The sequence below is a fragment of the Ensifer sp. B1-9 genome, from assembly GCF_050474445.1.
In the GTDB taxonomy this organism is placed as follows: Bacteria; Pseudomonadota; Alphaproteobacteria; order Rhizobiales; family Rhizobiaceae; genus Ensifer.
In genome coordinates, this window is sequence record NZ_JBCHVG010000006.1 from 228330 (window position 1) to 341023 (window position 112694).

General features: G+C 62.0%; 103 protein-coding genes and 1 pseudogene (2 of these 104 cut by a window edge). 61 read left to right on the forward strand and 43 right to left on the reverse strand.

Annotated elements, in window-relative coordinates; translation table 11 throughout:
* Together ACQ5BM_RS13055 and ACQ5BM_RS13060 are read left to right on the forward strand one after the other, a co-directional pair.
* Positions 1 to 992, forward strand: the 3' portion of a protein-coding gene (locus ACQ5BM_RS13055; protein ID WP_429812032.1) for a glycosyltransferase family 2 protein. 7 nt of this gene lie to the left of the window's left edge; the window shows 992 of its 999 coding nt (coding positions 8-999); the start codon falls outside the window, past its left edge; it ends in the stop codon at positions 990 to 992.
* A gap of 12 nt (positions 993 to 1004) precedes the next feature.
* A complete protein-coding gene (locus ACQ5BM_RS13060; protein ID WP_429811532.1) occupies positions 1005 to 2801 on the forward strand; it encodes an ABC transporter ATP-binding protein in 1797 nt (598 codons plus the stop codon).
* A gap of 178 nt (positions 2802 to 2979) precedes the next feature.
* Here ACQ5BM_RS13060 and fba read toward each other — a convergent pair whose 3' ends face one another.
* A complete protein-coding gene (fba, locus tag ACQ5BM_RS13065; RefSeq protein WP_429811534.1) occupies positions 2980 to 4023 on the reverse strand; it encodes a class II fructose-bisphosphate aldolase in 1044 nt (347 codons plus the stop codon).
* Between the two features lie 766 nt (positions 4024 to 4789).
* On the opposite strand from fba, the gene ACQ5BM_RS13070 reads away from it, so the two are divergent.
* From ACQ5BM_RS13070 to ACQ5BM_RS13090, 5 genes are all read left to right on the forward strand, one after another.
* Complete coding sequence (locus ACQ5BM_RS13070) at positions 4790 to 6388, forward strand: peptide ABC transporter substrate-binding protein (protein WP_429811536.1); 1599 nt, start codon at positions 4790 to 4792, stop codon at positions 6386 to 6388.
* A gap of 53 nt (positions 6389 to 6441) precedes the next feature.
* Positions 6442 to 7365: an oligopeptide ABC transporter permease OppB gene (gene oppB, locus ACQ5BM_RS13075; RefSeq protein ID WP_247959647.1), complete on the forward strand. Its 924-nt coding sequence runs from the start codon at positions 6442 to 6444 to the stop codon at positions 7363 to 7365.
* Positions 7358 to 8488 (forward strand): ABC transporter permease, encoded by a 1131-nt coding sequence (locus ACQ5BM_RS13080; protein ID WP_334198215.1) that lies wholly within the window; start codon positions 7358 to 7360, stop codon positions 8486 to 8488. Before oppB ends, ACQ5BM_RS13080 begins: the two co-directional genes overlap by 8 nt.
* A gap of 1 nt (position 8489) precedes the next feature.
* Positions 8490 to 10091, forward strand: a complete 1602-nt coding sequence (locus ACQ5BM_RS13085) for an ABC transporter ATP-binding protein (RefSeq protein WP_429811540.1) — start codon at positions 8490 to 8492, stop codon at positions 10089 to 10091.
* Positions 10092 to 10302: 211 nt separating this feature from the next.
* The gene (locus ACQ5BM_RS13090; RefSeq protein WP_429811543.1) at positions 10303 to 10704 is read left to right on the forward strand and encodes a VOC family protein; all 402 of its coding nucleotides are present in this window, start codon (positions 10303 to 10305) and stop codon (positions 10702 to 10704) included.
* Positions 10705 to 10807: 103 nt separating this feature from the next.
* Here ACQ5BM_RS13090 and ACQ5BM_RS13095 read toward each other — a convergent pair whose 3' ends face one another.
* On the reverse strand, positions 10808 to 12166 hold the full coding sequence (locus ACQ5BM_RS13095) for a sigma-54-dependent transcriptional regulator (RefSeq protein WP_429811546.1): 1359 nt from the start codon (positions 12164 to 12166) through the stop codon (positions 10808 to 10810).
* Positions 12166 to 13992, reverse strand: a complete 1827-nt coding sequence (locus ACQ5BM_RS13100) for a sensor histidine kinase (RefSeq protein WP_429811549.1) — start codon at positions 13990 to 13992, stop codon at positions 12166 to 12168. Before ACQ5BM_RS13100 ends, ACQ5BM_RS13095 begins: the two co-directional genes overlap by 1 nt.
* A gap of 239 nt (positions 13993 to 14231) precedes the next feature.
* Between ACQ5BM_RS13100 and ACQ5BM_RS13105 the strand changes: the two genes are divergently transcribed.
* Positions 14232 to 15164 (forward strand): VOC family protein, encoded by a 933-nt coding sequence (locus tag ACQ5BM_RS13105; protein WP_429811552.1) that lies wholly within the window; start codon positions 14232 to 14234, stop codon positions 15162 to 15164.
* 167 nt (positions 15165 to 15331) lie between these two features.
* Positions 15332 to 15934, forward strand: a complete 603-nt coding sequence (locus tag ACQ5BM_RS13110) for an alpha/beta hydrolase (RefSeq protein WP_429811555.1) — start codon at positions 15332 to 15334, stop codon at positions 15932 to 15934.
* A 175-nt stretch (positions 15935 to 16109) separates the two neighbouring features.
* On the opposite strand, the gene ACQ5BM_RS13115 is transcribed toward ACQ5BM_RS13110, so the two are convergent.
* The 7 genes from ACQ5BM_RS13115 to ACQ5BM_RS13145 all read right to left on the reverse strand — a co-directional run bounded on the left by ACQ5BM_RS13115 (position 16110) and on the right by ACQ5BM_RS13145 (position 24070).
* Positions 16110 to 17222 carry an ABC transporter permease gene (locus tag ACQ5BM_RS13115; protein ID WP_429811558.1) on the reverse strand — a complete coding sequence of 371 codons (1113 nt, stop codon included), beginning with the start codon at positions 17220 to 17222 and terminating at the stop codon, positions 16110 to 16112.
* Between the two features lies 1 nt (position 17223).
* Positions 17224 to 18372: an ABC transporter permease gene (locus tag ACQ5BM_RS13120; RefSeq protein WP_429811561.1), complete on the reverse strand. Its 1149-nt coding sequence runs from the start codon at positions 18370 to 18372 to the stop codon at positions 17224 to 17226.
* Positions 18369 to 20099, reverse strand: coding sequence for an ATP-binding cassette domain-containing protein (locus tag ACQ5BM_RS13125; protein WP_429811564.1), 1731 nt, complete (start codon positions 20097 to 20099; stop codon positions 18369 to 18371). The genes ACQ5BM_RS13120 and ACQ5BM_RS13125 overlap by 4 nt, the downstream gene beginning before the upstream one ends.
* Positions 20096 to 21103: a secretion protein HlyD gene (gene hlyD, locus ACQ5BM_RS13130; protein WP_429811567.1), complete on the reverse strand. Its 1008-nt coding sequence runs from the start codon at positions 21101 to 21103 to the stop codon at positions 20096 to 20098. Before hlyD ends, ACQ5BM_RS13125 begins: the two co-directional genes overlap by 4 nt.
* Complete coding sequence (locus tag ACQ5BM_RS13135; protein WP_429811569.1) at positions 21100 to 21804, reverse strand: CerR family C-terminal domain-containing protein; 705 nt, start codon at positions 21802 to 21804, stop codon at positions 21100 to 21102. Before ACQ5BM_RS13135 ends, hlyD begins: the two co-directional genes overlap by 4 nt.
* A 242-nt stretch (positions 21805 to 22046) precedes the next feature.
* Positions 22047 to 23399, reverse strand: a complete 1353-nt coding sequence (locus ACQ5BM_RS13140; RefSeq protein WP_429811571.1) for a sensor histidine kinase — start codon at positions 23397 to 23399, stop codon at positions 22047 to 22049.
* Positions 23396 to 24070 (reverse strand): response regulator transcription factor, encoded by a 675-nt coding sequence (locus ACQ5BM_RS13145; protein ID WP_429811574.1) that lies wholly within the window; start codon positions 24068 to 24070, stop codon positions 23396 to 23398. Before ACQ5BM_RS13145 ends, ACQ5BM_RS13140 begins: the two co-directional genes overlap by 4 nt.
* Before the next feature lie 270 nt (positions 24071 to 24340).
* On the opposite strand from ACQ5BM_RS13145, the gene ACQ5BM_RS13150 reads away from it, so the two are divergent.
* From ACQ5BM_RS13150 to ACQ5BM_RS13165, 4 genes are all read left to right on the forward strand, one after another.
* Entirely contained in the window at positions 24341 to 26056 is a 1716-nt protein-coding gene (locus ACQ5BM_RS13150; protein ID WP_429811577.1) for a phosphoethanolamine transferase, read from the forward strand.
* Positions 26057 to 26224: 168 nt separating this feature from the next.
* On the forward strand, positions 26225 to 26596 hold the full coding sequence (locus tag ACQ5BM_RS13155; protein WP_429811580.1) for a hypothetical protein: 372 nt from the start codon (positions 26225 to 26227) through the stop codon (positions 26594 to 26596).
* 266 nt (positions 26597 to 26862) lie between these two features.
* Positions 26863 to 27531, forward strand: a complete 669-nt coding sequence (locus ACQ5BM_RS13160) for a metallophosphoesterase family protein (protein WP_429811583.1) — start codon at positions 26863 to 26865, stop codon at positions 27529 to 27531.
* An 80-nt stretch (positions 27532 to 27611) separates the two neighbouring features.
* On the forward strand, positions 27612 to 28325 hold the full coding sequence (locus ACQ5BM_RS13165; RefSeq protein ID WP_429811586.1) for an HAD family hydrolase: 714 nt from the start codon (positions 27612 to 27614) through the stop codon (positions 28323 to 28325).
* A gap of 168 nt (positions 28326 to 28493) precedes the next feature.
* Here ACQ5BM_RS13165 and ACQ5BM_RS13170 read toward each other — a convergent pair whose 3' ends face one another.
* Entirely contained in the window at positions 28494 to 30083 is a 1590-nt protein-coding gene (locus ACQ5BM_RS13170) for an ABC transporter substrate-binding protein (RefSeq protein ID WP_429811589.1), read from the reverse strand.
* A 434-nt stretch (positions 30084 to 30517) separates the two neighbouring features.
* Between ACQ5BM_RS13170 and ACQ5BM_RS13175 the strand changes: the two genes are divergently transcribed.
* From ACQ5BM_RS13175 to ACQ5BM_RS13195, 5 genes are all read left to right on the forward strand, one after another.
* Positions 30518 to 31549 (forward strand): amino acid ABC transporter substrate-binding protein, encoded by a 1032-nt coding sequence (locus tag ACQ5BM_RS13175; RefSeq protein WP_429811592.1) that lies wholly within the window; start codon positions 30518 to 30520, stop codon positions 31547 to 31549.
* Between the two features lie 166 nt (positions 31550 to 31715).
* A complete protein-coding gene (locus ACQ5BM_RS13180; RefSeq protein ID WP_429811595.1) occupies positions 31716 to 32864 on the forward strand; it encodes an amino acid ABC transporter permease in 1149 nt (382 codons plus the stop codon).
* 3 nt (positions 32865 to 32867) lie between these two features.
* Complete coding sequence (locus ACQ5BM_RS13185; protein WP_429811598.1) at positions 32868 to 33974, forward strand: amino acid ABC transporter permease; 1107 nt, start codon at positions 32868 to 32870, stop codon at positions 33972 to 33974.
* The gene (locus ACQ5BM_RS13190; protein ID WP_429811602.1) at positions 33967 to 34758 is read left to right on the forward strand and encodes an amidohydrolase family protein; all 792 of its coding nucleotides are present in this window, start codon (positions 33967 to 33969) and stop codon (positions 34756 to 34758) included. Before ACQ5BM_RS13185 ends, ACQ5BM_RS13190 begins: the two co-directional genes overlap by 8 nt.
* A 22-nt stretch (positions 34759 to 34780) precedes the next feature.
* Positions 34781 to 35422 carry an amidohydrolase family protein gene (locus tag ACQ5BM_RS13195; protein ID WP_429812034.1) on the forward strand — a complete coding sequence of 214 codons (642 nt, stop codon included), beginning with the start codon at positions 34781 to 34783 and terminating at the stop codon, positions 35420 to 35422.
* 48 nt (positions 35423 to 35470) lie between these two features.
* Here ACQ5BM_RS13195 and ACQ5BM_RS13200 read toward each other — a convergent pair whose 3' ends face one another.
* Together ACQ5BM_RS13200 and ACQ5BM_RS13205 are read right to left on the reverse strand one after the other, a co-directional pair.
* Positions 35471 to 36058 (reverse strand): YqaA family protein, encoded by a 588-nt coding sequence (locus ACQ5BM_RS13200; protein WP_429811605.1) that lies wholly within the window; start codon positions 36056 to 36058, stop codon positions 35471 to 35473.
* 155 nt (positions 36059 to 36213) lie between these two features.
* Positions 36214 to 37116 carry an AraC family transcriptional regulator gene (locus tag ACQ5BM_RS13205; protein ID WP_429811608.1) on the reverse strand — a complete coding sequence of 301 codons (903 nt, stop codon included), beginning with the start codon at positions 37114 to 37116 and terminating at the stop codon, positions 36214 to 36216.
* A 96-nt stretch (positions 37117 to 37212) separates the two neighbouring features.
* Between ACQ5BM_RS13205 and ACQ5BM_RS13210 the strand changes: the two genes are divergently transcribed.
* Complete coding sequence (locus ACQ5BM_RS13210) at positions 37213 to 37956, forward strand: SDR family oxidoreductase (protein WP_429811611.1); 744 nt, start codon at positions 37213 to 37215, stop codon at positions 37954 to 37956.
* 53 nt (positions 37957 to 38009) lie between these two features.
* On the opposite strand, the gene ACQ5BM_RS13215 is transcribed toward ACQ5BM_RS13210, so the two are convergent.
* Positions 38010 to 40280, reverse strand: a complete 2271-nt coding sequence (locus ACQ5BM_RS13215) for a methyl-accepting chemotaxis protein (protein ID WP_429811614.1) — start codon at positions 40278 to 40280, stop codon at positions 38010 to 38012.
* A 156-nt stretch (positions 40281 to 40436) separates the two neighbouring features.
* Positions 40437 to 41084 (reverse strand): TetR/AcrR family transcriptional regulator, encoded by a 648-nt coding sequence (locus ACQ5BM_RS13220; protein WP_429811616.1) that lies wholly within the window; start codon positions 41082 to 41084, stop codon positions 40437 to 40439.
* Positions 41085 to 41231: 147 nt separating this feature from the next.
* Between ACQ5BM_RS13220 and ligD the strand changes: the two genes are divergently transcribed.
* From ligD to ACQ5BM_RS13280, 12 genes are all read left to right on the forward strand, one after another.
* Positions 41232 to 43694: a DNA ligase D gene (gene ligD, locus ACQ5BM_RS13225; protein ID WP_429811619.1), complete on the forward strand. Its 2463-nt coding sequence runs from the start codon at positions 41232 to 41234 to the stop codon at positions 43692 to 43694.
* A 26-nt stretch (positions 43695 to 43720) separates the two neighbouring features.
* On the forward strand, positions 43721 to 44605 hold the full coding sequence (locus tag ACQ5BM_RS13230) for a Ku protein (RefSeq protein ID WP_429811622.1): 885 nt from the start codon (positions 43721 to 43723) through the stop codon (positions 44603 to 44605).
* Complete coding sequence (locus tag ACQ5BM_RS13235; protein ID WP_429811625.1) at positions 44605 to 45690, forward strand: tetratricopeptide repeat protein; 1086 nt, start codon at positions 44605 to 44607, stop codon at positions 45688 to 45690. Before ACQ5BM_RS13230 ends, ACQ5BM_RS13235 begins: the two co-directional genes overlap by 1 nt.
* A 1-nt stretch (position 45691) precedes the next feature.
* Positions 45692 to 46333, forward strand: coding sequence for an alpha/beta hydrolase family protein (locus ACQ5BM_RS13240; protein ID WP_429811628.1), 642 nt, complete (start codon positions 45692 to 45694; stop codon positions 46331 to 46333).
* A gap of 13 nt (positions 46334 to 46346) precedes the next feature.
* Positions 46347 to 47120 carry an exodeoxyribonuclease III gene (xth, locus tag ACQ5BM_RS13245; RefSeq protein ID WP_429811631.1) on the forward strand — a complete coding sequence of 258 codons (774 nt, stop codon included), beginning with the start codon at positions 46347 to 46349 and terminating at the stop codon, positions 47118 to 47120.
* A 294-nt stretch (positions 47121 to 47414) separates the two neighbouring features.
* Positions 47415 to 49184, forward strand: coding sequence for a cytochrome c biogenesis protein DipZ (locus tag ACQ5BM_RS13250; RefSeq protein ID WP_429811634.1), 1770 nt, complete (start codon positions 47415 to 47417; stop codon positions 49182 to 49184).
* A 161-nt stretch (positions 49185 to 49345) separates the two neighbouring features.
* Positions 49346 to 49549, forward strand: coding sequence for a hypothetical protein (locus ACQ5BM_RS13255; protein WP_429811637.1), 204 nt, complete (start codon positions 49346 to 49348; stop codon positions 49547 to 49549).
* Positions 49550 to 49682: 133 nt separating this feature from the next.
* Positions 49683 to 50483 carry an SDR family NAD(P)-dependent oxidoreductase gene (locus tag ACQ5BM_RS13260; protein ID WP_429811640.1) on the forward strand — a complete coding sequence of 267 codons (801 nt, stop codon included), beginning with the start codon at positions 49683 to 49685 and terminating at the stop codon, positions 50481 to 50483.
* A gap of 88 nt (positions 50484 to 50571) precedes the next feature.
* The gene (locus ACQ5BM_RS13265) at positions 50572 to 51915 is read left to right on the forward strand and encodes an epoxide hydrolase family protein (protein ID WP_429811643.1); all 1344 of its coding nucleotides are present in this window, start codon (positions 50572 to 50574) and stop codon (positions 51913 to 51915) included.
* 54 nt (positions 51916 to 51969) lie between these two features.
* Positions 51970 to 52608 (forward strand): VOC family protein, encoded by a 639-nt coding sequence (locus tag ACQ5BM_RS13270; RefSeq protein ID WP_429811646.1) that lies wholly within the window; start codon positions 51970 to 51972, stop codon positions 52606 to 52608.
* Positions 52609 to 52684: 76 nt separating this feature from the next.
* Positions 52685 to 53626 (forward strand): GlxA family transcriptional regulator, encoded by a 942-nt coding sequence (locus ACQ5BM_RS13275; RefSeq protein WP_429811649.1) that lies wholly within the window; start codon positions 52685 to 52687, stop codon positions 53624 to 53626.
* Between the two features lie 156 nt (positions 53627 to 53782).
* Entirely contained in the window at positions 53783 to 54835 is a 1053-nt protein-coding gene (locus tag ACQ5BM_RS13280) for an alpha/beta fold hydrolase (protein ID WP_429811652.1), read from the forward strand.
* Between the two features lie 797 nt (positions 54836 to 55632).
* Here ACQ5BM_RS13280 and ACQ5BM_RS13285 read toward each other — a convergent pair.
* The 5 genes and pseudogenes from ACQ5BM_RS13285 to ACQ5BM_RS13305 all read right to left on the reverse strand — a co-directional run bounded on the left by ACQ5BM_RS13285 (position 55633) and on the right by ACQ5BM_RS13305 (position 60540).
* Positions 55633 to 55938, reverse strand: a complete 306-nt coding sequence (locus ACQ5BM_RS13285) for a DUF1236 domain-containing protein (protein ID WP_429811655.1) — start codon at positions 55936 to 55938, stop codon at positions 55633 to 55635.
* Between the two features lie 686 nt (positions 55939 to 56624).
* Positions 56625 to 56908 (reverse strand): annotated as a pseudogene (locus ACQ5BM_RS13290) (hypothetical protein); the annotation flags it as partial.
* A gap of 118 nt (positions 56909 to 57026) precedes the next feature.
* Positions 57027 to 58406: an aspartate aminotransferase family protein gene (locus tag ACQ5BM_RS13295; RefSeq protein WP_429811658.1), complete on the reverse strand. Its 1380-nt coding sequence runs from the start codon at positions 58404 to 58406 to the stop codon at positions 57027 to 57029.
* A gap of 36 nt (positions 58407 to 58442) precedes the next feature.
* Complete coding sequence (locus ACQ5BM_RS13300; protein WP_429811661.1) at positions 58443 to 59939, reverse strand: NAD-dependent succinate-semialdehyde dehydrogenase; 1497 nt, start codon at positions 59937 to 59939, stop codon at positions 58443 to 58445.
* Positions 59940 to 60057: 118 nt separating this feature from the next.
* On the reverse strand, positions 60058 to 60540 hold the full coding sequence (locus ACQ5BM_RS13305) for an Lrp/AsnC family transcriptional regulator (protein WP_429811664.1): 483 nt from the start codon (positions 60538 to 60540) through the stop codon (positions 60058 to 60060).
* A gap of 66 nt (positions 60541 to 60606) precedes the next feature.
* Here ACQ5BM_RS13305 and ACQ5BM_RS13310 point away from each other — a divergent pair, with 66 nt between their 5' ends.
* From ACQ5BM_RS13310 to doeB, 10 genes are all read left to right on the forward strand, one after another.
* A complete protein-coding gene (locus ACQ5BM_RS13310) occupies positions 60607 to 62028 on the forward strand; it encodes a PLP-dependent aminotransferase family protein (RefSeq protein ID WP_429812037.1) in 1422 nt (473 codons plus the stop codon).
* A 122-nt stretch (positions 62029 to 62150) separates the two neighbouring features.
* Entirely contained in the window at positions 62151 to 62936 is a 786-nt protein-coding gene (gene ehuA, locus ACQ5BM_RS13315) for an ectoine/hydroxyectoine ABC transporter ATP-binding protein EhuA (protein ID WP_429811667.1), read from the forward strand.
* A 71-nt stretch (positions 62937 to 63007) separates the two neighbouring features.
* Positions 63008 to 63853: an ectoine/hydroxyectoine ABC transporter substrate-binding protein EhuB gene (ehuB, locus tag ACQ5BM_RS13320; protein ID WP_429812040.1), complete on the forward strand. Its 846-nt coding sequence runs from the start codon at positions 63008 to 63010 to the stop codon at positions 63851 to 63853.
* Between the two features lie 70 nt (positions 63854 to 63923).
* Positions 63924 to 64583 carry an ectoine/hydroxyectoine ABC transporter permease subunit EhuC gene (ehuC, locus tag ACQ5BM_RS13325; protein ID WP_429811670.1) on the forward strand — a complete coding sequence of 220 codons (660 nt, stop codon included), beginning with the start codon at positions 63924 to 63926 and terminating at the stop codon, positions 64581 to 64583.
* Between the two features lie 2 nt (positions 64584 to 64585).
* Positions 64586 to 65248, forward strand: a complete 663-nt coding sequence (ehuD, locus tag ACQ5BM_RS13330; RefSeq protein ID WP_429811673.1) for an ectoine/hydroxyectoine ABC transporter permease subunit EhuD — start codon at positions 64586 to 64588, stop codon at positions 65246 to 65248.
* Positions 65248 to 66024, forward strand: coding sequence for an ectoine utilization protein EutA (gene eutA / locus ACQ5BM_RS13335; RefSeq protein WP_429811676.1), 777 nt, complete (start codon positions 65248 to 65250; stop codon positions 66022 to 66024). The genes ehuD and eutA overlap by 1 nt, the downstream gene beginning before the upstream one ends.
* 3 nt (positions 66025 to 66027) lie before the next feature.
* Positions 66028 to 67029, forward strand: a complete 1002-nt coding sequence (eutB, locus tag ACQ5BM_RS13340; RefSeq protein WP_429811679.1) for a hydroxyectoine utilization dehydratase EutB — start codon at positions 66028 to 66030, stop codon at positions 67027 to 67029.
* Positions 67026 to 68018 (forward strand): ectoine utilization protein EutC, encoded by a 993-nt coding sequence (eutC, locus tag ACQ5BM_RS13345; RefSeq protein ID WP_429811682.1) that lies wholly within the window; start codon positions 67026 to 67028, stop codon positions 68016 to 68018. Before eutB ends, eutC begins: the two co-directional genes overlap by 4 nt.
* Positions 68019 to 68052: 34 nt before the next feature.
* Complete coding sequence (doeA, locus tag ACQ5BM_RS13350) at positions 68053 to 69234, forward strand: ectoine hydrolase DoeA (RefSeq protein WP_429811685.1); 1182 nt, start codon at positions 68053 to 68055, stop codon at positions 69232 to 69234.
* A 3-nt stretch (positions 69235 to 69237) separates the two neighbouring features.
* A complete protein-coding gene (gene doeB, locus ACQ5BM_RS13355) occupies positions 69238 to 70242 on the forward strand; it encodes a N(2)-acetyl-L-2,4-diaminobutanoate deacetylase DoeB (protein ID WP_429811688.1) in 1005 nt (334 codons plus the stop codon).
* A 129-nt stretch (positions 70243 to 70371) separates the two neighbouring features.
* Here doeB and ACQ5BM_RS13360 read toward each other — a convergent pair whose 3' ends face one another.
* The 4 genes from ACQ5BM_RS13360 to ACQ5BM_RS13375 all read right to left on the reverse strand — a co-directional run bounded on the left by ACQ5BM_RS13360 (position 70372) and on the right by ACQ5BM_RS13375 (position 75591).
* Entirely contained in the window at positions 70372 to 70956 is a 585-nt protein-coding gene (locus ACQ5BM_RS13360) for a tyrosine phosphatase family protein (protein WP_429811691.1), read from the reverse strand.
* Between the two features lie 421 nt (positions 70957 to 71377).
* The gene (locus ACQ5BM_RS13365) at positions 71378 to 73597 is read right to left on the reverse strand and encodes a copper-transporting P-type ATPase (RefSeq protein WP_429811694.1); all 2220 of its coding nucleotides are present in this window, start codon (positions 73595 to 73597) and stop codon (positions 71378 to 71380) included.
* An 82-nt stretch (positions 73598 to 73679) separates the two neighbouring features.
* Entirely contained in the window at positions 73680 to 75131 is a 1452-nt protein-coding gene (locus tag ACQ5BM_RS13370) for a multicopper oxidase family protein (protein WP_429811697.1), read from the reverse strand.
* A 97-nt stretch (positions 75132 to 75228) separates the two neighbouring features.
* Positions 75229 to 75591 carry a hypothetical protein gene (locus tag ACQ5BM_RS13375; protein WP_429811700.1) on the reverse strand — a complete coding sequence of 121 codons (363 nt, stop codon included), beginning with the start codon at positions 75589 to 75591 and terminating at the stop codon, positions 75229 to 75231.
* A 172-nt stretch (positions 75592 to 75763) separates the two neighbouring features.
* On the opposite strand from ACQ5BM_RS13375, the gene ACQ5BM_RS13380 reads away from it, so the two are divergent.
* Positions 75764 to 76270: a cytochrome c gene (locus ACQ5BM_RS13380; protein WP_429811702.1), complete on the forward strand. Its 507-nt coding sequence runs from the start codon at positions 75764 to 75766 to the stop codon at positions 76268 to 76270.
* A 34-nt stretch (positions 76271 to 76304) separates the two neighbouring features.
* Here the strand turns inward: ACQ5BM_RS13380 and ACQ5BM_RS13385 are convergent, their stop codons facing one another.
* Both ACQ5BM_RS13385 and chrA read right to left on the reverse strand, forming a co-directional pair.
* The gene (locus ACQ5BM_RS13385; RefSeq protein ID WP_429811705.1) at positions 76305 to 76526 is read right to left on the reverse strand and encodes a heavy-metal-associated domain-containing protein; all 222 of its coding nucleotides are present in this window, start codon (positions 76524 to 76526) and stop codon (positions 76305 to 76307) included.
* A 159-nt stretch (positions 76527 to 76685) separates the two neighbouring features.
* The gene (chrA, locus tag ACQ5BM_RS13390) at positions 76686 to 77888 is read right to left on the reverse strand and encodes a chromate efflux transporter (protein ID WP_429811708.1); all 1203 of its coding nucleotides are present in this window, start codon (positions 77886 to 77888) and stop codon (positions 76686 to 76688) included.
* Between the two features lie 197 nt (positions 77889 to 78085).
* On the opposite strand from chrA, the gene ACQ5BM_RS13395 reads away from it, so the two are divergent.
* Positions 78086 to 78301: a hypothetical protein gene (locus ACQ5BM_RS13395; protein ID WP_429811711.1), complete on the forward strand. Its 216-nt coding sequence runs from the start codon at positions 78086 to 78088 to the stop codon at positions 78299 to 78301.
* A 219-nt stretch (positions 78302 to 78520) separates the two neighbouring features.
* Here the strand turns inward: ACQ5BM_RS13395 and ACQ5BM_RS13400 are convergent, their stop codons facing one another.
* The 10 genes from ACQ5BM_RS13400 to ACQ5BM_RS13445 form a co-directional block, all read right to left on the reverse strand.
* Positions 78521 to 79930 (reverse strand): FAD-binding oxidoreductase, encoded by a 1410-nt coding sequence (locus tag ACQ5BM_RS13400; protein ID WP_429811714.1) that lies wholly within the window; start codon positions 79928 to 79930, stop codon positions 78521 to 78523.
* A gap of 56 nt (positions 79931 to 79986) precedes the next feature.
* Positions 79987 to 80562 carry an S-(hydroxymethyl)glutathione synthase gene (gfa, locus tag ACQ5BM_RS13405; RefSeq protein WP_429811717.1) on the reverse strand — a complete coding sequence of 192 codons (576 nt, stop codon included), beginning with the start codon at positions 80560 to 80562 and terminating at the stop codon, positions 79987 to 79989.
* Between the two features lie 116 nt (positions 80563 to 80678).
* Positions 80679 to 81806 (reverse strand): S-(hydroxymethyl)glutathione dehydrogenase/class III alcohol dehydrogenase, encoded by a 1128-nt coding sequence (locus ACQ5BM_RS13410; RefSeq protein ID WP_429811720.1) that lies wholly within the window; start codon positions 81804 to 81806, stop codon positions 80679 to 80681.
* A gap of 47 nt (positions 81807 to 81853) precedes the next feature.
* Positions 81854 to 82540 carry an ABC transporter permease gene (locus ACQ5BM_RS13415; protein ID WP_429811723.1) on the reverse strand — a complete coding sequence of 229 codons (687 nt, stop codon included), beginning with the start codon at positions 82538 to 82540 and terminating at the stop codon, positions 81854 to 81856.
* A 3-nt stretch (positions 82541 to 82543) separates the two neighbouring features.
* Complete coding sequence (locus ACQ5BM_RS13420; RefSeq protein WP_429811726.1) at positions 82544 to 83251, reverse strand: ABC transporter permease; 708 nt, start codon at positions 83249 to 83251, stop codon at positions 82544 to 82546.
* A 90-nt stretch (positions 83252 to 83341) separates the two neighbouring features.
* Positions 83342 to 84139 carry a transporter substrate-binding domain-containing protein gene (locus tag ACQ5BM_RS13425; RefSeq protein ID WP_429811729.1) on the reverse strand — a complete coding sequence of 266 codons (798 nt, stop codon included), beginning with the start codon at positions 84137 to 84139 and terminating at the stop codon, positions 83342 to 83344.
* A gap of 77 nt (positions 84140 to 84216) precedes the next feature.
* Positions 84217 to 86181, reverse strand: a complete 1965-nt coding sequence (locus ACQ5BM_RS13430; protein ID WP_429811732.1) for a DUF2817 domain-containing protein — start codon at positions 86179 to 86181, stop codon at positions 84217 to 84219.
* 44 nt (positions 86182 to 86225) lie between these two features.
* On the reverse strand, positions 86226 to 87398 hold the full coding sequence (hisC, locus tag ACQ5BM_RS13435) for a histidinol-phosphate transaminase (protein ID WP_429811735.1): 1173 nt from the start codon (positions 87396 to 87398) through the stop codon (positions 86226 to 86228).
* 17 nt (positions 87399 to 87415) lie between these two features.
* The gene (locus tag ACQ5BM_RS13440) at positions 87416 to 88516 is read right to left on the reverse strand and encodes an FAD-binding oxidoreductase (RefSeq protein WP_429811737.1); all 1101 of its coding nucleotides are present in this window, start codon (positions 88514 to 88516) and stop codon (positions 87416 to 87418) included.
* 12 nt (positions 88517 to 88528) lie between these two features.
* On the reverse strand, positions 88529 to 89575 hold the full coding sequence (locus tag ACQ5BM_RS13445; RefSeq protein ID WP_429811739.1) for a Rieske 2Fe-2S domain-containing protein: 1047 nt from the start codon (positions 89573 to 89575) through the stop codon (positions 88529 to 88531).
* Positions 89576 to 89699: 124 nt separating this feature from the next.
* Between ACQ5BM_RS13445 and ACQ5BM_RS13450 the strand changes: the two genes are divergently transcribed.
* The 3 genes from ACQ5BM_RS13450 to ACQ5BM_RS13460 all read left to right on the forward strand — a co-directional run bounded on the left by ACQ5BM_RS13450 (position 89700) and on the right by ACQ5BM_RS13460 (position 94350).
* Positions 89700 to 90632: a LysR family transcriptional regulator gene (locus ACQ5BM_RS13450; RefSeq protein ID WP_429811742.1), complete on the forward strand. Its 933-nt coding sequence runs from the start codon at positions 89700 to 89702 to the stop codon at positions 90630 to 90632.
* A gap of 344 nt (positions 90633 to 90976) precedes the next feature.
* Positions 90977 to 93580: an SH3 domain-containing protein gene (locus tag ACQ5BM_RS13455; protein ID WP_429811745.1), complete on the forward strand. Its 2604-nt coding sequence runs from the start codon at positions 90977 to 90979 to the stop codon at positions 93578 to 93580.
* A gap of 344 nt (positions 93581 to 93924) precedes the next feature.
* A complete protein-coding gene (locus ACQ5BM_RS13460) occupies positions 93925 to 94350 on the forward strand; it encodes a plastocyanin/azurin family copper-binding protein (RefSeq protein ID WP_429812044.1) in 426 nt (141 codons plus the stop codon).
* 332 nt (positions 94351 to 94682) lie between these two features.
* On the opposite strand, the gene ACQ5BM_RS13465 is transcribed toward ACQ5BM_RS13460, so the two are convergent.
* Positions 94683 to 95033, reverse strand: a complete 351-nt coding sequence (locus ACQ5BM_RS13465) for a ribbon-helix-helix domain-containing protein (protein ID WP_429811748.1) — start codon at positions 95031 to 95033, stop codon at positions 94683 to 94685.
* Positions 95034 to 95056: 23 nt separating this feature from the next.
* On the reverse strand, positions 95057 to 95653 hold the full coding sequence (locus tag ACQ5BM_RS13470) for a DJ-1/PfpI family protein (RefSeq protein WP_429811751.1): 597 nt from the start codon (positions 95651 to 95653) through the stop codon (positions 95057 to 95059).
* A gap of 310 nt (positions 95654 to 95963) precedes the next feature.
* Between ACQ5BM_RS13470 and ACQ5BM_RS13475 the strand changes: the two genes are divergently transcribed.
* Positions 95964 to 96458, forward strand: a complete 495-nt coding sequence (locus ACQ5BM_RS13475; RefSeq protein ID WP_429811754.1) for an NUDIX hydrolase — start codon at positions 95964 to 95966, stop codon at positions 96456 to 96458.
* A 24-nt stretch (positions 96459 to 96482) separates the two neighbouring features.
* On the opposite strand, the gene ACQ5BM_RS13480 is transcribed toward ACQ5BM_RS13475, so the two are convergent.
* Together ACQ5BM_RS13480 and ACQ5BM_RS13485 are read right to left on the reverse strand one after the other, a co-directional pair.
* Positions 96483 to 96755 carry a hypothetical protein gene (locus ACQ5BM_RS13480; RefSeq protein ID WP_429811757.1) on the reverse strand — a complete coding sequence of 91 codons (273 nt, stop codon included), beginning with the start codon at positions 96753 to 96755 and terminating at the stop codon, positions 96483 to 96485.
* 276 nt (positions 96756 to 97031) lie between these two features.
* Positions 97032 to 97901 carry a DMT family transporter gene (locus ACQ5BM_RS13485; RefSeq protein ID WP_429811760.1) on the reverse strand — a complete coding sequence of 290 codons (870 nt, stop codon included), beginning with the start codon at positions 97899 to 97901 and terminating at the stop codon, positions 97032 to 97034.
* 321 nt (positions 97902 to 98222) lie between these two features.
* Here ACQ5BM_RS13485 and ACQ5BM_RS13490 point away from each other — a divergent pair, with 321 nt between their 5' ends.
* The 4 genes from ACQ5BM_RS13490 (at position 98223) to ACQ5BM_RS13505 (ending at position 102159) form a co-directional block, all read left to right on the forward strand.
* Entirely contained in the window at positions 98223 to 98774 is a 552-nt protein-coding gene (locus tag ACQ5BM_RS13490) for a MaoC family dehydratase (protein WP_429811763.1), read from the forward strand.
* Between the two features lie 7 nt (positions 98775 to 98781).
* A complete protein-coding gene (locus ACQ5BM_RS13495; protein WP_429811766.1) occupies positions 98782 to 99942 on the forward strand; it encodes a CaiB/BaiF CoA transferase family protein in 1161 nt (386 codons plus the stop codon).
* On the forward strand, positions 99939 to 101075 hold the full coding sequence (locus ACQ5BM_RS13500) for an ABC transporter substrate-binding protein (protein WP_429811769.1): 1137 nt from the start codon (positions 99939 to 99941) through the stop codon (positions 101073 to 101075). The genes ACQ5BM_RS13495 and ACQ5BM_RS13500 overlap by 4 nt, the downstream gene beginning before the upstream one ends.
* A 172-nt stretch (positions 101076 to 101247) precedes the next feature.
* Positions 101248 to 102159: a nucleotidyltransferase and HEPN domain-containing protein gene (locus ACQ5BM_RS13505; RefSeq protein ID WP_429811772.1), complete on the forward strand. Its 912-nt coding sequence runs from the start codon at positions 101248 to 101250 to the stop codon at positions 102157 to 102159.
* A gap of 183 nt (positions 102160 to 102342) precedes the next feature.
* Here the strand turns inward: ACQ5BM_RS13505 and ACQ5BM_RS13510 are convergent, their stop codons facing one another.
* Complete coding sequence (locus ACQ5BM_RS13510) at positions 102343 to 102537, reverse strand: hypothetical protein (RefSeq protein WP_429811774.1); 195 nt, start codon at positions 102535 to 102537, stop codon at positions 102343 to 102345.
* Between the two features lie 174 nt (positions 102538 to 102711).
* Between ACQ5BM_RS13510 and ACQ5BM_RS13515 the strand changes: the two genes are divergently transcribed.
* Entirely contained in the window at positions 102712 to 103008 is a 297-nt protein-coding gene (locus ACQ5BM_RS13515) for a DUF1778 domain-containing protein (RefSeq protein WP_429811776.1), read from the forward strand.
* On the forward strand, positions 103005 to 103502 hold the full coding sequence (locus ACQ5BM_RS13520) for a GNAT family N-acetyltransferase (protein WP_429811779.1): 498 nt from the start codon (positions 103005 to 103007) through the stop codon (positions 103500 to 103502). The genes ACQ5BM_RS13515 and ACQ5BM_RS13520 overlap by 4 nt, the downstream gene beginning before the upstream one ends.
* A 303-nt stretch (positions 103503 to 103805) precedes the next feature.
* Here the strand turns inward: ACQ5BM_RS13520 and ACQ5BM_RS13525 are convergent, their stop codons facing one another.
* Entirely contained in the window at positions 103806 to 104663 is an 858-nt protein-coding gene (locus ACQ5BM_RS13525) for an amidohydrolase family protein (RefSeq protein WP_429811782.1), read from the reverse strand.
* Between the two features lie 78 nt (positions 104664 to 104741).
* Complete coding sequence (locus tag ACQ5BM_RS13530; protein WP_429811784.1) at positions 104742 to 105530, reverse strand: IclR family transcriptional regulator; 789 nt, start codon at positions 105528 to 105530, stop codon at positions 104742 to 104744.
* Between the two features lie 166 nt (positions 105531 to 105696).
* Between ACQ5BM_RS13530 and ACQ5BM_RS13535 the strand changes: the two genes are divergently transcribed.
* The 8 genes from ACQ5BM_RS13535 to ACQ5BM_RS13570 form a co-directional block, all read left to right on the forward strand.
* Positions 105697 to 107016: an ABC transporter substrate-binding protein gene (locus ACQ5BM_RS13535; protein WP_429811786.1), complete on the forward strand. Its 1320-nt coding sequence runs from the start codon at positions 105697 to 105699 to the stop codon at positions 107014 to 107016.
* Between the two features lie 82 nt (positions 107017 to 107098).
* On the forward strand, positions 107099 to 107995 hold the full coding sequence (locus ACQ5BM_RS13540) for a carbohydrate ABC transporter permease (RefSeq protein ID WP_429811788.1): 897 nt from the start codon (positions 107099 to 107101) through the stop codon (positions 107993 to 107995).
* Positions 107995 to 108861: a carbohydrate ABC transporter permease gene (locus ACQ5BM_RS13545; RefSeq protein WP_429811791.1), complete on the forward strand. Its 867-nt coding sequence runs from the start codon at positions 107995 to 107997 to the stop codon at positions 108859 to 108861. Before ACQ5BM_RS13540 ends, ACQ5BM_RS13545 begins: the two co-directional genes overlap by 1 nt.
* Before the next feature lie 6 nt (positions 108862 to 108867).
* Positions 108868 to 109965: an ABC transporter ATP-binding protein gene (locus ACQ5BM_RS13550; RefSeq protein WP_429811793.1), complete on the forward strand. Its 1098-nt coding sequence runs from the start codon at positions 108868 to 108870 to the stop codon at positions 109963 to 109965.
* A 1-nt stretch (position 109966) separates the two neighbouring features.
* Positions 109967 to 111079, forward strand: a complete 1113-nt coding sequence (locus ACQ5BM_RS13555; RefSeq protein ID WP_429811795.1) for a mandelate racemase/muconate lactonizing enzyme family protein — start codon at positions 109967 to 109969, stop codon at positions 111077 to 111079.
* Positions 111080 to 111150: 71 nt separating this feature from the next.
* Entirely contained in the window at positions 111151 to 111480 is a 330-nt protein-coding gene (locus ACQ5BM_RS13560) for an L-rhamnose mutarotase (protein WP_429811797.1), read from the forward strand.
* On the forward strand, positions 111473 to 112552 hold the full coding sequence (locus ACQ5BM_RS13565) for a Gfo/Idh/MocA family protein (RefSeq protein WP_429811799.1): 1080 nt from the start codon (positions 111473 to 111475) through the stop codon (positions 112550 to 112552). Before ACQ5BM_RS13560 ends, ACQ5BM_RS13565 begins: the two co-directional genes overlap by 8 nt.
* Before the next feature lies 1 nt (position 112553).
* A protein-coding gene (locus ACQ5BM_RS13570) for a MaoC/PaaZ C-terminal domain-containing protein (protein WP_429811801.1) crosses the window boundary here: on the forward strand, positions 112554 to 112694 show its start. 306 nt of this gene lie beyond the right edge of the window; only the first 141 of its 447 coding nucleotides appear in the window; its start codon is at positions 112554 to 112556; its stop codon lies off the right edge, out of view.

The following is a 112694-nucleotide window of genomic DNA, read 5'->3' on the forward strand; positions in this document are numbered from 1 at the left end:
GGAGCGGCGTGGCGGAGACATCTGCCGCGTTGGCGCCTACGTCACGCGAGGCGCCTTTCGCAAGCTTTATCGTCTGCACGCGCAACCGCGCCGAGGCGCTCGAGACCTGCATCCGATCGATCGAGGCGGTTTGTGGTGTCCATGCTGCCGTCCGGTGGGAATTGGTTGTCGTTGACAACGGATCGACCGATGACACGCCGGAGCGAATTGCTCGGATTATCGCCGCATCACCGCTGACTGTCACGCACGTGGTTGAGAGACGGCCTGGGCTCGCTGCTGCGCGCAACGCGGCCATGGCACGCGCCCGCGGCGGCATCTTGATCTTCATCGATGACGATTGCGAAGTCGACGCGAACTATCTGCGCGACCTGGAGCGCCACTACGCAGGCGGCGAAGGCGCCATCATCCGCGGTGGCCGCGTCGAGCTCGGAGACGCCAGCGATCTGCCCTTCACGATCAAGCGGTCGAGCGCATGCGAACGTTTGACCAGTGATGTTCATCCGGGTGGCTTCATCTTGGGCTGCAACATGACGATGCAGCGGGAGGTCGCGCTGCGGATCGGTGCTTTCGACGAACGTTTCGGTGCCGGCGCCCCGCTGCGGTCGGCCGAAGACACGGACTATCTGGTGCGCGCCTATCGGCTCGGCATTCCGGTCGAATATGTCCCCGATATGGCCGTCTTCCATCACCACGGCCGCCGTGCCCGCACGACCATCGAGACGCTTCATCGCAATTATAGCTTCGGCAATGGCGCACTCTGCATGAAACACATACGCACCGCGCCATGGCTGCTGCGGCATTTTTGTTGGACCCTCCGGTCTGCCTGCGCGGAAATCTTCGGTGGCCCCCGGTTTGACCCCGTGTTGCACCTCTCTCACTGGCCGATTGCCTTGATGAACCTGCTTGGCGCTCTGAAGTTCCTCGGCCTGTTCGTCGCCGCACGGACGGCGGGACAAGTCGAGCAGCGGGCCGAAAAACAACTCCAGGGCTGAGGAGACGCCACCATGTTCCGTATCCTCCTGCCGAGCCTGCAGCTGTTGCGCAGTGCATTAGGTGGCCAGTTGCGTCTGCTTCCGGTCGTGACGATCCTCGGCCTTTGCAGTGCGGCGCTGGAGGGCGTCGGGATCGGCCTCATCATTCCGATGCTGGGAATCATCGCCGGTAATCAGGACCCGGCGGCGTTGAGCGGCATCTCCGCTCTCTTCCAGCAAGTTGGATCGGGCATGGACGACCGTCAGCGGCTGATCGTCATCGCGGCTGCCGCCTTTGCCCTGATTTCTCTCAAGAACGTCCTGGCTTTCGCCAATACGGTGCTTGCGACCTTCGTCTACGGCAAGGCGGGCCATTCGATCCGCGGCGCTCTGTCGTCTCAGCTCCTCAATGTCGGCTATCCCTTCTTGATGAAGGAGAATCCGGGGCGACTGCTCAATGTCATTTCAAACGAGTCCTGGCGGGCTTCCGATGCGGTGCAAACCGTGCTTGCGGCGTTGGTAAATGGCTCGGCCGCCATCATCCTGCTCGCGTTCCTTCTGCTTTTGTCCTGGCAGATGACCTTGTTCGTGGCGTTCGGCCTCGTTCTGGTCCAGCTCCTGCATTATGTCCTGTCCGCAACCCTTAAAGCCCCGAGCCGTGATGTCACCGCCTTCAACGGCGAGCTGGCCGCTCGGATGCTGCATCTGGTTCACGCCGGCCGCCTGATACGGATATTTGGCCAGGAGGCGCGGGAAAAGGTCGCGTTCGATGGGGCGTCGGATGCCGTTCGGCGCGCCGCGTTCGCGCTACAGGCCCGCCAAGGCTTGCTGCCGCCGCTGACAGAGACGCTCCACTCCGCGCTCTTCCTCGCCGTTGTCGTCGGCGCCTGGTCGGTCGGCGTTACCTTTCCCGTCATCGTCGCCTTCGTGGTCCTGCTCTACCGCTTGCAGCCGCATATGCGTGCACTGCAAATGTCCTGGAGCCAGATCCAGGGCTGGAGCGGTTCGCTGGAGGAGGTGCGCTGGCTGCTTGATCCGTCTGACAAGCCAAAGCCGCCGGAGGGAAGGGAACCCTTCAGCGGATTGCGACGGCAACTGAAATTTGATGACGTCACTTTCCGCTATCCGAACTCCGATTCCCGTGACGTCGTGCTGCAGTCGGCGGCATTCGAAATTCGCGGCGGCCGTTCGACGGCGCTCATTGGCCGGTCCGGTGCCGGCAAGACGACGATCGTCAATCTGCTATGCCGATTCGTCGAGCCGGACGAGGGGAACATTCTGGTCGATGGCGTGCCCCTGAACCGGATCGACCCGGTGCAATGGCGAAGCCGGATTGCGCTTGCGAGCCAGGATCTGGAACTGGTTGATGGGACGATCCTGGAGAACATCACCTATGGCCGGGAGGAAACCACAGTAGCCGAAGTGGAGCATGCAGCCAGGATGGCTGAAGCGCATGGCTTCATCGAAAACTTGCCGCAGGGCTATCAAACCGTCGTCGGCTATCGAGGCGCCAGCCTCTCGGCAGGGCAGCGGCAGCGGGTGGCACTCGCCAGGGCCCTGGTGCGCGATCCGGACATCCTGATCCTCGACGAAGCCACCAACGCGGTCGACGGGCTATCGGAAGCGGCCATCGTCGAGACGCTGAAGTCGAGAGCGGGACGCCGCACGACGATCGTCATCAGCCATCACCGCAGCACGATCTCGTTTTGCGACGAGGTCGTCATCCTCGGTGGCGGTCAGGTGAAAAGCCAGGCACCTTTCGCCGACGTCGCCAGCCTGACCATGGACCAGCTTTATGAGCACGAAACCGTGGAAGAGCGGCGGGCTTGAGGGCCCTGTCGGCGCTGTCTCCGGTCGCTTGGCCGCTCCCAACTTTCGATAATCGAAACGCAATCGGCGCGCGGCCGTCTGATCACCGGCCGCGCGCCGATTTGTCTTTCATGGGAATGGGCCGCCCGCTTCCCGTGGTCTCAATGCGTTAAGCGGAAAGCGGGCGGGTTCTCAGGGATCAGGCGGCCGCGTAGCGCTTTGCCATTTCCGGCAGGCGCAGGGTGCGGATCTTCGATGCCTTGCCGGCGGTGCGGAAGGCTTCGAAGCGCTCCTTGCAGACCTCTGTCATCAGTGCGGTGGCCGGCTTCAGGTAGTTGCGCGGATCGAAGTTCTCCGGGTTCTCGGCGAAGTTCTTGCGGATCGTGCCGGTCATGGCGAGGCGCAGGTCGGTGTCGATGTTGACCTTGCGCACGCCAAGCGGGATCGCCTTCTGGATTTCCGAGACCGGAACGCCCCAGGTCGGCTTCATCTTGCCGCCATAGGTGTTGAACAGGTCCTGCAGATCCTTCGGCACGGAAGACGAGCCGTGCATCACGAGGTGCGTGTTCGGCAGCTTCCTGTTGATCTTGGCGATCGTTTCGATCGACAGGATGTCGCCATCGGGCTCGCGGGTGAACTTGTAGGCGCCGTGGCTGGTGCCGATCGCAACGGCCAGAGCGTCGACGCCGGTCTTGGTGACGAAGTCGAGAGCCTGGTCCGGGTCGGTCAGAAGTTCTTCGCGCGACAGCTTGCCTTCGAAGCCGTGGCCATCTTCCTTGTCGCCCGCGCCGGTTTCGAGGTTGCCGAGGCAGCCGAGTTCGCCTTCGACCGAAACGCCGGCAGCGTGGGCGATCTTCACCACTTCTGCGGTGACTGCGACGTTGTATTCATAGCTGGCAACGGTCTTGCCGTCCTTTTCCAGCGAGCCGTCCATCATGACCGAGGTAAAGCCGTTGGTGATCGCCGAGATGCAGGTCGATGGCTGGTCGCCGTGGTCGAGGTGCAGACAGACGGGGATATGCGGATATTCTTCCGCCGCACCCAGGATCAGGTGGCGCAGGAACGCATCCCCCGCGTAGGAACGGGCGCCTCGGCTTGCCTGAAGGATCACCGGACTGTCGGTGGCATCGGCGGCGCGCATGACGGCCTGAATGTATTCGAGATTGTTCACATTGAACGCCGGCAGCGCGTAGTCGTTCTCCGCCGCATGGTCGAGCAGTTGCCGCAATGTGATCAATGCCATTCGCTATCTCCCTTGGTGCTTGGCGCAGCCTTCCCGGTGCGCCACAAAAACAATCCGGCTTGAAGCGCCGCATGGACATCATCGCAGGCAGGCGATGGCCGGTATTTCCGTGCGGCGTGACAGCGCACGCGAATTGGTCGCGCCCACCGAAGTCCGGCGCACAATAGTTCATCGAAGTGGTTTGACAACCGGGCAAAAGGCAGGTTGCCAGAGGTCGGAAGTCGCTTCAATCGATTTTACTGTGGACTGGAAGCAACACCCTTCCTGTGAACCGGTTTCACTTTCTGGTGGTGCCAGCGAGGGGAGGGAGGCAAGAGCCGCAATTGCAACCAGTGGGCGTCTGTTTTGCGCTCCACACTAGTCGGTCGCGTGCGTGGTGGAAACGATCTGTCGACAGGAAGGGAACTGGCCGCAAGAAGATTGCGGCGAACGCCGCCAATCTTTGCGCACATTACGTAAACTGCCGGCAAAATTCACAAACTTTGCATGAGGCTTGATTCGATGGTGGCTCCGGCCTTGTTTTGCCGACAAAATTTTCCGACCTAAAACGTTGCAGGAGATTTCCTGAAATTGCCCTGCTTCCGTCATATGTCCGTCGCAAAGGCGACGAAAAGAATCGCAAACGAAATACAACCTATAGGATAGAAGGAATTCCGTCCTATAGATAAAGATGCAGACAGCCGCAGAATCCGCCTTGCGTTTAAGGACGATTTGCACTTCTCTCCTGCGATCACAAACCCAAAACAAGGGGAAGGAGAGAAACAAAATGGCTTCACTGAAACTCAACCTTAGCGCTGCCGCGCTGATCGGCTCGCTGCTCATCGGAGCAAGCCCGGCTCTGGCCGAAGCTGTCCTGCATCGCGGCAATGCGGGTGAGCCGCAGACCCTGGATCAGGCCCATACGTCGATCAACATTGAGGCGTTCATCCTCAAGGACCTCTACGAAGGCCTGACGGTATATGACGCCGCCGGCAAGATCATTCCCGGTGTAGCCGAAACGTGGGAGCTCTCGGACGACGGTACGGTCTATACATTCAAGCTGCGCGCTGATGCGAAGTGGTCGGACGGCTCGCCGGTGACGGCAGAAGACTTCGTCTTCTCCTTCCGTCGCGTCGAAGATCCGAAGACTGCAGCCGGCTACGCCAACATTCTCTTCCCGATCAAGAACGCTGAAAAGGTCAACAAGGGCGAACTGCCGACCGATCAGCTCGGCGTGAAGGCGGTCGATGAAAAGACGGTCGAAATCACCCTCGAGCGCCCGACCCCGTTCTTCCTGGAGCTCTTGGCGCACCAGACCGCACTTCCGGTCAGCAAGGCGAGCGTCGAAAAGAACGGCAACGACTTCGTCAAGCCGGGTGTGATGGTTTCCAACGGCGCGTTCACGCTGACCGCCCACGTTCCGAACGACAGCCTGACCGTCGTCAAGAACGCCAACTACTGGGATGCGGCCAACGTCAAGCTCGACAAGGTCATCTTCTACCCGATCGACGACCAGGCCGCCTCGGTTCGCCGCTTCGAGGCCAAGGAAATGGACCTCGTCTACAACTTCTCGGCCGACCAGATCGAGCGTCTGCGCAAGTCCTATGACGATCAGGTCCACGTTTCGCCGTCGCTTGCGACCTACTACTATGCCTTCGACACCCGCCAGGCGCCTTACAATGACGTGCGCGTCCGTCAGGCACTGTCGATGGCCGTCGACCGCGACTTCCTTGCCAAGGAAATCTATGCCGGTTCGCAGCTCCCTGCCTATTCGATGGTTCCCCCGGGCATCGAAAGCTACGGTGAGCCGTCGAAGGCCGAGTTCGCTTCGATGTCGCAGCTCGACCGCGAAGACAAGGCGATCGCCCTGATGAAGGAAGCAGGCTACGGCGAAGGTGGCAAGCCGCTCGAAATCGAGCTGCGCTACAACACCAACCCGAACCACGAGCGTGTTGCGACCGCTGTCGCCGACATGTGGAAGAACACCTTCGGCGCCAAGGTGTCGCTGGTGAACCTCGATGTGTCCTCGCACTACGCCTACCTGCAGGAAGGCGGCAAGTTCAACGTCGCCCGCGCCGGCTGGCAGGCGGACTATGCGGACGCAGAGAACTTCCTGGCACTCAGCGTCGGCTCCAACAAGACCTTCAACTACGGCCACTTCGAAAACGCTGAGTTCGACGGCCTGATGAAGAAGTCCTACGACGAGCAGGATCCGGCTGCTCGCTCGAAGCTGATGCATGAAGCCGAAGCGCTGCTGATGAAGGAACAGCCGATCGCTCCGCTTCTGACCCAGGCCGACCTGTGGCTGGTCGCGAGCCGCGTCAAGGGCTGGGCGGACAATGCGCCGAACGAGCACCTGAGCAAGTTCCTGAGCATCGCCGAATAACGAACAGGAACGACGCGCGGTGACAGGCCGCGCGTCGCCTCCGGAGTACGTCCATGATTTCCTTCATCCTTCGCCGATTGGCGAGTGCGGTGCCGACCTTGTTTATCGTCGTCACCATATCCTTCTTCCTGATGCGGTTCGCCCCTGGTGGCCCCTTCAACCTCGAGCGTCCTCTTCCGCCACAGACGATGGCGAACCTGATGAAGACGTATCAGCTCGACCAGCCGCTTTGGCGCCAATACACACACTATCTCAGCAATGCCGTGACCGGCGACTTCGGCCCGAGCTATGTCTATAAAGACAACAATGTAGCTGAACTGATCGGCAAAGGTCTGCCCTATTCGATGGAGCTCGGCTTTTACGCGCTTCTTGTCGCGCTGATCGGCGGCGTAACGGCTGGCACGATCGCCGCGCTTCGGCAGAACAGTGTCCTCGATTTCACGATCATGTCGTTCTCGACGATCGGCGTCACCGTGCCGAACTTCGTCGTTGGCCCAGTGCTGACGCTCGTCTTTGCGATTGTGCTCGCATGGCTGCCGGCCGGCGGCTGGGGCGACGGTTCCTTGCGCTTCCTGATCCTGCCGATGATCGCACTGGCGTTGCCGCAGCTCGCAGTGTTCGCGCGCCTGACGCGCGGCTCGATGATCGAGGCGCTGCATACCGACCATATTCGAACCGCCAAGGCCTATGGCCTGCCGTCACGCACCGTTGTCGTAACCCACGCCATGCGCGGTGCGATGCTGCCGGTCGTCTCCTATCTCGCGCCTTGCGCAGCAGCGCTTTTGACCGGTTCGGCTGTCGTCGAGACGATCTTCACCATTCCAGGTGTCGGCCGCTATTTCGTGCTCGGCGCCATCAACCGCGACTACACGCTGGTGATGGGCACGGTCATCCTCGTCGCCATCTTTGTCATCGTCTTCAATCTCCTGGTCGACATTCTCTACGGCCTGCTCGATCCGAGGGTTCGCCATGACTGATATCGTCCAGACCCCGGTGGCGACACCGGAAACGAAGGGGCGAAGCCTCTTCCAGCTTGCGGCCATGCGCTTTAGGCGCAACCGCGCCGCCATGGCCGGCTGCTTCATGCTGGCATTGATCGCACTGTTCTCGTTCCTCGGACCGCTGTTCGTCCCGCACACCTATGACCAGGTGTTCCCGTCCTATGTGTCGATCAGCCCGAGCCTCGAGCCGCGCCCCGATACATCCACGCTTCAGGACGTGATGGAAGGCGTTGCGACCCGCGCTCGCGTCACGCTCAAGGAGTTCAACGTCGAGGGTGAAACCTTCACCGCGACCATCACCTCCGAACAGCCGATCGACGCCCGGGCAACGCGTTACTTCGACCGCGCCAACGAGTTCCGCGACACGCAAGTGGTCGCGACCGAAGACGATGGCCGGACGCTGAAGGTGACCGGTCAGGTCGACCGTGAATACTTCCCGTTCGGCACCGATTCCAACGGCCGCGACCTTTTGGTCCGCGTCATGCTCGGCGGACAGATCTCGATCGCCGTCGGCCTGCTCGCAAGCCTGGTATCGCTCGGCATCGGCGTCGTCTATGGCGCGACATCGGGCTATATCGGCGGCCGCGTCGACAACGTCATGATGCGCCTCGTGGAGATCCTCTACTCTCTGCCTTTCGTCTTCCTCGTCGTCGTGCTCGTGGTGTTCTTCGGCCGCTCGTTCATCCTGATCTTCCTGGTGATCGGCGCGGTGGAATGGCTCGACATGGCCCGCATCGTGCGCGGTCAGACGCTGGCGCTCAAGCGTCGCGAATTCGTCGGCGCCGCGCAGGCGCTCGGCCTCACAGACTGGCAGATCATCCGTCGGCACATCATCCCCAACACGATCGGCCCGGTCATCGTCTTCGTCACCGTCGTCGTGCCGAAGGTGATCCTGCTCGAGAGCTTCCTCTCCTTCCTCGGCCTTGGCGTTCAGGCGCCGCTGACGAGCTGGGGGGCTCTGATCTCGGAAGGCGCAAACAACATCCAGTCGGCGCCGTGGCTGTTGATCTTTCCGGCCATCTTCTTCGTCCTGACGCTGTTCTCGCTGAATTTCGTTGGCGACGGCCTGCGCGATGCGCTCGACCCGAAGGATCGCTGACATGGCAGATACCAAGGAAACCATCCTGGCCGTGCGCGGCCTCAAGGTAAACTTCTCGACGCCAGACGGCACGGTCGAAGCGGTCAAGGGCATCGATCTCGATGTCCGCACCGGGGAAACGCTTGCGGTCGTTGGTGAATCCGGCTCCGGCAAAAGCCAGACCATGATGGGCATCATGGGTCTGCTCGCCAAGAACGGTGATGTCACGGGCTCAGCGCGCTACCGTGGCCAGGAGCTTGTCGGCCTGCCGCCGAAGGCGCTCAACCAGGTGCGCGGCGCGAAGATCACCATGATCTTCCAGGAGCCGATGACCTCGCTCGATCCGCTCTATCCGATCGGTCGCCAGATCGCCGAGCCGATCGTGCACCACCGTGGCGGCACGTTCAAACAGGCGCGGGTCCGCGTGCTCGAACTGCTCGAGCTCGTCGGCATCCCGGAACCGGGGCGCCGCATCGACAGCTATCCGCATGAACTGTCGGGCGGCCAGCGTCAGCGCGTGATGATCGCCATGGCGCTTGCCAACGAGCCGGATCTCTTGATTGCGGATGAGCCGACGACGGCGCTCGACGTGACGATCCAGGCACAGATCCTCGATCTGCTGAAATCGCTGCAGCAGCGCTTCGGCATGGCGATCGTGCTGATCACCCACGACCTCGGCATCGTCAAGCACTTCGCCGATAGCGTCGCGGTGATGCGCCGCGGCGAAGTGGTGGAGCGAGGCGCGACGGCTGACATCTTCGAACGGCCGCAGGCCGACTATACGAAGATGCTGCTTGCCGCTGAGCCCAGCGGCCGCAAGGCATCGCCGGCCGACAGCGCACCGATCATTCTCGAAGGCCGCGACGTCTGCGTCGACTACCAGATCGGCGGTGGTCTCTTTAAGGGCGGAAAATCGGTCTTCCGTGCCGTCGATAGCGTCAATCTGCGCCTGAAGGAAGGGCAGACGATCGGCGTCGTCGGCGAGTCCGGCTCGGGCAAATCGACGCTCGGACGCGCGCTCCTGAGGCTCCTGCCGAGCAGCGGCCACTACCGCTTCGGCACGACGGATATTTCCGGTTTTGACCGCGGGCAGATGCGGCCGCTGCGGCGCGCGCTGCAGCTCGTCTTCCAGGATCCCTACGGCTCGCTTTCGCCGCGCCGCACCGTCGGCGAGATCATCACCGAAGGTCTCTATGTGCATGAGCCCGAGCTCAGCCGTGCGGACCGCGACCGCCGAGCGTCGGAAGCGCTGAAGGAAGTGGGGCTCGATCCCGCGTCCCGCAACCGCTACCCACACGAGTTCTCGGGCGGCCAGCGCCAGCGCATCGCCATTGCCCGCGCCATGATCCTGAAGCCGAAGGTCGTCATCCTCGACGAGCCGACCTCGGCGCTCGACCGCTCGGTGCAGGGCCAGGTGATCGAACTTTTGCGTGACCTGCAGCGCGCGCACGGGCTCTCCTACATCTTCATCAGCCACGATCTATCGGTGGTGAAGGCGATGTCGGACTACGTGATCGTCATGAAGAACGGCAAGATCGTCGAGGAAGGCGAGACCGATGCGATCTTCGAGGCGCCGAAGCAGCCTTATACCAAGACGCTGATCGGCGCTGCCTTCAACGTCTGAACAGGAATGCCTTCAAGATTTGGCGGGGACGCGAGCGATCGCGTCCCCGTTTTCGTTGCCGCGTTGGCGGGCATTTATGTTCTCGTCATACGCGTGTGGCCTTCTTGCCTTTGCCGCGCCTTCAGGACGAGCCTAGCTTTTGCGACTGTCCGTATGCTTCACTCTCAACGGTCGCGATAAGCAGATCAGAGGTTCAAGAAGAGGCGAATCCATGCTCCACCATATCGAGATCTATGTTTCGGACCTTGATAGCTCCCATGCATTCTGGGCATCCCTTCTCGCGCTGGTCGGGTACGAAGAAAGCGGGCGTTGGGGCGACGGTTTCTCGCTATCCCATGGCGACGACGCCTACCTGACATTCGTGCAGGTCAGCGAGAAGCATGCCTCTCGCGACTACCATCGCTGCGGGGTCGGTCTCAATCATCTGGCATTTCGAGTGAAGGACCGGGAGACGGTCGACCGGCTGCGGGCGTATTGCCGGGACAACGGCATTTCCTGCCTCTACGATGATCGATACCCTTTCGCGAACGGTGGAAGCGACTATTACGCCCTGTTCGTCGAAGATCCGGATCGTATCAAGGTCGAATTCGTTGCCACGCCGGCCGCGGAGTAGGGCGACGGTCTTCAACCCGGTCGCCGCATTTCGTCGAATTGGACGCGGCGCGGGCAATTGGGAACCACCTGTCGAAGGTCCGGGTGGCTACCACTTGGGGGGCTCAGAGCTCGCCTCCGGCGGAAAAATCCGTGGCGACAAGTTTTTTGTCGAGCCCGAACTTCTGCATCTTTTCGTAGAGCGTCTTGCGCGAGATGCCGAGCGATTCATAGACTGGCTTCAGGGCACCGCCATGGGCGGCAATGGCGCTGGCGATCAGGCTTTTTTCATAGGCGGCGACCTTGTCGGCAAGTCGCCCGCTATCTTCCTTCGCGGCATCGTGCGGCGCCGCATCGAGTCCGAGGACCAGACGCTCGGCGGCATTGCGCAGTTCGCGCACATTGCCCGGCCAGTCGCGCTCCGCCATTTCCGCCAGCATGGCTTGCGAGACGTCCACCTCGTCCCGGCCGTAACGGGCCGCGGATTCCCTGACCAGTTGCAGGAAGAGCAGCGGGATATCGGCGCGTCTTTGCGCAAGCGAGGGGACGCGGAGCGTTGCGACGTTGAGGCGATAGAGGAGGTCCGCGCGGAAGCGCCCGCCCGCCACTTCCTTTTCGAGATCGACCTTGCTGGTGGCAATGAAGCGCACGTCGAGCGGCACCTGCTCGTTCGATCCGAGCCGGGTGATGACGCGTTCCTGCAGCACGCGCAGAAACTTTGCCTGCAGATCGAAGGGCATCGAGCCGATTTCATCGAGCAGGATCGTGCCGCCGCGACCATGCTCGAACTTGCCGTAGCGTGGTCGGATGGCGCCGGGGAAGGCACCGGGCTCGTGGCCGAAGAGTTCGCTTTCGATCAGATTTTCCGGCAGGGCCGCACAGTTGATGGCGATGAACGGGCTGTTGGCGCGAGCGCTGAGATCATGCAGCGTGCGAGCGAGCACTTCCTTGCCGACGCCGGTGTCGCCGATGATCAGTGTGTCGGCGTCGGCGGCGCCGATCGCGCGGATACGATAGCGCAGATCGACCATGACCTGGCTTCGACCAGGAAGCCGCTGCTCGATGTCGTCGCGCTTGCCGGCCACGGCCTTCAGCCGCCGGTTTTCCAGAACCAGGGTCCGCCAATCGAGCGCCCGGCGGATCGTGCCGGCAAGCATCTGGGCCGCGAAAGGTTTCTCGACGAAATCATAGGCGCCTTCGCGCATCGCGCGTACCGCAAGCTGCACGTCGCCATGACCGGTGACGAGAATGACCGGCACCTCGGCGTCGATCTCGCGGACGCGCTGCAGGAGGGTCATGCCATCCATGCCGGGCATGCGGATATCGCTGATGACGACACCGGCAAAACTGAAACTGATGAATTCCAGGGCGCGTTCGGCTGCCGCAAAGGTCTCGACCCGAAAACCGGCGAGCTCCAGCGCTTGCGCGCTCGAATGGCGCATATCCTCTTCGTCATCGACGAGCAGGATCCGGCTCTCGATCATTACTCAGCAGCCTCCCGGGCTTCGTTGTTTTCGACGGCGAGTTCGATGCGGAACTCGGCGCCACCCTCCGCAAGATTGGTGGCGACAAGGCTGCCGCCGAAATCCTTGATAATGTTATAGGAAATCGAGAGGCCGAGGCCCAGCCCCTTGCCGACGCCCTTGGTCGAAAAGAACGGATCGAAGATGCGTTCGGCAATCGCTGGGGGGATGCCCGGCCCCCGGTCACTGATCGTCAGAATCACCTTGCCGTCTTCCCGCCGGGCACGAAGGCGAATGGTCCGGTCATCAAGCCCTTCGACCGCGTCGGCCGCATTGGAGATGATGTTGACAAGCACCTGCTGCAAGCGCACGGAGCCGGCGCGCACGACGAGCGGTGCGTCGCCGAGGTCGATGTCGATGCTTGCCGCTGCAGCCTTCAGCCGAACCGAAACGATCTCCATCGTATCGCGCACCACCTCCTCGACCGGGACCGGCCCAAGCTTCTCGTTCGGCTTGCGGGCGAAGTTGCGCAAGTGCTTGCTGATTGCCGCCATGCGATCGACAAGCCCGGAAATTCGCCGGATATTATCGCTCGCCTCGTCGGAACGACCCCGTTCGATCAGCAGTGCGGCACTGTCGGCATAGGTCTTGGCGGCGGCAAGCGGCTGGTTGAATTCGTGCGAGAGCGCCGCGGACATTTGCCCGAGGCCCGCCAGCTTGCCCGCCTGGATCAGATCGGCCTGTGTCCGGCGCAACTGCTGTTCCGTCAGTCGGCGCTCGGCGATCTCCTCCTCGATCTGGGCATTGACGCGCGCAAGGTCGGCGGTCCGTTCGTCGACACGGCGTTCAAGTTCCGCTTGCGCTTCCGCCTGCATCGAGATGCGTTCGTTGAGGCGGGCACGCCGTTGCAGGACAATGGCCATGCCGAGGCCGGCAAGGCAGATCAACAGAAGCGCGACGGCGACTGTCGTCAGCGCTTGCGTGTAGGCCGAGGCCGTATCCACCAGGACGTTCACGGTCCAATCGGCATCGGGCATATATTGCGAAAGCACGAGATATTCGCGGCTTGAACCGTCGGAGGAGACGGTCATGAAGCGGTGGCCGGGCGAGTTGCTCTCCGCAATGGGGAGCGGTCGCAAGGTGGCGTCGGCGTACCGCCTCGAGGCCTCGGTGCGCGCGAGCCGCTCCGATGTCAGCGGCAGGATGGAGGAATAGAGCCAGTCAGGGTCACCGGACATGAAGATGATGCCTTCGGGATCGGAAACGAAGATCCTGTATTCGCCGCCTTGCCAGGAGGCCTCGATGCTTTCGACATCGACCTTGAAGACGATCACACCGCGGATTTCGTCGCCGATCTGGATTGGTGAGCCGAAATAGTAGCCGCGCTTCAGCGACGTGGTGCCAAGCGCATAGAAGCGCGACTGCTGTCCGCGAAGCGCTTCTTGGAAATAGGGGCGGTAGCTGAAATTCTGGCCGACGAAGCTCGTTTGGCCGTCATAATTGCTGGCCGCGATCGTATCGCCATCCGGCATGATCACATAGATATCAGAGGAGTGAAGCAGGCGGTTGATGTCTTTGAGGTAGGCGTTCACCGCCTGCCGCAGTCGCCGGTCGCGCGGACGGGTAACGAGTTCCTGGACATCTTCGTGATCGGCGATCAGGGCAGGCAATGCTTGATAGCGATTGAGATGGCCGTCAAGTGCGGTGACGGCGAGCCTAAGAGCGGTGGTCGCCTGAGCGGTCGCCTCGCGCAGATAGCTGTCGGTCGCGACCGCATAGCCTTTCCAGGCCAAGATCGCTGCCAGCAACGGCAACAGCAACAATCCAGAGACCAAGCGATATTTCACAGAATGTCCGCGCGCCTCCTCGCGTGCATACGACCACTTGCCGCGCCGTGATCTTAAGCATCGACGCAACGCGCCACAAGCGCAGCGCTGCCGGGTCCGTGCTTGTTGACGAGTAATCACTATCGTCAATGAATTGTTGACAATGCGTTTGGCCGTGGCCGGCTTTCGCTGCGGGCTGGAAGGGCGCATCTATGACGCAACGGAGCGCCCGGTGGCGCAGGAGAGAAAGGATCACGGCAATGCTCAATCAGATCAAGGGTCTGCATCACGTCACCTCGATGGCCGACGATGCGCGCGAAAACAATCTGTTCTTCACCAAGTCGCTCGGCCTGCGCCGCGTCAAGAAGACAGTTAACTTCGATTCCCCCGATGTCTACCATCTCTATTATGGCGACGAGGCCGGCACGCCCGGCACGGTCATGACCTACTTTCCGTTCCCGCAAATGCCGCGTGGCCGCGCCGGTACCGGCGAAGTCGGAACGACTGTTTTCTCGGTGCCGCAGGGCTCCCTCGGCTTCTGGAAAGATCGCCTGACCACATTGGGCGTCACCGGTCTCAAGGATGAAGAGACCTTCGGCGAGAAGCGCCTGAACTTTGCCGGTCCCGATGGCGACGGCTTCGCCCTCGTCGAGGTCAAGGACGACCATCGCACGCCATGGACGGAAGGCGGCATCTCGGCTGATCATGCGATCCGCGGGTTCCATTCCGCAGCACTGCGTCTTCGCGACGAGGGCGCAACGGCCGAGCTCCTGAAGTTCATGGGCTACGAAGAACTCGACCGAAAGGACGGTGTCACGCGCCTGATCGTACCCGGCGGCAACGACGCCCGCGTCATCGACCTCGCGACGATGCCGAATATCGGTCGCGCTTCCCAGGGCGCCGGTTCGGTGCACCATATCGCGTTTGCCGTCGAGAACCGCGAGAAGCAGCTCGAAGTGCGCAAGGCCCTGATGGACACCGGCTACCAAGTGACCCCGGTCATCGATCGCGATTATTTCTGGGCGATCTACTTCCGTACGCCTGGCGGCGTGCTGTTCGAGATTGCCACCAACGAGCCCGGCTTTGATCGCGACGAGGACCTTGCGCATCTCGGCGAGGCGTTGAAGCTGCCGCAACAGCACAAGCACCTGCGCCCGATCCTGGAGAGCCATCTGCAGAAGATCGACGACTAGCACAGCCAACACCGAGGGCTCGCCCTGCCGGCGGACCCTTCGCAACATTGGAATGCTCGGCAGATCATTCACAGTTTCGTCGAAACAGTGGGTCTAACTCTTTGAAACAAAGCTCTTCCGATAGCGAGCTCGTCAGGAGTTCGCCGGAATAGCGCCAGGAGACAAAAATGGTCGACTTTGGCTATGTCCACAAACTGAAGGCCGGCAAGCCCGGTCAGCCGATCTTCTTCGTTTTCCACGGAACCGGTGGCGACGAAAACCAGTTCTTCACCTTCGCGTCCGAACTCTTGCCCGATGCGACGATTGTCTCGCCGCGGGGCGACGTGTCGGAACATGGGGCTGCGCGCTTCTTCAAGCGCACGGGCGAGGGCGTCTACGACATGGCGGACCTCGCACGTGCCACCGAGAAGATGGCGGCTTTCGTCAAGGCGCTTGCCGCCGAGCATCAGGCTTCGGAGGTGATTGGCCTTGGCTATTCCAATGGCGCGAACATTCTTGCCAACGTGCTGATCGAAGAGGGTGTCTTCGACAAAGCGGTGCTCATGCATCCTCTGATCCCGTTCCGTCCAAAGGACAATGCCGGTCTCAAGGGGCGCCGAGTGCTGATCACGGCCGGGGAACGTGATCCCATTTGCCCGGCCCGGTTGACGCAGGCTCTGGCGGACTACTTCCAGGGACAGGGCGCGGCGACCGAAACCGAATGGCACTCGGGCGGACACGACATCCGTCAGAACGAAATCACCGCGATCGCACAGTTTCTGAAGGAGTAGTGCGTCTGCGGCCGAAAGAGCCGCTTCAGGCAGTTCCGGCCGCAAAACCGCGTCTTTGCTGGAATTGCCCTACAGCGCCGCGCGTCTTATCAGGCGCGCAAGGTCGCTGCAGCAATTTAAATTGCTGCATGTTTTTGTCCTTGAATCGGGTACGATTAAAGGAAACATGCAGTAGCTATTCCAGCCGGCGGCGAAACAGCCACGAGGCGGCCGAGAGGGTGACGATGGCGATCAGCAACAGCGGGATCGTCTGTCGCGCCACCTCGACCGCCGGTATGTCCTTCAGGAATACGCCCTTCACGATGACCAGGAAGTAGCGCAGCGGGTTGATATAGGTGATCGGCTGCAGCCAGGTGGGCATGTTTTCGATCGGCGTCGCGAAGCCGGAAAGCAGCATTGCCGGCACCATGAAGAGGAAGGCGCCGAGGATCGCCTGTTGCTGTGTCATCGACAGCGCCGAGATGAACAGGCCGAGGCCCACGACGGAGGCAAGGTAGAAGATCGCGCTGCCGTAGAGCAGGAACAGCGAGCCGCGCAGCGGTACGCCGAAAATGAAGACGGCGGCCAGAATGTAGATCGTTATGTGGAACACGCCGATCATCATCGGCGGGATTAGCTTGCCGATCAGGATTTCGTGGGTTCGAAGCGGCGATACCATGAGCTGATCGAAAGTACCAAGCTCGCGTTCGCGCGCGATCGACAGCGCGGTCACGATCAAGCCGATCAGGAGCGCGATGCTGGCGACGAGGTTCGGCACCATGAACCATTGATAGGTAAGGTTCGGATTGAACCAGTTGCGCGCAACGACCGTGATGGCGCCGGATGCCATGCGCTTGCCGGCCGGCGTCTCGGCTCCAAGCGTTCCGACGATGCGCCCGAGATAGCCGGAAACAATCTGCGATGCGTTGGAGCGACGCCCGTCGAGAATGACCTGCACCTCCGCCGGGCGGCTCGCCTCGATGTCGCGCGAGAAGGTGGGGCCGATTTCGATCGCGGCAATGACCTTTTGGGTGTCTATCGCCACACGCACCTCGTCTGGACTGTTCGTGAAGCGGATGCTGCGGAAGGTCGGCGCACCGTCGATCTCGCGGACGAGATCCTGGCTCCAGTGGCCGTTGTCGCGGTTCAGCACCATGACGTCGACATTCGTCACCTCCAGCGTCGCGGCATAGGAAAACACCAGAAGCTGAAGGATCGGCGGGACAATCAGCACGGTGCGCCCCTTGGGGTCGCGCAACACCGCCAGCAACTCCTTGACGATCAGCGCCTTGAGCCTTGTCCACCACATCTTAGCCAATCCTCTTGCGGGTGCTGCGGGCGGCGAGCGCGAAGAAGACGCAGCCGATTAAGAGCATGACGACGATGGCGCGCGTAAACATCGGCCAGATGTCGCCGGCAAGGAACACTGTCTGCAGGCTTGGTATCAGGTAGCGGGCCGGCACAATGAAGGTGATCCATTGAATAACCGTCGGCATCGAATTGATTTCGAAGAGAAAGCCGGAGAGCAGGAAGGCCGGCAGGAAGGCGGAGATCAGCGCGAGCTGTGAGGCGAGAAACTGGTTCTTCGTCGCCGCCGAGATCAGCAGGCCCTGGCCGAGCGCCGGCATCAGGAAGGTTGCCGAGAGCGCATAGAGCGCCGCGATCGACCCGCGGAAGGGAACGCCGAAGAGGAAGACGGCGAGCAGCACGCACAGCGTCATCGAGGTGAGCCCAAGGATAAAATAGGGCAGTAGCTTTCCGGCCAGCAGTTCGGCGGCCGATACGGGCGTTGCCATCATTGCCTCCATCGTGCCGCGCTCCCATTCACGGGCAACGACGAGCGAGGTGAGCAGCGTGCCGACGAGTGTCATCACGATCGCGATTGACCCGGGCACAAGGAAATTCCGGCTGGTCAGCTCCGGATTGAACCAGAAGCGCTGCTCGGCCGAAATCGCCGGCGGGTGACCGGCGCCGTCGTTCAGGCGCTGGCGCTCCCAGTTGGCAAGGGTCGCCTGGGCGTAATTCTGGACGAAGTTGGCGGTGTTGGGGTCGGAACCGTCGACGAGCACCTGCAACGCCGGGTGGCGCCCGGCGGCATGATCCGCCGTGAAGCCGGCAGGGATCACGACGATGCCCCGCACGCGGCCGAGGACAAGATCCTCTTCGAATTCGCGCCGGTCGCGGCCGATTGTCACCTTGAAATAGCGGGAAGCCTGAAAACCCGCGGCGAGATCGCGCGTCAGCGGTGCCTCCTCCTCGATGACTAGGCCGACACGGGTCTGCGTCGTATCGAGCGAGACGCCGTAGCCGAAGAGAAACAGGAGGATCATGGGCAACACGAAGGCGATCAGGATGCTGCTCGGGTCGCGGATGATCTGATAGCTTTCTTTGCGCACCAGCGCGGCAAAGCGACGGGCCCGGGCGGTGCGGCTTTCGATGGTGGAGGATTGCGCGCTCATGCCGCCTCCTTTTCCTCCGAACCCTGGACCAGGGCGATGAAGGCATCCTCCATCGTCGGGTCCGGCAGCTTGTCATTGGCGACCTGCGCCTTCAATTCGTCGGGTGAGCCGAGTGCGATCGACCGGCCGCGGTAGATCAGCGAAATGCGATCGCAATACTCGGCCTCGTCCATGAAGTGGGTGGTGACGAGCACCGTCACGCCCTTTTCGACCAGGCCGTTAATGTGGGTCCAGAATTCGCGCCGGGTGATCGGATCGACGCCGGACGTCGGTTCATCGAGAAACAGCGCTTCCGGCTCGTGCAGCACGGCGCAGGCCAGCGCCAGCCGCTGCTTGAGGCCCAGCGGCAGATCCTTGGCCGACATGTCGAGCAGGCGGTCGAAGGCGAAGATATCGATCATCAGTTGGATGCGCTCGCGCTTGCGGGCGCCGGATAGCCCGTAGACGCCGGCAAAGAAGCTGAGATTCTGGGCGACGCTGAGGTCGCCGTAGAGCGAGAACTTCTGCGCCATGTAACCGAGCCGGTTGCGTGCCTCGGCCGCGTCGCGGCGCAGGTCGAAGCCGGCAACGCGGCCTTCGCCAGCCGACGGTTTCAGCAGCCCGCATAGCATCTTGAATGTCGTCGACTTGCCGGCACCGTTCGGACCGAGCAGCCCGAAGATCTGGCCGCGCGGAATATCGAAGGTAATGTCGTCGGCCGCCGTGAAGTCGCCGAAGCGCTTCGTCAGGCCGCGTGCCTCGATGACGGGTTTGCTGTTCTCCATTGCAAAGGGTGTCTGGGTTTCCGCCAGCCGCGAGCGGCCGCCAGGGCCACCGCCGAGCATATCGATGAAAGCATCCTCGAAGCGGGGCGCAGTGACGGTCACGCCGGGCGCTGACGAACCCTCGTCCGGTGTTGGCGGTTTGGCGTCCGGCTTCATGACGAGGCGGATTGCTTCACCCTGAATAACGCCGTCGACGACATCGTCCTCGTCGAGATAGCGCGCAAGCTTCTGTCGGCGTCCATGTGTGATCCCGGAGACCTTGAAGACGCGGTCGGCGACGCGATCGGTCAGTTCTAAGGGGCTACCGGAAAACAGCAGCTCGCCCATGTTGAGCAGGAGCACGCTGTCGCAGGCCTCGGCCTCTTCGAGATAGGCGGTGGACCAGACGACGCCGATGCCTTCGGCCGTCAGGTTTTCGACCATCTTCCAGAGGTCTCGGCGGGAGATCGGGTCGACGCCGACGCCCGGCTCGTCCAGGAGGAGCAGGCGGGGCTTGCGCAGGAGCGCACAGGCAAGGCCGAGCTTCTGCTTCATGCCGCCGGAAAGCTTGCCGGCAAGCCGCGCGGTAAAGCGCTTGAGATCAGTGAATTCGAGCAGTTCGTCGAAAGTCGCGGTGCGCTCGGTGAGCGGCAGGCCGCGCAGATCGGCGTAAAGGTTCAGGTTCTCCTGAACGGAAAGATCCTCATAAAGGCCGAAACGTTGCGGCATGTAGCCGATGGCCGCCTGGATGTCGGCCGCATGTGTGACCGTGTCGAAACCGAGCACCTCGACCTTTCCCTCGTCCGGCAGCATCAGCCCGGTCATCAGCCGGATCAGCGTGGTCTTTCCCGCACCGTCAGGACCGACGAGGCCGGTGATCCGACCGCCGAGGATTTCGCCATTGATATGGTCGAGCGCCGGTGGAGCATCTCCGAAGCGCTTGACCACATCCGCGATCCGGACGAAGGGGGCGTTGGTGCTCATCTAACGCCTCCAGCCCGTTCCGGCAGGCGCACGGTGACCGGCATGCCCTGCCTCAGATCCGGGCCAGGCTTGTCGACGACGATACGCAGGCGATAGACGAGGTCGGTCCTGAGCTCCGGTGTCTCCACCGACTTCGGCGTGAATTCGGCCACCGGCGAGATGAAGCCGACCGTCGCCTTGTAAGGGCGATCCGGGGTGCCGTCCGAGGTGACCTCGACGGGCATGCCGGGATGCACGCGGCCGAGGTCGGGCTCGGCGACATAGGCCCGGACCCAGACGGGCTCGTTCAGCGAGACGACATAGACCATGTCGGACGGCGCGACGATCGCGCCGACTTCGCGGACCCGCGAGAGGATCGTACCAGTGCTCGGCGCAAGAAGGCGCGTGTCGGCGAGCGATGTTCGGGCACTCTCGAGCTTGGCTTCCGCCGCCAGGACCTGTGCCTGAGCTGCCTCGATGTCTTCGATCCGGCTTCCTTCTTCGAGCAGGGCCAGGGCCTCGCGGGCGGACGTGGCACGCGCTGCGGCCGCGGCCCTGTTGGCGCTCGCTTCGTCGAGGTTCGCCTGGGAGATGGTGCCGTTCGGCCGCAACTGCCGGGCGCGCTCAAAGGCAAGATCGGCATTCTTCAGGTCGGCCAGCCGTTCCTCATGGACGGCGCGCGCCTGGGCGATTTCGGTAGGTCGTGCGCCGGCCTTCAGTTTTGCGAGATTGGCCTTGAGCGCGCCCAGTTCGGCTTCCGCCGCCGCCACTGCTTGCTCGAACGGAATGGCATCGAGGGTGGCGAGAACGTCGCCGGGTTTCACCGCATCGCCTTCGTCGACGCCAAGGCTCGCAATACGGCCATTGACTCGGAAACCAAGCGAGACCTGGCGGATGTCGACATTGCCGTAAAGCACCGAGCTTCGTTCCGTGGCGGCCCAGCCGAGCTGCCGCGGCACATCGAACCACCACGCGCCGGCGGCGGCGCCGGCGAACAATAGGAGAGCGATTGCTGGCTTGTTCATGGCTGGCGCTCCTGCTGGCCGCCGAGTGCCGCGACGAGTTCTTCTACGTGGCGACGCAGAATATCGAGCTCGCCGGGGCCGACAGCCTGCCACTTCATCTGGCGGAGCATGGCCGCGTGGGCCATGCGGAAAACGAGGATGCTGCCGACGAAGGACAGGGTCTTCAGCCGGACATGTTCGGATTGCGGCGGTTCGGCGAGGATTGTTGCAACCAGCCTGCCGGCCATGCCGATCATCGGACCCATGACATTCGTGTAGACCCGTTCGAACGCCTCGGTCGGTTCCATTTGTTCCCGAATGATGAAGCGCGCCCAGCTTTCCGACTGCCGGCTGACGAAGATGGCGACCATGTGTTGTGCCATCTGGGTCAACAGGTCCCGGGCTTCCTCAGCCGACATTGCCTTGCCTTCGCCGTCGAGGCGGGCAAGGCGCTCGAGGATCACGTTACTGAGTTCACCGACATGTCCGACGATGATCGACGCAAGGTGTTCTGCGGCAGCGATGTAGAGGCCTTCCTTGCCGCCGAAATAATAGGGGATCGCCTGCAGGTTCACGCCGGCGGTTTCCGCAAGCATGCGCGTGCTGGCGCCGTCGAAGCCGTAGCGTCCGAAGACATCGATGGAGCTCGTCAGAAGCTTCTCACGCGTGACGTCGCCGCGATCCTGCTTCGGTGTTTGTGTGGTGGATTTGTTTTTCATCATATCCTGAAATTACATCATTCCATCGATTAAGTCAATCGAATGAATTTTAAATATTGTACGCGGTAGGAGTTGGGAGCTCGCAGCACGGACGATAAGCGAACGGTCGGTTGCCTCCCGCGGGATCGAGGTGGCAACGCAGAGAGCCTGCCATCGGCATTGGCGCAAATGGGCGCATGGCGCCTGAAGGGTGCAGAGTCAGGAGGGGAGGAGCCTATACTCTCAGAGCGGCCAATTGGCGGGACTCAGGCCGCGGCGGAAAAGTCTATCGAAATCTTGGTTCCGCGCTCTGGCGCCGTATCGATCGAAATCGTCGCCTGATGCAACTCACTGATGCGCCGGACAATCTTGAGGCCGAGCCCGAGCTGGCCGGAACTCTTCACGTAGCCGAGGTCTTCGTGGTGCTCGGGCAGATCGACGAGCCCTTTTCCGTCGTCTTCGACGGAGACCACCGGGCCGGGACCGCAGGCGAGAACGATACGGGTGCCCGGCGGATTGTGTTTCACCGCGTTCTCGATCAGGTTTCGCAGCATATTCTCGACGAGTGCCGGGATCGCGGTGACCGGTGGCGTGCCTTCGTCGACGAACTCGAGCGATTTGTCGTGGTCGAAGACGAACGGTGCGATGGCCTCCGCAACTGCGGCTCCGATCTGCGACAGGCTGGTGCGCTGGTAGGCGGAGGGATCGACTGCATCGGCCCGCGCCAGAGAGGTGAGCTGCTCGAGAATATGGGTCAGCGCGTCAAGGTCCCTTTCGGCGTTGCGGGCCCTCGGATCGTTGATGCGGCTCAGCTCCATCTTGGCGATCGACACCGGCGTCCGGATTTCGTGGGCGATCGAGGATGAGAACAGCTTCTGCGACTGGATGAGATCGGCCACCCGTGTGAGCATGCGGTTGACGGCGGTGACCAGGCGGGCGATTTCCTGCGGCATTCGTGTCAGTGGCAGGCGTGCGCTGCTGTCGCGCGGGTCCAGCGCATCGGCCGCCTTGGCGGCCATCGCGACGGGCTTCAGTGCGCTGCGGATCGACCAGATCGTCGCGCCGATGACGAGACAGAACATCAGCGTCATCGGCACGATCATCGAATCGAACATCTCGTGCAGCAGTGCGCTGTACATGAAGCCGTTGGGATCGTTGAGGATCGCGAGTTCGATGAGCAGGGTGGTGCCGCCCCGTTCGAAAGTCTGGCCGCCGGCGACACTGAAGGGCTTGCCGGGCGCGATCCGGCGCTTCCAGAATTGCGGTGCATCCATGCTGACCGGTAGGAAATGTCGGGCGCATTCGCTCGTGCAGTTCGAATAGACGATCTCGCCAGAGGCGGTACGGATGCGAAGGAAGATCGAGTCACCGTCGTCATGACGGTCTTGATAGCGCTCGCGCACCTCGTGATTGGGCTCGTAGCTCACGACACCATCGCGGACCTGGACGTAGGCGGCCACATTTTCGGTTTCCTGCTGGAGCATGAGGACGCTCAGCTTGTCGTCGTCGTACCAGTAGTCGGCAAAAACGACGCCGATCTGAAGCGCCATCGCCACCAGCGAGAAGGCGATGATGCGGCGGGCGACGATGCCGATCAGCGACGGGTTGCGGGTTTTCATGAGGCGCGCCTGAGCAAATAGCCGATGCCGCGCACGGTCTCTATCTGTACGCCGGTGTCAAGCGGTTGCAGGCGCTTTCGGACGCGGGATACGGCGAGCTCGAGCGCATTTGGCGTGACTTCCTGACCGTATTCAGAAAGCGCCGTTTCGAGTTTTCGCTTCGGCACTACGCGGCCGACCTCCCGCATCAGGATTTCCATCAGCGACCGTTCGCGCGGTGGCAACGGCACGACGATGCCGTCACAGGTGAGGTCGGCGGTCGCCGGGTCATAGCGCAAGGCGCCTGCCTCCAGCACCGGCTGGACGGCCTGCGGGTTGCGCCTCAGCATCGCGCGGCAACGGGAGAGAAGCTCCCGATGATGAAATGGCTTTACCAGATAGTCGTCAGCTCCGGCATCGAGCCCGGCGATGCGCTCGTCGACGGATCCCTTGGCGGTGATGATCAGGACGGGCAGTCCCGGATAATCGTGTCGGAGTCGACGAAGCAGGGACAAGCCGTCGCCGTCGGGCAGGCCGAGATCGAGCAGTACGAGATCGTGCTCTCGTCCGGCGATTGCCATCTCAGCGTCTGCAACGGTTGAAACGGCATCAAGTCTCCAGCCAGCGTCCCGCATGGTTTCGCCGACCAGTTCTACCAGTCGCGGACTGTCTTCAACCAGGAGCAGGCGCATTGAATCATCTCGATATTACAGGGGCCGCTGTCGACCATATGGGCTTTCGCCTGGGCTGCCAACTCCTGGTCGCAATACCCACCGCCGCGTGCATGAAGCTGGCAATGAGCAATCTTGACGGGGTTTGGACAGCTTGTTCGTCGTATCTCGACCGATGAGGGGGAGGCTGCAACTGAACAGGTGGCCGTATTGCGGTCTCCACTTCGATGAAATGCCGGCGTTCGTGTCGACCATCTCTGATGTCCGCGCAGTCGCCGCTGGAGACCCGCTTTGATACTTTCGAGAATTCGCCGGCCAGAGATCGGTGGCATCGCTCTCAGCGCGCTCGTCAGCGCCTATCTGCTTCTTGTCACCAACAAATCCTTCTGGACCCATGCGGTCGCCTATTTCAACGATTCCGCTGTAGCGCTGCTCTCCTTCAGCGCGGCACTCTGCCTGCTGACCTTTGCAGGGCTGACGACTGCCTCCGTCAAATATGTGATGAAGCCGGTGCTGATCTTCTTGATCATGGTGTCGGCGTCGGCCTCCTATTTCATCGATACCTTCGGCGTGATCGTCGACAAGGACATGATCGGCAATGCGGCCGTGACCACGCAGGCGGAAGCCGGTCACCTGCTGACCGGGAGCCTGGCGATGCATTTGCTGCTCTACGGCGTGCTTCCTTCGCTTGTCGTCGCCTTGGTCAAGGTCCGTCGCCGCCGCTTTCTCGCCAATGCTGCGGTCAATCTCGCGGTGATCATCCCCTGCCTCCTCGTCAGCGGTGGGCTGGTCTATGCGAATTTCGCGAATGTCGCCTATGTGGTCCGAGAACATAAGGACCTGATGAAGCGGTTCAATCCGACCGGGCCGGTGTCGGCGGCCGTGCGATATGCCGCTTCGACCTACAAGGAGCGCAACATCGTCGTACAGCCGCTCGGTACCGATGCGCATCAGGGTTCGCGGATCGCAGCCGCCGGCAAGCCCGTGGTCGTTGTGGTCGTTGCCGGCGAAACCGCGCGGGCAATGAACTTCTCTTTGAACGGCTACGCACGCGAGACCAATCCAGAACTGAAGGCGCTTGGTGTCGTCAACTACACCGACACGACGAGCTGCGGCACGGCGACAGCGATTTCGCTGCCCTGCATGTTCTCGGTCTATCCGCGCAACGAATATAGCGAATGGAAAGCGCGGTCGACGGAAAATCTGATGAACGTGCTGACGCGTGCCGGCGTCTCGACCACGTGGTGGGACAACAACACGGGCAGCAAGGGTATCGCCGACCTCATCAGCTTCGCCAGCATGACCAACCAGAAGAACAGTCCCCTGTGCAAGAACGGGGAATGCCTGGACGAGATCTTCCTCGGCGAACTCGACAAGAAGCTACAGGCGACGACCTCGAACAGCGTGATCGTGCTGCACCAGCTCGGTAGCCACGGGCCGTCCTACTATCTGCGCTACCCCGAGAGGTTCCGTCGGTTCACCCCGGATTGCCGCACGCCCGAACTGATGAAGTGCTCGGTCGCCGAGATCACCAACGCCTACGACAACACGATCCTATACACCGACTACGTGCTGGCGAGTGTTGCCCGCCTTCTGGAGAAGCACCAGGATCGCGTCGCCGGGGCGATGATCTACATGTCCGATCACGGCGAGTCGCTCGGCGAAGACGGTATCTATCTGCATGGTGCGCCCTATGCGATCGCCCCGCGCGAGCAGACGCAGGTGCCATTCGTCGCCTGGTTCTCGAAACCTTATCAGGCGTCCATGGGTGTCGATACCGCCTGTCTGGCCAAGGACACGGCGCAGCCGAAATCGCACGATAATCTCTTCCACACCGTGCTCGGCATGATGAACGTCGAGACCAAGGTCTACAAACGCGACCTTGATGCTTTCGCAGACTGCACGAGGAAGCCGCCCGCCGGCAACCCGGCCTTCCAGTCTGCCGATACAGCCAAGGACCTGCCGGCCGATACAACACGCCCCGTCGCCTCGCCGGGCGCACTCTGATCTGACCACAAACGCGGTCGCGTATCGCTTTTTTTCGGGTTCTCGGAACAAAAGCGCCTTTCGACGCTTCCTTGCATACATGTCCTCGACTCCGCACGGACGGTCGGCGAGCCTTTTGCCATGTCAGTCCGGTGGACCGAGGCGCCAATCCGCTTGCAGGAGGATTAGATGCGCGTCGTCGGTATACAGGTTTCCCCGGAACGGGCCGGTCGGGCCGGATTTAGCGTCGAGTTCGTCGGCGATGGCGGGGAAGTGGTGACCGTGATGTGCCCGCAGGATAGCGCCGGCTCCTTGAGCCGGCTCAACGCCGTTGCAAAGGCAAAAGAAATGCTCAAGACGGCGCTCGACGCAGATGAAGCGTTGCAGGCCGCCGGCGCCCCGACGGGGTCGCTACGAGGTCCGCTGCTGAATGCCCGTCAGGCGCACGATCGGGATGCGATGGAAGAACAGCTCGACGAGGGGCTCGAAGATACATTTCCGGCGAGCGATCCGGTATCGATCGCCACCTCGACGATCGCAAAAGGCCATTCCCGCCGCTGAGGGCTCAGCGGCGACGCGAGCTGTCCGCATCTTGGCGGCAGCCACGGCTTTGGCGATTTCGTTCGAAAGCGTACCTCCGCCCAGTTTCGGCCACCTCGGCGGACTATCGGCAAAATTGTCGGGCACTTTGACGCGAGTCGGTTGTTTCGATCGATATCGCGCGCATACGTTTCGACGAAAGACTTGTTATAGTGTTTTGATTTATTGATATTTTCCCCTGGATCAGCCCGGTCCGAGGGTATGGAGTTTGTGTGGAGAGTAGACGCATGGCCGCCCGGCAACTCACCTTCGCGATCGGCGACATTCATGGTTGCCTCGAACAGTTGCGTGTGCTTTTGCACGAGATTGAAGCCTATGCGCCGGCGGGCAGGGTCATCTTTCTCGGCGACTTGATCGACCGGGGGCCTGACAGTCGCGGTGTCGTCGAATTGGTCATGGCCGGCCCGTCCAAGCCCGGTTGGACCTGGCTGACACTCAAGGGCAACCACGAAGATATGCTGTGGGGCGCCAGCAGCGGCGAGTACGACGTTGATTGGTGGCTCGTCAATGGTGGCCAGGAGACGCTGGTCTCCTACAACGGCGTCATTCCCGGTCGGCATCTGAAGTGGATGAAGGAACTCCCAACGATCCTTGTCGAACGTCACCGCATTTTCGTGCATGCGGGTGTCGATGAGACGCTGCCGCTGGAGCAGCAAGGCGACGAGATCTTTCTCTGGATCAGGCGACCAGAGGACTATTCCGGCGAATATTGGGGGAAGCATCTCTGTCATGGACACACACCCAGTACGGTCAACCCGCGTACGATCGGCAACCGGACCAACGTCGACTCCGGCGCCGTCTTCAGCGGCGTCCTGTCCTGTGCCGTTTTCGATGACGATCAGCCCGGTGGCCCGATCGATTTCCTCATGACGACACGAGTCCAGGCCGCGAGCTGAGCGAGGCCACTGGCAGTGCAGGCGCAAATGGCATTGTGCGCCTGATCGTCCGGTAGTAGGTGTGCCTTTTCCACGGGGCGATGTTGCTGCCGCCCGTTTCACCATCTCAGGGGATTGCCTTGGACGCCGCGCCTACATCCGTTTTCACGAAGAATTTTGCCGCCCTATTGTTCGATATGGATGGCACATTGCTGAACTCCATGGCCGTGGTCGAGCGCGTCTGGGGCGCCTGGGCCGTGCGCAACGGTCTCGACCCGGTCGAAATGATGAAGACCGTGCACGGCGTTCGCGCCGTCGATACGATCCGTAGCCTGCAACTGCCCGATATCGATGCGGAAAAGGAAGCCTACGATTTGGCGCTTGCCGAGATCGCCGATGTCGAGGGCATCGTCGAGATCCCTGGCGCCGTCGCCTTCCTGAATTCCCTGCCGCCGGAGAAATGGGCGATCGTGACCTCGGCGCCGCTCGACCTGGCGGTGCGCCGTCTTGCGGCTGCCGGCATCCCGACGCCGCAACTGATGATAACCGGCGAAGATGTCTCGACCGGCAAACCCGATCCGCAGGGCTATCGCATGGCTGCCGAACGTCTGGGGGTGCGGCCGGAGGATTGCCTGGTGTTCGAGGACGCGCCTGCTGGTATCCTGGCGGGCCTTGCGGCCGGCGCGGACGTCGTCGTCATCACCGGAGCCCATGAGGCCGCTGCCGACACCCCGCACATGACACTTGCCCGTTACCATGACATCGAGGTGGAGCTTGCAAGCGACGGCATGCTGTCACTTCGCCGGACGCTCTGAATGCTTGCAAAAAAGCCGAAGGTCGTCGCCGACCTTCGGCTCCTTTCCCATTTGCCAAGAGCGGGATGAGGAAAGTGTTTTGCGGTTTTCCGACGGCATCCCGCTCTCACTTATGAGAATCGATCACGTGTACGGTTTTGGGCCGATTCGTCCCAAAACCATTGTGATCTAAGCGTTGAGCCAGCATTTCGTCAGCGCGTGGCCACCCATCAGTTCGCCGTTCGGATCGTCCACCCAACCGCCGACCTTGTCGCTCGTCGCGTCGATGTAGTTGTTGAACATCGGCACGATGACGCCGCCTTCGTCACGCAGAATCATGGCCGCCTGGCGATAGAGCGCCTTACGTTTGGCCGTATCGAGTTCGCCGCGCGCCGTGAAGATCAGCTTGTCGAAGTCCTCGCGGAAGAAGCGCGTATCGTTCCATTCTGCCTTCGATAGGTAGGCGATCGAATAGACCTGGTCCTGCGTCGGCCGCCCGGTCCAGTAGGACATGCTGAAGGGCTGCTTGTTCCAGACGTCCGACCAGTAGCCGTCGCCGGGCTCGCGCTTCAGGTCGACGGTGATCCCGCATTTGGCGGCGCTCATCTGGAAGAGCTGCGCGGCGTCGACGGCGCCGGGGAAGGCAACGTCCGAGGTCCTGAGCAACACCGATCCGCTATGACCGGACTTCTTGTAGTGGAACTTCGCCTTGTCCGGATCGAAGACCCGCTGCTCGATGTCATTGTCAAAGAGCGGATAGCCCTTGATCATGGGGGTGTCGTTGCCGACGGTGCCGTAGCCGGCGAGCACTTTCGCAACCATCTCCTCGCGGTCGACCGCATATTTCAGCGCCAGGCGCAGGTCGTTGTTGTCGAAGGGCGCGGTGTTACAGTGGGCGATGAAAACGTAGTGGCCCTTGCCGGGCACGTTGCGGATGACGACGCCGGGCAGGCGCTTGATCAGGGCAACGACCTTTGGCTCGATGCGGTTGATCATGTGGATCTGGCCGCTCTGCAGCGCGGCGGTGCGCGCGGTCGAATCGTTGATCACGGCGATTTCGATCTGGTCTGCATGGCCGCGCTCGGCGGCGCCCCAATAGCCTTCGTGGCGTTCGGCAACGTGTTTGACGCCAGGTTCGTTGGAAACGACCTTGTAGGGGCCGGTGCCGATGCCGGCCGTCGGGTCGTCCTTGCCGCCGTTCGGCTGGATCATCAGGTGATAGTCGCTGACAACATAGGGCAGGTCGGCGTTCGGCTGGCGTAGCGTGATGACGACGCTGTCGCCATCGGCCTTGATGGTCTCGAATTCCTGGACGAAGGGCAGGGCCGCCGACTTGGAATCGGCATCGCCATGGCGTTCGAGCGTGGCCACCACGTCGGCTGGCGTCAGGTCCTTGCCGTTGTGAAACGTGACATCCTTGCGGATCTTGAAACGCCAGGTCTTGGCGTCGGGTGTCGCCTCGTAGGCTTCAGCGAGGCGATGCTCGATCTCGCCGGTCGGAGACACTTCGAGAAGCTGCTCTCCCCAGCAGCGCCCGAGCGTGTAAGGGACCTGGCTCGCCCAGGTCGCGGGATCGAGGCTGTTCGTCGATTCGCCGCCGACGAGGCCGGCTTTCAGTGTTCCCCCTTTGACGGGCCCGGCCGCTCGGGCTGCCTGGCCGAGCAGCAGGTTCGCCGACGCGACGGTCACGCCGAGCGCTGCGGCGCGCCCGAGAAACTCCCGTCGCGACAACCGCCCCGCAGCCACCTGTTGGCTCATGAATTCCAGTTCTCTTGGCATGGCTCACTCCCTCCCTTGTAAGACCCGCCCGGCGCACCGGTATTGTCGCAGATATTGGAGACGGATATCGCGCCTGGATTCTTGCCGCGCGACAGTTGGTGCCGCAGATCGACTTGAGAACGTCGTATCTTCGACTACCCGCACCACTGACAGCGGGCGTCAGCCCTCGCGGGGATAGCGTTGCAAAATGGCGGAGATATCCGGCTCAGTCTTGTCGGTATCGAGTTCGGCGCGCAGTTCGACGGCGCCCTAGCGCCCGATTACTTTGTCGTCAATATTGTATACAATCATGTTGATGTTTGTATTCTACTATCGTATGCAACTGATGGCGTCGGCAACTGCGGGCCGGAGTCGATCGGTCAGGGAGGAGGCGTGCGATGAGGACCGCACGACCAGGGCCGGTCAGGACAAGGAAAAACCAAGGGAGGGAATTCATGAAAAACAGGATCCTACAACTTTGCGCGACCGTTGCGGGCATCGCCATCGGGCTTGTGGCCGCGACGTCTGCGAACGCGGCGACGACGCTCGAAACGGTCAAGGCGCGCGGCAAGCTGATCTGCGGCGTCTCGATGAGCACGCCGGGCTTTGCCACCGCGGATGCGAAGGGGCACATGCAAGGCTTCGACGTCGACGTCTGTCGGGCTGTCGCCGCCGCCGTTTTCGGCGACCCGGAAAAGGTCGATTTCGTCCTGACGAACATCAACACGCGCTTCCAGGCGCTGCAGTCCGGCGAAATCGACATGCTGTCGCGCCAGACGACCCTTACCTTCTCGCGCGAAGTCTCGCTTGGCCTCGACTTCGGGCCGACCGTCTTCTACGACGGCCAGGGGCTGATGGTCGCGAAGTCGCTTGGCGTCAACAGCGCCAAGGAACTGACGGATGCGGCGATCTGCACGCTGCCGGGTACCACGACCGCTCAAAACCTCAGCGACTTCTTCCGCTCGATCGGCGGCAAGTTCGAACTGGTCGTCTTCGAAAATCCGGACGAAAACCGCAACGCCTTCTTCTCCGGCCGTTGCGAAGCGATCTCGTCCGACCGCTCGGACCTCGCTTCGATCCGCGCCGTCGCCAACAACCCGGACGATTACGTCGTTCTGCCGGAAACCATCTCCAAGGAGCCGCTGGCGCCCGCCGTTCGCCAGAACGATTCCAACTGGCGTGACATCGTGTCCTGGTCGGCCTGGATGCTGATGGCAGCCGAGGAGCGCGGCATCACCCAGGCCAACGTCGACGAGATGACCAAGAGCGAGGATCCGGAGATCCAGCGCATGCTCGGCGTCAACGAGGAGCTTGGCAAGATGCTGAACCTCGACAACAAGTGGGGCTACAACATCATCAAGGGCGTCGGAAACTACGGCGAAGTGTTCGAGCGCAACCTCGGCACCAAGACCGCACTCGGCCTGACGCGCGGCCCGAACACCCGCTGGAGCGAGGGTGGCCTGCTCTACGCACCGCCGTTCCGCTGAGGATTGACGGGTCCGCGTCTCGGCGCGGGCCCACCTTCCTGCTGCATGTTTCCTTGGATCGTCTCCGATTTGTGGAAGAACTGCGGACGTTCAAAGTGCCAAAGCGACCTCTGCGCCCAGATGAGATCCGCAGCGCTGTAGGTCCTGCCTAAGGGACGGGTGCCCGATGCCCCTGCTTTATGATGCGCGCATTCGCGCCTATCTCTATCAAGCGATCGCCGTCGGCATCGTGTTGCTCATCGCCTGGGTGATGTTCAGCACCGCGAGCGCCAATCTTGCCAAGCAGGATATCGCGACCGGCTTCGGCTTCCTGGCGCGCCAGGCCGGCTTCGTCATCACGGAGACCGCGATCACCTACGAGCCGACGGATACGATCGGTCGTGCAATCCTCGTCGGCATTGCCAACACGGTCAAAGTCTCGCTGTTGGCTGCATTGCTTGGCACGATCCTTGGCCTGCTGGTCGGCATTGGGCGGTTGTCGCACAACCCCGTGCTGTCGCGGCTGATGCTGGCCTATGTGGAAGCGCTCCGCAACGTGCCGCTGCTGCTCTATCTGCTGCTCTGGTATTCGCTGATTATCTCCACGTTTCCGCCGGTTAAGCAGGCGATCCAGATGCTCCCGGGCGTATTCCTGTCGAACAGCGGCCTGGTCTTGCCCGCGCTGCACTGGGAAAGCGGATTTGCGGCATTGATCACGGCTCTCGTCGTCGCTGTCGTCGCGGCCAGTTTCGTCGCGCGGGTCCTCGGCCGCAGGCGCGTCGTCACCGGAAAGGACATGCCGGTGGCCCCGATCGCCACGCTGGCGTTCTTCCTGCCGATCGCGGCGGCGCTGCTGTTCGCCAACATCTCGGTCGCCTGGGACGTGCCAGTGCTCGGCCGGTTTCGTTTGAGCGGTGGTTATCACCTGCGTCCGGAGTTCGTGGCGCTTCTCCTGGGCTTGACGCTCAGTGTGTCGGCCAACGTTGCGGAGATCGTGCGGGCCGGCATCCAGGCGGTCAGCAAGGGGCAGTGGGAGGCTGCGACGGCGCTTGGCCTCTCACGTGCGCGCACCCTGAAACTGGTGATCCTGCCGCAGGCGCTCAGGATCATCATCCCGCCGCTCACCAACACCTATCTGACCGTCTTCAAGAACAGCTCGCTCGCGATCGCCATCGGCTATCCGGACCTGGTGATGGTCTCGAACACGATTATGAACCAGACCGGACAGGCGATTGAATCCATTGCCATTTTCATGGGCGTCTATCTCGGACTGTCGATCCTCATCTCACTGGTGATGAACTGGTACAACGCCAAGGTCGCGCTGAGGGAGCGCTGAGCCATGACACAGATCGATACCCTCGTTAGCGGCTCTGCGCTTACGTCCCATCGTGAAGTGCCACCGGCGCCGAAAGGTCGCTGGCTCGGCGCCTATTTCGGAACGCCAGGCAATGCGCTGATCACCGTCCTTTGCCTCGGCACGATCTTCGCGCTTACCAAGCTCGCAATTGGTTGGCTGTTCATCGACGCGACCTTTTCCGGCACGCCGGCGGAATGCAAGGCGACGAGTGGCGCCTGCTGGCCGTTCCTCTCAGCGAAGATGCGCTACATCTTCTTCGGATTCTATCCGTTCGAGGAGCAATGGCGGCCCCTGGCGGCGATGCTCTTGTTTCTCGGCGCCTGCCTCGTCTCGATGGTGCCGAAGGTCTGGGGACGGACGCTGTTCATTGCCTGGATCGCAATCATCCTGCCGACGCTCTATCTGCTGATGGCAGGCGGGTTCTTCGGTCTGACCGTCGTCCCGACGGCGCAATGGGGCGGTCTGCCGCTCTCCTTCATGCTTTCCTTCATCGGCCTTGCCTTCGCGCTGCCGCTCGGCATCGCGCTTGCGCTCGCCCGCGCCTCCAGTCTTCCGGCAATCCGCATCCTGGGGGTCAGCTTCATCGAGATCGTGCGCGGCGTGCCGTTGATCAGCATCCTGTTCATGGCAACGGTCATGCTGCCTCTGTTCATGCCAGACGGCATCACCGTCGATAAGCTCGCCCGCGCACAGGTGGCGATCATTCTCTTTGCCGCCGCCTATATCGCCGAGATCGTCCGTGGTGGCTTGCAGGCGGTGCCCAAGGGGCAGGTGGAGGCCGGCCATTCGCTTGGCCTGCACTACTGGCAGATCATGCGGAAGATCGTGTTGCCGCAAGCGTTGAAGAAGGTCATCCCGCCGCTCGTCAGCCTCTTCATCGGGTTCTTCCAGGATACGACGCTTGTGACCATCGTCGGCCTGCTCGACTTCCTGGATACTGTGCGTACTGCCATGCGCGATCCGGAATGGCAGGGTATCGCGGTGCTGGAAGGTTATGTCTTCGCGGCCGTCGTTTATTTCGTTTTCAGTGCTCTCATGGGAGCTTACAGCCGTTTCCTAGAGCAATATTTCAGGACCACGCATGACTAAAGAGATCCACGTCATCCGCAATGTGCACACGCTCGTCGCCTTCAATCGCGAGCGGGGTGGCCACGTCTATCTGCACGACACCGACATCGCCTATGACGACAAGGGCTTCGTTCATGTTGGCGGCCACTACGACGGGCCATTCGACAGCGAAAGTTCCGGCCGCGATCGAATGATCATGCCGGGCTTCGTCAACGTCCATTGCCATTCCGGCGAAGAGCCGATCTCCAAGGGTATTTTCGAGGACATGGGTACGGCCGCCCTTTGGGGCAATGCGCTCTACGAATACTCCAACCTTCTGGAGATCGACGACGACGCGATCGAGGCGTCGCTGACGGTCATGGTCGGCGATCTGATGCGCAGCGGCGTCACCACGCTGCTCGACATTGCGGGCCCGCGTGAAAGCTGGCTGCCGACGCTCGCCCGAAGCGGTGCACGTGCCTTCGTCGCGCCCGGCTTCCGCGAGGCGCAATGGCATGTCGAAGACAGCCACCGCCTCGATTTCCGCTGGGACAAGGTGCGCGGTCGGGAAGCCTTTGCGCGGGCGCTGGAGGTCGTCGACGCAGCGGCTGCGCACCCGTCCGGCCGCCTTGGCGGCGTCGTGGCGCCATCGCAGATCGAGACCTGCTCGCCGGAACTGCTGCAGGATGCCGTGACGGCTGCGCACAAGCGCGGCATTCCGGTCACCATTCACACCGCCCAGACCATGGCCGAACATGAGGAACTGCTGCGTCGCCACGGGTTGACCGCCGTGCAGTATCTCGAAAGTCCTCGGCCTGCTTGGTAAAGATCTGATCCTCGGCCATTGCATCTTCGTCGACAGCCATTCCTGGACCCGGCAACGCACTGAGGTCGATCTGCGGCTGTTGGCCGACCGCAAGACGACCGTTGCCCATTGCCCGGTCACCTTCTCGCGCAGCGGCATGGCGCTCGAATCCGTGGGCCGCTACCGCCGGGCCGGCGTCAACGTCGCGCTCGGAACGGACAGCTATCCCTTCAACATGCTCGAAGAAATGCGTCAGGCGATGATCTGCGCACGGCTCGCCGGCAAGTCTGTCTTCGACGTCGCGACCGGTGACATCCTGGAAGCCGCGACTATCGCAGGCGCCAGGGCGCTCGGCCGTGATGATATCGGGCGGATCGCCGTCGGCTCAAAGGCGGATTTCCTCGTGGTCGATCTTCGCCACCACGCGATGCAGCCGATCTATGATCCCTTGCGCAACCTCCTGCATTGCGCGGCTGAGCGGGCGATCGAACGGGTCTACGTCGACGGCACCTGCGTCGTCAGCGGCGGGCGGCCGACCCTGATCGATTATGACGGCGCGCTCGCGAAGCTTCAGGAGGCGCAGGACTACGCCTGCCGCAAGGCGCCCGAAAACGATCCGAGGGGCCGCGGGATGCGGACTCTCGCGCCGCTGTCCCTGCCCATTGCTGCTTCTGCAAAGGCGTAGAGGGCAACAGAACTTGGTTAGCCCCTGAAGGGCCGGGCAGGGAAAATATCAGTAGAAAAGGCGGTGGGCGGCGAAGAGGCAGATTAGGACGGCTGCCGTCCCTCCCGCCAACGCGCCAAGCCGTCTCTCGATAAAATCACGGATGTCTTCGCCAAAGCGGCGCAGAAGCCAGGCAAGCAGGAAGAAGCGCGCGCCGCGCGCGATGATTGCCGACACGATGAAAAAGCCGAGATTGATGTTGGCAGCGCCCGACAGGATGGTCACGACCTTGATCGGCGGTAGATGTGCCAAGCCTGATGTCACGAGCAGCAAGGCCAGCATTTCGGAGTCGACCGACGCCTTCAGATGCTCGAACGTATCGAGCTTGCCGTAGAACTCCAAGAGCGGCCTTGCCAGCGTATCGAAGGCATAATGGCCGAGATACCAGCCGGCAATACCCCCAAGCACCGAAGCGATGGTTGCAACCAGCGCGTAGCGCCATGCCCGCTCCGGGCGCGCTAGCGCCATTGGGATGAGAAGCAGATCCGCGGGAACCGGAAAAATCGAGCTTTCGACAAAGGCGATGATGCCAAGCCAGACAATGGCGGTTTCTCGTGTCGCGAGCGACATCGTCCAGTCATAGAGGCGTCGGAGCATGATTTGTGCTTCGCTGTTGGTGGTGAGCCTCTCTATAAACGACCGAGGGGGGTGTAAATGTGGCCGGCTCCGGCATTTGAAGGATTTCTTACGGAAGGGGCTGCTCTGGAACGGAAGGTGCGCATCCTCGTGTGTTCATCTCAACGCCAAGGCGCTCAGGCACTTGCCATGCGCGCGTAGCGGCCGGGCGGCTGGCCGACATGGCGGCTGAAGGCGGTACTGAAGGTACTGGCCGAACCATAGCCGACGCGTTCGGCGACCGAGGCGAGATCAAGATTGCGTTGCCGCAGCAGGTCCTTGGCGATCGCCATGCGCCATACGAGCAGGTACTCCATTGGCGGCACGCCGACGGCGCGGGTGAAGCGCTCGAAGAACACCGAGCGAGAGAGAGCCGCCTCGTTTGCGAGTTCCGCTACGGTCCACGCATGCGCGGGATCGGTGTGGATCTTGCGAATGGCCACCGCCAGCCGCGCGTCTCCAAGGCCACGCAACAGGCCGGGTGTTGCGCTTTCGCCCTGGATCGACCGAAGGGCCTCGACGAGCAACACTTCCACGAACCGCGCCAGAACCAGATCTCGTCCTGGCCGTTCGCCACGCGCCTCTTCGCCAACCAGGCGCACAAGCGTCGAAAGCCGATCGATCCCGCGCAGATGCATCAATGCCGGCAACAGTGAAACAAGCAGTCCGGCATCTGGCGAGTCGAGGACGAAATAGCCGCCGAGCAGGCGCACGTCGGCTTCGCCATGCTGCCTGCCGTGGCGAACTTCGTCCGTCGGTGCCGGCGCTGCCTTGGGATCGATGAAGGTCGGTTGAACCGGGTCGAACCCCGAAAGGGTGAAGCCCGGGGTCGTCGGCAACAGCACGAAGTCGCCGGCCTCCAGCGTGACGGGTGTCTCGCCATCGACGGCCAGCCGGCAAGCTCCCTCGACGACGGTGCAGAAGCTCGGCTCTCCGAATTCGGCATAGCGCACGGCCCAGCGGCCAGCGCCGCTGATGCCTTTGGTGAACACCGTGCGTGGGCGAAGAAGCTGAATGAGCTGTGAGAGCGGATCGATCATCTCAGGACGATAACAAATGAAATTAGAACTTCAAGCCGTAGAGCGTCCTGGTCGTGGACGCTATCCGTTCTCCATCGAAACAACTGAGGTATAGCGATGAAGACCGTATTGATTACCGGCTGCTCCTCCGGCTACGGGCTGGAGACGGCGCGACGCTTCCATGCCGAGGGCTGGAACGTCATCGCCACGATGCGTGCGCCGCGCCGAGACATTCTGCCGAAATCCGAGCGGCTCCGGGTCTTATCTCTCGATGTCACCGATCCCGAAAGCATCTCAGCCGCGATCGAGGACAGTGGCCCCATCGACGCCCTCGTCAACAACGCCGGTATCGGCGTGGTGGGTGCCTTCGAAGCGACGCCGATCTCCCGTATCCGCAAGGTCTTCGACACCAACACCTTCGGGGTGATGGCGATGACGCAGGCGGTGATACCGCAGTTTCGTACCCGCAAGGCGGGTGTCATCGTCAACGTTACGTCCACGGTGACGCTTGCCGCCATGCCGCTCGCCGCAGCCTATACCGCCAGCAAGACAGCGATCGCCGGCTTCACCGGCTCGCTGGCCCATGAATTGGAAGCCTTCAACGTGAGGGTCAAACTGGTCGAACCCGGCTACGCGCCGACCACCCGTTTCGCCCACAACATCGCGATTCGCGTTGAGGATCTGATCCCGGCTGCCTACGCCGATTTTGCCGCGCCCATCTTCGCGCAGTTCGCGGCCCCGCCCTTGGTCACCACCGAAACCGATGTGGCAGAGGCTATTTGGCAAGCAGCGAACGATCTTTCCGGCCAGCTCCATTTTCCGGCCGGTGCCGATGCGGTGGCGCTTGCCAAAGCAACTTGATGCCGCCCTTCGGCGCGGATACGCGGGCGGTGCGCGGTCAGGTCATCCCAGCGTTAAGCGATCAGTCGGGGGCGCGCATCCGTCTCCGTCTGGTCGCGTAGGCTGGATGTCGTGCGGAAGCGTTCGACGAGGTCGAAGAGGCCGGATGCCTGGCTCGAGAGCCGAAGGGTCATGGCGGTGCTGTCTTCGACCATCGCATTGTTCTGCTGCGTCACGGCGTCGAGCGACAGCATGGTCTGGTTGATGTGCTGCAGATCGTTCGCCTGGTCGCGCGCGTCGCCGGCAATCTGCTGCGTCTGCTCGTTGATCGCATGGATCTGGCCGGAGATTTCGTCGAGCGCATCGCCTGCCGCCCGGACCAGCGAGACGCCCTTCGTCACTTCCTCGGCCGAGGTGGTGATGATCGCCTTGATTTCCCGGGCAGCGAGAGCGGATTTCTGTGCCAACTCCCGCACTTCATGCGCGACGACGGCAAAGCCCTTGCCCGCTTCGCCGGCACGGGCCGCCTCGACCCCCGCATTCAACGCCAAGAGGTTGGTCTGGAACGCGATGTCGTTGATCGTGCCGATGATCTGCGAAATGGCGACCGATCCCTTCTCGATCTGGGCCATGGCGCTGACGGCATTCATGACCACCTGACCCGAGCGGTCGGAACTGGCCTTGGCGGCAGCGGCGATCGTCGTGGCCGATGAAGCGTGTTCGGCGGTGCGCTCGATGGTCGCGGTGATTGCGCTCAGCGCTGCAGTTGCTTCCTCCAATGTCGCCGCCTGATGTTCGGTGCGCTTGGCAAGCTGGCCGATGGCGTCGCGCATCTCGCTGGTTTCGCCGTCGATGTCAGCGCTTCTCGCCTTCACGTCGCCGAGTGTGACGGCAAGGCTTTCCAGCGACAGGTTGAAGTCCGAGCGCAGGCGATCGAAACCGGCGCCGAAGGGTTGGTCGATGCGTGCGGTCAGGTCGCCTTGAGACAGCCGCTCCAGGCCGGACGCCAGCATCTCCACCGCCTCGTTGATCTGGCGCGACACTTCGGACTGGGTCGTCTCGCGCACTTGCCGTTCCTCTTCGATCATGGTCCGCGTTTCCGCCGCCTCGGTTTCAAGGCGGGCGCGATCGAGAAGCGCATCGCGGAAGACGAGGACGGACCGGGCCATGTCGCCAATCTCGTCTTTGCGGTCCCGGCCGACGCCGCCGATCGTCGTATCGCCGTCAGCGAGCTGGCTCATGTCACGGACGAGACCCGTGATCGGGCGCGTCAACCGGCGTGAATACCAGATGGAAAGCGCCAGGGCCGCCGCGAGGACGGCGAGAGCGGTTGCGAGCGTCCAGTTGCGCAAGGCGGTGACGGCCGCAAATGCCTCCCGTGACGTCATGACGGCAGCCATGGTCCAGCGGGTGCCGAAAGCATCAAGGCTGGTGGTAGCCATCTGCGCTTCCTCGCCGCGGAAATCGGCGAGCTTGCGGCTGATGATGCCATCTTCCGCCAAGCGATCGGCCACGATCCGGGCCTTGAGGATATCGTTGTCGGGTGTGGCAACGCTGTCGGCGAGGAAAAATCCATTGCCGTCGATGAGGATCGTTTCGCCCGTCTCGCCAAGGCCCGTGCGGTTGCCCACGATCTCGCCAATGCGTGCATCCGGCATCTCCAGGATCAAGGTGCCGATCTTGCCGTCGATCGATTCCAGCGGGATGGCGATGAACGCCGCGGCGCTGCCGGCGAGCGGCGAATAGGCCTCGTAGGACGCGAAGGCCAGCTTGCTCTTGTCTGTACCTTCGGCGGTCTCGCGGAAAATCCGGCCAAGCCCCGTGTCCTTCCAGGATTGGTCCTTCAGGTTGACGGCAAAGTCGCCCTTCTTGTTGAGGGAGTAGACGACGTCACCGCTAAGATTGGCGAGCAGCACGTCGCGATAGCCATGAGCCTCCGCGAAGCGGCGGAAAAATGGGTGATAGCGCGCATGGAGCGCATCGTAGTCGTCGACGCCGGCGGTGCTGTAAAGCGCGCGCTTGTCTTCAGGATTGGGGTTTTCCGCCAAATAACGGCGCTGCAATTCGCTTTTTGCCTTGTCGCCGAGCTTGGCGGCAGCACCATTGAGCTCGCTGAGCGCCTTGGCGACCGATTTTTGTGCCTGGAGGGTGCGCAGGTCGTTTTCTATCGTGGTGAGGTAATGGCGAAGCTCGTTGCGGCGGGCATCGGCGAGTGCCTCCAGCTTCTCGATCGCCGCGCGCGACGACAGGTCGCCGCTGACCGTCAGGCTGGCAAGACTGGTAGCAGCGATGGAGAAGGCAGCCAGGGCTGCCGCTGCGAGGGGTAGCTTCGCGGACAAACGCATAACAATCACCGGGCATCAAAGGGGAGAGAGGCCATGCCGAAGGGCTGGTCGCGACGCCTCATGCGCCCGGCGGGAACGCTCCCGCGCGGGAGAGTTATACGGTCTCAGGTTACAGCTTGATGACGTTTGGATGACAATGCGAAAGATTGGCTGTGGCTATCTCGGTAGGGTGCCCGCCAGAAAGATCTCTGCGCAACGTTCCGCGCGGGCCATGATCGTCGCCTCGTCGATACCGCTGATCCGGCCCATCATGACGGCGCGTTGCGGCTCCATCGCCATCATTCCGCGCAACATGCCCGCCGCCATACGGGGATCGTCGACTACGAGGCGACCGAGAGCGGCTTGCGCCCCCAGCCAGCGCTCCAGTGTTGCGTTTGTCCGCTCGATCGCCCGCTCCCAGAAGGTGGCGGCGATCTCCGGAAAGCGCTCCGCCTCCGCGAGCACCAGACGTGTGATCGCGATGGTATTGGCCGCGAGAACGAGGTGCCCATAGGCGGCAAGCAGCCGCACGAGACCGGTTTTGACGTTAACGTGGTCCAAATACTCTTCGTCCGCTTCGAGCACGAATTCTGCGATCCTGAAGGAGATGACACACTCGAAGAGATCGGCCTTGGTGGGAAAGAGGCGGTAAAGCGTCTTGGTGGAGACGCCGGAATTCTGGGCGATGACGTTGATATTAGCGGTCTCATAGCCGAGGTCGCAGAATTGCCTTTCGGCGGCCAGGATAATCACCTTGCGGGTCTCGTCGTCGGAACGGGCCTGGGGGCGGCCACGGGAGCGTGGCGATTTCTGCTTTTCGACCATCGTGACTTTCCAAATTCCTTGGTGGTTCTTAGTCGAGGCCACATAGGAAAGCAATCGCTTTCCGAAGTCGGTACGAGCATGGCCGCAGAATTCCCCGTGCCTTCGGCAGATATTGCGACCTTTGCGAACACGCCCTAGCTTTGCGACATGGCGACGTCGAAGCTCACGGCCTACCGCGCGAAGCGGGACTTTTCCAGGACGCCAGAGCCCGCCGGAGAAACCGGCGGGGAGGGCAATCGTTTTGTCGTGCACAAGCATCACGCTACGGCCGATCATTATGATCTCAGGCTTCAGGTCGGCGACGTCCTGAAAAGCTGGGCGGTTCCGAAGGGACCGTCTCTCAATCCCGCGGACAAGCGGCTGGCGGTCGAGACCGAGGACCACCCGCTTGACTATATCGACTTCGAGGGGGTTATTCCGGAAGGAGAGTATGGCGGCGGGCCGATGATCGTGTGGGATACCGGCGTCTGGGCGCCGATGGACGATATCGAGAAGAGCCTGAAGACCGGGGCCTTCAAGTTTCGTTTGGCCGGCGAAAAACTCAATGGCGGCTGGATGCTGACACGGCTGAAGCCGAAGCCGGGTGAGGGGGAACAGCGCAACTGGCTGCTCTTCAAGGAGCATGACCTTGCCGCCGACCCTGAGGTCGACATCCTGACGTCGCGTCCCGAAAGCGTAAAGAGCGGGCGGCGGATCGAGGAACTGGCCGAGCCGCCGAAGAAGCCGGCAAAGCGGATCGTTCTCAGACCCGGCGCGCTACCGGGCGCGGTGAAAGGTCCAAAGCCGCAGCGGATCGAGCCGCAGCTTGCCAGCCAAACTCCGAAGCCGCCGGGCGGTCCGCCGGATAAGCAGGTCTGGCTGCACGAGATCAAGTTCGATGGTTATCGGACGATGGCAGATATCTCGGACGGCCACGTCCGGCTGATCACGCGCAGCGGATTGGACTGGACGAAACGCTACGGCGACCTGCCAGACGCCTTTCGGAAGCTGCCCTGCCGCGAAGCGATCATCGATGGAGAGATCGTCGTTCTCGACGACAACGGCATCAGCCGCTTCGCGCTTTTACAGGACGCGCTTTCGACCGGTGCCGACAGCAAGCTGGTCTTCTATGCCTTCGACATTCTCTACCTCGATGGGTGGAACCTGACCGAAGTCTCGCTGGAAAAGCGGAAAGGGCTGTTGGCGCAACTGCTTCAGGGGCAGGTATCCAGCCGCTCGGCCATTCAGTTCAGCGATCATGTCGAGGGCGATGGACACGGGCTTTACGACCAGGCCTCGGAATTGGGGCTGGAGGGGATCGTTTCGAAGCGCGCCTCGGCGCCCTATCGAAGCGGCCGTACGCAGACCTGGACCAAGACGAAAGCCCTTCAGATCGGTGATTTCGTAATCGCCGGGTACACGACCTCTGAGGCGGCCGAAGGTCTTGCTTCCCTGGCTCTAGGCGAGTGGCAAGATGGTGAGCTGCAATATCGCGGCAAGGTCGGAACCGGATTCGATGCGCAAACCGCCGGGCAGTTGCTCACTCGGTTGGAGGCGTTACACGGTGACGCGGCCGCGCTTGAAGGCGGGCCAAGGGAAATCACCTGGGTTCGGCCGGTGTTGAGCGCCCGCATCCATTACTCCAATCGCACCTCCGACAATCTGCTGCGCCATGCAGTGTTCAAGGGGCTTCGCGATGTCGAGCTTTCGGCGCCGGCGCGGTCGCCGCGCAAGCGGCTGATTACCGATGCCGATCTCGCAAGCATCCAGGTCACCAATGCCGACCGCCGGGTATTCGGCAAATCCGGACCGACCAAGCTCGACATTGCCCTCTACTATGCGCTCGTCGGCGACTTCATGCTGCCGCACATTCTCGGGCGCCCGGTGTCGCTCTTCCGTTGCCCGACAGGAAAGCGCGCGGATTGCTTCTTCCAGCGTCATCCCTTCACCGGAATGCCCCCCTCGATCGTCAGCTTCAAGTCGACCAATTCCGAAGGTGAAACCAAGTCCTTTCTCTCGATCGAAGGCACGAAGGGGTATTTGGCGCTGGCACAGTTCGGCGTGATCGAGCTCCATAGCTGGGGCACAAAGCGCGAGCGGCTGGAAAAGCCCGACCGCATCGTCTTCGACCTCGATCCCGGCCAGGGCATCGCCTGGCGCGACGTGGTCGAGGCCGCGATCCACATCCGCGGCGAACTGGAAGCGCTCGGCCTCGTCCCCTTCGTCAAGACTTCCGGCGGCAGCGGCATCCACGTCGTCGTGCCGGTGACGCCGAAGCTTGACTGGAAGAAGACGCATCAGGCAACGAGCGCGATCGCGTCACGGCTGGCGGCGACCGCACCGCAGACCTTCACCACCACGATGGGCAAGGAGAACCGCATCAAGCGCATCTTCATCGATTTCCATCGCAATGCCCGCAGCCATACGGCGGCTGCACCCTATTCGCTGCGCGCACGCACAAATCTGCCCGCCTCGACGCCGCTCAACTGGGCGGATCTGGAGACTATCGACGCTCCGGAGGATTTGAACTATTCTTCGCTGCCTGGACTTCTGGATACTTTCGGCGATCCCTGGGCGGATATCGACGACTTTGCCGAGGATTTGCCGCTTCTGTCCGAAACGAGGATATAATGCGTTTGGCCGCGTAGGAGACAATCATGGCGCCCAGGGCAAGTTGGAAGGGTTATCTCAAACTCAGTCTCGTCAGTTGTCCCGTCAGGCTCTATCCGGCGACCAGTTCGAGCGAACGGATCAGCTTCAATCAGCTTCACAAGGATACCCACAACCGGATCAACATGAAGCCGGTCGACCCCGAGCTCGGCCTCGTCGAGCGCTCGGACCTGGTCAAGGGTTACGAATACGAAGACAAGAAATACATCATCATCGAGGACAGCGATCTCGAGAGCGTCAAGATCGAATCCAATCACACGATGAACATCGAGGCCTTCGTCGATGAAGGCTCCGTTGACGTGATCTACCAGGACGCGCCCTATTATCTGGCACCCGATGGCGCGATGGCGGAGGAAACCTTCGTGGTCCTGCGCGAGGCGCTGAAGAGGACCGGCAAGCTGGCGATCGCGCGGCTGGTTCTTTCGAGCCGCGAGCGGGTGGTAACCATCGGCGCACGCGAGACGGGGATGTTCGTGTGCACGCTGAGGAATCCGAGCGAAGTGCGCGGAACCGCTGAGTATTTCGGCAACATTCCTGTCGGTCATCCCGACCCGGAAATGCTGCAGCTTGCCGAAGCGCTGATCCAGCAGAAGATGACGGTCTTTGATCCGAAGAACTACGAGGATCGTTACGAGATCGCGCTGATGAAGATGATCCGCGAGAAGCTCAAAGGCCACAAGCCGATCATCGCCGCAGCACCTGAACGCGGCAACGTCATCAATCTCATGGACGCCTTGAAGGCGAGCCTGTCGCAGTCGAAGCCGCCGGCAAAGAGCAAGACCAAGGCCGAACCGGCGGCCAAGGAAACCGCCAAGGCGGCAGCTCCGGCCAAGCGTACGGCCGCCAAGTCGACCGCGAAGAAGAAAGCCTGATGGCGGTTGCTGGCCAGACATTCGGCATCGTTGGTGCTCTCTCGGCCTTCCCACGTCGGCTCGTGGCGCGGGAGGTCGAGCGGCAATTCGGGCATTTGCGGCGTGGCGTCACACGGCAGACGACACATCTGGTGTTCGGCCGCAGCCTGCTGACGAAGTGGAGCGAAGCTGAAATCGAAACCCGCTTCGAGGCGGAGCGCGCAGCCGGGCGGTGGCTCGTCAGCGAGAACGGCTTTCTCCGCCTCTTGGGGCTGCTGTCGGTGCCGGTGGCATCGGCGCTGACGCGCCAGTCGCTGGTCGATCAGGCCAAGCTCTCCCCACGGGTTTTCGATCTCTTGTCCCTGTTCGATGCCTTCGAGCATGACAGCGAACCCTATTCATTCCGCGACCTGATCCTCGCCAGGAAGTATGCAGAACTGATCACGAGCGGGGCGAGTTGGGGTGCAATCGCCCGGTCCGTGCATCGCTCCGGACAGGTCGCCTCGCTGACGGCGCTTTCCCTGCATCACGATGGTACCAATACGATATATGCTCGCAGCGCCGCGGGGCTGAGTGAGCTGAATGGACAACTGCTCTTCGATCTCGACACGCCCGACGATGCCGCCCTGGAGGACCTCTTCGATCTCGCTGAGGAGGCGGAGGCGAATGGCGATTACGAGCAAGCCGCCGCCTTTTACCAGCGCTACCTCGCGATGGACCGGACGGATTCAGTCGCGGCTTTCAATCGCGCCAACTGCCTCAAGGCCGCGGGACGGGACTTGGATGCGGCGCATGACTATGCCCGCGCAATCAAGCTCGATCCATCCTTTGTCGAGGCCTGGTTCAATTTGGCCGGGCTGATGAGCGAGCGGGGACGGGTCGACGCCGCCCGGAGGCACCTCAAGAAGGCGATCGAGCTCGACGGCGACTATGCCGACGCCGTTTTCAATCTGGCAAAACTCGAATTTGATGCCGGCGACCTTGCGGAGGCCAGACGCTGGTGGAGCCGCTATCTCGACCTCGACAGCGATAGCGAGTGGGCGCGAACGGCCGAACGCGGCGTGCAGTACGTCGATCTGCAGTTGCGTCCAAGGACGGCGGGCTGAGATGGGCGAGAAATTCCTGTTCGATGGATCTGAGGATGCGCCCGTAACCATCCTGCTTGCCCACGGTGCCGGCGCGCCGATGGATTCCGCGTCGATGGACGCGACCGCCAAGGCGCTCGCCGCAGCAGGCTTTCGCGTCGCGCGGTTCGAGTTCGGCTATATGGCGGCAAGACGAACGTCGGAGGGACGCAAGCCGCCGCCGCGCGCTGAAACCCTCAACCCGGAATATGTGGCCGCCGTCAACGCGCTCGGCGCGAAAGGCCCGCTCGTCATCGGCGGCAAATCGATGGGTGGGCGGGTTGCAAGCATGATCGCCGACGATCTTCATGCGACCGGCAGGATCATCGGGCTTCTCTGCCTCGGCTATCCCTTCCATCCGCCGGCAAAGCCCGAGCAGTTGCGCACGAAGCATCTGGCCGGCCTTAGGACGCCGACCCTGATCTGCCAGGGAACCCGCGACGAGTTCGGCACGCGCGAGGAGGTTCCAGGCTATACGCTTTCCGATGCGATCGAAGTCCTGTGGCTCGAGGACGGCGACCATGATCTCAAGCCGCGCAAGAGCATTTCCGGCTTTTCGACGGCAGACCACCTGAGGACTGTGGCCGACGCGGTTGCAGCCTGGGCCGCGCGGCTGACGCAATGATCTTGACGCCGGGATGAAGATCGCCACCTTCAACATCAACGGCATCAACAAGAGGCTCGAAAACCTGGTCGCCTGGCTGGACGAGGCCAAACCCGATATCGTCTGCCTGCAGGAATTGAAAGCGACCGACCGCCAGTTTCCGCGATCGGCCATCGAGGCGGCCGGTTACGGCGCGGTCTGGCAAGGACAGTCGGCCTGGAACGGTGTGGCGATCCTCGCCCGCGACAGCGAGCCGGTCTTGACCCGCATCGGGCTCGACGGCGATCCATCGGACAGCCAGGCGCGCTACATCGAGGCCGCCATCAGCGGCACCCTGGTTGCCTGCCTCTATGCGCCCAACGGCAACCCGCAGCCCGGCCCGAAATACGCCTATAAGCTCGCCTGGCATGAGCGTCTGGCCAAACACGCCGCCGAGCTCTACGCCCTCGACCTGCCGGTCGTGCTTGCCGGCGACTACAACATCGTTCCGGAACCGCGCGATATCTACCCGACCACCTCCTATGATGACAACGCGTTGGTCCAGCCGCAAAGCCGCGCAGCATTTCGCGAGCTCCTTGATCAGGGCTGGCTTGATGCGCTGCGCAAGATTTATCCGAAGCAGGAGCTTTTTACGTTCTGGGATTATCGCCGGAACCGTTGGCAGCGCGATGCCGGGCTTCGGCTCGACCACATGCTCCTCAGCCGCAAGCTCTCCCGCAAACTCATCGGCGCGGGCATCGACCGGGAAATCCGCGGTCTGGAAGGCGCGAGTGATCACGCGCCGGTATGGATCGAACTGCGCAATTGAGGCGGCCTGTCTGCAGGCGGCGAAGGTGGCGCGATAGCGAGAAGCCCCTGTCGCGGCACGTTATGCACGGGTTTACATCGCTCTGGCTATGTTGATCGGACACTCTGCGGAAAGCGGGAAGGCAGGGCAGCCGAGCCGAATGCCAAGGATCGTGTGACGATCAAGGCGCCCTGCTGCACTACGATACAAATCCGCCCCGGTCGAAAACATCGCCGATACGTCGCGATGGTTCTCTGCTGCGCATGTCAAGCGCGATCGATGCCCTGGCGCATCCATCCAGTGCGGAGAACGATGATGATCCTGTTCGTTGTAGCCTATCTCGCAGGCGTGCTGACCATCGTCAGCCCCTGTATCCTTCCGGTTCTGCCATTTGTGTTTGCGCGGGCAGGGCAGCCCTTTTCCACGAGCATTCTTCCGATGCTGCTCGCCAAGATCGTGACCTTTGCAGGCATCGCCTCGCTCGCCGCACTCGGGGGAAACTGGGCGGTACAGGCGAACGCATTTGGCCGCTACGCCGCGATCGCGTTGCTCGCGGTCTTTGGCGCGACGCTTCTGTCGACGCGTGCCGCCGCTTTCGCGACGGGCCCGTTCGTCGCGCTCGGCAATCGCCTGTCCAGGAAAGCGGCAACCGGGGAGAAGGGGAGCGTCAGCGGCGCCATCCTCCTCGGCGTTGCGACCGGATTGCTCTGGGCGCCCTGTGCCGGTCCCGTGCTTGGGTTGGTGCTGACCGGTGCGGCGTTGAACGGGGCAAATGTTCAGACGACCTTGCTGCTCACGGCTTACGCGGGCGGCGCGGCTACATCACTGGCGCTCGCGGTCCTTGCCGGCGCCAGGGTGTTTGCGGTGATGAAGCGCTTCCTTGGGGTTGGGGACCGCATCCGCCAGGTTTTGGGCGTTGCTGTCCTTGCCGGCGTGGCGGCGATCGCTCTTGGCCTCGATACCGGACTACTGGCACGCCTTTCCTATGCGGGCACCGCCGGCTTCGAACAGGCAATTCTCGATAAGTTGCGTGGCAATGCCGCCCCTGTGGACGTCGCGGGCACCCGCTTTTCTCTTGCTGCGAAGGATAGGCGCCAAGCGGCCTTTCGCAGCGACCTTCCTGTAGAAGGCATGTTCCCGTCGCTCGATGGCGCCGTTCAATGGCTGAATTCGAAGCCGCTGACGCCAGCCGAGCTTCGCGGCAAGGTTGTTCTCATCGACTTCTGGACCTACTCCTGCATCAACTGCATTCGCACCATCCCCTATGTGCGGGCCTGGGCGGAGAAGTATCGCGACCAGGGCCTCGTCGTCATCGGCGTGCACGCCCCAGAGTTCGCCTTTGAAAAGCAGATCGACAACGTCGAAAAGGCGGTTCGTGACTTCAAAATCACCTATCCCGTGGCAATCGACAACAACTTTGCCATCTGGCGCGCCTTCTCAAACAGCTACTGGCCGGCCCACTACTTCATCGATGCCGAAGGGCAGATCCGCTACACCCATTTCGGCGAGGGCGACTATGAAGGCTCCGAGCGGGTGATCCAGGATCTGCTCGCGGAAGCAGCAGGCAAGCAAAAGGCCGAAAACGAGTTCGTCACGCCGAATGCGAAGGGCGCTGAAGCGTCGCCGGACCTGGCCCGGCTTGGCTCCGGCGAGACCTATATCGGCTATGCACGGGCCGCGAACTTCAGCTCGCCGGAAGGTGTCTCGGCTGACACAGCAAAGCACTACACCGTCGCCGAACCGCGCCTCAATGAATGGGGCCTTACCGGCAACTGGACGGTCGGCGCCGAACAGGCAAGCCTCAACGAAGCTGGCGGCGGCATCACCTACCGGTTCCATGCCCGCGACCTGCACCTGGTGCTCGGCCCGCGCGCCGGCGGCAAGCCCGTACCGTTTCAGGTGACGGTCGACGGGGCGCCGCCCGGAAGAGACCATGGCTCGGATATCGATGCGGCGGGCAAGGGCACCGTCACGGAGACCCGCCTTTACCAGCTCGTCCGCCAATCCGGCGAAGCGCGCGAACGGACCTTTGAGATCCGCTTCCTCGAGCCTGGCGCCGAAGCCTTCGTTTTCACCTTTGGATGATCTCCGGACATGGCCTGACGGCGGTCCGCATTTCCGGCGGCTCTCCGTACATGCCGATACAATTTTGCGGCGCTCCGAACACAACAGCAATACGTGCGAGCCCGAAACTGGCGGCCAGATCGGTTTGGACCGGTGAGCCCATATCAAAACAGGAGCAGACCATGCGCACCTTCATCGCAGCTTTTGCCATTGCCGCGCTCGCAGTAACGCCCTGTGCCTGGGACAGTGATCCGAGAGAGCCCGGGGCCCTGGCTGCGATCTTTGCCAATTCGATGTCCGAGGTGGTGAGCGGCGATGCCTCGCCGTCGCAGGACGCCGCCTATTCCGACGAGGTCCTGCAGGAGGAAGTCGAGGCTGGGCTCTAGGGCTCGCGTGTTGGCGGATGAAGCCGGCCTCACTACAGAATCCGATGGCTCAAAATGCCGGAATTATGACATTTTAGCCATCGGCATTCGGCCTTACCATCGAGGCTCCAAACCCAAGGCAAAGGAGCTTGAAATGAACACGAATTCCAAAGGAACTGCATTGATCACCGGCGCGTCCTCCGGCATCGGCGCGATCTACGCCGATCGGCTGGCGCGCCGGGGTTTCGACCTCATCCTCGTTGCCCGTAACCGTGAACGCCTGAATGACCTAGCCAATCGTCTTGCCGACGAGACCGGGCGCGGCATCGAGGTTGTGCCTGCAGACCTCGGCAAGAAGGAAGATCTGAAGCGGATCGAAGCTCTGCTTCAGAGCGATGCGAGCATCACGGTACTGATCAACAATGCCGGCGTCGGCGCGACCGCGCCGTTACTGGCGTCGGATATCGACAAGATGGAGGAGATGATCACGCTGAATGTCAACGCCCTGACGCGGCTGACCTATGCGGCCGCGCCGGGATTTGTCGCACGCGGTACCGGCACTATCGTCAATATCGCTTCGATCGTCGGCGTTGCGCCCGAACTCCTGAACGGCGTCTACGGTGGTACGAAGGCCTTCGTATTGGCGTTCACTCTGTCGCTGCAGAAAGAACTGGCCGACAACAACATCCGGATCCAGGCCGTGCTGCCCGGTGCGACGGCGACGGATTTCTGGGGCATCGCCGGTACGCCGCTCGACCATGTGCCGAGCGAGATCGTCATGCAGGCCGAGGACATGGTCGATGCAGCCCTTGCCGGCCTCGATCAGGGCGAAGTGATCACCATTCCGGCGCTGCCGGATGCCGGTGATTGGGCGGCTTATGAGGCGGCCCGGCAGAAACTCATGCCGAACCTTTCCAGGAGCGCACCCGCCGCTCGCTACAACGTCGGGGGATAGCCCCGATCTCCTTCCGGGCTCCTCCCATCCCGGAATTGCACGGCGATGCCGTCGGCATCGCCTCAACACTCGAACCAGGAGAATGATGATGTCCAGACGCTATTTGCCAATCGCCAAGGGCAGTCGCTTGGCCGCCTTCGCGCTGTCGGGAGCGATCGCAATCCTGCTTCCTCCGCTCGCTGCCCATGCCGCAGGAGCTTCTTCGGCGGGCGGCGCTCCGATCGTGGCGGCCGCAAAGCAAGCGGCCGACGAATCCATTCGGCCGTTCCAGTTTTATGCGAGCGACGCCGCGCTTTTCGACCTCAAGCAGCGCATCGCGGCCACCAGGTGGCCGGATCGCGAATTGGTGAACGACGGCACCCAGGGCGTGCAACTCGCAACCATCCAGAAGCTCGCCGACTATTGGGCGACCAAGTACGATTGGCGGAAGCTGGAGAAGAAGCTCAACGACCTGCCGCAGTTCGTCACCAATATCGACGGGGTCGATATTCATTTCATTCATGTGCGGTCGAAGCACAAGAATGCGATGCCTCTCATCATCACCCACGGCTGGCCCGGCTCGATCATCGAGCAGTTGAAGATCATCGATCCCCTGACCAATCCGACGGCCCATGGCGGCAGCGAGGGCGATGCCTTCGACGTCGTCATTCCTTCGCTGCCGGGCTACGGCTTCTCCGGCAAGCCGAATGAACGCGGCTGGGATCCCGTCCGGATCGCCCGCGCCTGGGCGGTGCTGATGCAGCGTCTCGGCTATACCCACTATGTCGCGCAGGGCGGCGACTGGGGGGACGCTGTGACGGAGCAGATGGCTCTGCAGCGGCCGGCCGGCTTGCTCGGAATTCACACCAACATGCCGGCGACCGTGCCGGCCGAGATCCAGAAGAGCCTCGATGCCGGCGGCCCGGCACCATCCGATCTTTCGGCCGACGAGCGCCATGCCTATGATCAGCTCGATTTCTTCTACAGGAACGGGTTGTCCTATGCCCAGGAGATGAACAAGCGTCCGCAGACGCTCTATGGCATCGAAGACTCCCCGATCGGCCTAGCGAGTTGGATGCTCGACCATGACGCCCGCAGCTACGAACTGATCGCCCGCGTCTTCGATGGCCAGTCAGAGGGGCTGACGCGCGATGACGTGCTCGACAATATCACGCTCTATTGGCTGACCAAGACCGCCGTATCGTCGGCGCGTCTCTATTGGGAGAACAAGCTCGCCTTCTTCCAGCCGAAGGGCGTGCAGATCCCGGTGGCCGTCAGCGCCTTCCCGGACGAGCTTTATCAGGCACCGAAGTCCTGGGCGGAGAAGGCGTTCCCCAAGCTTATCCATTATAATCGCCTCGCCAAGGGGGGGCACTTTGCAGCCTGGGAACAACCGGAGGCCCTGGTCGATGAACTGAGAGCCTCCTTCAAGTCATTGCGTCAACCGAGCTGACGGAAAGGGGCGTGCGGCAAGCGCGCCCGTCGTCGCAACAACAGGAGAAGTGTCATGACACGTGCAGATAGCAACAACAAAGCGCCTTCGGTTGACCTGAAGTTGGAGGTCGCCGTCATTCCGGTCTCGGACGTCGATCGCGCCAAGACCTTCTACGGTCGTCTTGGTTGGCGACTCGATGCCGACTTTCCCGTCGGCGATACGTTTCGCGTCGTCCAGTTCACGCCGCCGGGCTCGCCGGCGTCGATCCACTTTGGCACGGGGCTCACCTCGGCCACCCCCGGCTCGGCCGGCGGTCTCTATCTCGTCGTCTCGGATATCGAAGCCGCGCGTGCCGAACTCATTGAACGCGGCGCCGAGGTGAGCGAGGTGTTCCACCGCGAAGGCCCCGGAAAGCCGCCGATCGTCGGTCGCGATCCGGCGCGCCGCAGCTACCGCTCCTACGCGACCTTCAGCGACCCCGACGGCAACGGTTGGCTGCTTCAGGAAGTGACCGAGCGTTTGCCCGGACGTGTCGATGGCGACGTTACGGGCTTCGCTTCGGTTGCTGATCTTGCCGCAGTACTGCGTCGCGCCGCCGCCGCGCACGGCGAGCATGAGAAACGCAATGGCGGTGAGCACGATCACAATTGGCCGGATTGGTATGCCGAATACATGGTCGCGGAGCAGGCCGGAAAGCCGCTTCCCGAATAGGCAGCAGCCTCGACCGTCGCGTTTCCCCTATGGCGCAAATATGGTATAAACGACCATTCCAGACAGGGTGTTTGACATGCACCGGATCGGCTACGTCGTCTTTCCAAGGTTCCAGCTCATGGGGTTCGCGGCGGTCACCGCCTTCGAAATCGCCAATCTGGCGCTCGGCGAACAGGCCTACGAGATTGAATTGCTGTCGGAGTTCGGCGGCGAGATCAAGTCGTCCGCCGGCTTCGGCGTCCTGACGAAAGCCTTCGACGAGACGATCTATGACACGGTCATGTTTGGCGCGGGCACCGAAATCGAACCGGTATCTTCCGGACTGGTCGCCTTCGCACGCCACGCGCTCAAGGCCTCGCGGCGGGTGGCCGCGCCTTGCACCGGTGCCTTCATCCTGGCGGAGTCCGGATTGCTCGACGGCCGTCGCGCCACGACCCATTGGGTATTCGCACGTCAGTTGCGGGAGCGTTTCCCCGAGGTGCAGGTCGAGGAAGATCGGATCTTCATCGTCGATGGCAGCGTGTGGACCTCTGCCGGCATGACGGCCAGCATCGATCTGGCGCTGGCGATGATCGAGAAGGATCATGGCGAGGACGTCGCGCGCCAGGTCGCCCGCAAGCTGGTTGTCTACCACCGACGCGCCGGAGGTCAGTCGCAGTTTTCCGCCTTGCTCGAACTGGACCCGAAGTCAGATCGCATCCAGAAATCGGTCAACTATGCCAAGGCCAACCTGCGCAACGTCTTGTCCGTCGAGGAACTGGCGGATGCTGCAGGATTGAGTGCGCGCCAGTTCAGTCGGGCCTTCCGTTCCGAGACCGGACAGTCGCCGGCGAAAGCGGTCGAGCATTTGCGCGTGGAAGCGGCGCGCCTGCTGATGGAGCAGGGGCGCCACTCGATGGACGTGATCGCCGAGGAAACCGGCTTCGCCGACAGCGACCGCATGCGTCGGGCTTTTCTGCGTACGCTCGGACAGCCACCGCAGACGATTCGGCGCAATGCGCGCGAAGGCATCGCCTGATCTTAGACGGCAGAGAAGCGGCCGCAGGATGATTGTATCACCGTGTGTCCGAGATCTGCCTTTTCTACATGCGCTTTCAATGTGAGCCGCTGAGCACACGACCGCGATACATCGGCGCTCCATATCTGATGACAATTCAGTTCACCGGAGGCAGCCATGTCGGACGAAATCAACCACCCACGCCGTCGTTTCATCGGCGCAATCGCGCTTTCGCTGGCGGCGACGCAGTTCGTTTCGGCAAGCGTCGCCAGAGCTCAATCGGGAAACAGCGAGGCTCCGCGCCTGCCGGCCATCACCCCCGGAACGAACAAATCCTTTGCTGCAATCAAGCAGATCGATGCGGGTGTCTTGAACGTCGGTTATGCCGAACTTGGCGTCAGCGACGCTCCCGTCGTGATCCTGCTGCACGGCTGGCCCTATGACATCCATACCTATGTGGACGTTGCGCCGTTGCTGGCAAATGCCGGTTATCGTGTGATCGTGCCCTATCTGCGCGGCTACGGCACGACCCGGTTTCTCTCCGCCGACACACCTCGCAACGGCCAACAGGCGGCGATCGCCGCCGATATTGTCGCTCTGATGGACACCCTCAAGATCGAGAAGGCAATCATCGGCGGTTGCGATTGGGGCGCGAGGACCGCCAACATCATCGCCGCCCTCTGGCCCGAGCGTTGCAAGGCCATGGTTTCGGTCAGCGGCTATCTCATCGGCAGCCAGGAGGCGAACAGGAAGCCGCTGTCGCCGCAGGCGGAGCTTGCCTGGTGGTACCAGTTCTATTTTGCCACCGAGCGGGGCTATGCCGGCTACAAGCAGAACCACAAGGAGTTCGCCAGGCTGATCTGGAAGCTTGCCTCGCCCAAGTGGAATTTCGACGATGCCACCTTCGACAAGAGCGCCGAGGCGCTCGAGAACCCCGACCATGTCGACATCTCGATCCACAATTACCGCTGGCGTCTCAGTCTCGCCGAGGGCGAAGTAAAATATGACGACCTCGAAAAACGGCTCGCCGAATTCCCGACCATTACCGTCCCCACCATCACGCTTGAGGGCGACGCCAACGGCGCTCCGCATCCGGATCCTGCGGCCTATGCAAAACGTTTCTCCGGCAAGTACGAGCATCGGCTGATCACCGGCGGCATCGGCCACAACCTGCCGCAGGAGGCGCCGTCCGCCTTCGCCGAGGCGATCGTCGACGTCGACCGTTTCTAGCCTACCACAGGCGTGCAGGCGTGAGTTCCGGTTCCCCGGTCCCGCGCTTCTTCGTGTGCCGATGCATCCGCTACAACTGCGGTGCGCCATCTGCGTCCCGATAGTCGAAAAAGGGGCAATCTGCGTCCGGAAGGAACACCTGTCGAGAGGAAGAACCGCATGAACGACGAACCCGGAGCAGCCTTTGCCGTCGGCTGGTCGGGCATCACGTCGGATGAATGGCGCACCTGGCGCGAGTGTCGTGGCAGATAGGCCCCCAATTCTGCGGCTGCAGCGATATCGGCGAAGAGCAGGCCTGCCTCGACCAGCGTGCCGTCGTCAATCGCGTCGGTTTCGTTCGGGTCAAAATCACTAAGCAGCTCCAGAAGCGCTTCGAGCCTTTGGTGTTGCCTTCCGGCCGCGGCGAGCAGGTTCCGCTCGATCCGTTCTCGCCGGAGCCTTTCGAGGTCGCGAGTGCCTTGCCCTCGCGCTCTCGGATTCACTGTCGATTGCGCTATCAGGTATCGGTTTCGCATTCAGCGCTGACAACGGCTCACCAAGAGAAGTTCATCAGAGCATTGTCGCAACAGCTGACCTGTCCTGAGAAAGGGAGGGGCTTCACATGGGCCCTGGAGAAATTAACGCGATGGCTCCGCATGACGACGAAACTAAATTCTGGAACAGCGGCTGAAGTCCCACAGGGAATGTTTCCTATCGCTCGAGGTTGGTCGGCCCGCCGCTCACTGCAATCGAACCGCCTCCAGCCCCGCACGGCCGAGCTGCCCCTTCCCTGAAGGGAAGGGGCGCGTGTACGAGGATTAGTCGAGAACCCGAACAATCTTGCGGGTCTCGGGGTCCACCAGCACGGTGCGGTTGTCAACAACCACATAACGATACTTCACGTCCGGCGCGTCAATCGTATGCAGTTCTACTGTCTCGGGAACCGTCGAGCCGACATTGAGCTCTACTCCAGGCAGGTTGATAGAAGCAATTGGCTTCTTCTTTACGTATTCGCGAACGACCGTTTCCTGCTCTGGGCTGATAACGACCGACTGAGCCACGGCGAAACTAGAAGCGCCGAGCAGAAACAGACCTGCAAGCGCGGAGCTGACAAGTGTTTTCATGTTCTTCTCCAGTCTGATTGTTGTAATTCCCACGCTCATGCGGGGACTACTTTCCAACTCCGCTATGAAATTTCTGTTCCGGAGACTTCGCTCGCATGAGGTTCGTCCTTAGTCTTGCGGGTCCGTCGGACCATGGTGCTCCAATGAATGTTGACATCTTCCTTGGCTGGTCTGCTTTGCAGGCCATATTTAAGTCCTGTGTTTCGACTGGGCGACCAGGTCATGGCCGCCGCCGGCGGGCGATTGCGACTATTGGCCGCCCAGCCTCGAGGTAATCTCTTTGGTGAAAAGCTCCATGGATGTTCGCTGGGATCGCCGGGAACATTTCCTGAAGCGGGAGGTTCGTTGAGTGGGTGCGAGGCCGCCGCCTGGAAACAACAAATGGAGTTTAGAGATGAAAATCGCTGCATCCGCTGTCTTAGCGGCCGCCCTTTTCTCAGTGGCCAGCCTGAGTGCCTCTGCGCAGTCCGGCACCAGCACTACCGGAGGGGGCCGGCCTTCGATGAATTTGGAAAAATGCAAGCCGGGTAGCCCGAATTGTAAGGCGGACCAAAAGGGAAATAGGCCATATTCAAGCGAGACCACCGGCAGTGTGAAGAGCAATGATAACAGTGCCGCTGGGCAAGCGCAGGATAAGGTCCCGAACAAAGATTGCCCGCCCGGTCTGGCCAAGAAAGACGTGAACCCTAGTCAGGGACGAGATCTAACGGGCTGCTAAGCGCCCGAATCCGAAAGCCCAAAGGATGAGAATCCCGGCGCGGTTTCGCGGCCATGTTGAGCGGGCTCGGGTAACAGAGATAGAACCCGGCGAAGCTCGGGCTGTAAGCCTCCAGTACCGGTAGCAAGGTCGCCTCGCTCGATCCATGCGCGAAAGCTTTCCTGCATGCCGAAAGTGATGCCGGCGCCAGGCGAGGCTGATCATCAGCGCCATGTCGTTGGTGGCAATCTTAGGCGTCACCCCGACGCTGAACCGAGCCCAAGGAGAGGGAACTCAGGGAAGGATTCTCGAGCAGCTTCGAGCTTAGGCCCGGCCGTTTGCCCCGCCGGGCCCAAGCTCTTATTTGTCACGCTTTCCTGCTCGCCGGGCTTTACTTCGAGCCGAGCACGGACGTGACCGCATCTGCGGCCGCCTTCACGACGATGTCGGCCTCTTCCCTTGTCAGGCAGAGTGGTGGTGCGAAACCCAGGATATCTCCTTGCGGCATGGCGCGGCCGATGACGCCGCGTTCGAGAAGGGCTGCCGCGACCTGCGGACCGATCTTCTTGGCTGGGTCGAAAAAGATCCGGTCGTCCTTATCCTCGACGAACTCGATCGCGGCCATCAATCCGTCGCCGCGCACTTCGCCCACATGCTTGTGGCCTCCAAGGGCTTTCGTCAGTTCGGAACGGAAATAAGCACCCGTGCTGCCAGCATTCTCAACGAGCCCTAACTCGTCGATCAGTTCGAGATTGGCAACGCCCGCGGCCGCGCAGATCGGATGGGCGGAATAGGTCCAGCCGTGGCCGATCGCGCCCAGCTCGTCGGAACCCTGCACCAGCACTTGCCATACCTTGTCCGAGACGATCGTACCCGAAAGCGGCGCGTACGCCGAAGTGAGGCCCTTCGCAATGGTGATGACATCGGGCCGCATGCCGTAGTGGTCGGAGCCGAACATCGTGCCAAGGCGGCCAAACCCCGTCACGACCTCGTCGGCGACGAGCAGGATGTCGTATTTTTCGAGCACGGCCTGGATCTTCTGCCAATAGCCCTTTGGTGGCGGCACGATGCCGCCAGTGCCAAGGATCGGCTCTCCGATGAAGGCGGCGATCGTCTCCGGGCCTTCGGCCAGGATCATCTCTTCGAGTTTGTCGGCGCAATCCTGCGAGAACTGCTCTTCATCCATCGACCGGTCCGGGCGGCGGAAGAAATACGGCGCTTCGGTGTGGAGGATCGGCGCGCGCGGCAGGTCGAAGGCGTTATGGAAGAGATGAAGGCCGGTCAGCGAGCCGGTCATGACGCCGGAGCCATGATAGCCGCGCCAGCGGGAGATAATCTTCTTCTTTTCCGGACGGCCGAGAATGTTGTTGTAGTACCAGATCAGCTTGATGTTGGTCTCGTTGGCATCCGAGCCGGAGAGACCGAAATAGACGCGGCTCATGCCTTGCGGCGCACGATCGATGATCATCTTGGCAAGCGTGATCGAGGCTTCCGTGCCGTGGCCGACATAGGCGTGATAATAGGCGAGGTTCTTAGCCTGCGCGGCGATCGCATCGGCGATCTTTTGGCGGCCGTAGCCGACGTTGACGCAATAGAGGCCGGCAAAGGCGTCGAGGCTCGTCCGGCCGTTCGTGTCGGTGATATAGACCCCTTCACCGCCGCCGATGACACGGGTCGGCGTCTCGCCGCGGGCATGCATGCCCATATGCGTGGATGGGTGGAAGAAGTGATCGCGGTCCCAGGCCGTGAGTTCGTTGCTTCTGTCGAGCATGATCGTTCCTTTCGCGTATGGATGTGGCGCCCGGGCTCAGGCGGCCGTATCGATGCAGAGATATTTGAGTTCGGTGAAAGCCTCGATGCCGTGGCGCGAGCCTTCACGCCCGAGACCCGACTGTTTCCAGCCGCCGAAGGGGATCGGCCCGCCGGTGATCTTCACGCGGTTGATCGCGACCATTCCGTATTCGAGCGCACGGCCAAGGCGAAACTGGCGTGCGCCGTTCTCGGTCACGACGTAGGCGACGAGGCCGTAGTCGGTGTCGTTGGCGCGGGCGATGACGTCGTCCTCGCTGTCGAACGCGGTGATGGCGGCAACCGGGCCAAAGGTCTCTTCACGCATGATCAGCGCATCGTCGGGCACATCCGTCAAAAGCGTCGGCTCGTAGAAGAGGGTGCCTGCCCGGTGGCGCTTGCCGCCGGCCAGGAGTTTTGCGCCGCGCTCAAGCGCATCGGCGACCTGTTCTTCCACCTTGGCTATGGCACGCTCATGCATCAGCGGGCCGATCTCGGCACCCGGCTCAAGGCCTGAAGCAACCTTCAGCGCTTCGATGCGCGCCTTGAAGGCCGCCGTGAAGTCCGCGAGTGCGGAACGCTCGACATAGATCCGGTTCGCCGCAAGGCAGTCCTGGCCGGATGTGGCGAACTTGGCGGCCGTTGCTATGTCGGCGGCCTTGCCGATGTCGGCATCGGCAAAGACAATCAGTGGCGCATGGCCGCCGAGTTCCATGATCAGTCGCTTCATGGTCGAGGCACATTGGCGCGCAATCAGCTTGCCGATTTCCGTCGACCCGGTGAAGCTCATGGCCCGAATGCGCGGATCGGCGTTCATGCGGCTGACGATCGTGGCGGCGTCTCCCGTCAGCACGTTGAAGACACCGGCTGGAATGCCGGCTCGTTCGCCGAGTTCGGCAAGGGCGAGCGCGGAAAGCGGCGTTTCGCTGGAGGGATGGGCAACGACGGTGCAGCCGGCAGCAAGTGCGGCCGCCGCTTTCCGGGTGATCATGGCGGAAGGAAAATTCCACGGCGTGACGATGCCGACCACGCCGAGAGCCTCGCGGCGGACGATCATCTCGGCTCCGCAAAGGTGGCTGGTGACGCCTTCGGCGTTAAGCCGTTTTCCTTCTTCGGCATACCACTCGATGAAGGACGCCGCGTAGTTGATCTCGCCGCGGGATTCGTCAAGCGGCTTGCCCTGTTCCAGCGTCATCAAGAGCGCAAGGTCCTCGCGGGCTTCCAGCATCAGGTCATGCCATCTGCGCAGGATCTGGGCGCGCTGTTGCGGCAGCATGCCGCGCCAGGTGCCAAGCGCGTCGGTGGCGGCCGAGATGGCCTCTCCGGTCTGCTCGGCATCAAGGGCCGCGACCCAGGCGAGTGTTGCCGAGGAGGCAGGATCGGTCACCTTGAAGCTCGCGCCTTCACGACCGGCGATCCAGCGCCCTCCGACATAGGAAAGCTCCCGCAAGAGGTGCGGGTCGGCAAGGCGGCCGAGGGCGTCGTGAAAGGTGGTGCGGGCAAATACGGCGGTCATGGCGGCCTCCTCTTGTTGTGCAGAGGAAGTCTGCCAGAGGGACGGCGACAGATTGTCTATAGCCGGGGTGGTCGGCAGAGACTTGAGCCAAAGACAGGGGCGGTCGTAGACAATCTCTCTATTCGGCAGCGGGAAGCAGCGTCTCGAGCGGCAGTACGGTCTCCTCCTTCACCGTCTTGGTGACGATGTAGGTGAAATACCGGTCGATGCCGAGTTCGCGGTCGAGCAGGCTGTCGACGAGGCGCTGATAGGCGTCGATGTCGGGCGCCATGATCTTCAGGATGTAATCGACGCCGCCGCCGACCGACCAGCAAGCGACGATCTCAGGCGTTGCCGCGACTGTCCGCTCGAATCGTTCGAAATCCGCCTGCCGATGATTGGCGAGCGTCACCTCCATCATCACGCTGGCGACCGGTGCGACGCGCCGCACGGCGACGCGGGCATGATAGCCCGTTACGATACCCGCCTTTTCCAGCTTTCGCAGGCGCAGCCAGCAAGGCGTTGGTGAAAGGCCCGCCTTTTCCGCCAGTGCCAGCTTGGTAATTCGCCCGTTCTGCTGAATCGCTTCAAGGATGCGCAGGTCAATGGCGTCGAGTTTCATTCGGGCGCCCTCCAGGCGAAGATCACGTCAAAATGTAGAAAAAGACAATGGGAAGGCATTTTGGCGTTGTCAATTGAACTGATTTTGCGCACTGTCAAAATCATGACAAATTGGCGACCTGACATATCCCAATTGCGCCGGCCGGCCTATCTCTCCCTTGCCGAGCAGATTGCCCGCGCCATCCAGGAAGGCCATTTACCGAACGGGACACGCCTTCCGCCGCATCGAAAGCTTGCCGACGACCTGAAGCTTTCCGTGCAAACCGTCAGTCGCGCCTATGACGAGCTTATTAGGCGCGGGCTCATTTCCGGCGAGATCGGCCGAGGCTCCTTCGTTCAGACAAGGCCGAAGGAACCCGAGCCGCCCTATTTGCCCGAGCGTCTCGGCGAGTTGGTCGACCTCTCGATCCTCAAACCCGTCTGCGAGCAGCTGCACCTGGAGCGCATGCGGGGGGCCTTCGCGTGGCTGGCGGAAAACCTGCCGTCGAGTTCGGCGCTCTCCTTCCGGCCGAACATGGTGTTCCCGCGCCATCGCAACGTCGCTGCCGACTGGCTGGCGCGCTGCGGGCTCGATGTTTCGCCGCTGAACATCAGCCTCACGAATGGCGCCACCTCGGGCATGACGGTGGCGCTGATGAGCGTCGCGCCGCCCGGTTCCACCGTTGCGACGGAGGCGATCAGCCATCACACGCTCGTGCCGCTGTCCAGCTATCTCGGCCTCCACCTCGAAGGTTTGCCGATCGACCGCGAAGGGATGATCCCTGAGGCGCTTGACGAGGCCTGCCGCAAAGGCGTCATCCGCGCCGTATTTCTCCAGCCTTCGGTGATCAATCCGACCGCGGCGCTGATGAGCGCCGAGCGCCGGCAGGCGCTCGCGGAGGTCGCACGGCGCCACGATATCGCGATCATCGAGAACGACATTCTGGGGCCGCTGGTGGAAGGTCGGGCACCGCCGATCGCGGCTTATGCGCCGGAGCGCACTCTCTACGTCACGAGCTTCACCAAGATCACGGTGCCGGGCCTGCGCATCGGTTATCTTGCTGCGCCGGATCGTTATGTCGCGGCCGTCGCCAACCGACACCTCGTTTCCAACTGGATGGCGACGCCCTCGATCGCGGAGATCGCGACGCTGTGGGTCAGCGACGGCACGGCGATGGAGCTCGTCAACTGGCAGCGCCGGGCGCTTGCCGTTCGCCATGCCATTGCGGAAGAGGCCCTTGCGGGCCTGTCTCACTGTTCCCACCCGCAGAGCCTGCATGTCTGGTTGCCGCTGCCGGAAGGGCATACGGAAGAAGGTTTCGTTTCTCAGGCACGCCTGCGTGGCGTCGCGATTGCGCCTGGTTCTTCTTTCCGCACGGCGGACGAGGGCTGGCATCCGGCGGTGCGCATTTCGCTCGGCTCGACGACCGAGCAGGAACTGCGCACCGGCCTCGGCATTCTCTCCTCTTTGGCCAGCGGAAACCCGGAGGCGCTGCTGCTCGCGATCTGAGGAAGATGCCTGCCAATTGGGCAGCGGAGCAATAATTGTACTGATATTATTATTCGGATTGACATGATTTTAATTGCCGCGCATCGTTGCTGCATCACTTGTCTCAACAGGGAGAGACATGCATGGCCGCGCCGATCATCCGCATCGACAACATCACCAAGCGCTACGGTCCCTTGACCGTACTCGACGGTCTGTCGATGGAGGTGCTGCCAGGTGAAAAGCTGGCGCTTATCGGCCCTTCCGGCTCCGGCAAGACCACGATCCTGCGCATTCTCATGACGCTGGAAGCGATCAGCGGCGGCCACATCGAGGTCGATGGCGACCAACTCTATCACATGCCGAAGAATGGCAGTCTCGCGCCCGCCGACGATCGCCATCTTCACAAGATGCGCGAGAAGATTGGCATGGTCTTCCAGCACTTCAATCTCTTCCCGCACAAATGCGTGCTCGACAATGTCACGTTGGCTCCGATGTTGACGAAGGGCGTGGCAAAGGCGGCGGCCGAGAAACGGGCGATGGAACTTCTCGACATGGTGGGCATGGCCGACAAGGCGAAGAGCATGCCCGTGCAACTCTCCGGCGGACAGAAGCAGCGCGTTGCCATTGCGCGTGCGCTCGCTCTCTCGCCAAAGATCATGCTGTTCGACGAGGTGACCTCCGCACTCGACCCGGAACTGGTCGAGGAAGTGCTGAACGTCATGCGCAAGCTCGCCATCGAGACCGACATGACCATGCTGCTCGTCACGCATGAGATGGGCTTCGCCCATGATTTCGCCGACCGCATCCTCTTCTTCGATCGCGGCAAAATCGTCGAGGAAGGCAAGCCCGACGAGATTTTCCGCAATCCCAAGCAGGAGCGCACGCAGACCTTCCTGCGCAAGATCATCGCGGCAGGGCACCGCGTCTGAGTGGCTTCGCCACCCGGAAACAATGCTCCAAACAACAACAGGGACAGCCAGAGGAGTTCGGAACAATGAGCATGAGGACCTTTTTGACCATGGCCGCCGGCGCGGGCGTCCTGACGGCGATCGTCGCCGCGGCGCCCGCTTGGGCCGACGACAGCAAGCTTGAGGAACTGCGGGAACAGGGGTTCGCCCGTGTGGCCATCGCGAACGAACCGCCCTTCACGGCGGTTGCCGCCGACGGCAAGGTTTCAGGTGCTGCGCCTGACGTGGCGCGTGAGGTTTTCAAGCACCTCGGCGTCAACGACATCGTTGCCTCGATCTCGGAATATGGCGCGATGATCCCGGGTCTTCAGGCCGGCCGGCACGATGTCATCACCGCCGGTCTTTTCATGAAGCCGGAGCGTTGCAGCGCCGTCGCCTATTCCGAGCCGATCCTGTGTGATGCCGAGGCCTTCGCGCTGAAGAAGGGCAACCCGCTCAAGCTCAAGAGCTACAAGGATATTGCCGACAATCCGGATGCCAAGATCGGGGCGCCCGGTGGCGGTACGGAAGAGAAGCTCGCGCTTGAAGCTGGCGTGCCGCGCGAACGCGTCATTGTCGTTCCGGATGGCCAGAGCGGGCTGAAGATGCTGCAGGACGGCCGTATCGACGTCTATTCGCTGCCGGTGCTTTCGATCAACGATCTCGTCGCCAAGGCGAACGATCCCGGTGTCGAAGTCGTGGCGCCGGTCGAAGGCGCGCCGGTCTATTGCGACGGCGCGGCCTTCAAGAAGGGCGACGAGGCGCTTCGCGACGCCTTTGACGTGGAACTCGCCAAGCTCAAGAAGTCGGGCGAGTTCGCCAAGATCATCGAACCCTATGGCTTCTCGGCTGCGGCCGCGATGTCAACGACACGCGAGAAGCTCTGCGCCGCCAAGTAAGCGCCGCAGCAATCCGTCCTCTCCCCCCGTTCGGGGAGAGGCAGCCATCCCCTTGCTATATGGAAGAACGATGACCGACTGGTCCGGTTACATAGGACTGATCCTGCAAGGCGCGCTCGTGACGCTTGAGCTCACCGTGCTCGGCTCCGTGCTCGCTCTCGTCATGGCGTTCGTCGCCGGCCTCGGGCGCGTCAGCCGCTTCCTGGCGGTTCGCGCGCTCGCCACCACCTATATCGAGTTTTTCCGCGGTACTTCGATCTTCGTCCAACTCTTCTGGGTCTATTTCGTCCTGCCTTTCGCCGGGCTGACGCTGTCGCCGCTACAAGCGGGTGTTCTGGCGCTTGGGCTGAACGTCGGGGCCTATGGGGCCGAAGTCGTGCGCGGCGCCGTCAAGGCGATCGGCCGCGAGCAGCGCGAAGCCTGCATTGCCCTCAATCTCTCGCGGTATCAGTCGATGCGTTACGTCATTCTTCCGCAGGCCCTGCCGCTGATGCTTCCAACCTTCTGCAACAATGCGATCGAACTCTTGAAGGGCACGGCCGTCGTCTCGCTAATTTCGCTGACCGACATGACCTTCCAGGCGCAGGTGGTGCGCGCCCAGACAGGCAGCACGCTCGTTCCTTTCGCAACGATCCTCGTGCTCTACTTCCTGATGGCGCTTGCCATCTCCCACGGCATGCGCTGGCTGGAACGCCGGGTCACACGCGGCCTCGATGGCGTGAGGACCTGACGATGGAATGGGACTGGAACTTCGTCTGGGAAATCATGCCGACCCTCATCGAGGGCCTGAAGATCACCATTCTGGCCACCGTGTTCGGTGCGGCGCTCGCCGCCGTCATCGGCCTCGTCTTTGCCATCCTGCGCATGACTGCACCAAAGCCGATCGCCCGCGCCACGGCTTTCGTCGTGGAGTTCATTCGTGGCACGCCGCTGCTCGTGCAGCTCTATTTCATCTTCTATGTGTTGCCGGACATCGGCATTCGGCTGCCGGCATTGCTCGCCGGCATCATCGGGCTCGGGCTGCACTACGGCACTTATGCGGCGGAGGTCTACCGCGCCGGCATCGAGAATGTGCCGCGCGGTCAATGGGAAGCGGCGAAGGCCACGAACCTCACGGGACGCCAGACCTGGATCCACGTCATCCTGCCGCAGGCGATCCCGCCAATGATCCCGGCGCTCGCCAACTATCTCATCGCCATGTTCAAGGAGACGCCGCTGCTCTCGGCCATCACCGTGCTCGAACTGATGAACCAGGCGAAAAGTGTCGCCAACAGCAGCTATCGCTATATCGAACCGATGACGCTGGTTGGTGTGTTTTTCCTGATCATGAGCCTGATCTCCGTCGTCTTCCTGCGCTGGCTGGAGGAACGTTACGCCCGGGTGGAGGAACACTGATGCAGACGCTCGACCTTAAGCTCGCCGCGCGTGCGCCGAAATTGGACGATCGTCCGCTCGATAAACGCGTCGGCCTGATCGTCCTTGCGACTGATCACACGACGGAAGTGGACTTCCAGCGGATGGTGGCGAGCGAGCGGATCGGCGTCTACGCGACCCGCATCCCCTACGCCAACCCGGTGACGCCGGCAAACCTGCGCGCCATGCAGCCCTCGCTGACATCGGCGGCCGCGTTGATCCTGCCGGACGAACCTCTCGACGTCGTCATGTATTCCTGCACCTCCGCCTCCGTCGTCATAGGCGACGCGGAAGTACGGGCGGCCGTGCGAGCCGCCAAGCCCACCGCCGCCGTCGTCACGCCCACGGCGGCGGCTGCCTCGGGCCTAAGGGCCTTCGGCGCGAAGCGGATTTCGGTGCTGACGCCCTATACGATCGAAACCAGCAAGCCGATGGCCGACTATTTCCAGGCGCTCGGCTTCGACATTGCCCGCTTTACCTGCCTTGGCCTCACCGACGATCGGGAGATGGCACGCATTTCCACGGAGGAGATCGTTGCCTTCGCGAAGGACGCGACTGCGCCCGATAGCGACGCACTCTTCATCTCCTGCACAGCGGTTCGGGCGGCGGGGGTGGCGGCTGAAATCGAGGCTGCGACCGGCAAGCCGGTCGTCACCAGCAACCTTGCCACCGCCTGGGCCTGCCTGCGCCTTTGCGGCGACGAGACGGCGCGACCGGAACGCGGCCGCCTGATGACGCTTGCTTATTCGGACAGGTAACCCATGTCGAACCTTCCCGTGACATTGGCGGATATCGAACAGGCGGCCCGGCGCATCAAGGGCCGGGTTCTACATACGCCTTTCGTACCTTCCCCTTCGCTTTCGGAACGCTGTGGCGTGCCTGTCGGCCTCAAGCTCGAACACCACCAGACGACAGGTAGCTTCAAGCTGCGCGGCGCGACGAACGCTGTGCTTTCGCTGACGCCGGAAGAGCGGACGAGGGGCGTCGTCGCTGCCTCGACGGGCAATCATGGCCGGGCGCTTGCCCATGCGGCCAAGGCGGAAGGCGCGGTCGCAACGATCTGCATGTCGCGGCTCGTGCCTGACAACAAGGTTTCGGAAATCCGCCGGCTTGGCGCGCATGTCCGCATCGTCGGCAAATCGCAGGACGAGGCGCAGGCAGAGGTCGACCGGCTGGTGGCCGAAGACGGCTTCGTCATGGTGCCACCCTTCGACGATCGAGCCGTCGTGGCGGGGCAGGGCACGCTCGGCCTGGAGATCGCCGAGGCAATGCCGGACGTGGCAACCGTTCTTGTGCCGCTCTCCGGCGGTGGGCTTGCGGCCGGTGTCGCTGCGGCGGTGAAAGGGCGTTCGCCGAAAACCCGCGTTATCGGTCTCACCATGGAGCGCGGCGCGGCGATGAAGGCCAGCCTCGATGCTGGGCGGCCGGTGCAGGTCGAGGAAGTGGCAAGCCTTGCCGATTCGCTGGGTGGCGGCGTCGGCCTCGACAATGCCGTGACCTTTAAGATGTGCCGCGCTCTGCTGGACGGGGTGATCCTGCTTTCGGAAGACGAGATCGCGGCCGGCATGCGGCATGCCTATACCGAGGAGCGTGAGGTGATCGAGGGGGCCGGAGCCGTCGGCATCGCGGCGCTGCTTTCCGACCGGCTCGGCCGACTGGACGGGCCGGTGGCGGTGATCCTCTCCGGTCGCAACGTAGACATGGACCTGCACCGGCGGGTCATCAATGGAAATGCCGATGCGTTGCAGGAGACAGCGGCATGACGACGATGAAAATTCTCACCGAGGCGGAGCTCCGGCGCATCGTCCCGCTCGATCTTGAAGCCATTGCCTGTGTGGAGGACGCGTTCCACGCGCTCGCCACCAAGGCGGTCGCCATGCCGCCGATCCTCAGGCTCGACATGCCCGAAGCGCGCGGCGAGGTGGACGTGAAGACCGCCTATGTGCCCGGCCTCGACGGTTTTGCCATCAAGATCAGCCCCGGCTTTTTCGACAATCCGAAGGTCGGCCTGCCGAGCACCAATGGCCTGATGGTACTGCTTTCGGCGAAGACCGGTTTGGTACAGGCCGTGCTGCTCGACAATGGCTATCTGACGGATGTGCGCACTGCGGCGGCCGGCGCGGTCGCGGCGCGGCATCTCGCGCGCCCGGATGCCGCGGTTGCCGCCATCTTCGGCGCCGGAATGCAGGCCAGGCTTCAGCTCGAAGCCTTACGTCTGGTGCGGCCGATCCGAGAGGCGCGCATCTGGGCGAGGGACGCAGCAAAGGCCGAAACCGCGGCAACGGAGCTGACGAGGAGCCTCGGTTTTCCCGTTCGAACCGTAGTCGATGGCAGGGCAGCGGTCGATGGCGCCGACATCATCGTCACCACGACCCCTTCGCAAACACCGGTGCTCAAGGCCGAGTGGCTCCAGCCTGGTCAGCATGTCACGGCCATGGGTTCGGATGCCGAGCACAAGAACGAGATCGAGCCCGCCGTGATTACCGGCGCCGGTATGTATGTCGCCGACAGCCTCAAGCAGACGCGCAGGCTCGGCGAACTGCATCATGCCATAGAGGCGGGCCTCGTGAAGGAGAGCGCGATCTTCCCCGAACTCGGCGAGATCATCGCCGGCCGCAAGCCGGGCCGCAGCGGCCCCGACGAGATCACCGTGGCGGATCTTACCGGCACGGGCATTCAGGATACGGCCATCGCCACGCTTGCGGCCGCCCGCGCGGCAACGGCGGGCGCCGGCACGATCTTCGAGAGTTGAGACCGGCTTTTCGCCGGGTATAGAGGAAAAACCGATGAAACAAGCGAACCTGAAGTTCTCACTTCCGGAGTATGAAGCGCGTCTTCAAAAAACACGCAATGCCATGGAAGCCAAGAGTATCGACGTGCTGATCGTCAGCGATCCGTCGAACATGAACTGGCTGACCGGCTATGACGGCTGGTCCTTTTACGTGCACCAATGCGTCGTCGTGCCGCCGACGGGCGAACCGATCTGGTACGGCCGCGGGCAGGATGCCAATGGCGCGAAATTCACCGCCTATCTGAAGCACGAGAACATCATCGGCTATCCGGACCACTATGTGCAGTCCACCGAGCGCCATCCGATGGACTATCTCTCGGCCAAACTCGCCGAGCGTGGCCTCGACAAGCTGACGATCGGCGTGGAGATGGACAATTACTGGTTTTCCGCCGCCGCCTTCGCCTCGCTCACGAAACACCTACCGAATGCCCGCTTCGTCGATGCGACCGCACTCGTCAACTGGCAGCGCGCGGTCAAGAGCGAGGCGGAAATCCGCTACATGCGCAATGCCGCGAAGATTGTCGAGAAAATGCATGAGCGCATCTTCGACAAGATCGAGGTCGGCATGCGCAAGTGCGACCTCGTCGCGGAAATCTACGATGCCGGGACACGGGGCGTTGACGGCGTCGGCGGTGATTATCCGGCGATCGTGCCGCTCTTGCCCTCGGGCGTGGAGGCTTCCGCGCCGCACCTGACCTGGGACGATCGACCGATGAAATCCGGCGAGGGCACGTTCTTCGAGATCGCCGGCTGCTACCACCGCTACCACGTGCCGCTCTCACGCACCGTCTTCCTCGGCAAGCCGACACAGGCTTTCCTCGATGCCGAGAAGGCAACGCTCGAAGGCATGGAAGCGGGCCTCGAAAAGGCGCGGCCCGGCAATATCTGCGAGGATATCGCCAACGCCTTCTTCGCCGTGCTCAAGAAATACGGCATCGTGAAGGATAACCGGACGGGCTACGGTATCGGCGTTTCCTATCCGCCGGACTGGGGCGAGCGCACGATGAGCCTGCGTCCAGGCGACCGAAGCGAACTGAAGCCGGGCATGACCTTCCACTTCATGACGGGGCTCTGGCTCGAGGACATGGGCTTCGAGACGACGGAAAGCATCTTGATCACCGAGACCGGCGTCGAGTGCCTCGCCAATGTGCCGCGCAAGCTTCTCGTGAAGGATTGAGCCATGCGGGACCTCACACTTCGTCCTTCGCCGATCAGCTCCACGATCGATTTTTCGGCCGAAGGCGTGCAGCACGGTTTTCTGCGCCTGCCGTACAGCCGCGACGATTCCGCCTGGGGCTCGGTGATGATCCCGGTCACGGTCGTCAAGAATGGGGAGGGGCCGACGGCCCTTCTCACCGGCGGCAACCATGGCGACGAATATGAGGGGCCGATCGCGCTCTTCGATCTCGCCCGCACCTTGAAGGTCGAGGACGTGACCGGCCGTGTCATCATCGTGCCGGCGATGAACTATCCGGCCTTTCTCGCCGGCACGCGCACCTCGCCGATCGACAAGGGCAACATGAACCGCAGCTTTCCGGGTGCGCCGGACGGTACGGTCACTGAGAAGATCGCCGACTATTTCCAGCGCACCCTGCTGCCGCTCGCCGATATCGTGCTCGACTTCCATTCGGGCGGCAAGACGCTCGATTTCCTGCCCTTTTGCGCCGCCCATATCCTGCCCGACAAGGCGCAAGAGGCAAAAGCCTTCGATCTCGTCAGCGCCTTCGGCGCCCCATGGTCGATGAAGATGCTGGAGATCGACGCCGTTGGCATGTACGACACGGCAGCGGAGGAGATGGGCAAGATCTTCGTCACCACAGAGCTCGGCGGCGGGGGGACGGCCACTGCCAAAAGCGCTCGCATCGCCAAGACAGGCGTTTCGAATGTGTTGAAGGCGGCCGGTATCCTCAAGGGTGCTGTCGAAAGTGCAAGGACGACCTGGCTCGACATGCCGGATGGGAACTGCTTTTCCTTCGCCGAGGACGCCGGCCTCATCGAACCGCTCTTCGATCTCGGCGATCGGGTGAAGAAAGGGGAGGTTGTCGCCCGCATCTATCCTATCGGCCGCACGGGCGTTCGACCACTGGAGGTCGAGGCGAAGATGGATGGCATCCTCGCGGCCCGTCACTTCCCCGGGCTCGTCAAGGCCGGCGATTGCGTCAGCGTCCTTGCCGTCGAGACGTGAGGACGGGTGCGCGCCTCCTTGCAGGTGCCGTCCATCGGCGGACCCGGCGACGGACGCAGACCCGCGTTCGCTGCGGCTTGGGTCTGCTGCCCTTACCCGTGAAGTCGAAGGAGGGCGCTCCTTCAGCCGTCAGTCGTGGATAGCCATCTGCAGTTCGGCCTGGCGGCCGAGGGACGTCATCCACTCGCTGAATTCCGGCCGGCTCTTGATCTGCCGGCCGTAATGGCGGCCGAGCGCAGTGGTGAGCTCGCCCGCGCGCCCGAGCAGTTCATCGGCAAAGACGATCATCTGGGAGTTCGGCCAGGCCTGCGGGCGGATTGCGGCGAGGCGGGCAAAGAGCTTTTCACCGGACTCCTCCGGATTTGCCTGCGCCATCAGCGTCAGCATGGCTGCCGTCGAGCGCGATACGCCCATGTGGCAATGAACCAGCACATGGCTGGCGGCTTCCCGATCTTCACGCATCAGGAAATCTGTACCAAAGCGAAGGATGGCTTCCACATGGTCCGGGCGAGGCATCACCCGGTTCGGCGCCGCCTCAATGATATCGTGGAAGCGCAAGATCGTGCGGCGATGCTCACCGTAAGCGTCGAAAGCTTCCAGGTCCGGGAGTTCCGGGTCGACGATCGACAGAACATGGGTCACGTTTCGGCTGCTCTGACCCGGCAGTTCCTCGATACCGCAAACGGTCAGCATTGGAGAAAGGGTCGTTTCCATGTCCACTATCCTAGCATCGGTTTCATGAAGCGTCTGCCTCGCATTTCCGTGCGAGCAGAAGAAGAGCACGTCGAGCATCGCAGACATCGGGCGCGACCGGTCGGCACGATGGGGGATGGGTCGGCGTCTGGCAGGCGTTGAGATTGATGTTTCCATCGGCGAGGGAGGCGACGACGTAGCCGCCGGGGGAGATGGAAACTATAAGTGTGCCGGCCTTCTTGGCAACCACGATATTCGAAATCAGGGAGTTCGTTGCCTGCCGAAATCTTGGCCGGAAAGCCCGCACAAGGAGGCGGGTCGGCCCGTGCAACGCGTGCGCCGGGTTCTTTGCCTGCGGGAGTGGGCATGTGGACGCTCTCCCGTCCACATGCTGTTCTGCAGCCGGTCCGCCAACCGGGGCGGCCAGCGACGAGCTACGGTCTCAGATCCGGGCGCTCCTCAATCTCAGGGCGTTGCCGATCACGCTGACGGACGAAAGCGCCATGGCGGCGGCTGCGATGATCGGCGACAAGAGAAGCCCGAAGGCGGGATAGAGCACGCCCGCCGCAACGGGTACGCCGGCGGCGTTATAGATGAAGGCGAAGAAGAGGTTCTGCCGGATGTTCGCCATCGTCGCGTGACTGAGCCGCCGCGCCCGGACGATGCCTTGCAGATCGCCTTTGAGCAGCGTCACGCCGGCACTTTCGATCGCCACATCGGTCCCGGTTCCCATGGCGATGCCGACGTCGGCGGCGGCAAGGGCAGGCGCGTCGTTGACGCCATCACCGGCCATGGCGACGATCCTGCCTTCCTTGCGCAGGCGGGCGACGATCTCGCTCTTGTGTTCCGGGAGCACTTCCGCCTCGACCTCCTTGATGCCGAGCTTGCGGGCGACCGCACTGGCGGTGGTCTTGTTGTCCCCCGTGAGCATCACCACGCGCACGCCATCCTTGATCAGCGCTTCGACCGCTGCCGGTGTCGTCGACTTGATCGGATCGGAAATTGCGAACAACCCGCCCAGGCGACCGTCAATGGCGGCGAAGATGACGGTCGCTCCTTCGCTGCGCAGGTCTTCTGCTTTCTGCGAGAGGGCGGAGATATCGACCTTTTCCTCGGACATGATCCGGTGACTGCCGATGATCAGCCTGCGGCCATCGATGACGCCCGTCACGCCCTTGCCGACCGGACTGTCGAAGTCTTCGGCAGATCCGAGTTTCACATTGTGTTCGCTGGCGATGTCGACGATGGCGCTTGCCAGAGGATGCTCGCTCGCGCGCTCCAGCGTAGCGGCCAGCCGCAGCAATTCGTCCTCCGATACCCCGCTCACGGCGACAATCTCGGTGACCTTCGGCTTGCCTTCGGTCAGGGTTCCGGTCTTGTCGACCACCAGCGTATCGACCTTTTCGAAGCGCTCGAGCGCTTCGGCGTTCTTGATCAACACACCGGCGCCGGCACCCTTGCCGACGCCGACCATGATCGACATCGGGGTGGCAAGGCCGAGAGCGCAAGGGCAGGCGATGATCAGCACCGCGACTGCCGCGACCAGTCCATGGGCGAAGCGCGGCTCCGGACCGACCAGCATCCACGTCGCGAAGGCGATAGCGGCAATGAGGATGACGACCGGAACAAACCAGCCGGAGACCTCGTCGGCAAGCCGCTGGATCGGGGCGCGAGAGCGTTGCGCCTCGGCGACCATGTGGACGATGCGAGACAGCATGGTATCCCGGCCGACCTTGCCGGCCTCCATGACGAAGCCGCCCGTCTGGTTCATCGTACCACCGATAAGTTTGGCCCCGACCTCCTTGGTAACAGGCATCGACTCCCCTGTGATCATCGATTCATCGATCGAGCTGCGCCCGTCGACGAGCGTGCCGTCAACCGGGACCTTTTCGCCCGGACGGACGCGTAGTTTATCGCCAACGGCGACCGCCTCGAGCTCCACATCCTCGTCGGTTCCATCGCTGCGGATGATGCGGGCGGTTTTCGGCGCCAGGTCGAGAAGCGCCCGGATCGCGCCGCCGGTCTGCTCGCGCGCCTGCAGTTCGAGCACTTGGCCGAGCAGCACCAGCACGGTGATGACGGCGGCCGCCTCGAAATAGATCGCAACTGCCCCCTCGTTGGATTGGAACGTTGCCGGAAACAGACCGGGAGCAACAGTTGCGACCACGCTGTAGAGCCAGGCGACGCCCGTGCCCATCGCGATCAGCGTGAACATGTTGAGGTGCCGGGTGACGATCGATTGCCAGGCCCGCTCGAAGAAGGAAGCGCCCGCCCAAAGGACGACCGGGGTCGCCAGGATGAACTGGAGCCAGTTCGACGTCTGTGCGCCAAGCAGCATGTGCAGGTTGGTGAGGTGACCGCCCATTTCGAGTGCCAGCACAGGCAGCGCCAGAACCAAGCCAATCCAGAACCGCCGGCGCATGTCGACAAGCTCCGGACTGGGCCCCGCGTCGGTAGTGACGACTTCGGGTTCGAGGGCCATGCCGCAGATCGGGCAGTTGCCAGGGCCGTTTTGCCGTATCTGCGGATGCATGGGGCATGTGTAGATCACCCCCTCTTGCTCCGAGCTTTGCTTCTCTGCGGCTTTGGCCGGCGCCGCGCTCTTTTCGGCATGGTGATGGTCGTGACCTTCATGTCGGTGGTGGTGCTTATGGTCGTCCATTGGATCGTCTCCGCAACGGGTACTCGCCGATAACAAGGATACGGCCCGGCACCTTCGCGCCGGCCGGGCCGTCTCATCCTCGTTACGTGTAGGCGACGAAGGACATCATTCCCGATGCCATGTGATAGAGGTTATGGCAGTGGAGCGGCCAGCGACCCGGATTGTTGGCGTCGAAGATGACGTTCACGCTTCCCATCGGCGGCACAAGAACGGTATCTCGCACAGCACCGCCGAGCGTCTTTTCGCCTATGCCGACGACCTGGAAGTGATGACCGTGGAGATGCATCGGGTGGGACATCATCGACATGTTGCGCATGACGATCTCAATCCTTTCGCCTTGGCGCACGCCAAGGTCATCGCCGCCCTCGATCCGCCAGTCGTAGCCGCTCATGCCGCCCGTAAGGGTCAAATCGAACCGACGGTCTGCAGGACGAGCGGAAAGGGGCGTGACGGCCGCCAACCGCTCTTCGAGGTCGAGCCCGACCACCGGTCCGGGCTCCTTCCCATGCGATGCGATCTTGGCGATCCTTGCCCGGGACGGCGCCAGGATGATGCCTGTGCGATGGGTACTGCCTTCCCGCAGCGCGAAGATGGGTTGGGCTTCTGCTGACTTCGGAAGCCTAAGCCGGACATCGAGCCGCTGGCCCATGGAAATCGGGAAACGGTTCCCGGAAACCGGCTGCACCGACTGTCCGTCAACCGCGATCAACTGTCCGGTCAAGGTGCCGGTGTCGACCGTGAAGGCGGTGGCTGTTGCGCCATTGATGATGCGCAGACGGACACGCCCACCATTTTCGACGGCGACGACTTCCGGATCATCGAGCGTACGGTCGTTCGCGAGATAGGCGTCATACTCGATGTCGTTCAGATCCAAGGGGGCCATGCTCGACATGGCCATCCCGGACATGTGGCCTCCCTGCATGTTGGATGGCATGCCCTGCATCATCGCGCTGTGGTCCATCCCATGACTGGTAGAAGATCCCTTCAGCTTGGCGAGCAGTTCCTCGGCGGGCGTGAAGGAGAAGTCGTGCAACAGGATAACGACTTCCTGCTCGTCGCGCTGCCTGTCGTCGGCGGTTCGCACGATCAGCGGAGCCGCAAGCAGGTTCTGCTCCTGAAGCGTGTGCGCATGCATCCAGTGCGTGCCGCCCGCACCGACCGGAAACGCGTAATGCCGGGTCTCCTTTGCCTTCAGGAGCGCTGCAGGATTGTCCGGTACACCGTCCATGTCCCATGGGGGCGCGAGCCCATGCCAATGGATGAGCGTTGCTTCGCCGCCTTGGTTTGAAAGCGCGACGTCGAACGGGCTGCCGGCGTCGAGCGTCAGTCCGATGGTGCCATCCGCTTGGAAAAGCCCAAAGACGTCGGCGGCTCTGCCATTCACCTCGATGACGCGTTTTGTGATCGCAAGCGGGCGCGTACCCGCGCTCGACGATGTTGCCTTGCGGGCCTCAGCCCAGCTTCTGCTTGGATGTAGGGCGGCAGCAGAAGCGGCGACCGACATCAATCCGCCCAGGAATTCACGGCGTTTCATGCTCATTGACCTCTTGTTCCATGCCGGGCAACGCCGGCGAAGACCGCGCCAAGCGGGCGCGACCGCGGAGGACCAGCGCCAACGGCGCTGGCCTGGCTCATCCGATGGATCGAGGAGGGCCGAGGGCGGGTCGGGAGATGATGCCGTCGATGGGCGGTTGGGGAGAGAGGTCCCGGCGATCGCCCGACTTCAGGGTGACTTCGCCGAAGGTTGGGGCCGGGAAAAGCGTGTAGCACAGGCCGCAGACGTGTTTGCAGCAGGCTTTCTGATCGCCTGTTTCGGTCTTGCCATCGAGATCGGCTTTCCCCTGTGAGGAAATGACATGTTCGCTGCCGGCAACGTGTGGCTCGCATGCGATGGGGGCTGCCTCGGCAATCGGCGCGACCAGAAACAGGATGGCGACCAAGGTGGCCAGCAATCCCCTTGCATGTTTCCGGACGGTCTGGCTGGCGGCGATCATGTTTTCGTCCGACACCTGGTGCTCTATTCACCCACAATGCGCGATGCTCGCCGGATTCGCCTTGACCTTGATCAAAAGGCGACGATGGCACGGCGCTCGATGAAAGGATGGCACCCGAATGTGTTCGAATGCGGTTAAATCGTCCGGCCTCATTCTTGCTGTGGTTGCAGTTATGTCGGTCTCGGCTGCGACCGCACAGCCTGGCGATGGCGTCGTTCGCGAGAGGCAGCGGGATATGAAGGCGATGGCGGCTGCCGCCAAGAGCATCGACTCCGTATTCAAAGGCACATCCCCTTACGATGCAAAGGCGTTCAAATCGGCCGCCGAAACCATCAGGGTTTATTCGGGCAAACGCCTGTCGGAACTGTTCGTGGGTCCGGTCGTCGCCGACGGCTCCAAGGCTAGCGCCAGTATCGAAGCAGAACGGCCGACATTCGACCAGCTGGCGACCAACCTTGGCGCATACGCCGAGGCACTTTCCGTTGCAGCAGACCACAATCCCGATGTTCTTGCGCCAGACATGCGGATGCAGGGCACCGATGCGACGATGGGCGGGCCACTCGCCAAGAGGAACGCGGCGATGCCCGACCCGATGTCCATGCCAGCCGAGCACGCTTTCCATATGATGCTGCAGGTTTGCACGTCCTGCCACGCCAAGTTCCGGACGAAAGACAACTAATCGACAGCAGCAGGTGGGCGTCGCAAAACCTGGATCACCCGACGTGGCTGCAGCAGGATTTCTTGAGGGAGGCCTGGTAGCCGGCCTCTGCGATCGCGGCAACGAAGTTATCGGAGGGGATCTGAGAGTCGATCGATGCGGTCTTCGCATCGATATCCACAGCGACCTTGGCGTTGGGATCGACCGACTTCACCGCCTTTTCGACCGCTCCGGCGCAGTGTCCACAGGTCATGTCGGGGATGTTGAGATGGTGCATTTGGAAACTCCATTGGATCTGACCTGTGTGAATGTGGGGCTTCCAACGGTGGCAAGGTCAAGAGCACAGTCGCCGACAATTTTCTCCTTCTTCTCGGAGATGAGACTGACACGGTTCTCCCACGCCAGAATAGCAGGCTCACAAGCGCTTCCGACGAACTCAGAGAAGCTGGAGCGACGCTCCGCCCATTGCGGTGACTACGACCACAATCCATGGCGGCGCTTTCCATACGACGAGCAGGATGAATGCCGCCAGGGCGAGCGCGAAGTCGTAGGGTTTCAAGACGGCGCTGGTCCAGACCGGGCTGTAAAGTGCCGCTGCCAAAATGCCGACCACGGCCGCGTTCGCGCCGCGCATCGCAGCCTGGGCAAGGGGCCGTTTGCGAAAACTATCCCAGAAGGGCAGAGCGCCGACGAGCAGCAGGAAGCCGGGCAGGAAAATCGCTACGAGGCAGATGCCCGCACCGAGAATGCCATTCGGTGCCGGTCCCATGACCGCGCCGAGATAGGCGGCAAAGGTGAAGAGGGGACCCGGTACTGCCTGTGCTGCGCCATAGCCTGCGAGGAAGGCATCATTCGAAACCCAACCGGGAGCGACCACTTCGGCCTGAAGCAACGGCAAGACCACATGTCCGCCGCCAAAGACGAGAGAACCTGATCGATAAAAGGCGTCGAACAGCGACCAACTCTGGGAAGCGGTTGCGATGATCGGCAGGACGCCAAGCAGAACGAGGAAAGCCACGAGACAGAGGATGCCGGCGGGGCGCGTGACGCGGAACGTCAGATGCGTGGATCCCGCGACCGGTCCGTTGCGGCACAGCAGGACCCCGGCGAGGGCGCCGAATGTGATCGCTGCGATTTGCCCGATGGCCCCCGCCGCAAACACGATGATCAATACGGCAGCAAGAGCGATGCTGGCACGCTCGCGATCCGGAGTGAGGTTCTTCGCCATACCCCATACAGCCTGTGCGACGACCGCTACGGCCACGATCTTCAGCCCGTGCAACAGGCCCGTTCCGATTGGACCGTCGAAGGCCGTCGCCGCCATTGCGAATACGATCAGCAGGAGGGCAGACGGCAGCGTGAACGCGGCCCAGGCGGCGAGTGCGCCGAGCGGCCCACCGCGCAGGAGTCCCAGAGCAAAACCGACCTGACTTGAGGCGGGACCGGGCAGAAACTGACAAAGCGCAACGAGATCGGCATAGCCGGCTTCATCGATCCACTTCCGGCGCACGACCAGTTCGTCTCGGAAGTAACCAAGATGAGCGATCGGCCCGCCGAACGATGTCAGACCAAGTTTCAAGAATGCCGCGAAGACTTCGCCTGGAGTGCCTCGATGGTCCCCGGTTACCTGTGCTTGCATTGCTTTCGCCGATGACTTCACCAACAACTCCTGGGTCATCTCGTTGACCAATTCCGGTGTCGCGAACCAATTGGCCGCGTCTTCGTGGCATCACTTCTCTGCCTCGATACCGGAACCGACGGTAGAGGCAATGGGTTGGGATTCATGCCGCCAAACGATGGCGGCCGATTGAAGCCGAAACCAAAGGAGAGCCTCTGATGGCCAGTGAAAGCGACAGCGAGCTTCGTCATCATACGCAAAAGATGCAAATGCGCCTGCAGGACACCATGGATCATCTGCGCGAAGATATCCTGAAGGTCGACGAGCCGCAGTTGAAGGCAATGTTCGAAACGGCGGCCGAGGTCCTGGGTGGTCTCAAGAAGGCGTTCAGCGACTACGAACAGAAGAACGAGGCAGCATGGCGGTCCCGCTAGAACGCGACCAGTGCCGCCAATGACACGCGCACGGTAATGCCCGCCCAGCATCAAGTCCTCGATCCTTGTCAAATCGGAGCCGAGATATTGCTGGCTTCGGTGACAGGCATGTGACTGCGACAGCTATGATGTGTCCATTGCCGGGCATCGGCATATCAGGAGCTTGCGGCGGCAGCCGGAGCATCGCGGCACGCAAATCCGAGAACCGGATGGCTCCTCCTAAAACGAACGCAGGCGCAGAACCTTGCCGGGATTGAGGACCGCGTCAGCGTCGAGCGTGTCCTTCACGCGATGCATCAGGGCCAGTTTCACCGGGCTCGAGGTATCCAACAGTTGCCCCACCCGTTTGATGCCGATGCCGTGCTCGGCCGAGAACGCCCCGCCGATCGAAACGATATCCCTGTACAGGATCGTCTCGACGGCTTTCGCCTTTTCGGCCGAAACATCGCTGCCGGCTGCGTTGAGAACGATGTGGAGATTTCCGTCGGCGAGGTGGCCGAACACGTAAGGGTCAAGCGTGGCATCCAGTTCCCTAAGATCCGCAAGGCAGCGGTCGAGATAGGCTCCGATTTCCGAAAGCGGGACCGAAACGTCATAGGATGGCGCATTCGCATGTTTTCGATAGATCAGGTCCGTGTCTTCACGCAGCCGCCAAAGATCCGCCTCCTGCGCGCCCGAGGAGGCGATCACCGCCGAGGCATCGGGATGGTCGGCGATGACGTCTTCGTAGATACGCTCCAGTTCCGATTGCAACGCTCCCTCTTCTGGTCCGCCCAGCGAGACCAGCAGGTTGAGCGCATGGTCGGGGCTGTAGTCCATGGCCGACCAGGCGTGATGGCCGGAGGTCAGGCGGAAATAGCTATTCCAGATCGCCTCCGCCGCACGCAGTTGACCGTACTCGGCATCGAGACCTCGACGGACAACCGCAAGCGCCGCATTCACCGACGGTAATCCGAACAGAACCGTGGCCGTGGCCGCGGGTTGCGGTTCGAGTTTGACCGCGATGCGCGTGACGATGCCGAGCGTACCTTCCGCCCCGACAAAGAGATGCTTCAGATCGTAGCCCGTGGCGTTTTTCACGACCCGTGTCATGTCCGAATAGATGGAACCGTCGGCAAGCACCGCCTCCAGACCGAGAATGCGATGCCGCATGACCCCGAAGCGAAAAGCTGCGATGCCGCCGGCATTCGTTGATGCCATGCCTCCGATCGTTGCCGACCCGCGCGACGGCAAATCGATCCCCGTTTCCAGTCGATGTTCGGCAGCCGCCGCTTGCAGCGCCTGCAGCGTCACGCCCGCCTCCACGACGGCAACGCGCTCGATCGGTGAAATCTGTAGAATTCGGTTGAGGCGCGCGGTTGAAAGCACCAGTTCGCCCGGCCTGGATACCGCGCCGCCGACGAGACCGGTTCGCCCTCCGTGGGTGACGAGCGGAACCCCGTTGGCGCGGCAACATTTGACGACTGCGGCGACCTCGTCGGTCGTTGTGGGGAACACGACTGCGCGAGCCCCCAGGTTGTCGGGCGAGACTCCGTGGTCGATCGTGGAGATGGCCTCTCCGTCCTTGAAGTTTCCGTCACCGACAATTTTGCGAATTTCGGCTTTGAACTCGGGCTTTAGGCAATCCATGCGATGCGACCTGCTGGTGGATGTCGGAAAATGTAGAGATGCTTGCGGCAGACCGCTCAGGCCGTCTTGAGCGCGCCGCTTTTCTTCGCCGTCCACGTGGCGATGTAGTCCATCAGACCGGGGTTGAGGCAGTCATAGGGCTCCATGCCCAGTTCGCGCAGCCGGGTACGCACGGCCTCCATCGCGGCCGGGTCATAGCCGCTCTCGATGATCGAGGAGACGAAGGCGGCAAAGCCCGGCTTTGCCCAGCCCGGTTCCTCGAAGCGTTCGGGATGTATGAAGGACAGCCCCTTGAACGGGTGATCGCGTTCGACCGGGCCATACATATGCACGCCGCAGTCCTGGCATGCATGGCGCCGGATCAGCGCCGTGGGGTCGACGATCGCGAGCTTGTCGCCGTTTTCGAGCACCGCGATCTTGTCCGTCGGCGCCACTGCGACAACGGAAAACACCGCCCCCTCGGGTTTCCAGCACTTCGTGCATCCGCACGCGTGGTTATGGGCGATGTCGCTTTGGACCCTGACCTTCACAGGTTTGCGCGCGCAATTGCAGACGAGCGTGCCGCCGGCAAAGGCGGCATCCGTCGCCTTGAAACCGCTATCGAGGGATGGATGGATGGCAAGACTGGGCATGGGCTTTTCCTCCTTTGGCCGGGGCCGAATGCCCGGTGGTTCATTGGTATCGCCGGCCGCCGGCGCGACGGTGCGAGACAGGCATTTTCCGTCTGCAGGCGGTGTTGGCCCCCGGTTCAGTAAAGCACGACCGAGCGGATGCTTTCGCCGGAATGCATCAGCTCGAAGCCCCTGTTGATGTCGTCGAGCGGCATCACGTGGGTGATCATCGGATCGATCTCGATCTTGCCCTGCATGTACCAGTCGACGATGGCAGGCACGTCGGTGCGGCCGCGGGCGCCGCCGAAGGCGGTGCCCATCCACTGACGGCCGGTGACCAGCTGGAACGGTCGGGTCGAGATCTCCTGGCCGGCGCCGGCGACGCCGATCACCACCGACTTGCCCCAGCCGCGGTGGGCCGATTCCAGCGCCTGGCGCATCACCTTGGTGTTGCCGGTGCAGTCGAAGGTGTAGTCGGCGCCGCCGATCAGGTCGCCATGGCGTTTCGTCATGTTGACGAGATAGGGCACGATGTCGTCGCCGACCTCCTTCGGGTTGACGAAGTGGGTCATGCCGAAGCGTTCGCCCCAGGCCTTCTTGTCGTTGTTGAGATCGACGCCGATGATCATGTCGGCACCGGCAAGCCTGAGGCCCTGGATGACGTTGAGGCCGATGCCGCCGAGACCGAAGACGATCGCGGTCGCGCCGATCTCCACCTTGGCCGTGTTGATGACCGCGCCGATGCCGGTGGTGACGCCGCAGCCGATGTAGCAGATCTTGTCGAAGGGCGCGTCCGGGTTGACCTTGGCAACGGCGATCTCCGGCAGCACCGTGTAGTTGGCGAAGGTCGAGCAGCCCATATAGTGGTGGATCTTGTCCTTGCCGATCGAGAAGCGCGAGGTGCCGTCGGGCATCAGGCCCTGGCCTTGCGTCGCGCGGATCGCGGTGCAGAGATTGGTCTTGCGGCTCAGGCAGGAATAGCACTCGCGGCACTCGGGCGTGTAGAGCGGGATGACGTGATCGCCCTTCTTCACGCTGGTGACGCCCGGGCCGACGTCGACGACGATGCCGGCGCCCTCATGGCCGAGGATCGCCGGGAACAGGCCCTCCGGGTCGGCGCCCGACAGGGTGAAGTCGTCGGTGTGGCAGAGGCCGGTGGCTTTGACCTCGATCAGCACCTCGCCGGCCCGCGGGCCGTCGAGCTGAACCGTCATGACCTCGAGCGGCTTGCCGGCCTGAACGGCAACGGCGGCGCGTACATCCATTTAATTTCTCTTTCTTCTGAAGTTTCCAAAGGTTTCAGGCGGCAAGCCTATCTGGGAAGGTAGCGTGTGAGACGGGCTTCCAGTAGCCGTACCAGCGTGATCAGCACCAGATTGATGAGCAGATAGAGCATGCCGGCGATGGCGAATATTTCGAGGATTGCGTAGGTCTGGCTCATCAGCCGCTTTGCATGGCCGGTGATCTCCAGGACGGTGATTGTCGAGGCCAGGCTCGTTCCCTTGACGACGAGCACAAGTTCGTTGCCGTAGGCTGGCAGCGCTTGCCGGATAGCGAGGGGAAACGTGATCCGGCGAAAGCGCAGAAGCCGCGACATGCCGCAGGCCTGCGCCGCTTCGACGAGCCCTCCCGGAATGGACATGAGGCCGCCGCGCAAGATCTCCGACGTATAGGCCGCGGTGTTGAGAGCGAGCGCCAGGACCGCGCAGTGAGCGCCGTCACCGATAATCCACCAGAGCACGGGGTTGTCCCGCACGAAGGAAAGCTGGCCGAGACCGTAGTAGAAGAGGAAGAGCTGTACGAGCAGCGGTGTGCCGCGGAAGACGGTGCTGTAGCCCTTGGCAAAGCCGCGGAGAGCCGCGTTCTTCGACAGGCGCATGACCGCAAGCGCCAGGCCGAGGCTAAAGCCGATGGCGACCGAGGCGATCGTCAGCACGGCGGTTAGCCACAGTCCCTTGGCAAGGGTCGGAACCGCGAGGAAAACGAGTTCGAAATCCATGACCTATTTCCTCGTGCGGGGGTGCAGCAGGCGTTCGATCCAGTCGAACCCACCCTGGCTGGCGAGCGTGATCGCGAGGTAGACGAGAGCTGCGATGAAATAGAAGATGAAGGGATGCCGGGTGGAGCCTGCCCCGACGAAGGCGGCACGCATCAATTCCTGCAAGCCGACCACCGAGACAAGTGCTGTGTCCTTGATCGTGGTCTGCCAGACATTGTTCATGCCCGGGACGGCAATTCGCAGCATCTGAGGGGCGATAATGCGGCGAAAGATGCGCCTGCCCGGAATCCCGAGCGCGCGTGCGGCCTCGATATGGCCGCCGGGAATGGCAGCCAGAGCACCGCGCACGACCTCCGTTGAATAGGCCCCCGATATCGCGGCGATCGCGACGACAGCGATGGTGAAGGCGTAACCGTTGCCAGCCAGCCCCTCGTAACCAAAGGCGGCGGCGACCTTGGCCACGAACTCGACGGAGGAGAAAAAGAGGAGATAGATGATCAGAAGTTCCGGCACGCCGCGCACGATAGACGTGTAGAAGTCCACGGCGAGCGTCAGCGGAAAAAGGCGTGCCCATTTTATCAGGCCACAGCCAACGCCGATGACGACGCCAAGGGTCATGCTCGCCAGACCGAGCGCGATGGTAATCGCTGCTCCGCGCAGGATTGCCGACACCCAGCCGCCTTCCCATACCTGCCAAAATCCAAGTTCCATCGAGATCCGCCTATCTTCGCATTCCTGTCGGATAACGCCCGGAGAAAGGCGCGACCTGTAGTCTCTCTTTCTCCGGGGATGCCGTTGCCGCTACTGGCAGGGACGGGAAATGTCCGTCTTGAACCAGGTCTGGCTTGCCTTGCCGATCGAGCCGTCGGCGACCAGCTCACAGAGCGCCTTGTCGATACGGGCCTTGAGTTCGGTGTTCTCCTGCGCGATGCCGACGCCGATGCCCTCGCCGAGCGTCGGGTCGAAGGTGCTCAACACCTTGACGTCAACGAACTGGAAGTCCTTGCCGTCGGGACGTGCCAGGAAGTCCTGCAGGGCGGATGCATCCGCAAATGCAGCCTCGACGCGGCCGCTGGCGAGGTCAATCTGCATCTGATCGAGCGTGTCATAGGTCTTCAGGACCGCGGATGAGGCCCGCTTTTCCATGAAATGCGCATGGGTCGTGCCAGCCTGGACGCCGACCGTGCGACCGTCGAGCGATGTCAGCAGCGTCTCGATGTCCTTGACGCCAGCAAGATCGGAATCCTTCTTCACCACGAACATGTTGGCGAGTTCCGCGTAGCCGACGGAGAAATTGATCTGCTTCTTGCGCTCGGCGGTAATCGACATGCCGGAAATGATGATGTCAAAACGCTTGGCCTTCAGCGCCGGAATGAGACCGTCGAAGGCCTGCACGACGAAATGGCACTTCATTTCCAGCTTGGCGCAGAGCAGGTTTCCGACATCGGCATCGAAGCCCGTGACGTTGCCGGCGGAGTCAGCCATGCTCCATGGCGGATATTCGCCCTCCGTGCCGATCGACAATTCGCCCTCGGCGGCGTGGGCCGCGGTGAGGCCGGCAGCGAAATACGTGGCGAGCAGTAGATTTTTCAGCTTCATGTTTTGGTTCCCCTTGCTGAGCATTCTTGTTGGCTCTCGTCCGGAGTGGTCCCCGGACGGGTGATGCCGGCGGAGCGTCAGAGCGTACGGGCCAGGAACTGGCGCATGCGTTCGGAGCGCGGGTTGGTAAAGACCTCCGCCGGGGCACCCTCTTCCTCAACCTTTCCCTGGTGGAGGAAGAGGATCTTGTGCGAGACCTCGCGTGCGAACTGCATTTCATGCGTCACGAGGATCATCGTATTTCCTTCTTCGGCCAGTTGCCGGATCACGCGCAGCACCTCGCCGACCAGTTCGGGATCGAGCGCCGAGGTCGGTTCGTCCAGCAGAATGAGCTTCGGGCGCATGGCGAGCGTGCGGGCGATAGCGGCGCGCTGTTGCTGCCCGCCGGACAACTGGCCGGGGTACTGGGCGTGCTTGTCGCTGAGACCGACCTTCTTCAGGAGGGCGTGCGCGTGGTCGATCGCTGCCTGGCGATTTTCCTTCAAGACATGCAGCGGCGCTTCGATGATGTTTTCGAGGACCGTCATGTGCGGCCAGAGGTTGAAGTTCTGGAACACCATGCCGACCCGCGAGCGGATGCGCTCGACTTGCTTCATGTCGGCCGGCGCAGCGCCGCCATCCGCCGTCTTCTTCATGCGGATTTCTTCGCCGTCGATGATGATGCGCCCGTCGTTCGGCTGCTCGAGCAGATTGATGCAGCGCAGGAAGGTGCTCTTTCCCGAACCGGAGGAGCCGATCATCGACACGACCTCGCCCGGTTGCGCTAAGATGTTGACGCCGTTGAGCACGGAGAGGGGCCCAAAGCGCTTGTGAATGTCGTGCACCTCGATGGCCGGCTTTTGGTGGAGCTTCGGGGCTCCAGCTTCGGGGTGGGGGACGACGGTCACAGCCGACGCGGCAGGAACGGGTTTTTCGGCTCCTGCGCCCCCGACTGCCTTGAGGTCCACAAAGGCGCGGTCGAAGTGGCTGAGCGAAGCCGCGAGACAGGTGCGCTGCCAGTGCGGATCTTCGGGAATGAAGGCTGCGCGCAGTGTCTCCTTGATCCTGTTGCCAAGCGGTGTGTCGATCTTGCCGAACAAATGAAGCCAGTTGTCCGCCTGAACCGCATCGGAGACGGTGGCGCCGTCCAGGGTCCCGCATTCGACGACCAGTGGCAGGACTCGCGCCTCAGGCAGTGCAGTTCGCACCGCGGCTGAGACGTAACCCGTCGCCGTCGCGGCAATACCGGTATCCGTCGTTGCATTCTCGCCGGTAAGGACGATCGAGAGGGCAGGACCGAAGATGCGCCGTCCCCATTCGAGACCCGCATGGTCATGCTCGGCAACGGAGAGAAGTGCGGGATAGCCATAGGGGCCGGCACCCGTGTGGAGGTCGAAAACGACGACCTCGGTCGCACGCTGCGCGAATGTCGACAGGATCTCGATAAGCGTGCGGTTGGACCAGACGGGACCGTCGCCGCCGTAGAACAGGCCGTCCGGGAAGTCGTACTGGCCGGCTTCCACGATCGGGGCGATGCCTGCATAGCCGCCGAGCCGCTGCTTCCAGGCGTCATAGGCTTCCGTTGCAGCATCACGCGCCGGCCCCTCCCAGGCCGGGCAAACGAGGGCATCGTGCAGGGCGGCATAGCGCTCGTTTTTCGGTGGACCCTTCGGCCAGTCGATGAAGTTGCGGTTGAGATCGACGTTGTCTTCGTTCACGCGGCGCGTCCAGGCCGTGCCCCAGGGGTTGATGAGGTGGATCGCCAGGATGGCGGTGTCGTCGGGGAGCTGCCAGGGCGAGTTCTGTGAAAGCCAGGCGGTCTGGCAGGCCGAGCCGAAGGGGCCCTCGACGCCATGCGTGCCGGAGATCAGCACCAGGAGCTTCTTCGCATCATCGCGTCCAAGATGGGCGACATCGGTCGCGAGACGCTCGCCGTTCGGGCCGTACAGCGGATGCAGATATTCGACCAGGCTCGCCCCGGCGGTCCGCGCGGCGGAGAGAAACCGGGTGCGCAGGGCCGAGAAATCGCCGGCGAAAAGGCCGGCAGGCGTTGATGGGGACATGCGGCTGGGCTCCCGGTTTATCTTGTAGAGACTTGCGTTTCCGCTCATTGTTCGTTCCCGTGGGGCTTGGCGCCCTTTGTTATGGATAAGGTTGAGAGGGCGCAGGCTTCAGCCCCCGGCGAAGCGCGAAGCGCCTCGAGGAAGCGGTCGTTCTCCGCAGGAGTGCCGATCGTTACGCGGATAAAGGTGTCGTAACCCTTCTCTTTCCACGGCTTGACGATGATGCCGCTCGACAGAAAGTGCTCCATCGCTGCTAGACTGTCCCGGCCGACGTCGATGAACAGGAAGTTGGTCTGTGATCTCGCTGACGAAAGTCCCATGGCGGCGACCGCATCGACGACCCGCGTTCGCTCCAGTTTCAACGCTGCAACCGAAGACGACATCCATGCTTCGTCCTCAAGTGCGGCGATGGCGGCGACCTGTGCGGCAGCATTGACGTTGAACGGCGTCTTGGCCGCTGCCACTGCGCGTGCAAGCCGCACATCGGACGTCACTGCGTATCCGACGCGCAGGCCCGCAAGGCCATAGGCTTTGGAAAAGGTTCGCAGCACTACCCAGGAGAGGTCCGTGGCGGAAAGCGTCGCAAGGCCGTCGGGCATGTCGTTGTCGATGAACTCGAAATAGGCCTCGTCCAGCACGAGGAGCGTTTGAGGCGTGACGGCCGCGAGAACGCGCTCCAGGCTCTCTCGGTCAAGTGCCGGGCCGACCGGATTGGAGGGGGAGGAAAGGAAGAAGATCGCCGGCGCCCGCTCGAGCATGGCGACGATTGCCGGTATGTCGAAGTTCAGGTCCGCCCGCATGGCGACCTTCTCGACTTTGGCGCCATTGGCCAGCGCTTCGATATCGTGCAGCCCGAAGCCGGGACAGACGGTCGCCACCAGGGCGCCCGGGCTAAGGACCGCGCGACAGACTGCGGCGATCATCTCCTCGGAACCGTTGCCGACGACGATGCGCTCACCGGCAACGCCGAGCTTCTGGCTGAGCGCCGCGCGGAGCGTCGTGCAGGCAGGATCGCAATAGCGTGAGGGATCGAGGTTCGCGAGTGCCGCTGCGACACGTGGCGAACAGCCGTGCGGATTCTCGTTGCTGGCGAGCGCTGCGATGTCTTGCCGACCGCTTTGCCGTCGCGCCGCGGCAATGTTCATGCCGGCATTGTACGGCGGCAGACCGGCCACGTGTGGATTGAGCGGGATTTCCGGTTGGAGCGTTTTCGTCACGGATCTTCCTTTAGCGGTCAGAGATCGAGCACGATCGAGGATTTCGGTCTGGAGCAGCACAGGAGCACCCGTCCCGGCGCCACCTCGTCGAGCGGGTCCTCGAAATAGTCGACTTCGCCGGAGACGAGGCCCTGTTCGCAACTCCCGCAGACCCCCGCCCTGCAGGAGAATTCGGGTTCGATGCCCTGTGCCTCGAGGAAGGCGAGGAGGGATTCGCTGCTGCCATCCCAGGTGAGCTCGTGCCCCGACTTCTGAAGGACGATGTGCAGGCCATCCTCCCCGGTGGTTGCCTCTGTCGTGCGCGTCGCGGGGGGCCGCGCTGTGGTTTGCTCCGTCTCCGAGAGGAGGCTCGCCGGCCCGAAGAATTCATAGGCGATGCGTTCCTTGCGCACCCCGAGGCTGGTCAGAATGCCGTAAAGGGCCCGCATGAAGGGCGGTGGCCCGCACATGTAGATGTCGTAGTCGTCGAGCGGAAGAAGGTCCTGAAGCGTGGCGCGCGTTAGGAAACCCGCGGAGTGACACCGGGCCGTCTCGAGGTCACCGCTTTCGGCGAAGCGGTAGCAGACGTGCAGGGTAATGCCGGGTCGCAGGGCGGCCAATTCCTCGATCTCCGCCCGCAGGGCATGGACCGCCGCGCTGTCGCAGGCGTGAATGAACCAGACGGGACGGTCGCTTTCGCGTGCCAGCACATCCAGCATCGAGACTGTTGGGGTCAAGCCGACGCCGCCGGAAAGAAGGACGACGGGGCGGGAGCTCGCCCTGTCGAGTTTGAATGCGCCGCGCGGCGGCTCGATCTCGATGACGGCGCCGGGCTCGATCTCGTCATGGAGCCAGCAGGAGCTCAATCCCCCGGGCACATCCTGCGTCGGTGCTGTCTCACGCTTCACGGTGATCCGATAGGTTCCCTCCTCGCGCGGGGAGGAGGAGACGGTATAGTTGCGCAGGACATGTCCGCCTTTGCGGTCGGGAACACGGATCGTCAGGAACTGTCCCGGCTCGAACGACCGCCAGTGATGGCGTTCAAGTGGGGCGAGACGGAAAGACGTGATGGTGGTGCTTTCGCGCACCTTCGAAACGACTTCGAAGGGGCGGAAGCGTGCAGCCGCGACATCGAGCATCCGGAAGAATTCCTATTCAGCCGCTGCGCTCGCCGGGCCGGCTTGCGTTTCGGCGGCAATCAGCTGGGCGAGCTTGCGCCGGAAGCGCATCGGACCGACGTCGATCTTCAGGTCGAGGTTCGGCGTCTGCATGTTGGCCATTCCCTGATGGACGGCCTCAAGCACCACGCGGTCTTCCTCGAAGGCGCCGCGCACGGATTTGGCAAAGCTCTCGGAGACCTTTGCGTCGTCGGCTGCGAAGTTGCGCATCTGGAACCAGTAGTATTTGGTCCGGTTTTCGTCGACCGGGGTCATGAAATTGTAGCTGTCCATGAGGAAGGTGTTCTCAGGAAGCGTGCGGCCTTCACCACCAGTATGGGCCGGCGCAAAGATCGCCTTGATGATCGCGTTGCTCGGATAACGCACCTCATAGTGCTGCTTGCGATCGGTGTTGCCCTCGAACTGCAGGAAAGGCGCATAGAACGGGGCCGGTTCCGAGTCGATCATCCAGCGCCAGACGGTAACGCCATCGTCCTTCACGGTCGTCTCAAGCGGCGTCTCCTCGCAGGCCGAGCTTGCGAAGGACGACTGGTGGACCCAGGCGACATGGGACGGGTCGAGCAAGTTGTCCGTCATGTAGAGGTAGTTGCAGTTCAGCGTCATCGACTCGCCGCGATTGATGCCCCAGGCGGGGTCGCCGAAATGCTCGACTTCGAAGATGTCCTTCGGATCCGCTTTCTCGGCATCTCCCATCCAGATCCAGAGCAGGCCGTAGCGCTCATGGACCGGGTAGGAACGTACCTTGGCGACATGCGGAATGCGCTCGGCGCCCGGCACGCGCGTGCAGGTTCCCGAACAGTCGAAGGTGAGCCCGTGGTAACCGCACTCCACGTCGTCACCCTTGATGCGCCCCATGGAGAGCGGCAGTTTTCGGTGGGGGCAGGCATCCTCGAGGGCGGCGGCCTGGCCGTCCAGCTTGCGATAAAGCACGATGTTTTCGCCGAGCATTGTTACGGGTTTCAGCGCGCGGTCCACCTCGTGATCCCAGGCGGCGACATACCAGGCATTCTTGAGAAACATTTCGCTCTCCTTGCGTTTTGTTAAGTGAATGTTCGACGTTTTTTCTGTGCCAACAAGTTGCCAGCGCCTGCGTTCTTTTTTAGAAAATCTAAATTGGAGAGACTGGCTGAAGGAGTGCTTTGCGATGCCGAACCCGTCCTTGCGCGGCTTGCAGGCCTTCGAGGCGATTGGACGATGCGGCTCGGTTAGTGCCGCCGCTGAAGATCTTGGCGTTTCGCCGGGCGCCGTCAGTCAGCTGGTCCGAAACCTGGAGCAGTGCCTTGGTCTGACCTTGCTGGAGCGACGCGGGCGGCGGGTTGAGCTGTCCTCCTGGGGGCGGCTGTACTATCGGGAAGTCGCAAAAGGCTTCCAGCAGCTTTCCCACGCCGCCAACGTGCTTACCCGTGCCAGGAACGAGACCAGCATCGTTCTAAGCGCCCTGACGTCGGTCGCGAACAAGTGGGTCAATCGCAAGATCTTCGACTGGCAATCGCTCTGTCCGGAATCGAGCGTGCGCATCCTCGGCCAGGAGCAGGAGCCCCGCATCGGTATCGAGCAGGTGGATTTCCGCATCACCTATGGGCGGCGCTCCCATGCCCACGAACACGTCGCAACGCTGTTCACCGACTGGGTGGTCCCGGCGTGCTCGCCCGCGCTGATTGCCGGACGCATTCTTGAATCGCCGCCCGACGTCCTCAAGTTTCCCCTCCTCAACGTGGAGTGGGAGGCGGACTACAAAGCGTCTCCGCAGTGGAGGGACTGGGCCGCTCTGGTGCACGCCGACGGCGGCAAGGTGTTCTCGGGCCTTTCCTTCACCCTGTCGAGCAGTGCCATCGACGCCGCCGTAAACGGCAGGGGGTTTGTTCTCGCGCAGGTTTCCATGATCAAGGATGAGATCGCATCCGGAACCTTGGTGGTTCCCTTTGACCTTCGCATGAAACTTCCTGAAAGCTATTACCTCGCCTGGGATCGGGCCGCTCTCGAAAAGCCGTTCGGGCAGAAATTTCACAAGTGGTTGGTCGGGGTCGCGAGACAACAGGAACTGCTCTCCGCTCCGCCCTCAGGCTCGGCCGCCTGACGGGCGGCACAAAGGGATCAGCGAGCCTGTACCCGGCGGCCCGACCGCGAGGGGAGCGGGCGATAATCGCGGCACGTCGACAGGCGCCTTTCGCGATGGCGAAAGGCATGCAGCGCAACTTCGATGGGGGCGGCCACTCAGGCAGACGCGAAGCACCCGTTCAACGTTCGGTTTAATTAGAAGTTGGCAGCGTTGCCAGTTGCACTCGTCATCGAATGTGCAATGATCCTGAAATTAAACGACTTTACCTGGCTGCGAGATGCGCTCGTCGCAGCGATCCGTTTCCGGTGACTCTTCCAGCGCACAGGGACTTCGAACACCTTAGACACTGAGGGAAAGTGATCATGCGTAGAATTCTTGCGTATCTGACGATCGCGTCGTTCGTCTCGACCTCTGCCTTTGCGGATCCAGCCGTCCTGACCGCAAATGTGAATTTCCGGGTGGGGCCGGGCACCGGATTTGACGCGATGCGCGTCATCCCTCAGGGCGAGGAAGTCGATATCAAGGAGTGTGATGCGGAAGCTTCCTGGTGCGCCGTAAGCTATTCCGGCGCGAATGGGTTCGTCGCGGGCAAATATCTCAACCAGTCCGATGCCACCGCGCCGGCCTGGCCAAGGGTGTTCAACACCGACAAGGGCGCGACGATCACTCTCTTTCAACCGCAGATAACGTCGTGGAAGGATTTCAAGGAGCTCGAGGCGCTCGTCGCCACCGAACTCAAATCCTCCGCCGACGCGAAACCGGTCTACGGGATCATCGGGCTTTCAGCCAAGACCACGGCTGACGATGCATCTGAAAACGTCACGCTGACCGATGTTCGCACCACGCGGCTCGATTTCTCCGCACTGGATCGCCAGCAGCTTGCCGATCTGGCGCTCGACATCGGCAAGCTCATTCCTACCGATCCGATCGTCGTGTCGCAGCAACGTCTGGCAGCAAGCCTTGCGGATTTCGAGCGGCTTGCGGACGTCCCAGATATCAAGGCCGATCCGCCACCGATCCTCGTCAGTGAAACGCCCGCGATCCTGTTGCAGACGGACGGCAAGGTCGTGACGGCTCCGGTCAAGGGCGTGGAGGGGCTGTCGTTCGTGGTCAATACGAACTGGGACCTGTTCAAGGTGGAACAGTCGGGCGACTACTATCTGCGAAGCGACAAGAACTGGCTCACCTCGAAGACGCTGGATACCGGTTGGGTGGAGGCGGAAACGGTACCGGATCTGTTTTCCAAACTGCCGGAAATCGAGAACTGGAAAGCGGTGAAAGCCTCGCTTCCGCCGACGCGCTTCGACGACAACAAGATCCCGAAGGTCTTTTATTCAGAGAAGCCAGCGGAGCTTTTGATCTTTGAAGAAAAGCCGGCCCTCGAACCGGTGGCGGGCACGGGGCTGGATTGGGTTTCCAACACGACCAGTTCGGTCTTTTTCCATCGGGCCAGCAAGACGTGGTACACGCTTCTCTCCGGACGGTGGTTTTCATCCGCTTCGCTCGAAGGACCCTGGCGTTTTGCCACGCCAGATCTGCCGGAAGATTTCCTGAACCTGCCCGACGACGAGACCTACTCGGCAGTGCGTGCTTCGATACCCGGCACGTCCGAAAGCGCGATGGCGCGTCTGAGAGCGAGCATCCCGAAGCTTGCACGGGTTTCCACCGATGGGTCGTTGAAGGTGGACGTGCACTATAATGGCGAGCCGAAGTTCGAGCCGATTGAAGGCACGTCTCTGTTTTATGCCGTCAATGCGAACGAGCAGGTCATCAAGGTGGCGGACAAGTATTTCGTCCTCAAGGATGGCATCTGGTTTGTGGGCGATACGCCGACCGGCCCCTTCGCCGTTGCGCGAGCCGTAGCCGATGAGATCTACACGATCCCATCGTCGTCCCCGGTCTATAATGCCACCTATGTCCGGGTTTACGACACCGAACCCGATGCTGTCTGGTACGGCTACACCCTCGGCTATCTCTATACCTATCTCGCCTGGGATACCGTTGTCTGGGGTTCGGGATGGTACTATCCGCCCTATTGGGACTACTACGACGACGATTGGCCCTACTATCCGCCTCCGATCAGCTATGGTTTTGGCGCTTCATACAACCCGGCTTACGGAACCTTCGGCCGCTATGGCTATGCCTATGGTCCCGAGCGGGGGTTGGCATTTGGTGCCGCCTACAATCCCGTGACTGGAACCCGGTTCCGCGCCGGAGCGGCGGCAGGACCCGTCGGCGAAAGAGGCTTCATCTCCGCCTACAATCCACGCACCGGCAACGCGATGGTCGCGCGCGGCGGACAGAATGTCTACGGTTCCTGGGGCAGCGTTGCCGTCAAGCACGGTGGGGAATTCGCACGCATCAGCGGCGGAACGACGGGCAGTGCCGGGGGTCTGCGCTGGCGCAACACGGAAGGCAACAAAGGATTCATCGTCGGCAGCAAGGGCGGTGACGTCTACGCCGGTCGCGACGGCAGCGTCTATCGTCGCCAGGACGGGCAGTGGCAGAAGCATACGCCGGATGGCTGGCAGCCCGTTCAGCGGCCGGAGGGAGAGAACCTCAGGAATTTCGGTCAGCGTGCAGCGTCCAACAGGCCAGAAGCCACACAACGCATTCAGAACAGGGTCGAGACGCGGCCGGCACCACGCCGCGACCAGCAGGTTCGTCAGCGTGCGCCGGATCATCTTTCCTTCGACCGGGCGGGACGACAGTTCGGCAACCAGAATGAGCTGAGCCGCAATTATGGGCGGCTCTATCAGGAGTCTGGCCGCAACTTCCAAAGTTTCAATGGTGGCGGCGGCTATCGCGGCGGTGGCTACGGCGGCGGTGGCGGTGGTCGCAGCTTCCATGGAGGCGGTGGTGGCGGACGCAGCTTCCATGGAGGGGGTGGTCGCGGTGGCGGAGCAGCCTTCCGCGGCGGCGGCGGCGGCGGAGGGGGCGGACGTGGCGGCGGCCGGGGCCGCTAAGCACGCGGAATCTGGCCACGACCCCTATTCGACAGGTCCGATATGACCAGGAGGCCACCGAGCGGAGTGTGGCTTCCAGCCAAGCAATGGCATGGCCGAACCGGATCCTTAAGAACCTTGGTGTGTTCGTAAAGCAGGCCGCCGGACAGCCAATAGACAGGGTGCGTTGCCTAGAACGACACCGGGGTCGGTCAGAATTGCCGATTGTTGGTTCCTGCCAATGGGCGGGGGCTGAACGCAGGCTCGCTTTCCTGCTGCGGGAAGAGCCCACCGGCAACAAGGCCAATCGGTCCCTCGACATGGCGCACTTCGCCAATAACGCCAGCAAAAAAGGGAAACTAAAAATGCGGTTCACCCAAAACAAGCTAGCAGTGCTTACTTTTATCTGCATGACGTCGCCCGCGTTTGCCGCGACGACCGTAAAAGTTGTCGAGAGCGGCGAGGCTGGCGGTTCGATGACGCTCACATTGGATCAAACGACCATCAAGGCCGGCGAGACGACCTTTATGGTCCACAACGACGCAATGACCGAAGAGCACGAGATGGTGCTGATCAAGCTGAAATCCGCCGACCAGAAAATCGATGTCGTCGCGGCCAAGCACCGTGTCAACGAGAAGCAGTTGAAGAGCCTTGGCGAAGTCTCCGACCTGAAGCCGGGGGCTGATGGCCAGATGAAGGCCAAGCTCACACCAGGCGCCTATGTCCTCCTGTGTAACATCAAGGGACACTTCGAAGCCGGCATGCACGCGATGCTGACGGTGACAAAGTAACTTCGCGTCTGCCGCGGTGATGGCCGATTGCACTGGCGGTCACCGCGGCGCGGGAAAGTCGTGGTCTCCCACGATCTGCTGCGCACCAGCCTTGCGGATGCGCGGCGACAAGCGAAGTGACGATTGCTGCGCAGACCACCCACGACGTCGCCGTCGATTATTACAAACAGAGCTTCGGCACGATCACTGACGTCAGCATTCCCCGGACCGCGCTGCTGCAGGCAAAGGTCGCGAGGGCCACCGCTTACAGCGATACACTTGTCGCTGCAGCAAGCACTCGCTTCCAGCGTGCGATGGTGGTCGCCGGCCTTCACCCGTCGCTGGCCGTTGGCTCAGTGATATTTTTCCTGCTCGCGAATGAGGATCGCCGGAGCGTTCAGCCCGGCGATCGGTTGGTTGACATCCATTGGGATGTCTCCCGTCAGTTGAAGGTCGAGATAGCGTGCGCAGCAGACCCTCAGGAACGAGGTGAAGTTCCCCAGATCGTGGCCGGCATCAATGGACTCGTGATGCAGCTTGGTTATCAACTGCGTGACGTTCATGCGATCGCGGTGTGCGATTTCCTCGAGCTTCGACCAGAAGAAATTCTCCAGCCGAACGCTTGTCACCATGCCATCGATGCGTAGCGAACGGGTCGTACTTTCCCAGAGCCTTGCGTCCGCCTTTATAAACAACTCGCACATCGCGACCTCCCTTGCCGGCTTCCTCAGGCGGCGTCTGTTTGTAACAGGGCCGAAGCGTCCAGCACAGTCATGAACTGCCGCAGCCACGACGGGTGCGCCGGCCATGCCGGGGCGGTGACGAGGTTGCCGTCTGAGACCGCATCATCGATTGCGATATCGGCATAGATGCCGCCGGCGAGTTCGACTTCCGGACGGCAAGCGGGATAGGCCGAGCATGTGCGCCCCTTCAGCACGCCGGCTGCGGCGAGAAGCTGGGCGCCGTGGCAGATGGCCGCCACCGGCTTTCCGGCTTCGAAGAAGTGCTGGACAGCCTTGATGACATCGGAGTTGAGGCGCAGATATTCCGGCGCGCGGCCACCGGGGATGACAAGCGCATCGTAATCCTCGGCACGAATGTTGGAGAAGGTGGCGTTGAGCGTAAAGTTGTGGCCGCGCTTTTCCGAGTAGGTCTGGTCGCCGTCGAAATCATGGATCGCGGTCGCGACCGTATCTCCGGCCTTTTTGCCGGGACAGGCGGCATGGACGGTGTACCCGCAGGCCAGCAGCGTCTGAAACGGGACCATCGTTTCATAGTCTTCGGTGAAGTCACCGGTGATCATCAGTATTTTCGAAGCCGTCATGTGTTCCTCCCAAAACCAACGGGAGGAGCTTAGCAGGGCAGGCGAGCCAGTAGGTACTAACGGAATACTACAGCGAAATTTCCGGGCAGGTTCGAGTGGCAGCAAAGCACTGAGACACTCAAGGCTGAGCGCGTCATGCAAACCTTGCGAGGAACTTGAGGTGCGACGTCTGGTTGAAAGCAGATGGTAGAAGGCGCAACGATCACGTCTCCCTCGTTTCATTTTCAATCGCTCATTGCGAGACGGACCTTCACAAATCTGTCATAAACGAAGGCAAACTTCTGGTTACAATCCGTCGGAACCAAGAAATATGTCCGAGCAATTCTCGCCGGTATGCGAAGCGCTGTCACCAAATGCTGCGCGTTCAGTGACCTGCGTCCAGCAGGCAGGCGCGATTTGTTTTCGACCTTCTGCAGATAGCTTTCCTGAGGTGCTGCTTGTCGCGAGTCGGCGTAATGGCCGCTGGGGAATCCCAAAAGGCCGTATAGAGGCAGGAGAGACGTCGCGCGCCGCTGCGGCGCGCGAAGCGATGGAAGAGGCGGGTGTTCGAGGCAGAGTATCGATCGGCGCCGTTGGCTCATTCCTTTACACAAAGGATGGTATTGACCTGAGCTACCACCTCAGCGTGCATCTACTCGAAGTCCACGAAACTTTTTCGGACTTTCCAGAGAGGCAAAGCCGGAGACTGCTGTGGGCGCCATTTGAAACTGCGGTCCGAGAAGTCTTTCACCCAAAGCTTCGCGAACTGCTGCTGGTCGCTGGAGACAAAGGGCTGCCTGTCGGGTTTGAACGCGAGGCCTGGTAGGTCTACCAGCCTGGGGCACGGAATTCAGTTTGCGGCTTTCGCTCTTTGCAGGAGAACCTGCATCTCCTGAAATCGTCTCTTGCGCTCGGGATCGTCCTCATCGGCAGCGTAGCAAATGCGTGAAACGCAGAAGCGCAGGATCCTCTTCGGCGCGTTCGCGTTGTCGAACTCGCAATCAAAGGTGTCCGTCATATCTGCCTTCTTGATGTCGGCTCTTTCGGAATATTTAAAGCGAGCGCCGGGCGGCTCAATCTCGGGAAAGGATTGCACCACGCCGACATTGAGGGCGTCGACCATGAAGAAGTTCTTGGCGACAGCCATGCAAGTCGACTCGAGGGAGGGGCTCTGCGCGTAGGCAGGACCTGCCGCGATACACAGGACTGGGAGAAGCCATTTCATCGCATACTCCATCCGCACAGGAGCCTCTGGTGTCGGCTCGCGCTGCTCCGACAACACGGGAAGGTGGAAATAGTTCCGCTGCGTAGCACTTAAAGCGTTGGTGCCGCTGTGATACCTGGATCCCACATCCAACTGGGATAGCAAACAGCGCGAGTTCTCGGGAGCAGGATCAGCCTATGACCGCTTTGCCAATTGGTGTTCGCGCCAGATCGTGAAAAGGCCCGCACCGACGACGATGAGGGCGCCGACGATCATGTTGTACGTGATCGCTTCACCAAACAACAGGACGGCAAACATCACGTTGAGAACCAGCTGAAAATAGGTGACCGGCTGAACCTCCGCTGCAGGCAGCAAGCCGTAGGCCCGGATGAGGAAGTAGTGGCTGAGAGTGCCGCAGACGCAAAGTGCTGCCAAAGCGATCCAATCGGAGGGCACGACTTCGCTCCAGTAGAAAGGACCTATCAACGAGATCGCGATTGCTCCGACGACTCCCGCATAAAAAAGACTCGTCACCGCCGAATCCTCGCGGCTGACTGCACGCGTGGCGATGCTGTAAAGCGCGAACAGCACGGAGGCGACAAGCGGCAGCAGAAGCGAGATGTCGAAGTGAACGTCCACCGGATTGATGATCACCAGAACGCCGACCAGACCAACCAGCACCGCAGTCCCACGCCGCCATCCGACCACCTCTCCGAGAAGAGGTATCGATAGGATGGTGATGATCAGTGGTGTGGCCTGAAAGATCGACTGGCTCATCGCGAGCCCGGCGTGAACATAGGAAAAAACGATGACGACGATCTCCGCGACCAGCAGAAGGCCGCGGACAAGTTGCAGCCAGGGATGTCGCGTTTGAACGGATCCCCGAATGCCCTTCGGCGACGACGCCGCAAACGCAAATACGAAGAGCGCGAACGCCCAGAAGCGGATCATCGTTATGAAGAGCGCCGGATAACGATCACCCAGATACTTGGTTATCGCGTCCTGGCTCGCGAAGATGCAGATGGCGAGGAAGGCAAACAGATAGCCGCGGGTCTTCAGACTCATCACACTGTAAACTCAGAATCATTCGCCACTTGATTAGCATAGTCTTTTCACAGGTGCTCGAACCAAACGATGGTCGCTCAGCCGCCGCCTGCCAACACTTTCCACCCTGGGTTCGGGCTGCGCGTCATGGTGACATGGCGCGCGTGACTCTGTGCCGATCTGAATGGCGTCCTCTGCCCGTTCCGAATCTCTTGCATTATCAATCCATATGTGAGTAGTGTATTCATATAAGAAGAAATTGATTTCGGCTGCTGAGCGCTCTGGGCGTCGGTACCGGGAAATCAACGACTGACTTAACTTTTGCTGCGCAAGGGTCTTCTCATGCATGAATTCACACCCACCGTCGGGGTTGCCTCGACGCATCCGACGGACATGCCCCAAGACCATGCCGCCCTGCCGGTGTGGAATGCCGAGAACTGGTTTTATGAAGATTGGCCCGTGGGCCAGCGCATCCGGTCCTTGCGCCGGACGATCGCCGAGGGGGACAGCCATCTGTTCAACACGCTGGTCGTCGACATTCACCCTTATGTCCAGGACCAGATGTTTGCCGAGCGCGACGGCATGTTTGGCCGCCGCCTTGTTGCCGGCGCCTTCGTGTTCTCCGCCGGTCTCGGGCTCGTTGCGACCAACTGCGTCAACGCCTTTTCCTATGGCTACGACAAGTTGCGTTTCATCAAGCCGGTCTTCATCGGCGACACGATCTACACAATACGGACCAACATGGACAAAACGCCCCGCTACAAGGAGCTCGGGCTCATTCGGGCCAGCTACCAGGTGTTCAAGGGCGAGGGGGAGCTGGTGCTCTATTGCGAGCACTTGCAGACGGTGAAGTACAAGAACCCGGCCGACTTCGTCGGTAAGACCGAGAAATAGGATACCGATGACGGAAACAAACGAACTGCCGCTCGCCGGCCTTGTCGTGGTCGACATGAGCCAGTTTCTCTCAGGCCCCTATTGCTCCTTGCGCCTCATGGATCTTGGAGCGCGGGTGATCAAGATCGAACGTCCCGATGGTGGTGACCTGTCGCGCCGGCTCTATCTGAGCGATACCGAGATCGGCGGGGACTCCACGATCTTCCATGCCATCAACCGCGCCAAGGAAAGTCTCGCGATCGACCTTAAGAACGAGGCGGACCTTACCGCCTTGAAGGCGCTCCTTGCCAAGGCCGACGTCCTGATCCAGAATTTCCGCCCTGGGGTCATCCAGCGTCTCGGGCTCGACTACGAGGCGGTCAAAGCCATCAATCCGAAGATTGTCTATGCCTCAATCAGCGGCTACGGCGAAGAGGGCCCCTGGGTGAGGCGGCCGGGACAGGACCTGCTGGCGCAATCCCGTTCGGGCGTCATGTGGCTGAACGGCGATGAGGGGCAGGGGCCGGTTCCCTTCGGCCTGGCGATCGGCGACATGCTCGCGGGCGCTGCTGCGGCTCAAGGCATCCTCGCGGCACTTGTTCGCCGCGGTATCAGCGGCAGGGGCAGCCTGATCGAGACAAGCCTTCTCGAGGCACTCGTCGACTTCCAGTTCGAAGTGCTAACGACGCATCTGAACGATGGCCGCCGGCTGCCGGCACGATCCGGCTTCCGCAGCGCCCATGCCTACCTCTCCGCGCCCTACGGCGTCTATCCGGCCAAGGACGGCTATCTCGCCATCGCCATGACGCCGATCCCGAAGCTCGCGGATCTCCTGGAAATGCCGGAACTGGAAATCTATCGCGACGATCCGGCATCCTGGTTCTCCGAAAGGGACAGGATCAAGGCGATGATCGCCAACCGGATCGCCGAAAACACCATCGACCATTGGCTTGGCGTGCTCGAACCCGCCGACATCTGGTGCGCGCGCGTTCTCAACTGGAACGAATTGCTTGAAAGCGAAGGCTTCCGCGTGCTCGACATGCTGCAGACAGTTGTGCGGGAGGACGACGTCTCGATCCTGACCACGCGCTCGCCGCTTAGGGTCAACGGTAAGCGCGCCCGGGTGGATCGCGCCGCACCACGCATCGGCGAGCATAGTGCGGCGATCCGAGAGGAGTTCGGCCTGTGAGCATCACGTTGAAAGGTATGACCTGGAGCCACCCGCGCGGCTACGATCCGATGATCGCCTGTTCGCGGCTATGGCAGGAGCGAACAGGTGTTGAGGTCCATTGGGAGAAGCGCTCGCTGCAGGATTTCGAGACCTATCCGGTCGACGAACTGGCCCGGGCCTATGACCTCATCGTCATCGACCATCCGCATGTCGGCCAGATCACCAAGGAGAAGTGCCTGGCGCCGCTCGATGTGGAAGGTCGCGAAACGGAACGGCGGGCGCTTGCGGATGCGAGCGTCGGACGCTCCTATCCGAGCTACACATGGCAGGGCAGACAATGGGCTTTTCCGATTGACGCGGCGGCCCAGGTCCAGGCCTGGCGACCGGACCGCACGGACCGTGCGGAAAGTTGGACCGAGATGCTGGCGCTTGCTCGCCACGGGAAGGTGGCGCTGCCGATGCGGCCGCCGCATTCACTGATGTGCTTCTACACGCTTTCGGCCAATCTCGGTCATGCCTGCCGTGGCGACGGGGTGGGTCAGCTGATCGACGTCGATGCCGGAATCGCCGCCTTCGAACGTCTGCGCGAATTGACGGATCTGATCGATCCGGCCTGCTTCTCGATGGATCCGATTGCCGTGCTGGAAGCCATGAGCGATCCCGCTTCGAAGCTCGTCTCCACGCCACTGATCTACGGCTATGTCAGCTACGCCATGCCGGGATTCCGGCCGTCTCTCGTGAAGTTCGGCGATATTCCGGTCGCCGGGAGCAATGGCCATTCCGGTTCCGCCCTGGGCGGAACGGGGATCGCGGTCTCGGCCTTCTCGCAATCGCAAGAGGCCGCGATCGACTTCGCCTATTTCGTCGCCAGCGGCGAGGTTCAGCTCGGTGCCTATGCCGGACGCGGAGGGCAGCCCGGCCATGCGGCGGCTTGGGACGACGACGGCGTCAATGCCGCGACCTCGGATTTTTATCGCGCCACGCGCAAGACGCTGGAGATGGCCTGGGTTCGTCCGCGCCATGATGGCTACATGGCCTTTCAGCAGGCGGCTTCGGATCGCATCAATGACGGTCTCCTGCGCAAGGATGCTGCACGAAAGATCGTGGAAGACCTCAACCGACTTTTTGAAGCGAGCTTTGCCCCCGTTTGACCAGCCGGAGAGCGCTGCCCGCGCCGGGCGGTAGCGGCTTCGATCCAGGGGAATGAGGGGCGAGACATACCGGCTGGATGCGGCAACCGAAATCTGCGCCACCGATCGCAGGCGCGCGTTACTCATAATTCCAGTAGTAGACGAGGAGTCGTCTTTATCCTATCGGTTGAGTATGAAAACGAGCCTGGAACATCTTCCCGAGAAGAAGCAGCGCGAGGTTGCCCGCGTCGTGGAGATCATCCACGAGGAGTTTGCCGATGCGCTCGAGGGTGGCTCGGCTGACTTCAAGAAGCGCGGGCGGATCCTGAAGATCATCCTCTTCGGCTCCTATGCCCGTGGCACCTTTGTTGACGAACCGCACACGATGAAGGGCTATCGCTCGGATTACGATATCCTCGTCATCGTCAATTCAAAGAAGCTCGCAGAACCGGAATATTGGGACAAGGCGACCGACCGTCTGATGTGGGACAAGGGAGTCTCGACGCCGGTTGGGCTGATCGTCCATGGCGCCCGGGAGGTGAACAACTTCCTTGCGGACGGGCAATACTTCTTCGTCGACATTCTGCGTGAGGGCATCGCGCTCTACGAACTCGACGACCGGCCATTGGCCGAACCGAAACAACTCTCGCCTGCCGATGCGCTCAGGGTGGCGAACGAGCATTTTGAAAGGCATTTCGCGAATGCAACGGACTTCGCGGATGGCAGTCGGTTCTACCTAGGAAAATCAAATCTCGCCCTGGCAGCTTTTGTTCTCCATCAGGCTGTTGAGACGGCGTATTCCTGCCTTCTCCTCACCCTAACCAACTACAGCCCGCCGTCGCACAACCTCAAATTTCTCCGCGGTCTCGCCGAAGACCGTGATCAGCGGCTCGTCGAAGCCTGGCCGCGGGACCAGCATCGCTATACCGCCTGGTACAACGTTCTCAACGAAGCCTATGTGAAGGCACGCTACTCCAAGCACTTCGAGATCACCGAAGAAGCGCTGGCTTGGCTCATCGAGCGGACCGAACATCTCCACCGCCTCATCGAGGTGATTTGCAAGGAACGGCTCACCGAGCTGGCTCGGGTATTGGGCGCCACCTGAGTCCACGTCTCGGTCGGGGACCAATGGACGGGTCGGAGTTTCGACCACGTTTACGGCCTGGACTGCGTATGACTGAGAAACGTTCTCAGGTGGCAGGGTCGCAAACCGTCCCGTCTTCGCAGCATTGGCTTCTGTTGGTTGTGGTTGGCACCAAACGAGGTGATTTTGGGGTTAAAACCGTCACTATCGATACTGGCGCCGCAGTTCGGCGTCGGATGGTTTTCCGAGATCCTGGCCCTGGCCGCCGATGGTGCCGGAGATCGGGGTTTCCAGATGCAGGGTCGAGCAAATGAGCGTTGCCTTTCCCGAGCCGCTTTCGCCCTGGGTACTTGCGTCGGCGTCCACGGCTTCGACCGCTTCGACGGCGCCGATAGCCATTACGGCTTATGGGGTTCCTGCAAATCGGGAAGCTTGGGTTGTATTCCCATCAAGGCGTGCAATGAATCTCATGCGGCTGAAATAACCCAAGACCAATATGTAATGACATCATCTTTACGGGTGTTGTAAAGATGATGTCATTACGCTATCTAAGGGGTGCAGAAAGGAGTTTCCATGGCCACCTCGCGCGCGAGTAAAAGTGCGGACGCAAGCGTGCCGCTAAATATGAGAATCAAGCCTGCGACACGCAACTTGATCGACCGAGCCGCCGAGCTGCTTGGTAAGACGCGCACGGATTTCATGCTTGAGGCTTCCGAGCGCCGCGCCGAGGAAGTACTGCTAGACCGTTCCGTATTCACGGTCAGCCCCGAACTCTATGCCGAGTATCTTGCCAGGCTCGATGCGCCCGCGCAAACAAATGAGCGTCTGAAACGCACCATGTCGACCAAAGCGCCGTGGGATGAGGCGTGACTCTTAACGCACCGACGCCGCTTGCCGATCAGCATGAACTGACAGACTTTAATTCCGCAGTGCCTGAACTAGACGACTGGCTGCGTCGCCGCGCCCGTACCAATCAGATTGGCGGCGCATCGCGAACATTCGTCGTGTGTGAAGGAAACCGCGTCATCGCCTATTATGCACTCGCCTCCGGCGCGGTGAAGCAGCCGGAAGCACCTGGTCGCTTTCGACGCAACATGCCCGATCCAATTCCTGTTGCCGTGCTTGGCCGCCTCGCTATTGATGCGGGCTATCAGGGACGCGGTATCGGCAGAGCGTTAGTGCGCGACGCAGGGTTGCGCCTGCTCAATGCCGCAGAGATCCTTGGTATCCGCGGCGTGCTGGTGCATGCAATTTCCGAGGACGCGAGGGCCTTCTATGAGGCGGTCGGCTTCCTGCCTTCGCCATCGGACCCGATGGTGCTTATGGTAGGGTTACATGATCTCAAAAGCGCGCTCAGCTTCTAATCGCAGCTTGTGAACAATCAGCACCGATTGGTCAGGTATGTTTGCGTGCTGCTCCAAGCAAGCGCGATGAGATCCGGATTTCCGCCGGCGGGCATGCAGTCGACGGCCTGCGAAAACCCAACGATCGCGCGTTCGAACTGGACGCGATCGTCTCGGCCCGGATATTGTCCATGTGAACCATGAAATAGGCCTGCACCTTGTGCGTCATGCGCCCGAGGTCAGTCGCCATGATGTAGCCCTGGATGCAGCTTTCCATGATCCGCCGCGGTCAATTTCGTCCGCGCAATTCCGGACGGAAACCGTTCACACTTTCTTGGAATTGCTCTCACCGAGCCTCCAGATCCGGAGTGCATTGTCGGCGAGCAGCTTGCGTTTCTCGTCCGCGCTGCAGCCTTCGAGCAGGGCGTGGGTCGCGCCGACCCAGGTTGAAAGGTTTCCGCCGAGCGTGCAGACCGGCCAGTCGCTTCCCCAGACTACCCGATCCCAGCCGAAGATGCGGATCGTATGTTCGACATAGGGGCGCAGCGTCTCGACCCGCCAAGCCTCGTCGGCATAAGCGACGACGCCCGAGATTTTCGCCGTGACATTTGGTCGTCGCGCAATCTCGCTCATCTGATCGCGCCAGGGATGCTCGGCGCCGGCGCGAATGTCGGGAACGCCGCAATGGTCGAGGATGAATTGAACGTCGGGTGCCAGATCGACAAGTGCGATCGCCTTCGGGATCTGGTGCGGCAAGACGCAGAGGTCGAAGGTGAAGCGGCGCCCGCCGAGCCTGCGGATGTTGTCGCGAAAGCGCGACGCTTCGGACAGGTCATCCGGCATGACATGCAGCACGCGGCGGAAGCCTTTGACGAAAACGTTTGCGTCCTGCCGCTCGAGATAAGCCTCGAACCCATCGTCTTCGGGCCGGCAGGCGGCGATGGCGCCCTTGAGTAGGCTTTCCGGATCTTGTGCGAGCCGTTCTATTTCTGCCGTTTCCTCCTCGATCTCCGAAGGGGCGACATCGACCTCCATGTGCAGGCTTGCCTCGATGCCAAGCCGCCGCGCCTCGCGCTCATAGGTCGCGTAAAGGAAGTCATGGTCGAGCGCCGGCACACCGGAGAGCCAGGGATAGGTGAGCTTCGACCTGTCGATGAGGTGAAGATGGGTGTCGATGATCAAGGCGCTTCTCCCTCCGGATAGAACTCTTACATAAGAATTGGCTATTCAAATAAGAATTAGTGCCGTCGGCCGTGGCCGTCAATCGGCTGCCGGAGCCACGTCTGAACCTGCGAGAGTCGACAATTGTTCGGCGGTCTTCAGCAGCAAGGCTATCGTTTCGGTAATGTCGGGAGCCGAAGGCGCATTGACCAGAGCGATATAGGGTACTGTCAGTGCGGCGATGCCGCGGCCATCGGGGCCGAGGATCGGCGCCGACAGGTTATAGACGCCCGCCGTCTGGGCGCTTGCCATCATCTCGTAGCCGCGTTCGCGAATCTGGTCGAGACGCGCGTAGAACTCCGACCCGCGCGGGACCTCGTCTTTGCTCTTAGCGTGTTCGGCGATCATCATCTCGCGCTCTTCGGCTGAGCGGAAGGCAAGCAGGATATGGCCGGAACCGGTGTCGAACAGGCTGATGTGCGAGCCGACCCGGATCGAGATGCCCCAGTAATCAGGCGCTTCCTGCTGGGCGATCACCACGGCCGAGCCACGGTCGAAGACAGCGAGGTGGTTCGCCTGCTTGGAGCGTTGCGCCAGATCCCGCATCAGCGGCGTTGCATAGGACGCGAGCCTGCGCACCGGCGCATGGAGTTGCGAAAGTCCGAACAGTTTCAAGGTCAGGGAATAGCGGTCGCCGTCGATGCGGGTGACGTAGCCGCGTCGCACCAACCGGTCGAGCATGCGGTAAAACTCGTTGGGGCTGCGGTTCAGGCGCTTGGAAATCTCGGCCTGCGTCAGGCCGCCGTCAACGCTGGCAAGCAGCTCGAGAATGTCGAGCCCCTTGTCGAGGGCGGGCGCGCGATAGCGGTCAGACTCTTCGGTGTCCATGAGATCCCTCCTTGGTGAATATTCATATCCATATACGCAGAGAATGGCGTCGACAAAGGAAAGTTCGCCCTTGACGCTGGATAAATTTGTTGTTTGTATATGAATTAGTTTCTCACAAATGAGAACATCGCGTCGGGATGAGGGCGTGAACCTGGGAGGAGTGGAGATGAGAAGGCTGCTATCCGGCGTGTCCGCCGGTGTCATCATGCTTGCCGCAGGACTGGGGACGGCCATGGCCGCGGACCTGCCCGGCAAGTTTGAGGGCGTCACGATCGACGCCAAGCTGATCGGCGGACAACAATACGAGAAGCTCTACGAGCGTATCGGCGAGTGGGAGAAGGCGACCGGCGCCAAGGTCAACATCCTGTCGAAGAAGAACCACTTCGAGCTCGACAAGGAAATCAAGTCGGACATCGCGACCGGCGGCGTCAGCTGGTGCGTGGGCTCCAACCACTCTTCTTTCGCTCCGCAATATCCTGACATCTATACCGACCTGCTCGCGCTGTTGCCGCCCGAAGAGATCGCCAAGTTCGTGCCGGCCCTGATCGATGCCTCGACGCTCGACGGCAAATTGGTGATGCTGCCGCGTGCTCAGTTCGACGTGTCGGCGCTCTACTACCAGAAGAGCCTCTACCAGGACGAAGCCAAAAAGACTGCCTTCAAGGCGAAATACGGCTACGACCTCGCGCCGCCGGACACCTGGGCTCAGGTCAGCGACCAGGCCGAGTTCTTCTCAGCCCCGCCGAACTTCTACGGCACCCAGTTCGCCGGCAAGGAAGAGGCGATCAACGGCCGCTTCTATGAAATGCTGGTCGCCGAGGGTGGCGAATATCTGGACAAGGACGGCCGCCCGGCCTTCAATTCCGAAGCCGGCGTGCGGGCGCTCGACTGGTTCGTCAAGCTCTACAAGGACAAGGCGGTTCCGCCGGGCACCACCAACTATCTCTGGGATGACCTTGGCCAGGGCTTCGCGTCGGGCTCGATCGCCCTCAATCTCGACTGGCCTGGCTGGGCAAGCTTCTTCAACGACCCGAAGTCCTCCAAGGTTGCCGGCAATGTCGGCGTGAAGGTGCAGCCGGCCGGCTCCTCCGGCAAGCGCACTGGCTGGTCGGGCCATCACGGCTTCTCGGTCACCGAGGCTTGCGCCAACAAGGAGGCGGCCGCCTCGCTCGTCTGGTGGCTGACCAACGAGGACAGCCAGAAGCTGGAATCAGCGGCCGGGCCGTTGCCGACCCGCACCGCGGTCTGGGAATACAATATCAAGGCTGCCGCAGGCGACGCCTATAAGACTGAAGTGCTGCAGGCTTTCCAGGAAGCCGCCAAGCATGCATTCCCAGTTCCGAAAACGGCCGAGTGGATCGAAATTTCGAACGCCGTCTATCCGGAACTGCAGGCCGCCATCCTCGGCGACAAGACGTCGAAGGAAGCGCTCGACGCCGCCGCCGAAAAGGCGACCGGCATCCTGGAAGACGCCGGCAAGCTCTGACCGTGGCCAAGGAGGCGGCGCCGGTGCCTTCGGGCTCTGCGGCGGCGCCTCAGCCATTTCATGCAATCCTCAGGACTGCCCGATGAAGCTCAAGAAATTGTCAGCACCGGCCCTGCTTCTGCTTCCGGCCTTCGTCGTGCTCGCGGCGGTGATCGTTTTGCCGCTCATCTTTTCCTTCTATTCGAGCTTCACGCCCTTCCGCTTGACCAAGCCGGAGACGCTGTGGGTCTTTGTCGGCCTGCGTAACTACGCAACCGTGCTGGGTAACGCCGAGTTCTGGGTTGCTTTCGGCCGCACCGTGCTATTGCTGACTGTGGCGCTCAACGCCGAAATGCTGCTCGGTCTCGGGCTGGCGCTGCTCGTCAACAAGGCGACCCATGGTCAGCGCCTGCTGCGCACTGCGATGATGTTTCCGATGATGTTTTCGCCGGTGCTGGTGGGCTTCCAGTTCAAGTTCCTGTTCAACGACAATATCGGTTTCGTCAACAATGCGCTGCAGTCACTGGGTCTGACTGACCAGGCGATCCCCTGGCTGATCGACGGCAATCTCGCGCTCATCTCGATCATCATCGCCGAGGTCTGGTCGTCGACCGCCGTCTTTGCGATCCTGATCCTCGCCGGTCTGCTCGCCATGCCGAAGGACCCGGTGGAAGCCGCCCATGTCGATGGCTGCACGCCCTGGCAGACCTTCCGCTATGTCACCTGGCCCTATCTCATGCCTTTCGCCTTCATCGCAATGACGATCCGGTCGCTGGACGTGGCGCGGGCCTATGACATCGTCAAGATCATGACCGATGGCGGTCCGGCCAAGCGTACCGAGCTGCTTTGGACGCTCGTCGGCCGCACGGCCTATGCCGATGCCCGCATGGGGCTTGCCAACGCCATGGCCTATGTCGCGATCCTGCTGTCGATAGTCTTCACGGTCTATTTCTTCCGCAAGCTTGCCGCAGCGCGCCAGCAGATCGGAGCCGAGTGGTAATGGATATCAACGCCTCGCATCGTCTGCGCCGCCGCCTCTTGAAGGCCGGCCACCTGATCGGCCTGTTCCTGGCGATGCTCGTCATCTGCTTGCCCGGCCTCTGGATCGTACTTTCGTCGCTGCGCCCGACTGTCGAGATCATGGCAAAACCGCCGGTCTGGATCCCGGAAAACATTTCGCTCGAAGCCTATCGCGCCATGTTCTCGGGCGCAGGGCAGGGCGGCGTTCCCGTCTGGGACTATTTCCGCAATTCCCTGATCATCTCGGTGACGTCGACGGCGATCGCGCTCGCGATCGGCATGGCCGGCGGCTACGCGTTTGCGCGCTACCGCTTCAAGGCGAAGTCGGCGATCTTCCTCGGCTTCATGCTGACGCGGGCGGTGCCCGGCATTGCCCTGTCATTGCCGCTCTTCATGATCTACGCCCGCACCGGCATCATCGATACCCACTTCTCATTGATCCTGACCTATGTCGCACTCAACGTGCCCTTCACCATCTGGCTGATCGACGGCTTCTTCCGCCAGGTGCCGAAGGATCTCGCCGAGGCCGCGCAGATCGACGGCTGCACACCCTGGCAAGCATTCTGGCAGGTGGAGTTTCCGCTCGCAGGCCCCGGCATCGCTTCCGCCGGCATCTTCGCCTTCCTCACCTCCTGGAACGAGTATGCGCTTGCCTCGCAGATCACTCGCTCGGTCAATTCCAAGACCCTGCCGGTCGGGCTGCTCGACTATACCGCCGAATTCACCATCGACTGGCGCGGCATGTGTGCGCTTGCCGTTGTCATGATCATCCCGGCCCTGACCCTTACCTTCATCATTCAGAAGCACCTCGTCTCGGGCCTCACCTTCGGCGCGGTGAAAGGATAATCATTCATGGCTCCTGTCACCCTCAGGAAACTCGTCAAGCGCTACGGCGCGCTCGAGGTCGTCCACGGCATCGACCTTGAAGTGAAGGATCGCGAGTTCATCGCGCTCGTCGGCCCGTCCGGCTGCGGCAAGTCGACGACGCTGCGCATGATCGCAGGTCTCGAGGACGTCAGCGACGGTGCGATTGAGATCGGCGGCCGCAAGGTCAACGAACTGCCGCCGCGGGCGCGCAACATCTCCATGGTGTTCCAGTCCTATGCGCTCTATCCGCATATGACTGTCGCCGAGAACATGGGTTTCTCGCTGAAGATCGCCGGGCGCTCGCCGGATGAAATCAAGGCGCGTGTCGCCGAAGCCGCCGCCATTCTCGATCTCGGCCATCTCTTGGAGCGTCGTCCCTCGCAGCTTTCCGGGGGGCAGCGTCAACGCGTCGCCATGGGGCGCGCGATCGTGCGCCAGCCGGACGTCTTCCTGTTCGACGAACCCTTGTCGAACCTCGATGCGAAGCTGCGCACGCAGGTGCGCACCGAGATCAAGAAGTTGCATGCCCGCATGCAGGCGACGATGATCTACGTCACCCATGACCAGGTCGAGGCGATGACGCTGTCCGACCGGATCGTCATCATGCGCGACGGCCATATCGAGCAGGTTGGCACGCCGGAAGAGGTGTTCCAGCGCCCGGCCACCAAGTTCGTCGCCGGCTTCATCGGTTCGCCGCCGATGAACATGGACGAGGCGATCGTCGACAACGGTGCGCTGGTCTTTGTGAGCGGCGTCCGCCTGCCGATCCCGCCGCGATTTGCAAACGCGCTGCGTCCGGGCCGGAAGGTGACGTTTGGCCTCAGGCCCGACGATATCTATCCGAGCGGTCACGGCCTGCATGCCGGCGATCCGGCGGCCGTACACGAGGTCGAACTGCCGGTGTCGATCACCGAACCGCTCGGCAACGAGACGCTCGTCTTCATTCAATTCAATGGCCGCGACTGGGTCTCGCGCATGCTCAATCCGCGTCCGCTCGCTTCGGGCGAGAAGGTGCGCATGAGCTTCGATCTGTCGCGCGCGCATCTCTTCGACATCGAGACCGGCAAGGCTCTGGAAGGCTGACATGGCAAGAATCGAGAAAATTGAACTTCGCATGGTCGATTTGCCGCCGAAGGTGAAGCGGACTGATGCGATCCAGAGCTTCGTCAGCCAGGAAACGCCGATCGTCATCATCACCGATTCCGATGGCGCAACCGGCACCGGCTACAGCTATACGATCGGCACGGGCGGCTCCTCGGTGATGCGGCTGCTCTCCGATCATCTCGTACCGATCCTGATTGGCGAGGATGCCGATTGCATCGAGGCGATCTGGCACAAGATGGAATTTGCCACCCATGCGACGACCATCGGCGCGATAACAGCGCTGGCGCTGGCCGCAGTTGACACGGCCCTTTGGGACCTGCGTGCCAAAAAGCAGAAGCTGCCGCTCTGGAAGCTTGCCGGTGGCGCCAAGGAGAGCTGCCCGCTTTACACGACCGAGGGCGGCTGGCTGCATATCGAGAAGGAAGCGCTGGTCGAGGATGCGCTTGTCGCCAAGGCCAAAGGCTTTTCCGGTTCGAAGGTGAAGATCGGCAAGCCGCACGGGTCGGAGGATTATGATCGTCTGTCGGCGATGCGCAAGGCGCTCGGCGACGGCTTCGAGATCATGACCGACTGCAATCAGGGCTTTACCGTCGACGAAGCGGTCCGCCGCGCGTCACGGCTGAAGGAGCTCGATCTCGCCTGGATCGAGGAACCGCTGCCGGCCGACGATCTCGACGGCCACATCCGGCTGACACGCTCGACACCGACCCCGATCGCCGTCGGTGAATCCATGTATTCGATCCGTCATTTCCGCGAATACATGCAGAAGGGCGCCTGCTCGATCGTGCAGGTCGATGTCGCCCGCATTGGCGGCATTACGCCTTGGCTCAAGGTCGCACATGCGGCGGAAGCCTTCGACATTCCGGTCTGCCCGCACTTCCTGATGGAACTGCATGTCAGCCTCGTCTGCGCCGTGCCCAACGGCAAATATGTCGAATACATTCCGCAACTCGATGATCTGACGACCAAGGGCATGGAGATTCGCGACGGTCGCGCCGTCGCGCCGGCAGAGCCCGGTATCGGCATCGCCTGGGATTGGGACGCGGTCCGCTCTCGCTCGATCAGCGAATTCACCCGCGAGTTTCGTGGCTAGAGCAATTCCAGCAAAAGTGTGGAGCGGTTTTGCGTTCGGAATTGCGCAATACCAACAATGTGGAGGTCATCATGCAGCGAATGGGAATGGTGATCGGTCTCGAAGCGTCGAAGGTTGCCGAGTACAAGGCCTTGCATGCCGCTGTCTGGCCGGAGATCCTTAGCCTGATTTCCGAATGCAACGTCACCAACTACTCGATCTTCCTCAAGGAGCCGGAAAACCTGCTGTTCGGCTATTGGGAATATGTCGGCACCGATTTCGAAACGGACATGGCCAAGATGGCGGCGCATCCGAAGAACCAGGAATGGTGGTCGGTCTGCATGCCGTGCCAGAAGCCGCTTGAAACCAGAAAAGAGGACGAGTGGTGGGCGATGATGGAAGAGGTTTTCCATCATGGCTGAGCGTTTCGATCCTGGCACGCTCAGGCAGTGGTGGCCGAAGCCGAGCAAGCCACGACCGATCGTGATCTTCGGCGCTGGCAGCATCGTCGGTGATGCGCATCTGCCGGCCTATCGCAAGGCCGGGTTCCCCGTTGCCGGGATCTATGATCCGGACCATGCCAAGGCATTGCAGCTTGCGGAAACGTGGGGCATTCGCGCCTACTCAAGTGAGAACGAAGCGTTCGCGACCACCGATGCAATCTTCGATCTGGCGACGCCGCCTTCCGCGCATGCCGCCATCCTTGCCAAGCTGCCGATCGGCGCCGCGGCGCTGATCCAGAAACCCTTGGGCTCTGACCTCGAAGCGGCGACCATCATTCTCGAGATCTGCCGCGCGCGCAAGCTCAAGGCTGCCGTCAACTTCCAGCTTCGCTTCGCGCCGATGATGCTGGCTTTACAGGATGCCATCGCCAAGGGGCACCTCGGAGAGGTCGTCGATTTCGACGCCTGGCTGGCGCTTGCCACTCCCTGGGGCCTGTGGCCGTTCCTGAAAGGCCTGCCACGCATAGAGATCGCCATGCACTCGATCCACTATCTGGATCTGGTGCGTGGCCTGCTCGGCAATCCCTTGGGCGTGCATGCCAAGACGATCGGCCATCCGAACCATGGAGTCGCTCAGACGCGCACGGCTGCGATCCTCGACTATGGCACTCGCGTCCGCTGCGCGCTTTCGGTCAACCACGACCATGATTTCGGCCGCAAGTTCCAGGCCTGCGAATTCCGTATTTCCGGCACGTCCGGTGCCGCCTACGTCAAGCTCGGCGTCAATCTCGACTATCCCCGCGGCGAGCCGGATGAGCTCTGGATCCGGCCGGCAGGTTCCGCCGACTGGGTCGCCGTAGGGCTCGAAGGTGCATGGTTCCCCGATGCCTTCGTCAACCGCATGGCCAATCTGCAGCGCTTTGCTGCAGGCGAGGACGAGGAACTGATCGGCTCGGTGGAGGACGCCTGGCAGACGATGGCCCTGGTCGAGGCCGCCTATCAATCGAGTGCCGCGCCGGCAACGGCGATCGCGCCGCTTCCGGGACGCTGACATGTCAGAACAGATCATCCATTTCGAAGACTACAAGTTGGGACATGAGCGCCTGACGACGGGCCGCACGATTACCGAGACCGACTTCGTCGTTCATGCCGGCCACACCGGCGATTTCTTTCCGCACCACATGGATGCGGAG

What these genes read in the sequence shown, in the direction of transcription:
- ACQ5BM_RS13400 (WP_429811714.1), bottom strand. Translation starts at nt 79,930, where the DNA reads ATGGATTGCCTAAAGCCCGAGTTCAAAGCCGAAATTCGCAAAATTGTC.
- ACQ5BM_RS13210 (WP_429811611.1), top strand. Translation starts at nt 37,213, where the DNA reads ATGAAGACCGTATTGATTACCGGCTGCTCCTCCGGCTACGGGCTGGAG.
- ehuC (WP_429811670.1), top strand. Translation starts at nt 63,924, where the DNA reads ATGACCGACTGGTCCGGTTACATAGGACTGATCCTGCAAGGCGCGCTC.
- ACQ5BM_RS13300 (WP_429811661.1), bottom strand. Translation starts at nt 59,939, where the DNA reads ATGACCGCCGTATTTGCCCGCACCACCTTTCACGACGCCCTCGGCCGC.
- ACQ5BM_RS13165 (WP_429811586.1), top strand. Translation starts at nt 27,612, where the DNA reads ATGTTGCTGCCGCCCGTTTCACCATCTCAGGGGATTGCCTTGGACGCC.
- ACQ5BM_RS13275 (WP_429811649.1), top strand. Translation starts at nt 52,685, where the DNA reads ATGCACCGGATCGGCTACGTCGTCTTTCCAAGGTTCCAGCTCATGGGG.
- ACQ5BM_RS13115 (WP_429811558.1), bottom strand. Translation starts at nt 17,222, where the DNA reads ATGTGGTGGACAAGGCTCAAGGCGCTGATCGTCAAGGAGTTGCTGGCG.
- ACQ5BM_RS13095 (WP_429811546.1), bottom strand. Translation starts at nt 12,166, where the DNA reads ATGATCGAGAGCCGGATCCTGCTCGTCGATGACGAAGAGGATATGCGC.
- ligD (WP_429811619.1), top strand. Translation starts at nt 41,232, where the DNA reads ATGGCGACGTCGAAGCTCACGGCCTACCGCGCGAAGCGGGACTTTTCC.
- ACQ5BM_RS13450 (WP_429811742.1), top strand. Translation starts at nt 89,700, where the DNA reads ATGCCGAACCCGTCCTTGCGCGGCTTGCAGGCCTTCGAGGCGATTGGA.
- ehuD (WP_429811673.1), top strand. Translation starts at nt 64,586, where the DNA reads ATGGAATGGGACTGGAACTTCGTCTGGGAAATCATGCCGACCCTCATC.
- ACQ5BM_RS13370 (WP_429811697.1), bottom strand. Translation starts at nt 75,131, where the DNA reads ATGAAACGCCGTGAATTCCTGGGCGGATTGATGTCGGTCGCCGCTTCT.
- ACQ5BM_RS13485 (WP_429811760.1), bottom strand. Translation starts at nt 97,901, where the DNA reads ATGAGTCTGAAGACCCGCGGCTATCTGTTTGCCTTCCTCGCCATCTGC.
- ACQ5BM_RS13175 (WP_429811592.1), top strand. Translation starts at nt 30,518, where the DNA reads ATGAAAAACAGGATCCTACAACTTTGCGCGACCGTTGCGGGCATCGCC.
- ACQ5BM_RS13545 (WP_429811791.1), top strand. Translation starts at nt 107,995, where the DNA reads ATGGATATCAACGCCTCGCATCGTCTGCGCCGCCGCCTCTTGAAGGCC.
- ACQ5BM_RS13180 (WP_429811595.1), top strand. Translation starts at nt 31,716, where the DNA reads ATGCCCCTGCTTTATGATGCGCGCATTCGCGCCTATCTCTATCAAGCG.
- ACQ5BM_RS13280 (WP_429811652.1), top strand. Translation starts at nt 53,783, where the DNA reads ATGTCGGACGAAATCAACCACCCACGCCGTCGTTTCATCGGCGCAATC.
- ACQ5BM_RS13535 (WP_429811786.1), top strand. Translation starts at nt 105,697, where the DNA reads ATGAGAAGGCTGCTATCCGGCGTGTCCGCCGGTGTCATCATGCTTGCC.
- ACQ5BM_RS13205 (WP_429811608.1), bottom strand. Translation starts at nt 37,116, where the DNA reads ATGATCGATCCGCTCTCACAGCTCATTCAGCTTCTTCGCCCACGCACG.
- ACQ5BM_RS13250 (WP_429811634.1), top strand. Translation starts at nt 47,415, where the DNA reads ATGATCCTGTTCGTTGTAGCCTATCTCGCAGGCGTGCTGACCATCGTC.
- eutA (WP_429811676.1), top strand. Translation starts at nt 65,248, where the DNA reads ATGCAGACGCTCGACCTTAAGCTCGCCGCGCGTGCGCCGAAATTGGAC.
- ACQ5BM_RS13360 (WP_429811691.1), bottom strand. Translation starts at nt 70,956, where the DNA reads ATGGAAACGACCCTTTCTCCAATGCTGACCGTTTGCGGTATCGAGGAA.
- ehuA (WP_429811667.1), top strand. Translation starts at nt 62,151, where the DNA reads ATGGCCGCGCCGATCATCCGCATCGACAACATCACCAAGCGCTACGGT.
- ACQ5BM_RS13125 (WP_429811564.1), bottom strand. Translation starts at nt 20,099, where the DNA reads ATGAGCACCAACGCCCCCTTCGTCCGGATCGCGGATGTGGTCAAGCGC.
- doeA (WP_429811685.1), top strand. Translation starts at nt 68,053, where the DNA reads ATGAAACAAGCGAACCTGAAGTTCTCACTTCCGGAGTATGAAGCGCGT.
- ACQ5BM_RS13255 (WP_429811637.1), top strand. Translation starts at nt 49,346, where the DNA reads ATGCGCACCTTCATCGCAGCTTTTGCCATTGCCGCGCTCGCAGTAACG.
- ACQ5BM_RS13410 (WP_429811720.1), bottom strand. Translation starts at nt 81,806, where the DNA reads ATGGATGTACGCGCCGCCGTTGCCGTTCAGGCCGGCAAGCCGCTCGAG.
- fba (WP_429811534.1), bottom strand. Translation starts at nt 4,023, where the DNA reads ATGGCATTGATCACATTGCGGCAACTGCTCGACCATGCGGCGGAGAAC.
- ACQ5BM_RS13135 (WP_429811569.1), bottom strand. Translation starts at nt 21,804, where the DNA reads ATGATGAAAAACAAATCCACCACACAAACACCGAAGCAGGATCGCGGC.
- eutC (WP_429811682.1), top strand. Translation starts at nt 67,026, where the DNA reads ATGACGACGATGAAAATTCTCACCGAGGCGGAGCTCCGGCGCATCGTC.
- ACQ5BM_RS13495 (WP_429811766.1), top strand. Translation starts at nt 98,782, where the DNA reads ATGACGGAAACAAACGAACTGCCGCTCGCCGGCCTTGTCGTGGTCGAC.
- chrA (WP_429811708.1), bottom strand. Translation starts at nt 77,888, where the DNA reads ATGCAAGCACAGGTAACCGGGGACCATCGAGGCACTCCAGGCGAAGTC.
- ACQ5BM_RS13160 (WP_429811583.1), top strand. Translation starts at nt 26,863, where the DNA reads ATGGCCGCCCGGCAACTCACCTTCGCGATCGGCGACATTCATGGTTGC.
- oppB (WP_247959647.1), top strand. Translation starts at nt 6,442, where the DNA reads ATGATTTCCTTCATCCTTCGCCGATTGGCGAGTGCGGTGCCGACCTTG.
- ACQ5BM_RS13475 (WP_429811754.1), top strand. Translation starts at nt 95,964, where the DNA reads ATGTCCGAGCAATTCTCGCCGGTATGCGAAGCGCTGTCACCAAATGCT.
- ACQ5BM_RS13220 (WP_429811616.1), bottom strand. Translation starts at nt 41,084, where the DNA reads ATGGTCGAAAAGCAGAAATCGCCACGCTCCCGTGGCCGCCCCCAGGCC.
- ACQ5BM_RS13365 (WP_429811694.1), bottom strand. Translation starts at nt 73,597, where the DNA reads ATGGACGACCATAAGCACCACCACCGACATGAAGGTCACGACCATCAC.
- ACQ5BM_RS13270 (WP_429811646.1), top strand. Translation starts at nt 51,970, where the DNA reads ATGACACGTGCAGATAGCAACAACAAAGCGCCTTCGGTTGACCTGAAG.
- ACQ5BM_RS13145 (WP_429811574.1), bottom strand. Translation starts at nt 24,070, where the DNA reads ATGCGCCTGCTCCTGGTTGAAGACAGTCCGCGACTGGTAGAACTGGTC.
- ACQ5BM_RS13215 (WP_429811614.1), bottom strand. Translation starts at nt 40,280, where the DNA reads ATGCGTTTGTCCGCGAAGCTACCCCTCGCAGCGGCAGCCCTGGCTGCC.
- ACQ5BM_RS13295 (WP_429811658.1), bottom strand. Translation starts at nt 58,406, where the DNA reads ATGCTCGACAGAAGCAACGAACTCACGGCCTGGGACCGCGATCACTTC.
- ACQ5BM_RS13465 (WP_429811748.1), bottom strand. Translation starts at nt 95,033, where the DNA reads ATGTGCGAGTTGTTTATAAAGGCGGACGCAAGGCTCTGGGAAAGTACG.
- ACQ5BM_RS13385 (WP_429811705.1), bottom strand. Translation starts at nt 76,526, where the DNA reads ATGCACCATCTCAACATCCCCGACATGACCTGTGGACACTGCGCCGGA.
- ACQ5BM_RS13530 (WP_429811784.1), bottom strand. Translation starts at nt 105,530, where the DNA reads ATGGACACCGAAGAGTCTGACCGCTATCGCGCGCCCGCCCTCGACAAG.
- doeB (WP_429811688.1), top strand. Translation starts at nt 69,238, where the DNA reads ATGCGGGACCTCACACTTCGTCCTTCGCCGATCAGCTCCACGATCGAT.
- ACQ5BM_RS13080 (WP_334198215.1), top strand. Translation starts at nt 7,358, where the DNA reads ATGACTGATATCGTCCAGACCCCGGTGGCGACACCGGAAACGAAGGGG.
- ACQ5BM_RS13070 (WP_429811536.1), top strand. Translation starts at nt 4,790, where the DNA reads ATGGCTTCACTGAAACTCAACCTTAGCGCTGCCGCGCTGATCGGCTCG.
- ACQ5BM_RS13480 (WP_429811757.1), bottom strand. Translation starts at nt 96,755, where the DNA reads ATGGTCGACGCCCTCAATGTCGGCGTGGTGCAATCCTTTCCCGAGATT.
- ACQ5BM_RS13565 (WP_429811799.1), top strand. Translation starts at nt 111,473, where the DNA reads ATGGCTGAGCGTTTCGATCCTGGCACGCTCAGGCAGTGGTGGCCGAAG.
- ACQ5BM_RS13505 (WP_429811772.1), top strand. Translation starts at nt 101,248, where the DNA reads ATGAAAACGAGCCTGGAACATCTTCCCGAGAAGAAGCAGCGCGAGGTT.
- ACQ5BM_RS13415 (WP_429811723.1), bottom strand. Translation starts at nt 82,540, where the DNA reads ATGGATTTCGAACTCGTTTTCCTCGCGGTTCCGACCCTTGCCAAGGGA.
- ACQ5BM_RS13420 (WP_429811726.1), bottom strand. Translation starts at nt 83,251, where the DNA reads ATGGAACTTGGATTTTGGCAGGTATGGGAAGGCGGCTGGGTGTCGGCA.
- ACQ5BM_RS13430 (WP_429811732.1), bottom strand. Translation starts at nt 86,181, where the DNA reads ATGTCCCCATCAACGCCTGCCGGCCTTTTCGCCGGCGATTTCTCGGCC.
- ACQ5BM_RS13455 (WP_429811745.1), top strand. Translation starts at nt 90,977, where the DNA reads ATGCGTAGAATTCTTGCGTATCTGACGATCGCGTCGTTCGTCTCGACC.
- ACQ5BM_RS13515 (WP_429811776.1), top strand. Translation starts at nt 102,712, where the DNA reads ATGGCCACCTCGCGCGCGAGTAAAAGTGCGGACGCAAGCGTGCCGCTA.
- ACQ5BM_RS13560 (WP_429811797.1), top strand. Translation starts at nt 111,151, where the DNA reads ATGCAGCGAATGGGAATGGTGATCGGTCTCGAAGCGTCGAAGGTTGCC.
- eutB (WP_429811679.1), top strand. Translation starts at nt 66,028, where the DNA reads ATGTCGAACCTTCCCGTGACATTGGCGGATATCGAACAGGCGGCCCGG.
- xth (WP_429811631.1), top strand. Translation starts at nt 46,347, where the DNA reads ATGAAGATCGCCACCTTCAACATCAACGGCATCAACAAGAGGCTCGAA.
- ACQ5BM_RS13460 (WP_429812044.1), top strand. Translation starts at nt 93,925, where the DNA reads ATGCGGTTCACCCAAAACAAGCTAGCAGTGCTTACTTTTATCTGCATG.
- ACQ5BM_RS13235 (WP_429811625.1), top strand. Translation starts at nt 44,605, where the DNA reads ATGGCGGTTGCTGGCCAGACATTCGGCATCGTTGGTGCTCTCTCGGCC.
- ACQ5BM_RS13120 (WP_429811561.1), bottom strand. Translation starts at nt 18,372, where the DNA reads ATGAGCGCGCAATCCTCCACCATCGAAAGCCGCACCGCCCGGGCCCGT.
- ACQ5BM_RS13445 (WP_429811739.1), bottom strand. Translation starts at nt 89,575, where the DNA reads ATGTTTCTCAAGAATGCCTGGTATGTCGCCGCCTGGGATCACGAGGTG.
- gfa (WP_429811717.1), bottom strand. Translation starts at nt 80,562, where the DNA reads ATGCCCAGTCTTGCCATCCATCCATCCCTCGATAGCGGTTTCAAGGCG.
- ACQ5BM_RS13085 (WP_429811540.1), top strand. Translation starts at nt 8,490, where the DNA reads ATGGCAGATACCAAGGAAACCATCCTGGCCGTGCGCGGCCTCAAGGTA.
- ACQ5BM_RS13380 (WP_429811702.1), top strand. Translation starts at nt 75,764, where the DNA reads ATGTCGGTCTCGGCTGCGACCGCACAGCCTGGCGATGGCGTCGTTCGC.
- ACQ5BM_RS13190 (WP_429811602.1), top strand. Translation starts at nt 33,967, where the DNA reads ATGACTAAAGAGATCCACGTCATCCGCAATGTGCACACGCTCGTCGCC.
- ACQ5BM_RS13240 (WP_429811628.1), top strand. Translation starts at nt 45,692, where the DNA reads ATGGGCGAGAAATTCCTGTTCGATGGATCTGAGGATGCGCCCGTAACC.
- ACQ5BM_RS13395 (WP_429811711.1), top strand. Translation starts at nt 78,086, where the DNA reads ATGGCCAGTGAAAGCGACAGCGAGCTTCGTCATCATACGCAAAAGATG.
- ACQ5BM_RS13110 (WP_429811555.1), top strand. Translation starts at nt 15,332, where the DNA reads ATGGTCGACTTTGGCTATGTCCACAAACTGAAGGCCGGCAAGCCCGGT.
- ACQ5BM_RS13170 (WP_429811589.1), bottom strand. Translation starts at nt 30,083, where the DNA reads ATGCCAAGAGAACTGGAATTCATGAGCCAACAGGTGGCTGCGGGGCGG.
- ACQ5BM_RS13490 (WP_429811763.1), top strand. Translation starts at nt 98,223, where the DNA reads ATGCATGAATTCACACCCACCGTCGGGGTTGCCTCGACGCATCCGACG.
- ACQ5BM_RS13305 (WP_429811664.1), bottom strand. Translation starts at nt 60,540, where the DNA reads ATGAAACTCGACGCCATTGACCTGCGCATCCTTGAAGCGATTCAGCAG.
- ACQ5BM_RS13155 (WP_429811580.1), top strand. Translation starts at nt 26,225, where the DNA reads ATGCGCGTCGTCGGTATACAGGTTTCCCCGGAACGGGCCGGTCGGGCC.
- ACQ5BM_RS13375 (WP_429811700.1), bottom strand. Translation starts at nt 75,591, where the DNA reads ATGATCGCCGCCAGCCAGACCGTCCGGAAACATGCAAGGGGATTGCTG.
- ACQ5BM_RS13230 (WP_429811622.1), top strand. Translation starts at nt 43,721, where the DNA reads ATGGCGCCCAGGGCAAGTTGGAAGGGTTATCTCAAACTCAGTCTCGTC.
- ACQ5BM_RS13260 (WP_429811640.1), top strand. Translation starts at nt 49,683, where the DNA reads ATGAACACGAATTCCAAAGGAACTGCATTGATCACCGGCGCGTCCTCC.
- ACQ5BM_RS13440 (WP_429811737.1), bottom strand. Translation starts at nt 88,516, where the DNA reads ATGCTCGATGTCGCGGCTGCACGCTTCCGCCCCTTCGAAGTCGTTTCG.
- ACQ5BM_RS13470 (WP_429811751.1), bottom strand. Translation starts at nt 95,653, where the DNA reads ATGACGGCTTCGAAAATACTGATGATCACCGGTGACTTCACCGAAGAC.
- ACQ5BM_RS13200 (WP_429811605.1), bottom strand. Translation starts at nt 36,058, where the DNA reads ATGCTCCGACGCCTCTATGACTGGACGATGTCGCTCGCGACACGAGAA.
- ACQ5BM_RS13060 (WP_429811532.1), top strand. Translation starts at nt 1,005, where the DNA reads ATGTTCCGTATCCTCCTGCCGAGCCTGCAGCTGTTGCGCAGTGCATTA.
- ACQ5BM_RS13540 (WP_429811788.1), top strand. Translation starts at nt 107,099, where the DNA reads ATGAAGCTCAAGAAATTGTCAGCACCGGCCCTGCTTCTGCTTCCGGCC.
- ehuB (WP_429812040.1), top strand. Translation starts at nt 63,008, where the DNA reads ATGAGGACCTTTTTGACCATGGCCGCCGGCGCGGGCGTCCTGACGGCG.
- ACQ5BM_RS13140 (WP_429811571.1), bottom strand. Translation starts at nt 23,399, where the DNA reads ATGAAAACCCGCAACCCGTCGCTGATCGGCATCGTCGCCCGCCGCATC.
- hlyD (WP_429811567.1), bottom strand. Translation starts at nt 21,103, where the DNA reads ATGAACAAGCCAGCAATCGCTCTCCTATTGTTCGCCGGCGCCGCCGCC.
- ACQ5BM_RS13555 (WP_429811795.1), top strand. Translation starts at nt 109,967, where the DNA reads ATGGCAAGAATCGAGAAAATTGAACTTCGCATGGTCGATTTGCCGCCG.
- ACQ5BM_RS13550 (WP_429811793.1), top strand. Translation starts at nt 108,868, where the DNA reads ATGGCTCCTGTCACCCTCAGGAAACTCGTCAAGCGCTACGGCGCGCTC.
- ACQ5BM_RS13185 (WP_429811598.1), top strand. Translation starts at nt 32,868, where the DNA reads ATGACACAGATCGATACCCTCGTTAGCGGCTCTGCGCTTACGTCCCAT.
- ACQ5BM_RS13265 (WP_429811643.1), top strand. Translation starts at nt 50,572, where the DNA reads ATGTCCAGACGCTATTTGCCAATCGCCAAGGGCAGTCGCTTGGCCGCC.
- ACQ5BM_RS13105 (WP_429811552.1), top strand. Translation starts at nt 14,232, where the DNA reads ATGCTCAATCAGATCAAGGGTCTGCATCACGTCACCTCGATGGCCGAC.
- ACQ5BM_RS13510 (WP_429811774.1), bottom strand. Translation starts at nt 102,537, where the DNA reads ATGGCTATCGGCGCCGTCGAAGCGGTCGAAGCCGTGGACGCCGACGCA.
- ACQ5BM_RS13425 (WP_429811729.1), bottom strand. Translation starts at nt 84,139, where the DNA reads ATGAAGCTGAAAAATCTACTGCTCGCCACGTATTTCGCTGCCGGCCTC.
- ACQ5BM_RS13090 (WP_429811543.1), top strand. Translation starts at nt 10,303, where the DNA reads ATGCTCCACCATATCGAGATCTATGTTTCGGACCTTGATAGCTCCCAT.
- ACQ5BM_RS13285 (WP_429811655.1), bottom strand. Translation starts at nt 55,938, where the DNA reads ATGAAAACACTTGTCAGCTCCGCGCTTGCAGGTCTGTTTCTGCTCGGC.